Origin of the sequence: Kribbella sp. CA-245084 (assembly GCF_050942355.1) — a bacterium.
Taxonomy (GTDB): Bacteria; Actinomycetota; Actinomycetes; order Propionibacteriales; family Kribbellaceae; genus Kribbella.
On the sequence record NZ_CP192053.1, the window covers coordinates 953,628 to 1,063,797 of the forward strand.

A 110,170-nucleotide genomic window follows, 5' to 3' on the forward strand; every position below is an offset into this window, starting at 1 on the left:
TCGCCCAGTGGCGGATGGATCGCCCCGCGACCGAGCCCCGGTCCAAGGTCGAGGAGCACCGGCCGGCCAAGAAGAAATCGGTCTGGCAGCGGCTGTTCAGCTGAGCATCGAGCGGGCGGCGGTCTCGATCGTCTGCTCACTGAGCAGTACGTCGTGCGCCGCCGCGCCGAGCGGGACGTACGAGTCGTAGCTGGTGACCCGGGCCAGCCGCCCGGTGTAGCCGTGGTCGATCAGCGTGGCCAGGATGCCCTCGGACACGCCGCCGGACCGCCGGGTCTCGTCCGCGACCAGCACCCGCCCGGTGATGTTTGCCTGCAGCAACAGATCTTCGACCGGCAGCGGCGCGAGCCAGCGCAGGTCGAGGACGCGGACACCCGGCACCCGGGAAGCAACCCGCAGGCTCATCGGCACGCCGTTCCCGAACGTGACGATGGTCAGCTCGGTCCCGTCGCCGTACGTCCGGCCGCGCCCGATCTCCACGGGTTCCTCCGGGTACGCCGACAACCACCGGTCGTCGCCGTCCTCGTACAGATCCCGCCGGTGGTAGAGCGCGATCGGCTCGAGGAACACGCTGACGGTGCCGGACGACCGCGCCGCCGCCGTACAGGCGTGCAGCATCGCGGCCGCGTCGTCGGGCCTCGACGGCGACGCGATGACGATGCCTGGGATGTCCCGCAGTACGCCGATCGCGTCGTCGTTGTGGAAGTGGCCGCCGAAGCCCTTCTGGTACCCGTACCCGGCGATCCGCAGCACCATCGGGTTCGCGTACTGCTCCTGCGAGAAGAACTTCAGCGACGCCGCCTCGCCACGGAGCTGGTCCTCGGCGTTGTGCAGGTAGGCGAGGTACTGGATCTCGGGGATCGGCAGCAGTCCGGACACGCCCGCGCCAAGCGCCAGCCCGAGGATCGATTGCTCGTCGAGCAGAGTGTCGAACACCCGAGGCGGTCCGAACGCCTTCTGCAACCCGCGGGTGACGCCGTAGACACCGCCCTTCCGGCCGACGTCCTCGCCGAAGACCATCGCCTCCGGGTACGACGCGAGCACGTCGCTCAGGGCGCGATTGATCGACTGGCTCAGCGTCAACAGCTCGGTCGAGCGCGTCGGTTGAGGCAAGGCCGCGGCGACAGCGTCCGGTGATGGGAAGCGGAGCGGGGCCGCGACGGTCTCGGCGGACGACAGCTGCGGGAGGCCGGCGACCTCGGCCGCGATCCGGAGCGCCTCGGCGTGCTTGTCCTCGTACAACTCGATGATCTCGTCGGCGGTGTAGCCGGCGCCGAGCAGGTAGCGCGCCGTACCGAGGAGTGGGTCGCGTTCCTCGTCCGCGGCCAGCTCGGCGGGCGAGCGGTACGCCGTCTCGACATCGGAGCCCGCGTGGCCGAGCAGGCGGACCGTGCGCAGGCGGAGGAAGGCCGGGCGCCGGTTGCGTCGTACGAAGGTCGCCGCCTCGGTCGCCATCGACAAAGCCGCGTCCAGGTCGGTGCCGTCCGCGTCGAAGTACCGCAGGCCGGGGCGGGAGCCGTACGCCTGCCGGATCCAGCCGTCCGGAGTGCGCACGCTGATGCCGATCCCGTTGTCCTCGCAGACGAGCAGCAACGGCATCGGCAGACCCTGGTACGACGCGTGCAGCGCAGCGTTGATCGCACCGGTCGCGGTCGAGTGGTTGGCGGACGCGTCGCCGAAGCTGGTCACCACGATCGAGTCGGCCGGCCAAGGCGACGGTACGCCGAGCTTCGCCGACCGGTTCAGCGAGAACGCGACGCCCATTGCGCGCGGCAGGTGGGACGCGATCGTCGAGGTCTGCGGGATGATCGACAGCTCGTGCCGGCCGAACACCTTGTGCCGACCGCCCGCGATCGGCTCGGTGGTCGCGGCGGCGACGCCGAGCAGGATGTCGCGCAGTCCCTCCTTCGAGCCGCACTGGGCCGCGCGAGTCAGGTAGAAGGCGCCCGAGCGGTAGTGCAGCAGCGCCGGATCGGTCGGCTCCAGGGCGGCGGCGACGGCCGCGTTGCCCTCGTGACCGGCCGAGCCGATCGTGTAGAAGCCGGTGCCCTGGGACTGCATCCAGCGGGCGGCGAGGTCCGCGTGCCGGCTGCCGAGCTGGGCGTCGTACAGACTGCGGAGCAGCTCTGCGTCGTGCTCCCACGGGGCCGGGGCGAGGCCGCGGACGCGTTCGGCGAAGGTCCTCATCTGATACATGATCCGTGATGACGGTCCGTGCCACAGCTCGGCCCACAGGTTGAACACCTGACCTGGTTGGGGCCACGCTGGGCGGGGAACGGTGCCGATGGCTCGTTCGTTCGTCGGGGGAGGGGGATCTGGGCTGTGGTGACGGTGAGTGAGTTGCGGTGATGCATCGGTCTGCACTGGTAGAGCGGATGGGGGTCGCGGCGGGTCTCGGAATCGGGACAGCCGGGGCGCTCTGCGGTGTGCTGCTGCTGGGTCCGCTGGCCGCATCGATCCTGCTGACCGTGGTGTTCCTGCTGGTCTGGCCGCTTGCTGCGGTGGTTCGGCATGTGGCCGACGAAGCGCCGTACGGCTCGTCGGCTGTTATCGCGGCTGCGTGCGCGGCCGCGGTGCTGTGCTTGCCCGGGCTGGTGCGGCTGCTCGCCTGGGGTGCGCTCGGGATTGCGGCGGCGCTGATGCTCGCCGCCTTCTTCATCGTGATCGACCTCGTCGTGCCCGACCGGGAGCCGCGTCGGCGCCGGTCCCGGAAGCAACGCAGGCTGGAGCGCCTCACCGAGGCTCAGTTCGCGGACGACGAGCGGCTGATCGAGTCGCTTCAGTGCCCGCTCAGCATCGAGGAGCTCTGCGGCGTCTGGTCCGACACCGCGACGCAGCTCTCCCGAGGAGCCGGCCTTCGCGACCGGCAGGCCGTCGCCGAAGTACGACGCATCTGCCTCGACGAGTTCGAACGCCGCAACCCGGATGGCTTCCACCGTTGGCTCGACGCCGGCGCCCCGGCAAACCCCAGTCGCTACCTTCTCTCTACGCCGGGAGAAGGCCCCACACCCCTTTGAGCAGCGTGGTCGCTCCACCCACCAGAGCGAGCATCAACACGAGCAGCCGGGCCCGTGGCTCGGACACCCGTCCGGCCAGCGTCCGCCCGACCAACGCGCCGGCGACCAGGCCGATGGCCACTGCACCCCAACGACGCGGGCTCAGTCCTGGCAGTCCGCTCGCGGCCACCGAGAACACGTTCACGATGGCGCCGTAGAACAAGGCGTTTGGGACGAACTCGCGGATCGTCCATCCCGCGTTGACGGCGTACAGCGAGACCGGCGGGCCGCCGAGACCCGCGGATGCGTTCATGAATCCGCCGACAGCGCCGGCGCCGACTGCTCCGGTGACGCCGCCCAGGGAGCGCAGCCGGAGGCCACGGAGGAGCAGGAGTACGGCGGCCGTCACCAAAGCGCCCATGGTGACGAGCAGCACGGGCTCGGGTAGGCGTCGGGCGAACCAGCCGCCCAACGGGACCGTGCAGGCGGCGGCGACGATGAGCGGGACCATCGCACGCAACCGGACCTGTCGCCATCCCTCCGACAACCCGGCCAGGCAGATCACCCCTGCCCCGCAGTTGGCCAGAACCACCCCGTCATGCGGCCCGAGCAGCAGCACCAGTGCCGGCACCGCGACAAGGGCGAAGCCCATCCCGGTCATCCACTGAACCGATGCCCCCAACAGGACAACGCCACCCAGCAGAAGCACCCCCACGCCGACAAACCTACGTCAGGCCGCCTTCAGGCCGAAGTTGATGTACGCGCTGCATGGCCCGTGCCATTGCCGGCTCCTCTCCGCGTCGGCCCGGCCGGTACCCAGGTCAGAGACGGTTGTACCGTTTGCGGGCCTCGCGGCTTTCCTTCTGGGCTTCGCGGGCGGTGCGGCGGGCCTCGTCGAGGTCGGCGCCCAGGCGGTGGACGAGGGACTGTGCCTCGGAGAGCGCCTCGCGGGCGTTGTCGAGCTGGGTGTCGAGGTCCTCGACCTTCGCCTCGGCCTCCTGCGCCGCGGCGACCGCCTCCTCGAAGGCCTGCCTGGCCTTGGCCCGCTCAGCCTCCTCGCGTTCCTTCTCCTCGCGAGCGGTCGCGGCCTCCTCGTCGGCGGCCTCCTGGGCGGCGTCCGTTTCGGCCTGCTGGGTCTTGCGGCGGTCGCGGGCGGCCTGGCGGCGTTCGTCCGTCAGCGGGGTGACGTTGGAAGGTTCGCCGTTCTCGTCGACGACGCCGAAGCCGACGTGCCGGAGTGCGCTGCTCAGCCGGCCCTCGCGGACAGCGTCGCCCGCGGCCGGGTCGACCAGGGCGGCGTCGAGCGTCTCGCGCAGCTTCTGGCCGACGTCCGCGCTGATCTTCTGGCCGCCCTCGCCCGCCAGCCGGGCAGCCTCCTTGGCCAGCTTGTCCAGCAGCTCGTGGCGCTTCGGCGTCAGCTCCCGCAGCCGGTCGCCGTCGAGATCGGCGGTCGCCTCGCGGAACTCGTCGCCGAGCGCGAGCAGGTCGTCCAGCTCGTCCGGCGCCTTGCGGGCGACCAGGTTCGTCACCCAGGCCGCCACGGTCGGCTTGCGCATCGCCTTCAGCCGCGTCGACGCGACCGGGTCGCCGTCAGCCTTCAGCTGCTTGGCGAGCTCGTTGCGAGTAGCAATGAAGTCGGCTGCCGGCGCCGCATACAGCGCATCCGCCGCCTCCTCGAAGTCCACGGAAGCGACGCTACCGCACCTACCTCGACTTACTACCCGTTCGCCGGTACGCCGGTGGCGAGCTCGCCGCGGAGCTTCTCCAGGATCCCGCGGAGCAGGCGGGACACCTGCATCTGGCTGACCCCGAGCTCGTGGCCGATCTCCTCCTGCGTGAATCCGTTGCAGAACCGCAGCTGGAGGATGCGCTTGTCCCGATCGCCCAGGCCGGCGACAGCCGGCGTGAGGGTGTGGACGTCCTCGACCAGGTCGTAGCCGTCCTCGGCATTGGCGACCGTCTCGATCAGGCTCGTCCCGCCCTCCGGCGCACCCGGCGCATCGAGGGAGAGCGTGCTGAAGCAGCCGCGGACCGACGCGGCCTCGGCGACCTCGGCCGGATCCGTGCCGAGCGCCGCCGCGGTCTCTTCGTCGCTCGGCACGTGACCGAGGCGCTGGATCAGCTCCGGCTCCGCCGCGGCGATGTTTCCCTGCATCTCCTGCACCCGGCGCGGCGGCCGGATCGTCCAGGCGCAGTCGCGGAAGTATCGCTTCAGTTCGCCGCGGATCGTGGGTACGGCGTACGACAGGAAGGCTGTCGACGCGTCCACGCGGTACCCGTTGGCAGCCTTCACCAGGCCTAGGTACGCGACCTGTTCGAGGTCGTCGGCGTCGACGCCTTTGCTGCGGTAGCGCGAGGCGATCGACCTCGCGACCGGGGCATTCAGCAGGATGACCTCGTCGAGGCACGCCTGGTGCCGCGGATCAGGGACGGCGTCCGCCTCGAGCAGGAGCTCGTGGGTCGTGTCGGCAATGGTCTGCTTGGAGTCTTCGGCAGCTGCGATCGTCACGGGAGAAACCTCGTCGTGTCGTCGTGCAGGTCGAGTGGCAGGGGCTGAACCACTACCTCCACCAGATCAAACTCAGCCGGAGCTTTCAAGTACCAGCCTGTTACGGGTGTTTCAAACGACTGTCGCCTGACAGTAACTGTCAGGTTTCGATGCTTGTCTTGCAGCTATGAACGAGTGCTGCGCCGTCGTGGACCTGCGCCAGTACACGCTGCACCCCGGGCAGCGTGACACCTTGATCGAGACGTTCGACACGTACTTCGTCGAAGGTCAGGAAGAGACCGGGATGCATATCGCGGGTCAGTTCCGCGATCTGGACGACCCCGACCGGTTCGTCTGGATCCGCGGATTCCCAGACATGCCGTCGCGGGCGGACGCGTTGAAGGCCTTCTACTACGGCCCGGTCTGGCGCGAGCACGCCGCGGTCGCGAACGCGACCATGATCGACTCGGACAACGCGCTGTTGCTGCGGCCGCTCCTGCTCGACGATCGGTACCCCGAGCGAGACGCACCCCGGCCGCCGATCGGCAGCACTGCTCCCGCGTCCTCGGTTGTCGCCGGGGCTGTCTATCACCGCGGTTCGGAGGACGACGGGTTCGCCGAGTTCTTCACCGATCACGTCGCGCCGGTACTCACGGCCACCGGGGCCGAACCGGTCGCCGTGTTCGAGAGTTTGGTTGCCGAGAACAACTTTCCGGCGTTGCCGTTGCGGGACGAGGTCGTGCTCGCCTGGTTCGCGCTGTTCGCCGACGACGCGGCGTACGACGAGCATCGGCGAGCGCTGGCAGGATCGCAGGTGTGGCAGGAGCGGGTGCTGCCGGAACTGGTCTGCAGGACCGCGGGGCCGGCGCAGGATCTGAGGCTGCGGCCGACCGCACGTTCTCACCTGCGTTAAATACGTTGCGGGACCCGGAACCCCCGGGCATCCTGGTCTGACCGAGCGGCGGCGCACGCTGCCTGGACCTAAGGAGGGCTGACGGATGGCCATCACTGTGCTGCGGCATGTCCGCATCAGTTCCATCTCTAGGTTCAGGAGCACCCCAGTTGTCTTCAGAGTACGAACTCACCGATAACTACCTTTCGGACTTCGACTCCCGCTGGTCAGAGATCACCAGTGACGAGTCCCAACCAGATCCCGCGGATGCTTTCGTCTTCAAGTTCCACTCGGTCGACGAAGAGCTCGGTCCGGATCAGCGGTGGTCCACTTGGCTGGACGTCGAGCGCGGTTCTCGCGGCCCGGAACCACGACCCGATTGGGTTGTGACGGAACAGGCGGCGATCGACACCGAGCTCGGCGTCCTCAAAACCGGTAAGGAAGCAGACGTCTTCCTGGTCGAACGGGCCGTCGAAGCCATCGGCGACAACCCCGGCAAGTCCTCGTTGCTGGCCGCGAAGCGGTACCGCAGCGAGGAGCACCGGTCCTTCCATCGCAGTACGTCGTACGTCGAAGGCCGGCGTACCCGCAACAGCCGTGACAGCCGTGCCATGCAGAAGAAGACCGCGCACGGCCGCAGCGTCGCGGCCGGCCACTGGGCGTACGCCGAGTGGGACGCGCTCAACCGGCTGTGGAAAGCCGGCGTCCCGGTGCCGTACCCGGTCCAGATCGACGGCATCGAGTTGCTGATGGAGTTCATCGACGACGGTGAGGGCGGGGCCGCGCCACGGCTCGCCCAGGTCCGGCCGTCGAAGGAACTGCTCGGTCAGTACTTCGAGCAGCTCCGCGGCGGGATGCGTGAACTGGCCCGGGCCGGGCTCGCGCACGGTGACCTCTCGCCGTACAACGTCCTCGCCCAGGGGGACCGGATCGTGATGATCGACCTGCCGCAGGTGGTCGACATCGTCGGTAACCCCAAGGGCATGGACTTCCTGATGCGCGACTGCCACAACATGGCGACCTGGTTCACCAGCCGCGGGCTGGAGATCGACGACCAGGAACTGTTCGCCGATCTGCTCACGATGGTGTACTGATCGCCTCGCGCAGCAGGGGAACGAGTGGTACCAACCGGTCGGGGTGGGCGTCGACGAGACCGTCGAGATGGTTGCCCGCCTCGACCCGCCGGTACGTGTGCAGGTCCGATCGGCCGGCGCTTCGGACGAGGTCGGCGTACGCGTCGGAGTGGTGCCCGATCGGCAGCAGGCAGTCGTACGTGCCGTGGATGGTCGCCAGCGGACGGCCGAGGTTGCCGGTCAGCGTGACGCGCTCGAGCGCCGCGCGGGCGTCGGGCCGCTGGGTGTAGTCGTAGTCCACGTCGCTGCCGTCGTACGACGGATCGAGCGCGGCGGTGTAGATGCGCTGGGTGAGCTTCCAGTAGACCGTGTAGTGGAACTCCCATAGGAACTCCGACGCCGGGTCGAAACCGGCGGCGACGATCAGCTCAGGCGACCCCTGCTCGTACCCTTTGATTGCCTGAGGCAATGACATGAACGGGTTCGGCCCGTCGGCCGACCACAGCGTGCCTTCCAGGTCGACGCCGCGGGTATAAAGCTCGGGGTGGTTCTCGAGTTGCCACCGCACCAGGTAGCCGCCGTTCGACGCGCCGGCGGCGATCACCTCGTCGGCCGGCTGCCCGTAGTGCTTCTCGACTGCCTCCCGGGCGGCGCGGGCCAGCTCGGTCACGCGGTCGTTCCACTCGACGAGCGCGTCGCCCGGCTGCTTGCTGTCCTTGTAGAACTCGATACCGGTGTTGCCCTTGTCGGTCGAGGCGTACGCGTAGCCGAGCGAGAGCACATAGTCCGAGATCGCCAGGTCGTTCGAGTACTGCGCTCGCACGCCGGGTGCACCGGACACGACGAGCCCGCCGTTCCACTCGCGCGGCAGCCGGATGACGAACTGCGCGTCGTGGTTCCAGCCGTGGTTCGTGTTCGTGTGCGAGGTGTCGGGGAAGTACCCGTCGATCTGGGTCCCCGGCACGGCCGGCACAGTCGGCAGATCAGCGTGGGTGACACCCACGTAGTCGGCCGGGTTGGTGTGGCCGGACGCGACGGTGCCGGTCGTGGTCAGGTCGTCGAGGTGAGCGAGCTCCTCGTACTCCGCGCCCGGAACGATCACGAGACCGCCTTGGCCGCGGCGCGTCCCGCCGTACGGCCGGTGAAGAGGCAACCGCCGACGAACGTGCCTTCGAGCGATCGGTAGCCGTGGACCCCGCCGCCGCCGAAGCCCGCGACCTCGCCGGCCGCATAGACGCCGGGGAGTGGCGTGCCGTCGTCGCGCAGCACCCGCGAATCCAGGTCGGTCTGCAGGCCGCCGAGGGACTTGCGGGTCAGGATGTTCAGCCGTACGGCGATCAGCGGGCCGGCCTTCGGATCGAGGATCCGGTGCGGTGACGCGACCCGGATCAGCTTGTCGCCGCGGTAGTTGCGGGCCCCGCGCAGCGCGGTCACCTGCAGGTCCTTGGTGAAGGTGTTGGTCAGCTCGCGGTCCCGCGCGACGATCTGCCGCTCGAGGTCGTCGAGGTTGATCAGGTTCTCACCGGTGAGGTCGTTCATCCCGCGGACCAGATCGGGAAGGTTGCTGCGGACAACAAAGTCGGCGCCGTTGTCCATGAACGCCTGTACCGGCGCGGTCGCCCCGCCACGGGCCCGGCCGAGCACACCCTTGATGTCCTTGCCGGTCAGGTCCGGGTTCTGCTCCTGGCCGGAGAGGGCGAACTCCTTCTCGATGATCTTCTGCGTGAGCACGAACCAGGTGTAGTCGTACCCGGTCGTCATGATGTGCTCGAGCGTGCCGAGGGTGTCGAAGCCGGGGAACAGCGGCACCGGCAGTCGCTTGCCGGTGGCATCGAACCAGAGCGACGAGGGCCCCGGCAGGATCCGGATGCCGTGCATCGGCCAGATCGGGTCCCAGTTCTGGATGCCTTCGGTGTAGTGCCACATCCGGTCGCGGTTCACGTACCGGCCGCCGGCCTTCTCGGTGATGCCGAGCATCCGCCCGTCGACATGCGCCGGCACTCCGCTGATCATCCGCTTCGGCGGCTCGCCCATCCGCTTCGGCCACGACGACCGGACCAGGTCGTGGTTGCCGCCGATACCGCCGGACGTGACGATCACGGCCTGCGCCGACAGCTGGAAGTCGCCGACCTCGACCCGCGAGCTCGACACCCCACGCGGTACGTCGCTGGGCTCGAGCACCTTGCCCGCGACCCCGTCGACGACCCCGCCGGTCACGGTCAGCTCGTCGACCCGATGGCGGAACCGGAACTCGACCAGTCCCTTCGCAACTGCCTCCCGGACGCGCCGCTCGAACGGCGCGACCAGCCCCGGACCGGTGCCCCAGGTGATGTGGAAGCGCGGCACCGAGTTCCCGTGGCCGTCCGCGTTGTACCCGCCGCGCTCGGCCCAGCCGACGACCGGGAAGAACCGCACGCCCTGTCCATGCAGCCACGGACGCTTCTCGCCGACCGCCCAGTCGACGTACGCCTCGGCCCACCGCCGCGCCCACTTGTCCTCGTCATCGAGCCGGTCGAACCCGGCCGAGCCGAGCCAGTCCTGCATGGCGAGGTCACGGGAGTCCTTGATGCCCATCCGCCGTTGCTCCGGCGAGTTGACGAACATCAGCCCGCCGAACGACCAGAACGCCTGCCCGCCCAGAGACGCCTCCGGCTCCTGGTCGAGCAGCAACACTTTCCGCCCCGCATCGGCCAGCTCCGCAGTCGCGGCCAGCCCCGCCAACCCCGCTCCGACCACGATCACATCAGCGTCCATGTCGACCATGTATAGCGCACTTGCGAAGATGTGGCTGTGACGATCCTTTCTGCGCAAAACCTCGTGATTCCCGCAGCTTCGCTCGGTCCGGAGAACCCGCTCGCTCCGCTCCGGACCCAGCGGGAGATGCATCAGGTCGAGAACATCGCCGAGCTTCCGGACGGGCTGCGGGAGAACATCGAGTACGGGCAGCTGCACAGCCCGCTCCCGTGCCTGAACCAGGACGGGTACGACCGCACTCTGGTCGAGACCTCGCTCCCTGCGCTCGTGCTCGAGAACGATCATCTCCGCGCGACCGTCCTCCCGAGTCTCGGCGGACGGCTGTACTCGATGGTCCACAAGGCCACCGATCGGGAACTGCTCTACCGCAACCCGGTGTTCCAGCCCGCGAACCTTGCCCTGCGCAACGCCTGGTTCGCCGGCGGCGTCGAGTGGAACGTCGGCAGTACCGGCCACTGGACCGGCACCTGCGCGCCGATGCACGCCGCCCGCGTCGAGGGCCCGGACGGTACGCCGATGCTGCGCCTGTGGGAGCTCGAACGGACCCGCAACCTCGTCACCCAGCTCGACTTCTGGCTGCCCGCTGATTCCGAGTTCCTGTACGTCGGCGTCCGGCTGCAGAACCCGTCCGACGTCGAGGTTCCGGCGTACTGGTGGTCGAACATGGCGGTCGCGCAGACGCCGGACACTCGGGTGCTGGTGCCGGCGGACCAGGCGTGGCGGTTTGGGTACGGGAGCCGGCTCGATCTGATCGACGTCGAGACCGACCTCACCTATCCGATGCGCCATACGCGGGCAGTCGATTACTTCTTCGAGCCGATGGCGGAGGAGCGCTCGTGGATCGCGTCGGTGGACGGCTCGGGGGCCGGCTTGGTGCAGGCGTCGACCGAGCGGCTGCAGGGGCGGAAGCTGTTTGTCTGGGGTCAGGGCGATGGCGGGCGGCGGTGGCAGGAGTGGCTGTCGCCTGGTCTTGAGGGTGACGGGTACGCCGAGATTCAGGCGGGGCTCGCGCGGACGCAGATGGAGCACTTGAAGCTGCCCGCGCGCACGGAGTGGCACTGGATGGAGGCGTACGGGCGTCTGTCGATGAACGCGGGTGCTGCGCACTCCGAGGACTGGCAGACAGCTCGTCGCGCTGGGGCGGCTGCGTTGGCGGGGGTGCTGGATGGGCTGGCTGGTCGGGAGGCTGACTGGCTGGGTGTTGTAGATGCGGCTCCGGTAGAACGGCTCGCGGTGGGGTCGGGGTGGGGCGCGTTGGAATTGGCCCGGACCGGATGGGCGGTGTCGGCAGGTACACCGTTCGACGCTGACACGATGACTGCCCGGGAGCGGGCTTGGCTGCCCCTGCTCGAAGGGCAGTTGCCGGCCGTTGACGGCGTACCGGATGGGACGCTGGTGGCCTGGCGGGAGTTACTGGAAGTGGCCGAGGACAACTGGCTGGTTTGGTATCACAGGGGAGTCGCGCGGCACTACTACGGTGATGTCGACGGCGCGATCGACGCGTGGAAGCGGTCCGGCGACAACGGCTGGGCGCTGCGCAACCTGGGTCTGGTGACGGGCGATCTGTCGTACTACGAACATGCCGTCGAATTGCTGCCTGGCCTGGTTCCGTTGGTGGTTGAGGCGGTAGCGGCCGCCCTTGACTCCGACGTCGTACGGGCGGAACGGCTGCTCGAGCATGCCCCGGACGACCCGCGGATCCAGCTCCTGCGCGTCCGGCATGCCCTGGAGGCCGGCGATCCAGCCGCAGCACACGACCTGCTGGCCGCGGGTATCCAGCTGGCGACGGTCCGTGAAGGCGCGAATCCACTCACCGACTACTGGGTCGCCGCCGAACAGGCACTCGGCACAGAGCGGCCAGTACCGCCGCAGTACCAGTTCGGAATGGGCGGAATCTGACAACTACAGGTCAACTCTACCTCTAGCAACACCGCTCCACCGGGCTCTACCATGATGCTGTAGAAAAGAATTTGTACTTACCTGGAACCAAGTGGAATCCGGTGGCGTCTCACCGGTGTGCGGCGAAGGCCGCGCGAGGCAGGAACGACAACAACGACCGCGTCGCTCGCGGGCGGCGCGTCGGGGGTGAGTGCCATGTTGACGATCGTTGTACTAGGTGGGTTCGGCCTGGTGCTGGTGGTTGCAGCGTTCATCGTGACCGATGTTCTGGCCGGAATCCGGCGGAACGAACCCAGCAGCACGGAAGAGAAGACCGCGGGACGAGTGATCCGGGTGCGTGGCCCGGTCCGCGGCCAACTGGAGAGCGGTGCCCCGGCCGTCTACACCGAGGTCATCGTCGAGTACTACACCCGTCGGGGCGAGGGACCGTACGAGGTCGCCCGCAAGTTCCCGGTCGGGAGCAGGATTACTTACGCCAAGGCTGACCGGGTGATCGTCGCGTACGACGTCCGGACTCCCCGCCGGGCCCGTCTGGCCGGCCGGGTCAGCCACTGGCCGGCCCTGGGGCTGCCCACCGCAGCTCGGGCCGCCTGACCGTTCACCTGCTTGAGCCACCCCCGGCTCAAGCAGGCAGATGAGGGGCGAGCAGGTTGTACAACACCGGCCGGCCCTGATCCAGCACGTACTCCGCCTCGTCCGCGGACAACCGATCCGCCAGATGAGCCAGCGACTCGCCCATCGCGATGCTGAGCGTGACGGCCAGGCGGAAGTCCCGCGAATCCCGCGCGCCGAACCGCGCCGCGAGCAGCTCCGCGAACTCACCGGCGTGCTGATCGTCGAACTCGCCCGGCTTCGACTCCAGCTCCGGATCGCCGAGCCCGCTGAGCACGACCGCCTTGAACCCCGGATCGGTCCGGTGCATCTCCCGGAACGTGTCCAGCGTGACGTCGACCGCCGCCCGCCAGCTCGACACGTCGGCCAGGCGCTCGCTGACCGCTTCGGTGTAGCGCGCCTGGTTCCGCCGCTCGATCGCCTGGATCAGGCTGCGCTTGTCCGGGAAGTACCGGTACACGCTGCCGACCGCGATCTCGGCCCGTTTCGCGATCCCGCTCGTCGACGCCGCGTCGTACCCGCGCTCGACCACCTCGGCACAGGCCGCGTCCAGGATCCGCTCGACCTGCCGGCTGGCGCGGTCCTGGGTCGGCGTACGGCGGAGCGGATACGCCCCCGAAGTCACCATGTCGCTCATTGTCCATCGTCCGGGGGGACAACGTTGCCACCTTCCTGTGACAGATTGCCCTCAATCGCAGTCGACGGAGGGGACGTTTTCGCATGCGCATCAGCAGAACCGCGGTGGCCGGCCTGGCTTCGGTGGCACTGGCCGCGTCCGGGGTCGCCGGTACGGCGGTCAGCAAGCACGACTCGCACGACGGGGACAGCCTGCGGCTGAACCAGATGCAGGTCGTCGGGTCGCACAACTCGTACCACCGGGAGCTCAGCCCGAACGAGCAGAAGGTCCAGCAGCAGCAGAACGCTGGCTCGGTCGACCTCTGGTACTCGCACGCTCCGATCTCCCAGCAACTCGAGGACCAGAACGTCCGCTCGCTCGAGCTGGACCTGTTCCCGGACCCGCAGGGCGGCCTGTACACGTACCCGCTGATCCGGAAGCTGACCGGCCAGGGACCGCTGACCGACCCGGCGATGGCCAAGCCCGGGATCAAGGTCATGCACATCCCGGACTTCGACTACAACACCAACTGCGACACCTTCGTGCTGTGCCTGCAGCAGGTGAAGACCTGGTCCGACGCGCACCCGAGCCACGTGCCGATCGCGATCAACCTCGAACTGAAGCAGTCCGACCCGAACGTGGTCGCGGCCGGCGGCGTCGTCGCGCCGCCGTGGGACGCGGGCAACCTGGACAGCGTCGACACCGAGATCCGCTCGGTGTTCACGGAGAACGAGATCCTCACGCCGGACGACGTACGCAAGCCCGGCCTGACGCTCGAGAAGTCCGTGCTGACCAAGGGCTGGCCGAAGCTGAAGGACGTCCGCGGTCAGGTGATGTTCTACTTCGACAACGGCGGACCGGGCGCGATCCGCGACACCTACACCGCCGGCAAGCCGAACCTGGAGGGCCGGGCGGTCTTCACCCGCGGGCCGGAGGGTGCGCCGGACGCTGCGGTCACCGAGGTGAACGACCCGCGCGGTACGGGCCAGGCCGAGATCCAGCGGCTGGTTCGCAAGGGCTACCTCGTCCGGACCCGGTCCGACGAGCCGATGGCAACGATCCGCGACAAGGACTACACGCGGCTCGGGATTGCTCTGGACAGCGGCGCGCAGTGGGTGACCACGGACTTCCCGGTCGCCGGTATGGCTGCTCGCTACGACAGCGACTTCGTCGCGAAGCTGCCCGGGCACACTCCCGTACGATTCAATCCCGTCACCGCAACCGCGAAGACGGCTGTCTCGGAAGGGTGAGCTGAAGATGTCGGAGCATGTGGTCGATGTGAGTTGGAGCCGTGGCGAGTACGACTTCGCCTACGACAGCTACAACCGCGACCACGAGTGGCGCTTCGACGGCGGCATCACGGTGCCCGGCTCGGCGAACCCGAAGTACCTGGGCAACCCGGGCCCGGTCGACCCTGAGGAGGCGTTCGTGGCGGCCCTGTCGTCCTGCCACATGCTGACCTTCTTGTCGATCGCGGCCCGGAAACGCCTGGTAGTAGACGCGTACGACGACCACGCGATCGGCGTGATGGCACCAAACGCCGCGGGCCGACTGGCGATCACGCAGGTCACCCTGCACCCCAAGATCGTCTGGAACGGCCCCGAACCAGACGCCGAAACAATCGAAAAAATCCACCACCTGTCCCACCAGGAATGCTTCATCGCAAACTCAGTAACCACCGAGATCACCATCGCCACCTGACCTCCTCCAGGAAACCCTGAAGAAGAAGGATTCATAGGAGTGGCTGGCTCCGGAACTCAGGGCGTGTTGTTCGGTCGGCGCGTTTCGCGCGCTGGGTCGTCGCAGGAGCCTGCCCTGGAGGCAACCTCGGACCTGGGCCACCGCTGGCTTCGGTCTCACAGGTGTTGGGGTCTAGGGTCCCATCCCTCGGGTTTGGCCCCTCAGATCTACACCTCGACAGGAGGTGTGATGGTGTCGGGCTCGGTCTCAGGCGTACGCGAGCAGCCCGGGGCCGGCCGTTGGAGGCACACGTCCTGTCCAGATGCAGACCAACCAGCAGGATCACACAGACCTGGCAGCTGCCCGACCGGCGCTGGTTCGCCGAGTCGTGGACAAGAGCCCCAAGCCGGTACGCCGAGTCGTGGACAGTGGCTGCAAAATATCGCCAGAACCCACGACTCGACGACTCCGACACCGGATCCGGCTGGTGTCGGGGCAGGCTTGGGCTTCAAGCTCTCCCGGCATCCCACCGCGCCTCCACCACGCGGACTCACCCAGCACTTCTGAATAGCCCTCAAAGAAGAGACACAGACTGGCGGCCGACCTCGGTGATCGACCGCGAGTTTGACTGCGCCCGCTCGGCTGGCGGACCTGTATGGAATCAGCCAGCCGACGGTGTCGTGGATCCGCGACCGGATAAGTCGAACTGGCGGCCGATCGCCAAGCCGGCCACGACCTTGAATCCTCTTTTGTTCTTTGTTCTTTTGCTTCGGGTTCGCCTGAGACTGTTGGACAGCCGTCTCTTCAGTTCCTTCAGGCAAAAACCACCCGCCGGACCGGCCTGAGCCTCGCGCAAGCGGCGTCAGGATGGTCGGCGGGTGGTTTTAGGTGCACCTCTGTGGCGGTGCACCGGAAACGGATCCGGCGGCGCCTCGCACTGGGCGCCTCTGCGTTGGTGCGACTTCCGTGCGGTCTAGCTCGGTGGGCAAGACCGTCCGGCGCGCCGCCGGGGATCCGTTCGTCCGGTTCGCGCCTTACTGCTCGGCGGCGGCGTCGCTCCGGTCGTCTGTGGTCTGGTTGTCGACCGCCAGCAGGTCCTCGAGCTCACGGACCTGCTCGTTGGCCATCGTGGTCATCAGTCGGTGGATCGTCATGCCAGTGAGACGCACCCGACGCGCAGGTATGACGGGAATCCGCGATGTGACCTGAACCACTACTTCTCGTCGAGCCCGTCCAGCCGCAGTGGGACGAGTTTCCGGGCGTCGTCGTACGACGTGCCGGTCAGCTCGAGCAGGTCGATGATCGTCGACCGGAGCTGACCCAGCACGACGACCGCGGACAGCCCGTGCGGCAGGGGCATCACCGCAGTACGGCGGCCGAGCTCGCCCAGCACGCGGTGTGCGGCGACGTCGGCGGCCGGCTCGAACAGTGATTCGCCGATCAGGCGGGTACCGTCGGCGAGGCGCTCGAGCAGCATCGGGTACTCCGAGGGCATCGCCTCGTCCCGCCAGACGGACACCGCACAGCGCCGTACCAGGACCCGGACGTTCCGGATCGCGCGATCGAGCGGTATGACGAGATCGGCGATCTCCTGCACCCGCCCGCGGTGCCGACGGCGGAACGGCGACAGCCGGACCACCGCGATGCCCTCCTCGGCGGCACTGCGCAGGTCGTCGAGCTGGGACTCGCTCGACCGGGCGCGGCGGAGCGCATCGGTAACCGCCTCCTCGTCGCGCGTGCGGAGCCCTTCCGCGGTCTCGATCAGGATCTCGGCCAGCTCACTCAGTACGCCGGAGGCTTGTTGCCGCGGACGCCTGATCGCGGCGGCCGGGGCGATCGTGGCGGCCGCCAGCGCGACGAGGCCACCGAGGACCGCGTCGAGCCAGCGGCTGAAACCGGCGCTCGGGTTCGGCAGCAGGGTGGTGACGATCGCGGCCTGGACGCCGGCCTGCGTGGTCATCAGATTGCCGGCGCCGAGCAGTACGGCGACGCTCATCGCGAGCGCGATCACGAAGACGATCTGCACCACGCCGGTGCCGAATCCGCGGACGAACAGGTCGCCGACGCCGACTCCGACCGCCACGCCGACCATCAGCTCGGCCACCCGCCGCAGCCGCTGGCCGAAGCTGAACCCGAGGCACACCATCGCCGCGACCGGCGCGAAGAAGGGTGCCTTGTGGCCGAGGACGTACCGGCCGAGCGCCCAGGCGACTCCGGCGGCGAGCGCGCACTGGGTGATGAAGAAGGCCCGGCTACGCCAGCGTTCGATCCGCCGGTCGATCGAGGCACGCGACCGCTGGGCGGCCCGCGGCGCGATATCGTCGCGCAGCTCCCGCAACTGGTCCAACGTCAGCCTGACCGGATCCACCTGCCCCATTCTGCGTCGAGCTTGATTCCACCGCCTGCGACGCGCCAAGGTTGCCCCATGAGCGACAACAACCGTGAGGACTACGGCAGCTACTCCGTCGACGATGAGGATCAGCTGCAGAAGGAGGACACCCTGAACGACCGGGGTGTCGACGATCTGCTCGACGAGGGGTACTCGCCGCCGGAGAAGTGGTCCGCGGGCGAAGGATTCGGCACGACGGCCGACGAGGCGCTGCAGGGCGAGACGCTGGATCAGCGGCTCGGCCAGGAGGTCCCCGACACCGACCCGTACGCCGAGGACGGCGAGGATGTCGGCGGCCCGGAGGTCGGCGTACGGCGCTCCGGCCGGCTGGTCGCCTCCGACGAGGGCTCGCGCGGCGACGACGACGATGAGCTGTTCGCCGAAGACGTCGGCATCGACGGCGCCGCGGCAGGAGCCGAAGAGGCAGCCGTCCACGTCGTGGACGACGAGGACAACTTCGAGCTCGAGGACGACGACGAGGAAGACCTCGAGAGCTACGACAACGTCGACCTCGGCGACGTCACCGACCCCGAGGACTGAGTTGCCGCTCGCTGGCGGGTTATTTCACCGGTGACGTCATACAGGGGCGCCGTCGACCACATAACCAGCCAGCGAGCTACCGCCGGGTGACGCTGACCACCGATCCGTGGCGGGGAACCAGCGTGACGTTCTTCGCCTGGGGTGGTTCGGGCTTCGGGTGCGGGGCCTGGAAGTTGTAGGTGCTCAGGGCGGCGCGGAGGATCTCCGTGCCTTCCATCAGCGAGAAGCCGGCGCCGATGCAGCGCCGGGCGCCGCCGCCGAAGGGCATCCAGGTCCCTGGCGCCGGCGGGTCGTCGGACAGGAACCGCTGCGGGCGGAACTCCTCCGGCATCGGGAAGTGCTCGGCATCGCGGTGGACCAGCCCGATCGCGGCCATGATCGTCGTACCGCGGGGCAGGCGGTAGCCGGCGATGTCGGTGGTCTCGGTGAGGCGGCGGCCGACCTGGTACACCACGGGATGCACCCGCAACGCCTCCTTGACCATCGCCTCCAGCTCGTCGTCCGCGCCGGCATCCGCTGCCCGCTGCCCGAACGCGAGATCCTCCGGCCGCCGGGCCAGCTCGTGGAACGCCCACGCCATCGCGGTCGCCGTCGTCTCGTGCCCGGCCAGCAGCAACGTCACCAGCTGATCCCGCAGCTCGACGTCGGACCAGTTGCCCGCAGCAAGCAGTCGCGAGAGTACGTCGTTGCGCCCGGCAAACGTCTCGCGGCGCTTGGCGATCTCGTCGGACAGGATCTCGTCGACCTTGCGCTGGGTGTCGAGGTACGTCTTCCACGGCCGGATCCGGAGCAGCGGCGGGTAGAAGCCGCCGAGCATGATCACCGGCGACACCGAGACGATCTTGTCCATCAGCGGGCGCAGGGTGTTCAGCCGGTCGATGTCGGTCACGCCGAAGACCACCTGCAGGATGATCTCGAGCGTCAGGTTCCGCATCCGCTGGTGCACCTTGAACGGCTTGTCCACCGGCCATTTCGCGACCTCGGCCTGTGCGAGCTCGAGCACCATCCCGGCGTACCCGCGCAGCGCCGCGCCGGAGAACGCCGGCATCAACTGCTTGCGCATCCGGACGTGGTCCTCGTCGTCGAGCAGCAGCAACGAGTGCGAACCCATGATCGGCTCGAGCACCGTGTTGCCTTCGCCGGCGTGCATCACTGCGGGCGGGCTGCCGAACACCTCACGGATGTGGTCCGGCCGGCTCAGTACGACGCACACCCGGCTCGACGGCACCAGGCGGATCGTGAACACGTCGCCGTACTTCGCCCGCATCCGCGGGAAGAACGTCCGGCGGTGACTCGCGAACAGCACGGTCTGCAGGAGCGTCGGGAGCTTCGGGCCTGGCGGCAGCGTGCGGGCCGTCTGCCGGTCGAGAGTCCGGGAACCGAGCAAGGGTGTCGGAGCCATATCTTCACGCTACGTCAGGTGGGTGAACGCCGGGCATCGAACGCGACAAGGGCTGCGACGATCCGCGGCAGCTGGTCGTCCTGGACCGGATCGAGCCCGGTCAACCTGCCGACCTGGCGGAGGCGGTAGTCGACAGTGTTGGCGTGGACGTGCAGGTCGGCAGCTGTCTGCCGGCGGTTGCGCGCGTTGCCCAGATAGGACCTGAGGGTTGTCATCAGGTCGGCTCGGTCGGCCAATGGAGTGAGCATTTCGGCTAGGCGATCGCGTGCCGGACCCGGGCGGCCCAGCTGGTATTCGAGCAGGAGATCGTCGAGCTCGTAGACGCCGGGCGGTCTGCCGTGAACGCGGACCACGTCCAGAAGGTCGCGTACCAAGGCGACTCCTGCCGGAACGTCGCCCGGTACGACGGTTGTGCCGGCGAGCGTGATGTCGACACCGGCGGCCCGGCTCAGCCTGTCCCGGAGGCCGGGGAGCTCGATCGAGTGGGGCCGCGGCGCGTCGGAGTCTGCGCCGGTCGGTGCCGGGAGCAGGGCGATTCCGCCGTCCGGGCTCAAGCCGGACATGCTGCCCGGGATGCGGTCCAGCTCCACCCGGATCCGCCGGAGCTTGCGGCGGGCAACAATCGCGCTGTCGACGCCGGGCCGGCGTTCGTCCGGATGGGACCCCGCCGTCAGGCCGAGGACGACGTACTTCGTCGGCAACCGCAAGCCTCGCCCGACGGACTCGTCGACCGGGCGGCCGTCGAGCAGCGCCGCGAAGACGGATTGCCGGCTCGCCTGGTCCTCGCCGACGATCGACTGCCGCTCCTCGAAGTAGCTGGCCGATACGACCGCGGTCACCCGCTGGAGGAAGTCGAGGATCAGCCGGTTGAGCGCGATCGCGTCCTGGAGCTCGTCAGGTTGGAACCTTGCCGCGACGTGATCCGCGCAGACCCTCCCGCCCAGGTGGTACGCCGCGAGCAGCGCCTCGAGCGGCACGCCCTCCTCGGCGCGACGGGTCGCGGACTCCCGCAGCGGATCGAGCGCCTCGCCGGTCGGTACGACGCCGGTGCGGAACGTCTCGGCGAATGCGCGCAGCGTCCGCTCGGTGATGCGGCGGATATCGCCCTGCAGTTCCTCGTCGGGCAGCTGGGCGTAGAGCGGGATATCGGCGACCAGCCGGCGCAGTACGTCGTCGACCAGGCGGCTGAGGTCGGTGCGCAGGATCTCGTGCACGGGTACGCCGCCGGAACGCAGCTCGTTGTGATCCGTCACAACGATCACCCCTCGAAGTCTGGGTCTCGCCCTAGCGACCGGCGGGCGCTTTGGGGTCGAACATTACTACCCAAGGGTAGTGAACGATCGGCGACGAAGGGTGATGGCGATGAGGCGAACAGGTCTGCTGGCGGTCGGCGTACTGCTGGCCGGGCTCCTGACCGGTCCGGCGGTGGCGCGGGCGGACGGGCCGCTCGAGTACGTCGCACTCGGCGACTCGTCTGCTGCGGGGCCGCTGATCCCGCCGCAGGTCGACGTACCGTGCCTACGGTCCGGGGTGAACTACCCGCATGTCGCGGCTCAGTTGCTCGGTGCGCAGTTGAAGGACGTGACCTGCTCCGGTGCGGTCATTCCTGACTTCAGCGGGAAGCAGTTCGGGTTCGAGGCACCGCAGTACGACGCTCTCAAGCCGACGACCGATCTGGTGACGGTCGCCATCGGAGGGAACGACACCGGGCTGGTATCCGCGGCACTGAGCTGCATCAACCTGCTCCCACCGCCCGCCGGGGCCTCGTGCAAGGCGCGCCTCACCGCCGGCGGCCAGGACCAACTCGCGGCGCGCATCGCGGCCACCGCTGCTCCCTTCGGCCAAGCCCTCGACCGGATCCACCAGCTCGCGCCGAACGCCCGCATCCTCGTCACCGGCTACGGCACGTACATCCGCCCCAACGGCTGCTACCCCGTCATCCCCGTCTGGCCGGTCGACGCCAACTACCTCCAGGCAACCATCGACCGCCTCAACACCATGCTCGCCCAACAATCCGCCGCCCACGGCGCCCACTACGTAGACCTCCGCACCCCCAGCATCACCCACGACGCCTGCGCCCCAGTTCCCGACCGCTGGCTCGAGGGCTTAATCCCCACCTCAGCCGCAGCACCCCTCCACCCCAGCGCCCGCGGCATGGCCGCCTTCGCCGACCTCGTAGCCACCGCCGCCCGCTGACCCCCTGGGACCCGCCCGTTTGGTGGGTACGCCCACGAGAGTGTGGGTTGGCCAACCGGATTCCGGCTGGCCAACCCGTTGTCTGGTGGGTGTACCCACCAAACGCCGAATGCCCGCCTGTCTGGTGGACGGGCGGGCCTTCGGGGGTGGGGGATCAGGAACGCTTGAAGCGGAGGGTCTGGATCTGGAAGGGGCGGAGGTCGAGGGAGACTCCGTTGTCTTTCAGTTCGCGGTCTGCCAGGTGGCGTTCCAGCAGGTCGACCTCGGTGGCCGAGGAGGCCTGGAAGGACGGCTTGATGGTGGCTCGGGAGCGGCCGCCGGTGGATTCGTAGAGGCGGACAACCACGTCGCCCGACTTGTCATCCGCCAGCTTGATGGCCTCGACGATGACGTTGTCGTTGTCCAGGGCAACGATCGGCTCGACGTCGTCCGCACCCGTGATCACGCGCTCGGGGAGGTTGATCGCGTAACCCTCCTCGATCGCCTCCGGGATGCCGGCCCCGACGACCAGTGCGTGGTTCACCACGTGGACGCCCTGGTCGGTCTTGGGGTCGGGGAACCGCGGCGCGCGGATCAGCGACGTCCGGATCGTGGTCGTCGTACCGCCGTCTGCACGCGCGGTCCGGTTGATGTCGTGGCCGTACGTCGAGTCGTTGACCACGGCAACGCCGTACCCGGGCTCGCCGACGTGCACCCAGCGGTGCGCCGCGATCTCGAACTTCGCCGCGTCCCACGAGGTGTTCTGGTGCGTCGGCCGGAAGATGTGCCCGAACTGCGTCTCCGACGCCGACCGGTCCGCGTGGACGTCGACCGGGTACGCCGCCTTGAGGAACTTCTCGGTCTCGTGCCAGTCCATCTCGGTCTCGATGTCGACCCGCTTGGTGCCCGGGCGGACCCGCAGCGTCTGGGTGACGGTGGACCGGCCGAACGAGCGAGTCACGACGACGACGGCCTCGTCGTCGTCCGTGCTGAAGTCGACGCTGTCGACCTCGGTGACGTCGCGGACGTTGTTCTTGTAGAACGAGTCGACGTCCCACGCGTCCCAGTGGTTCGGGGTGTCCACGTGCAGCTGGAGAAGGTTGCCCACGGCACCTGGTGCGATGACCTCGCGCTCGGCCTCGACGTCGTACAGCGAGGTGATCAGACCGCGCTCGTCGATCGTGACCCGGATGCGGCCGTTGTCGATCACGCCGTTCTCGACGGTGACCGTCGGGCCCGCGGTGGCAGCGATGCCCGCGCCGAGGCCGGCGACGCCGTTGCGGCCGTGCGGCGCGGCGTTGAAGACGATCTGCTCGTCACCCTCGCCGGCCAACGCCTGCTGCGCGCGGGAGATGATCGCGTCGAGCTCGTCGGCGATCTTCGCGTACGTACGCTCGGCCTCGCGGTGCACCCACGAGATCGACGAGCCGGGCAGGATGTCGTGGAACTGGTGCAGCAGCGCGATCTTCCACAACCGGTCCAGGTCCTCGTACGGGTACGTGTCGAGCTTGCCCGCGACAACGGCCGCCGTGGTCCACAGCTCGGCCTCGCGGAGCAGGTGCTCGGTCCGCCGGTTGCCCTGCTTGGTCTTGGCCTGCGAGGTGTACGTCGCCCGATGGATCTCCAGGTAGAGCTCGCCGGACCAGACCGGAGCGTGCTCGCTGTACTCCTCCTCGGCGGCGCTGAAGAACTCGGTCGGGGACTCGATCGTCACCTTCGGCGAGGACTCCAGGTCCTTCACCCGGCGAGCGGTCGCGACGAACTCACGGGTGGGGCCGCCACCGCCGTCGCCGTACCCGAACGGAACCAGCGAGCGGGTCGCGGCGCCGTTCTCCTGGAAGTTCCGCTGCGCGTGTGCAAGCTCGCGACCGGACAGGTCGGAGTTGTACGTGTCGATCGGCGGGAAGTGGGTGAACACCCGCGTCCCGTCCAGGCCCTCCCACCAGAAGGTGTGGTGCGGGAACTTGTTCTCCTTGTTCCAGGAGATCTTCTGGGTCAGGAACCACTTCGAGCCGGACAGCTTCACCAGCTGCGGCAGCGCCGCGGTGTAGCCGAACGAGTCCGGCAGCCAGACCTCCTGGGTGTCGATCCCGTACTCGTCCAGGAAGAACCGCTTGCCGTGCACGAACTGCCGGGCCAGCGCCTCGCTGCCGGGCAGGTTGGTGTCGGACTCGACCCACATGCCGCCCACGGGGACGATGGTGCCCTCGGCAACGGCCTTCTTCAGCCGCTCCCAGACCTCGGGGTAGTTGTCCTTCACCCAGGCGTGCTGCTGGGCCTGCGAGAACGCGAAGACCAGCTCCGGGTACTCCTCGGCCAGGGTGGCGACGTTGGAGACCGTACGGGCGACCTTCCGCCGCGTCTCCCGCAGCGGCCACAGCCAGGCGGAGTCGATATGCGCGTGCCCGACCGCGGACAGCTGGTGCGCGCTGGCGTGGGCCGGACGACTCAGTACGTCGGTCAGCTGGGCGCGCGCGTCCGCGGCGGTGCCGGCGACGTTCTCGTAGTCGAGGACGTCCAGCGAACGGCTGATCGCGCGCAGGATCTCGCGACGGCGCGGCTCCTGGGCGGACAGCTCGTTCTGCAGGCTGTTGAGCGCCTCGAGGTCGAGGATCAGGTCCCACACCTCGGCGTTGAACACGGCCAGGTCGGCGCGGGCGAGCTGGTAGATCGGGTGGTCGCCGAGCTTGGCGCCGATGTCGACCTTCGCGTAGGCGTTGTCGAGCGGGATCTCCGGGTTCGCGGCGCCCTCGACGTAGAACTCGACGGTGTCGCCGGCCGAGGCCGCCGTACCGTCCGGGCCGAGGATCGACAGCGGGGCGTACGTCTGCCGCGGGTGCAGGCCCTTGAGCGGCTTGCCGGAGGTGGTGTGCACCAGGCCCTCGGCGGAGAAGCCGGGGCCGCCGCTGAAGCCGAGGTCGATGACCGCCTCGATCTCGCTGCCGGCCCATTCGGACGGGACCTGGCCGCTGAACTTGAACCACGCGGTGCCCCAGGCCGGACCCCACGGCAGGCCGATCTCGGCCTTCTCGTAGGTCTGGGCCAGCGCCTCGGCGGGGGACACGGGCTCACCGGGTGCGTGCCACACCTCGATGTCCAGCGGGACCGCCGCGCCGTAGATCGCGGGGCGGAGCCGCTCCCGCAGGGCGCGCCTGAGCCGCTCCTCGATGAGTTGACGGTCGTCGTGCACGAAATCAGCCTCCGGGGGAGATCCTCACGCGACCGCGACGGCCGCACGGATGACAACGCTGTCACACCTACCCCTGGCCCGTCCAGACGCAGTTTGGCCACGGTATCCAGGCTTACCTGTCGGTAGCGGTTCGGTTGCGGGCGCGGGCGCGGCTACCCCCGAGGCCCGGTTGTTGTCTAGGTTGTGTGCATGGAACGCCCCCGCCTGCTGACCCCTGCCCGGCCGACTGGGATGACGAGACGCAATGTTCTCGGCTTCGGAGCCGCAGCCGCGTCGGCCCTGCTGGTGCCCGGCTGCTCCCGCGGCCGAGCGGACGAGCCCGCGCCCGCTGCGGCCGGGACCTTCGTCACCGGCAACCCCGGCGGCGTCTACAACGTCTTCGGTACGGCGCTCAGTGCACTCGTGAGCGAAGTCACCGGCGTGGAGCTGAAGCCGCTGCCGAGCAACGGGTCGGTCGAGAACCTGGTCAAGGTCGCGGCCCGCACCGCCGACCTCGGCTTCTGCACGTCGGACTCGGCGCTCGCGGCGTACGAGGGCACCGGTCAGTTCAGCAAGGGCCCGCTGCGGTTCAGCGCGCTCGCCCGGGTGTACGACAACTACGTGCACATCGTCGTGCCGATGGCCTCGAAGGCCAAGGAGCTGACGGACCTGAATCGGCCCAAGGACGACCCGACCGCGCGGAAGATGGTCGTCAGCATCGGGCCGAAGGGCTCCGGCACCCAGATCGTCGCCGACATGATCCTCGACGAGGCGAAGGTAGATGTCACGCGGGTCAACATGACCCTGGAGCAGTCGGTCGCGGCGCTGACCCCGAAGGGCACCGCCACCCGGGGCTCGATCGATGCGTTCATCTGGAGCGGCGGCGTGCCGACGGTGCCGATCGCGAAGCTGCAGAGCACTCTCGGCTTCCGGCTGCTGGACATCACGAAGGTCGCGCAGACGATCGCGCTGAAGGAGTTCGGCGGTTTCGTCGTGTCGGCGATCCCGCCGTCGCAGTACGGACTGGCCAGCTCGGTGCAGACGCTGGCGGTCCCGAACTACCTGATCGCGAAGCCGGGGCTGTCCGACTCGTGGGCGTGGTGGACGGTCAACACGCTGTTCCGCCGCCAGAACGACCTGATCCCGAAGCATCCGGAAGCCGGCGCCCTCGACCCTCGCTCGGCCATCTCCACGATGCCGGTCCCGCTCCATCCCGCTGCCGAGCGCTGGTACCGGCAGAATCACATCTGAGCGTCCTGATTCACACGTCGTAGTCGTCGATCAGCGGGACGCGGACCTCGATCACCAGGCCGCCGCCGATCGGCGGGCGGGCGACCACGCGGCCGCCGACCCGGGCCGCCTCGGAGCGGACGATCGCCAGACCGAGACCGGTGCCCGGCATCTCCCGGTGGTGCGCGCTGCGCCAGAACCGCTCGCCGACCTTCTTCAGGTCGCGTGAACCGAGCCCCAGGCCGTGGTCGCGGACCGACATGACGACCTCGGTGCCGTCCCGCGTGACCGAGACCTCCACCGGCGGAGCGCCGTACTTGGACGCGTTGTCGAGCAGTACGTCGAGGATGTCGTCGACCTCGAGCTCCGGCGCGACCCCACCGGGGACCATCTCGCCGATGATCAGCTCCAGGTCGTCCGCGGCGTACACGGCCTTCCAGCCGACCAGGCGCTCCTTCACTGCCTGCGAAAGGTCCAGCGGCTCCTCGCTGCCGCCGCCGTCGTCGCTGGACGGGCGGTCCGAGCCGGCCAGGCGGGACAGCCGCTGGACGATCCGGCCGAGCCGGTCGATGTCGCTGAGCGCGAACCGTGCGGTCGGTGACAGCCGGGACAGGCCCTCGATGTGGATCCGGGCCGACGTGAGCGGCGTACGCAACTGGTGCGACGCGTCCGCGACGAACTCACGCTCACGCTGACGGGCCTGGTGCAGGCTCAGCGCCATCGAGTTGAAGCTGTCGCCGAGGCGGCGTAGCTCTGGTGCACGGCCGTCGGTCGAGACCCGGGTGTCGAGCGCGCCGCGGGTGATCTGGTGCGTCGCGTTGTCGAGGTCCTGCAGCGGCCGGAGCACCCAGCGGGTGATCGGCCGGACGATACCGACGATGATCGCGCCGATGCTGATCAGCAGGCCGCCGAGGAGCAGCAGCAGTCCACGCTGCACCTGGTCGCGGGCGCTCTGGGTCGGCACCCGCAGTACGGCGGCACCGAGGACGCTGCCGTTGTTGACGACCGGACGGGACACGATCATCTCGCCGGAGCGCCACGGCCACAGTGCGGGCGGCTCAGGCGGCAGCCGGCCGGCCAGCGTGCTGTGCAGCGCGGTCGCGATAGCCGGCTCCTTCACGTCCACACCGGACACGGAGGTCGCGATGACGCGGGAGTCGACGTCGACCACGAAGACCGGCGTGTTGTACAGCTCCTGGTACCGGACTGCCAGCTCACGCAGGTTGGCGATGTCACCGGTCTGCAGCGGGGACTCCGCCATGGTGGCGAACCAGTCCGCGTCGTTGCTCCGGGACAGGAACAGCGTGCGCGACGTACTCGTGGCGATGAAGTTCGCCAGCGGGATGACGGCGACGATGGCCAGCGCGACCACCATCGGGACGAGGGACTGCAGTAGTCGACGGCGCAACGGTCAGTCCGAACCCAGGCGGTAGCCGACGCCGCGGATGGTCTGCACGAGTTCTGGCCGGCCGAGCTTCGCGCGCAGGCTGGCGACGTGGACGTCCATGGTCCGCGAGGACGCCTCGAAGACCGACTGCCAGGCGTACAGGGCGACCTGTTCACGGGGGACCACCCGGCCGTGGTGAGCGGCCAGCACTGCTAGCACGTCGAACTCCTTGCGGGTCAGGCTGATGGGCTTGTCCGCCACCTGAACCGTGCGAGCTTCGATATCCACGGTCAGGTCGCCGACGGTCACCCGGGGGCGGGGCTGCAAGAGACCGGTACGACGTAGTACAGCATCGATGCGGGCCAGCAGTTCGGAAATCGCGAACGGTTTGACCACGTAGTCGTCGGCGCCGCTGCGCAGGCCGCGCACCCGGTCCGCGGCCTCGCCGCGCGCCGTCACCGCGATCACCGGCACATCCGACACCGTGCGGATCTGCCGGCAGACGTTGATGCCGTCCCCGTCCGGCAGTCCCAGGTCCAGCAGGACCAGGTCGCCGGGATCCGCCGCCAGGGCGTCCGCGGCGGTGCGAACGTGCGTCACCATCAAGCCGTAGCGCCGCAAAGCGGGTATCAGGGCATTGGCGATATCGAGATCGTCCTCGACCAGCAGAATCCGGACCGCGCCACTCATGCGGTGATCGTAGGCCAGGTCACGCCCTCATGTGTCAGATCTTGGTAAAGACGTAATCACGCGACTCCACGCAGTGTTCGGCAACATTAGCCTTCCGACCACAGGAGGGAACCGGTAGATGACTGTCGGTGTTCGTACCGGGGGAGGCGTGACCACGCCCTCCGAGGAAGAACTGGCCGAGTATGAGCAGGAACGCCCCGCTCGGCGGCTCAGGCCTGCCCTGGACCTGGTTGTTTCGGTCTGGTGCGCAATCGTCAGTGTCGGCGTCCTTGCACAGGTTTTCTTCCCACTACCACAAGGCACGCAGTTCTACTTGGTGATCTTTCTCGCAGCGGTTCTGCCGATCACGCTGCTGTGTTATCGCGGCTTTCGTCTTCCCGGCCGGGCTCGCACGCATGACGATCCGGGTGTCGCCGACTGGATTCTCGCTGCCGTCGCGTTGGCAGTCTGCGTCTATCCGCTGTTCGACTTCGACGGATTTCTCGAGCGCCGGCAGACGCCGACCACACTGGATGTGGTGGCCGGCGCTCTGCTGCTGATTTTGTTGCTCGAGGCATGTCGTCGTACGACGGGCTGGGTCCTGCCGGTCTTCAGCCTGGTGTTCATCGCCTACGCGTACTACGGCGGCTACCTGCCCTACACGTGGTCGCTCGCCCATCAGGGCTTCAACTTCGACGCGATCATCGCGCAGTTCACGATGGGTACGGCGGGCTTCTACGGGACACCGTTGAGTGTCGCGGCGTCGTACATCGTGCTCTTCACCATCTACGGCGCGGTGCTCGACTACTCGGGCGCCGGCAAGTTCTTCATCGACCTGTCCTTCGCGGCCTTCAAACGCAGCCGTACGGCGCCGGGCCGAACGGTCACGCTCGCGGGCTTCCTGCTCGGCAGCGTGTCCGGCTCCGGTACGGCGACCGCCGTGTCGCTCGGCACCGTGTCGTGGCCGATCCTGCGCCGGGCCGGCTACCCGCCCGAACCGGCAGGCGGAATGCTCGCCGCGTCCGGCATCGGTGCGATCCTGTCGCCGCCGACGCTGGGCGCGGCCGCGTTCATCATCGCGGAGTTCCTGCAGGTGTCGTACTTGAAGGTCCTCGGGTTCGCGGTGATTCCGACGATCCTGTACTACCTCGGGATCCTGCTCGCGATCGAGATCGATGCCCGTAAGCACGGGACGACTTCTGCGGGGACGTCGACGGACTCGGCGTGGCGGTTGCTGCTGCGGTTCGGGTACCACTTCCTGTCGTTGTTCGTGATCATCGCGTTCATGGCGGTCGACGTACCGCCGTTCAAGGCCGTCGTCTACGCGGTGATCATCCAGTTCGGGCTGTCGTTCCTGGATCGCGAGCACCGGCTGACAGGTCGGCCGTTGTTCAAGGCGCTTGCCCAGGGCACCCGTTCGGTGCTGCCGGTGGCGGCGACCTGTGCGACCGCGGGCGTGATCGTCGCGGTCACCACCCAGACCGGTCTCGGGCTGAATCTGGCCGAGATCATCGTCAACGCGGCGCACGGGCTGACCTCGAACCACACCGCGGTCCTGATTCTGACCGTGGTGCTGTCCGGGTTCGCCGTACTGATCCTCGGGCTCGCGGTGCCGGTGACCGCGTCGTTCATCATCGCGGCGGTGATCATCTCGCCGGCGCTGGTGAACCTCGGGGTGACGCAGCCCGAGGCATACATGTTCATCTTCTACTACGCCGTACTGTCCGAGGTCTCGCCGCCGACCGCGCTGGCCGCGGTCGCGACGGCCGCGATCACCGGCGGCAAGGTGATGCCGACGATGTGGCAGGCGTGGAAGTACACGCTGCCGGCGTTCCTGGTCCCGTTCGCCTTCGTGCTCACCGACAACGGCGCGCACCTGCTCGGTCAGGGATCGTTCATCGGGATGGTGTGGACCACGCTGGTGTCGATGCTCGCCGTCGCCGCACTCGCTGTCGTGACAGGCGGTTGGGTCTTCGTCCGGGCGACCTGGCTCGAGCGGGCGGTCTGCGTACCCGCCGCGGCGTTGTTGCTGTACCTCGCGCCCGTAACCATCACGGTCGGAATCTGTTTGCTACTTGTTGCCGTCGTCATCAATCTGGTCCGGCGGCAGCGCCAGGCCTCTTCCGCGGAAGGAACCGTTGCCCCATGAGACTCCGCACCACTGTTGTGGCGCTTGTTGCTGTCGTCTCGCTGGCTGCCTGTGGCGGTCAGCGTGAACCTGCCGGGTCCTCGGACGGCGGCGGGCGACTGACGATTGCCACGGGCAACACGACGGGGGTGTACTACCAGCTCGGTGGTGCGCTGGCCTCGGTGATCTCTTCCAAGGTGTCCGGGTACCGCGCGACGGCCAGTGAGACCGGTGCGTCGGTGCAGAACATCCAGGGCCTGGTGGCGGGGAACTACGACATCGCCTTCTCGCTGGGCGACTCGGCGTCGGACGCTGTGAAGGGCGAGAACAGCTTCAAGTCCAAGCAGGACGTGGTCGCGCTGACGCGGTTGTACAACAACTACACGCAGGTCGCCGTACGGACGTCGGCCGGGGTCAACTCGATCGCGGACCTGAAGGGCAAGCGGGTCTCGACCGGTTCGCCGAACTCGGGGACCGAGGTGATCGCGCGCCGGCTGCTGGAGGCGGCCGGGCTGGATCCGGCTCACGACGTCACTGCCCAGCGGCTGGGGTTGCCGGAGTCGGTGGACGCGATGAAGTCGGGCTCGATCGACGCTCTGGTCTGGTCCGGCGGCCTGCCCACCGGCGGGATCACCGACCTGACCACGAGCCTGGGCAAGGGTGTGAAGCTGTTGCCGATCACGGATCTCCTGCCGAAAATGCAGGAGAAGTACGGTTCGGTCTACACGCAGGCGCCGATCCCCGCAGCGACCTACAAGCAGGCCGCCGACGTACCGACGATCGTCGTACCGAACGTGCTGCTCGTCCGCAAGGACATGAAGGACGAGCTCGCAGAGCAGTTGACGAAGGTCATCTACGACAACATGGATGCGCTGGTCGCGGTGAACGCGGCCGCGAAGGGCATCACGCTCGAGAACGCTGAGAAGACCGACCCGGTGCCATTGCACCCCGGCGCGAAGAAGGCGATCGACGGGCTGGAATAGCAGCTTGCTGGTTTACGAGGTGGGCACCGGACCTTAAGGGGCCTGGAGCGGCTCGTGACCAGCTCACAGACCGTCCTCCCCCGCACACCAGGCGCAGCGGGGGAGGACGCAGGGCCCGTCTCCGCACACCAGGCGCAGCGGCGACGGGACCGACGCCGGCCCCACAACCAGGCGCTGTGAGTGCCGGCAGACCGGGCCTATCCAGCGGAGGCATCCGTCGGGTGGGCCCGGTCACCTTTGTCTAGCGCGGTTCCTTCGTGCATCGGTGTGCCGTACAGGTAGTGCGACAGCGCGGAGTCGCGCTTGGGGTGCGCGTGGTACTTGATCGGCACCACGCGTCCCTCGGCGCTGTCCCACGCGTTGTCGGCCATCCGCCACATCCGGTGCGCCAGCCGCCCGGCCATCCCGGTGTGGGGCGAGGCCGGGTGCGCGCGGGTCGGCGCGACCTCTTCGGCCTCCAGCAGGTCTTCGGTCAGCGTGTTCACATCCAAGCTCTCGAGCTGCTCGCAGATCTGGCGGCTGTACGTCGCCTCCATCCGCTCGTGCTCCCCGAGCAGCCGATCTATGTGCTGCCACAGGTCGTCGTGCTGGAGATCCAGGAAGCGGCTGTCGCCGTACTGCCGTCCTTTGAGGATGCGCAGCGAGCGCTCCAGTTCCTTGGCGTTGCCGACGTACCTGGTGACCATTTGCGTGCCGTCGGGCAGACGCTGGACGTGCGGGAGGAGCACGTCTTCGGCGGCGGCCAGGTGCTGCGCGGCGATCGCGTAGAACCAGTCCGTCTGATGCCTGTTCTCAGGGTGGGAAGCATCCGGGTGATGCGCCGGCTCGGCCAACTCCCGAATCTTCGCGTGTTCGTAGCTGAGGGCCATTTCGAGCGTCGAAGCGGTCATCTCAACCACCTCCAGGGGGTCTATTCCAGCGTGTGCCCATCCCGGCCGGACCGCAACCACCCCACCCCGCTCCGTAACCTTTCGGCAAGAGAGAAGCGCCCGCCGCAAGGGGTACGGCGGGCGCTTCGGCCTGGTGGTTCAGGGGTGACGGTCAGCCGTCCGAGCTCTTCTTCCAGAGGTTGATGCCGGCTTCGACGGCGTCGGCGTCGATGGCCTCGAGCTCCTCGGGCGAGAACTTCAGGTTGCGGACCGTGGCCAGGCTGTCCTCGAGCTGGGCGACGCTGGAGGCGCCGATCAGCGCGCTGGTGACGCGGTCGTCGCGGAGCGTCCAGGCGAGGGCGAGCTGGGCGACGGACTGGCCGCGCTCCTCGGCGATCTCGGCCAGGGCGCGGACGTGCTTGAGGGTGTCCTCGGTCAGCGAGTCCGGGTTCAGCGACTTGCCCTGCGCCGCGCGGGAGTCGGAGGGGATGCCGTCCAGGTACCGGTTCGTGAGCACGCCCTGCGCCAGCGGCGAGAACGCGATCACGCCGACACCGAGCTCACCGACGGCGTCGAGCAGGTCCTCCTCGATCCAGCGGTTCAGCATCGAGTACGACGGCTGGTGGATGAGCAGCGGCGTACCCAGCTCGCCCAGGATCCGGGCAGCCTCGCGGGTCCGGTCCGCGGAGTACGACGAGATGCCGGCGTACAGCGCCTTGCCCGAGCGGACGGCCGCGTCGAGCGCGCCCATCGTCTCCTCGAGCGGGGTGTCCGGGTCGAACCGGTGCGAGTAGAAGATGTCGACGTAGTCCAGGCCCATCCGGCTCAGCGACTGGTCCAGCGAGGCGAGCAGGTACTTCCGCGAGCCGCCGCCCTGACCGTACGGCCCCGGCCACATGTCGTACCCGGCCTTGGTCGAGATGATCAGCTCGTCGCGGTACTTGGCGAAGTCCCGCGCGAAGTGCGTCCCGAAGTTGGTCTCGGCCGAGCCGTACGGCGGGCCGTAGTTGTTCGCCAGGTCGAAGTGCGTGACGCCGAGGTCGAACGCCCGCCGCAGGATGTCGCGCTGCGTCACGAACGGCTTGTCGTCGCCGAAGTTGTGCCACAACCCCAACGAGATCGCCGGCAGCTGCAGCCCACTCCGCCCGGTCCGCCGGTAACTCATCTGGTCGTCATACCGGCCTTCGGCCGCCACATAATCAGTCACGAAACCCCAGTCTGCCCCATCTCCAACCAATCGCAAACCCCTTGTTTTCAAGCAGAAACCCCACAACTAACACCAAGAACCCCACCTTCTTGATCAGCGTTCCAGTGCGGTCAGGTGAGGTCGGGCCAGGGTGGGGGTGGGGTGGTGGTGAAGAAGTGGAGGATGTTGAGGAGGCGGCTGGTGGTGGGGGCGGTCCAGTGGCGTTGGTTGGGCCAGGGTGGGGCTGGGAGTTTGGCCAGAGCCCAGGAGAGGTGGAACCAGAGGATGGCGGCGGCCAGGTCCGCCTCGGTTTCGGGGGACCGGTCGGCGTACGTGGGGAGGATCTTGGCTACCTGGGTCAGCGGGAGTTTGGCGAACTCCATGGCGCGTGGGGCCCAGGCGGCGTCGCCCCAGTCGATGAGGGCTCGGAGTTCGTTGGCGGGGCCGGCGAGAAGGTTGTGTGCGGCAACGTCTCCGTGGATGAGCACCTTGGGTCCGCTGTCGTCGAAGCGTTCGGCGAGCCGGGTGAACCAACCGGTCAGCCAGCTTGCTGTTGCTGGGTCCACATAGCCGCGGGTGGCTAGGTCGTCGACCGTGCGCCACGGATCGCCCCAGTCGTCCTCCGGCACGACGGGGATCGCCCGTGTGGGCTCGGGTGAGTGTTGGATCTGGTGGAGGCGGGCGAGTTCCTCGGCGAGGCCGGTGGGGGCGTCGGTTGGTTCGGCGCCGTGGATGCGTTCCATGACGACGTACGGAGTGGCGAGGAGGCGGTGGGTTTCGTCGTACTCGAGGATCTCGGGGGTCAGCACGCCGACGAGGCGGGCGGCGGGGACGACGTGGGTTTCCTTGCGGAGGTCGTCTTCGTAGCCGGGGCGGGAAGCCCGGAGGAACAAGTCGTCGCCGAGGATGAAGGCGCGGTTGGCCACGCCGCCCGCTACCTCTTTCACGTGTTCGGCGTCGACGCCGTGCCGGCGGGCGACCGTGGTCACCTGGTGCAGGAAATCCTGATGCTCGGGCAATCCACTTCTCCGTCGCGCGCGGGAGTCGCCGGCCGGATCCCCGAGGCGGGGTGGGGCGGCATCCACCGAGTTTGATGTACTGCGGGCGTGCGTGTCGATGTAGATCCGGAGACCGTCGGGCGACGAGAGTTCTACGCGCTGCTGAACTCTGTGGTGGTGCCGCGACCGATCGCGTGGGTGTCGAGCCGCTCGGCCGACGGCGTGCTGAACCTCGCGCCGCACTCGTTCTTCACCGTCTCGTGCGTCAAGCCGCCGATGGTGCAGTTCACCTCCGTCGGGCGGAAGGACAGCCTCAACAACGTCGAGGCGACCGGCGAGTTCGTAGTGAACTTCGCCGCAGAGCCGCTGTACGAGCAGGTGAACGCCTCCGGGACGAACTTCCCGCCGGAGGTCTCCGAGTTCGAGGCGATCGGCGTGACCACCGAACCGTCGCGCACGATCTCCGTCCCGCGGGTCGCCGAGTCGCCGGTCGCGATCGAGTGCACCCTGCACACCACCCTCGAACTCGGCGACTGCACGCTCGTGATCGGACAAGTCCGGCACCTCGCGATCGACGCCGCGATGATGGACGGCGATCACCCCGAGGTACGTCGGCTCCGACCGCTCGCGCGTCTCGGTAAGGACGAGTGGAGCACGCTCGGCGAGGTCCGCTCGATCACGCGGATCCGCCACTCCGACTGGCCTGGTCACTTCACACCTCCTGGTAACTCGGATTAGTTGCTCAGGGCACCGTTCATGACTGCGACGGCAGCTCCGACGTGGCCAGCACCCTGGTGAGGGTTTCGAGCTCGGCGGACAACCGCAGCGGCGTGTAGTCCGGCGACACCGTGGTCGCCGGAAACCAACGAAAGTCCGGCGTCACCATGAAGACCTCGGGTGACAGCGGGCCAGGGTCGTGAGCGTGGCTGCGCGCCGCGACGTTGAGCAGCAGCCCCAGAGCAGGGATGAGGGACAGGTCCCGGATCACGTGCAGCATCAGCGTGTCTCGCGCCGGCACAGCTGCGAGCACGCCGTGTGGTGCATGGTCCACGCGGAGGGACTCGCGGAGAACGGTGTCGAGGACGAGCGCCCGCGAGGCCGCGAACGGCGTCCCGGTGATGAAGTCGACCTGTAGATCCTCGTGTTCGACATGCTCGACGTGGTCGGTCAGGCCGCGGAGATTGGCAAGGCCGAAGCGTTCGGCATCCGCCCAGGTGATGCCCATATCCGCAGGCTCGAGGAACATCGTCACGATCCCGTCGTCGGTCGTGGACGGAACAGACAGCAGGCCGGGCAGGAAGTCGGGCCGGTCCGCGGTCCAGCTGGCGGGCAGAGCATCGCGCGGGACGAGACGTTGGATCAGCTCGCGCTCGGGATCTGTTGGCGGTGTCGGTGGACCTTGCCGGAGCTGCTCAAGCAATTGGTCGAAGTGCTCCTCGACGAGCACTGGCCAGTGGGCCTCGTCGAACTGGGCGACGATGCGAGCGAGGTTGCTCAGACCGAGCACGGGGTTGTCGGCGGAGCGATCGGCCGGGACCAGAGCCGCGCCGCCCTGGTACGCGAGATCGAGCCCCAGCTCGGCTGCGCTGGACAGCGCGAGGTGAACGAGTCGGGTGGCCTGGCGGCGGGACAGTGGGGTAAGGGTGGGGTCGGGGCGGTCGGAGTTGTTGCCTTGGGCATATTCGGTGGCTGCGTCGATGGTCATCGTGGTCCTCCTTCTCGGCAGAGAAAGTACGAGGATCGGCACCTGCCGGAGACCGCGATTTCCGAATCTGTGGACAACTCCCGGGATACTCTGCGCAGACCCATCAGGGACCCCGAAGGAGCCTGTATGTCCAGCAGCCCGTCGTCGCGGCCGCCCTCCGAGACTCGGCTGTCGCTGTCGCACATCACCGCGCAGAACGAGACCAACCTGCTCGGGACCGTGCACGGCGGCGTGATCATGACGCTGGTCGACTCGGTTGCGGGTGTCGTCGCTGCGCGGCACTCGGGCGGGCCTGCGGTCACCGCGTCGATGGACGAGATGGTGTTCCTGGTCCCAGTGCGCGTCGGTGATGTCGTGCATTTCAGCGCGCAGGTGAACTGGACCGGTCGCAGTTCGATGGAAGTCGGCGTACGGATCACGGCCGATCGGTGGGACGCGGTAGGTCCGCAGATGCACGTGGCGTCGGCGTACCTGGTGTTTGTCGCGGTGGACGAGGAGGGCAAGCCGCGCGAGGTGCCGCAGGTCGTTCCGGTGACAGACGAGGACCGGCGGCGGTTGCGCGAGGCCGAGATCCGCCGGAGTCACCGGCTGGCCCGCCGCGCGGCCATCATCGCCTCCCGCGAGGAAGCCGCGCACGAGAAGGTGCGCGAGGGCGGAGACGGCAGTAACGCCTAGGCGCGTGGCCAGCTGGCCAATAGGTCAGCGGCTGCTCGGGCGGCGACCTCGGGTGCCTCGGTCATCGCGGCGACTCGGTAGCTGACGAGCGCGCCCTCGTGGAGTAGCAGCAGACGATCCGCCAGCTCACCCGGATCTGCGAGACCGGCCGCGCGCGCCTGCGCTTCGAACTCGGAGCGCATCCACCGCTTCTGGCCCACGATCACGGGCATCGCCGGGTGGTCCGGCGCCGCCAGCTCCACGCTCGCATTGATGAATCCGCACCCGTTGCGTGAGCCGGCGAGCCAGTCGGTCAGCGCCGCGAACAACGCCAGGATCACGTCTTCCGGTGTCGTCGGCTGCCGCGCGGTCAGCTGCTCGTCGAGGAACAGGTGCCAGGCGCGGTCACGCTCCTCGAGGTACGCCGCGATCAGCCGATCCTTCGACCCGAACCGGTCGTACAGCGTCTTCTTGGTGACGTCCGCCGCCGCAGCGATCGCATCGACACCGACAGTCCGGATGCCCTGCTCGTAGAAGAGCGTCGACGCGGCCGCGAGAATGCGCTCGCCGGCGGGCGTCAGCCGGGGCGCCGCACGCACCTGCCGGTCCACGATCAGTCTCACCTGCTGGTCGAGCATACTGACAGTATACCGACCGGTGTGGTTACTGTCGTTGCATGACCAAGAACAAGGCGCTCACGCTGGCGGCCGGAGCCGGGTTCGTCGTGTTCTGGAGCTGCGGCTTCATCGGCGCGCGGTGGGGTACGCAGTACACGAACGCGTTCGACCTGCTCGCCTGGCGATTTCTCGTCGCGGGCGCGATCGCTGCCGTGATCCTTGCGATCCGGCGGCCGCGGATCTCCCGCCGGGATCTCGCGACGCAGATCTCGATGGCGTTCCTGACCCAGTTCGTCTACCTCGGCCTGATCTTCACCGGTATCGACCACGGGATCACGGCCGGCGTGACCGCACTCATCGGCTCGCTTCAGCCGCTGCTGATCGCGACGGTGGCCGGGCCGCTGCTGGATGAACGTGTGAGCCAACGCCAATGGCTCGGCCTGATTCTCGGACTGGCGGGTGTGGGCTTGGTTGTCGCCGACGACCTCGGGGCCGGCCACGGATCGCCGCTACTGTTCCTCCTTCCGATTGGTGGCCTCCTCGGTCTCGTGGCAGGCACGTGCCTGGAGCGCTCTCGCAAACCGAGTACGAGGTCGCTAGATGCGCTGGCTGTGCAGAGTCTCGTGTCAGCTGTCCTCTTTACGGCGTTGGCCACTTCGACCCACCGGATGACTGTGCCGGAGCAGCCCGGCTTCTACGGCGCAGTGCTCTGGCTAGTACTACTGGCGACCGGTGGCGGGTGGGGCTTGTACCTGGTCAACCTCAAACTCTCCGGCGCAACCCGCATCAGCTCGCTGCTCTATCTGGTCCCGCCGACCACGATGGTGTTCGCGTTCCTGCTCTTCCACGAGACGATCGGCGCGCTCGCTGTCGCAGGCATGCTGGTGTGTGCGGTCGCCGTACTGCTGATCCGGATCGGTGAACAAGTACGCTGCGGGGATGGCGGAGACCCGGTGGCTGGACCAACGAGAAGCACAGGCCTGGCGCGCGTACATCGCGGCGCAACGAGTAGTGAGTAGTCGCATCGAGCAACAGCTGCAACGCGATGCCGGAATTCCCCACACGTACTACGAGATCCTGGTCCGGCTGTCCGAGGCGCCGGGCAACCGGCTGCGGATGAGCGAGCTCGCGGTCGCGACGCAAGGCTCACGCAGCCGGCTCTCGCACGCGGTCAACCGGCTCGAGCAGAACGGCTGGGTGAAGCGCGAGGGTATCGAGTCCGACCGCCGCGGCCAGGTCGCGATCCTCACCGAGCTCGGCCGGCAGAAGCTCATCGACGCGGCTCCCGGCCACGTCGAGGAGGTGCGCAAGTCGATCTTCGACGCACTCACCGCGGAGCAGGTCGAGCACCTGTACGACGTGTGCGCAACACTGGCCCGTCACTCCGGAGACACTGTCGACCGCGCCGCCTGGGAGCGAAACTGAGATGAGGCGACCGGTCGCGCTGATCGCGCTGACTGCTCTCGTGGTCGCCGGCTGCGGCGACAGCAACTCACCAACCGCAGGTCCAAGTACAGCGCCGTCCTCCTCAGTGCCGATCACGGAGGAGCCCACACCAGAGCCCAGCGAGCAGCCGAGCAGCCCGGAACCCACACCGACCGAGCCCCTGAGCGAGACCCCGCCCCAGACGCCGACCGAAGGCTGCATCGACCAGAAGCTGCAGAGCCTCACGCTGCGCGAACAGGCCGCCCAGCTCATCATGACCGGCATCGACGCCAGCGGCATGACGTCCGCCCAGAAGGCCGTCGTACAGCAGAAGTCCGGCAGCGTCTTCCTGATGGGCAGCAGCGGGAGCCTCGCCCACACCCGCTCGGCGATGAGCGCGGTCAACACTGCAGCCACAGTGAAGGGTGTCCGCCCACTCATCGCCGCGGACCAGGAAGGCGGCCAGATCCAGCGCCTCAAGGGCTCCGGCTTCGACCGCATCCCCGCAGCAACGGTCCAAGGCACCTGGTCCAGCTCGAAGCTCACCTCACAGGCCCAGGTCTGGGGCAGCCAGTTGAAGCAGGCCGGCGTCAACGTCGACCTCGCCCCAGTGGCCGACGTCGTACCCAGTTCGCTGAAGTCGCAGAACGCCCCGATCGGCCAGCTCAACCGCGAGTACGGCGACACGCCGGCGGACGCGAGCCGCGGCGTACAGGCCTTCGTACAAGGGATGCGCAAGGCCGGAGTCGCGACGTCGGTCAAGCACTTCCCGGGACTCGGGCGAGTCCGCGGCAACACCGACTTCTCGTCGGGTGTCGTCGACAATGTCACGGTTCGCGGTGACTCCTACCTGCAGCCGTTCGCCGACGGGATCAAGGCCGGTACGTCGATGGTGATGATCTCGACCGTCACGTACACCAAGATCGACCCGAAGAACCGCGCGATCTTCTCGCCGACCGTCATCCAGGGCATGGTCCGCGGTGACCTGGGCTGGCAGGGCGTCGTGATCACCGACGACGTCGGCGCGGCCGCCGAGGTCGCGTCGGTCCCGGCCGGCGCCCGCGCGACCCGGTTCGTGGCGGCCGGCGGCGACATCGTCATCAACGCCAAGGCCGGGCTGACCACGACGATGGTGAACGCACTCGTCGCCAAGGCGCAGGAGGACAAGTCCTTCGCGGCGAAGCTGACGAGTAGCGTGCGGCGTGTGCTGACGCTGAAACAGGACCACGGCCTGGTGAGTTGCGGATGACCGAGGAGGAGCCCGATTACCGGTTCACACTGGCGAACGAGCGCACCTATCTCGCCTACCTGCGTACGTCGCTCGCCTGCTACGCCGGTGGATTGTCCGCGGTGCAGTTCCTCGACCTCGGCCCGGATCGCTGGCCGGCCCGCATCATCGGCGTGATTCTGGTCTGCGCCGGCATCGTCACGACGGCCGGTGCGTTCCGCCGCTGGCAGCAGAATCTGACCGCGATCCGCCGCGGCGGCGCGTTGCCGGTGACCCGGCTGCCCTTGATGCTCGGGGCAACTATCGCGGTCGTCGGCCTGATCGGCCTGCTGTTCTCACTGTGGCGATGAGCACACCGGATCCCGGCCGGCAGCCGGAGCGGACCTTGCTTGCGTGGCGTCGTACGGCGCTCGGCCTGATTGCCAACGGCATCCTGCTGGTTGCCTCCGGCCACGGGTCGTCGGACGTCCGCACCGGGCTCGGAATCGTTGTACTCGTGCTCTCTTTGGGCTGCTGGACCGCCGTCAGCGCCGTCTACCGCCGGACCGCGGGCGGCGCGACCCACTTCCTCGGCCACCAGCATGTACTCCGGGTCGCGGCCGGCTTGGTGCTGGTCGTCGGCCTCTTCGACCTGTACGCCGTGATAACGCGCTGAAACCGATCAGTTACCGACTGTGCAACGCTCAGCTGCCCAGTTCATCACAACGCGATACGTTGCCGAGGGCAGATGCCGCATCAACCGCATGTTCCCCCTAGCATGTTCACGGTTTGTCCCTCGTTCACCCGGAGCTTGAAGTGCCGTTACGTCTGCGTCCGAACGACCCGACGTTCTACGACCTTTTCACCGAGTCCGCCAACCACCTCGTGGACGGATCCCGGATCATGGCCGAATTGCTCAGCAGTACGGCGGGCACCGGGCTGTCCGCGAGCCATCAGATCGCCGCCCAGATGAAGGACGCGGAGCACGCGGCCGACGAGACCACCCACTCGATCATCCGCCGGGTGAATTCGACGTTCGTCACCCCGTTCGACCGCGAGGACATCTACCGGCTGGCCTCCGACCTCGACGACGTAATGGATTTCATGGAGGAGGCGGTCGACACCGTCCACCTCTTCAACCTGGAGAAGCTGCCGGAGGAGATCGCCGAGCAGATCGAAGTACTCCAGCGGATGGCGCAGTTGACTGCCGAGACGATGCCCAGGCTGCGGACCATGAAGGACCTGGCGGAGTACTGGATCGAGATCAACCGGCTGGAGAACACCGGCGACGCGGTCCACCGCAGGTTGGTCGCGAAGCTCTTCAGCGGTGAGTACGAAGCGCTGACCGTGATGAAGCTCAAGACCGTGGTCGACCTGCTGGAGGCCGCGATCGACGCGTTCGAGCACGTTGCCAACACGGTCGAGCAGATCGCCGTCAAGGAGAGCTGAGCGTGGAGCTCGCGCTCGTCATCGCCGTCGTCGTCATCGCGCTGGCCTTCGACTACACCAACGGATTCCACGACGCCGCCAACGCGATCGCGACCTCGGTCTCCACCCGGGCGCTGACCCCGCGGGTGGCGCTCGCGATGGCAGCGGCGTGCAACTTCATCGGCGCGCTGGCCGGCACCGAGGTCGCCGAGACCGTCGGCAAGGGCATCATCAACACGCCGTCCGGGACACACGGCCTGGTGGTCGTGATCGCGGCGCTGATCGGCGCCATCACCTGGAACCTGATCACCTGGTACTTCGGTCTGCCCAGCTCCTCGACCCACGCGCTGATCGGCGGACTCGTCGGCGCCGGCCTCGCCTCGGCGAGCACCGTGCTGTGGTCGGGCATCGTCGACAAGGTCGTCATTCCGATGGTGCTGTCGCCCGCGGTCGGCTTCGTCGGCGCCTTCCTGCTGATGGTCGCCATCCTCTGGCTGTTCCGGCGCAGCAATCCCGGGAAGACGACGCGCGGTTTCCGGATGGCGCAGTCGCTGTCGGCCGCCGCGATGGCTCTCGGCCACGGGCTCCAGGACGCGCAGAAGACGATGGGCGTGATCTTCCTGGCGCTCGTCACCACCGGGCACGCCCAGCAGAGCGACGGCATCCCGCTGTGGGTCAAGATCTGCGCCGCGACCGCGATCTCGCTCGGCACGTACTCCGGCGGCTGGCGGATCATGCGGACGCTCGGCCGCCGGATCATCCACCTGGACCCGGCCCGCGGATTCGCGTCGGAGGCGGTCGCAGCGACCGTGCTCTACGTGATGGCGATCGGCCTGCACGCCCCCGTCTCCACCACGCACACGATCACCTCCGCGGTGATGGGCGCCGGCGCGACCAAGCGGCTGTCCGCGGTCCGCTGGGGCGTCGCCAAGGGCATCGCCATCGCGTGGGTCCTGACCATCCCGGCCGCCGGAATCGTCGCGGCGCTGTGTTACTGGCTTGCCCATCTGATCTTCGAGTAAATTCGGAGGCAGTTGTTCATTTCGAATTCACCCACCAGGCCTACGGTCGATGCACGGTGCACATCGTGGGGGGTTGATCGAGATGGACCTGACGTTCCTCGTCGTCGTGGTGATCATCACCGCGTTGGTGTTCGACTTCACCAACGGCTTCCATGACACCGCCAACGCGATGGCGACGTCCATCGCGACCGGTGCGCTCAGACCCAAGGTCGCGGTCGCTCTGTCCGCGGTGCTCAACCTGGTCGGCGCCTTCATCTCCACCGCGGTGGCCAAGACGATCTCGGGCGGCCTCGTCGACGACTCGAAGATCACCGTGCCGATCATCTTCGGCGGCTTGGTCGGCGCGATCCTGTGGAACGTGACGACCTGGTACTTCGGTCTGCCGAGCTCCTCGTCGCATGCCCTGTTCGGCGGCCTGATCGGCGCCACCTGGGTCGCGGCCGGCCGCGACGCGGTGAACTTCCAGAACGTGGTGCAGAAGATCATGATCCCCGCGGTCGCCGCGCCGATCGTGGCCGGCGGGGTCGCGCTGCTAGGCACCTTCGTGGCCTACAAGATCACCAGGCGGGCCCGGAAGACGTCGGTTCACGGCGGGTTCAGGACCGGTCAGATCGCCTCCGCGTCGATGCTCTCGCTCGCCCACGGCACCGGTGACGCGCAGAAGACGATGGGCATCATCACGCTGGTGCTGATCACCTCGGGCAGCCTCGCGCAGGGTTCGGGCCCGCCGGTCTGGGTGATCTTCTCGGCCGGCCTGGCGATCGCCCTGGGCACCTACTTCGGTGGCTGGCGGATCATCCGGACGATGGGCAAGGGCCTGACCGACGTCGAGTCGCCGCAGGGCTTCGCCGCCGAGACCAGCTCAGCCTCGGTTCTGCTCGCCTCGGCCCACCTGGGCTTCCCGCTGTCCACCACCCAGGTCTGCTCCGGCAGCATTCTCGGCTCCGGCTTGGGCAGGCGCCGCGCGCGGGTGCGCTGGTCGGTCGCCGGGCGGATCGCGATGGCCTGGCTGTTCACGCTGCCGGCCGCCGCGGTCGTCGGCGCACTGTCCGGCGAGCTCGCCAACTCGGGCAACGCCGGAGTCGTCATTGTCTCGGCCATCGCAGTCGCCGCCGCTGGTGCCATCTACGCCGCCTCCCGGCGCAGGCCGGTGACGGCGGAGAACGTCACCGAGTACCCAAGCCAGACGCCGGCCGCCCCGGTCAACCAGGCCGACCCGGTGAACCAGGCCGCCCCGGCCAACCCGGCCGACCCGGCCGCGGCCGCCTGAGAGGAGTCGGCGATGCACATCAACTGGAACGCACTGGGTCATGTCGCTCTGGTCAGCGTGCTCTTCGGGGTCGGGCTGCCGATCCTGTTCGCATTCGGTGTGACCGCGATATCACGGCGGGCGGTGGCGATCGAGGAGAAGAAGTCGCCGTCGGTCGTGGACAGTTCGGTGGCCGCGCTCTGCTTCGCCGCCTGTGTGGCGGCGGTGCTCTACGGGCTCTACCTGATGATTCCGCAGTTCCACTGACGCAGGGCGGTGGCCCATCTGATCTTGGAGTAAATTCCCTGGATCCATTCATTTCAAATTCACTCACCCGGCCTACGGTCGATCGACGCTGCTGACCGGCCGCCTAGGGAAGTGATCGGGATGGATCTGTCGTTCCTTGTCGTCGTGGTGATCATCACCGCGTTGGTGTTCGACTTCACCAACGGGTTCCACGACACCGCCAATGCGATGGCGACGTCGATCGCCACCGGCGCGCTGAAACCGAAGGTCGCGGTGGCCATCTCGGCCGTCCTGAACCTCGTCGGCGCGTTCATCTCCACGGAGGTCGCCAAAACGATCTCCAGCGGGATCGTCGACGACACCAAAGTGACGGTGCCGGTGATCTTCGGCGGCCTGGTCGGCGCCGTGCTGTGGAACCTGATGACCTGGTACGTCGGCCTGCCGAGCTCGTCGTCGCACGCACTGTTCGGCGGCCTGATCGGCGCCACCTGGATCGCCTCCGGGAGCAGCGCCGTGCACTTCACCACCGTCGTGCAGAAGATCATCATCCCGGCCGTGGCCGCGCCGATCGTGGCCGGCGTGGTCGCGCTGCTCGGCACGTTCCTGGCCTACAAGATCACCCAGCGGTCCCGGCAGAAGTCGGTCACCGAGGGATTCCGGGGCGGGCAGATCGCCTCCGCCTCGCTGGTCTCGCTCGCCCACGGCACCGGTGACGCGCAGAAGACGATGGGTGTCATCACACTGGTGCTGATCACCTCCGGCAGCCTCGCCCCGGGCTCGAAGCCGCCGGTCTGGGTGATCCTGTCGGCCGGTCTGGCGATCGCCGCCGGGACCTACCTCGGCGGCTGGCGGATCATCCGGACGATGGGCAAGGGCCTGACCGAGATCGAGTCGCCGCAGGGCTTCTCGGCCGAGACCAGTTCGACCGCGGTCTTGCTGGCCTCGTCCCACCTGGGCTTCCCGCTGTCCACCACCCAGGTCTGCTCCGGCAGCATCCTCGGCGCCGGACTCGGCAAGCGGCTGGCCGAGGTGCGCTGGACGGTGGCAGGCCGGATGGCCGTCGCCTGGCTGCTCACGCTGCCGGCCGCCGCGATCGTCGGTGCACTGGCCGGACGGGTGGCCAACTCCGGCAACATCGGTGTGGTGATCATCGCGATCCTCGCCGTCGTGGCCGGCGGCGCTATCTACGCGGCCTCCCGGCGTAAGCCGGTGACGTCGGAGAACGTGAACGACTACCCGAGTTCCACCCCGGCCGCCAGCACGGCCGCGGCGGCCTGAGAGGAGTACGGCGATGCACATCGACTGGAGTTCACTCGGTCAGGTCGCAGGGGCCAGCCTGCTCTTCGGAGTCGGCCTTGTGGTGCTGTTCGCCCTCGGCGTCAGTGCGATGGCCCGGCGGGCGGTCGCGATCGACGAGAAGCGGCAGCCGTCCGTCGCGGACACCGGTGTCGCGGCGCTCTGCTTCGCGGCCTGCCTGGCCGCCGTGTTCTACGGGCTGTACCTGATCATCCCGCAGTTCCACTGATGCCCCTCAACAGGCATTGAGAGGTACGACGGGCGGTCTGGCGGCTGCCCGTCGTACGCCTTCTCAGTGGTTACGGCTCAGCGGTTCCAGCGTCGGACCGACTTGGCCACGTCCTTGGCCCGGATCGAGCCGAGGTTGTACTCCCACGCGGCCAGCAGCCGGTCGCCCAGCACCTCCGCGTCGAGGTACATCCGCGGTCGGACTGCGACCGCCCACGTCGCCGCGGCGGCGTGGCCCTGCTGATGCAGCAGGTGGTCCACCGTCGCCTCGATGCGACCCACCTGCTCGTCCCGCAGGCCGTCACAGGCCCACTCCTGCAGGATCCTGGGGTCATCGGCCGTCATCCGGGCCAGATACGTCAGCGGTCCGCGCCAGAAGCCCCTGCTGCCGATGCTGTCCAGCGTCTCGAGCGGGAACCAGCCGTTCTGGTTGCGGCGGCCGTTCACCGCGGACTCGATCTCGCGGGCGCGATCCTGGTTCAACCCGCGGATCGCCCAGTCGACGAAGAACGCACCGGCGTCCGGGATATGTTCGGCCACATGCGGCGCCGGAGTCATCGCGCCCGGGTCGAACAGATGCAGCTCTTCGGGTGAATCGAACAAAACCTTCCCCGCCCGCTCGTGTCCGCGGGCCATCGCCGCCGGCCCGCCGCACAGGGACCCCCCAGGTTCCTGTTCTTTCAACGAAAGCCTTCGTACCCTCGTTCCGCCCCGAGGGTCAAGGTCCTGTCCGCCGTCTTAACGACGTTTGGCGGCTCGGCGGGCGAGCTCTTCCTGGTCCAGTCGCTCGGCCTCGGCCGGGGTCGGCGCGCTGCCGCCGTACGCCGCGGGCAGCCACCAGGCACCGGCGGGCTGCTCGGGGTACGCGTGGATGGTCTCGTCGAGCATTCCAGCCATCGTGGATCGCAGGTGTGCGGTCGCCTCGCCCGCGTCGTCGTCGCGTGTCACGGTCATCGGTGCGCCGATGGTGATCGAGATCGGGCGGTGCCGGGAGAAGTCCCGCGGGTGGTCCTTGGTGAACATCCGCTGCGTACCCCACAGGATCATCGGGATGACCGGTACGCCGGCTTCGGCCGCCATCCGGACCGTGCCGGACTTGAACTCCTTCAGCTCGAACGAGCGGCTGATCGTGGCCTCCGGGAACACTCCGACCACCTCGCCCGCGGCGAGGTACTCCAGCGCCTGCTGGTACGACGCCGAGCCTGCCTCCCGGTCGACCGGGATGTGGTGCATCCCGCGCATCAACGGACCGGAGTACCGGTTGCGGAACAGCACCTCCTTGGCCATGAACCGGACCAGTCGCTTGCTCGGCACAGCGCCGTACCCGCCAAGGATGAAGTCGACGTAGCTGATGTGGTTCAGGGCGATCAGCGCACCGCCGGTCCGGGGCACGTTGTCCGCGCCGGTCAGCTGGAGCTTGAGGTCGAGGACCTTGAACGAGGTCTTCGCGAAGGCGATGACAGGCGGGTACACGAGGTCGCGCATTCCTAGACGCTACAGGGTTCGTCTAGGGTGGGCGGTGACAACTTGAGATCGCGGGAGCTCGCACCGTAGTGGGCTGAGAGGGCGGCTGGACCAGGAATCGAACCTGGCCGGCGCCGCCGACCGCCGAACCTGTCCGGGTAATTCCGGCGTAGGGAGCACCAGCATGGTGAATGTCAGCACGATCCGTCCGGCCGTCACCACCGGCCCGATCTCGGGCTCGGAGAAGATCTATCGCGGGGAGCTCGGCGTACCGGCTCGCCGCGTGCATCTGACCGACGGCGAACACTTCGACCTGTACGACACGTCCGGTCCGTACACCGACGCGTCGGCGCGGATCGACGTACAGGAAGGGCTGCCCGCGTTGCGGCGGGAATGGATCGCAGGGTGCTCGGACCTCACCCAGCTCGGACATGCGCGAGCGGGGACGATCACCGAGGAGATGAGGTACGTCGCCATCCGGGAGGGCGCCGATCCGGAGTTCGTCCGCGCCGAGGTGGCACGGGGGCGGGCGGTGATACCGGCGAACCGGCGGCATCCGGAGAGCGAGCCGATGATCATCGGCAAGAAATTCCTGGTGAAGGTGAACGCGAACATCGGTAACTCCGCCGTCACCAGCTCCGTCGAGGAAGAGGTCGAGAAGCTCGTCTGGGCGACTCGGTGGGGCGCGGACACGGTGATGGACCTGTCCACCGGCAAGAACATCCACGAGACGCGGGAGTGGATCCTTCGGAACTCACCGGTGCCGATCGGGACGGTGCCGCTGTACCAGGCGCTGGAGAAGGTGAACGGCGATCCGGCCGCGCTGTCGTGGGAGGTGTACCGCGACACGGTCATCGAGCAGTGCGAGCAGGGTGTCGACTACATGACCGTGCACGCCGGCGTACTGCTTCGGTATGTGCCGCTGACCGCGCGACGCATCACCGGGATCGTGTCGCGCGGCGGATCGATCATGGCGGCGTGGTGCCTCGCGCATCATCAGGAATCCTTCCTGTACACGCATTTCGCGGAGCTGTGCGAGATCCTGCGCGCGTACGACGTGACGTTCTCGCTGGGCGACGGGTTGCGGCCGGGGTGTATCGCGGACGCCAACGACGCGGCGCAGTTCGCGGAACTGCGGACGCTGGGTGAGCTGACCAAGATCGCCTGGGAGCACGACGTACAGGTGATGATCGAAGGCCCGGGGCATGTGCCGATGCACAAGATCGCGGAGAACGTGCGGCTCGAGGAGGAGCTGTGCGGCGAGGCGCCGTTCTACACATTGGGGCCGTTGGCAACTGATGTGGCGCCGGCGTACGACCACATCACGTCGGCGATCGGCGCCGCCCAGATCGGCTGGCTGGGTACGGCGATGCTCTGCTACGTCACGCCCAAGGAACACCTCGGGCTGCCGGATCGTGACGACGTGAAGACCGGCGTGATCACGTACAAGATCGCTGCCCACGCGGCGGATCTGGCCAAGGGGCATCCCGGTGCGCAGGCCTGGGACGACACGTTGTCCAAGGCAAGGTTCGAGTTCCGCTGGGAGGACCAGTTCAACCTGTCGCTCGACCCGGACACGGCCCGCTCCTTCCATGACGAGACCCTGCCGGCCGAGCCCGCGAAGACCGCGCACTTCTGCTCGATGTGCGGGCCGAAGTTCTGCTCGATGCGGATCACCGCCGACATCCGCGCGTACGCCGAGGAGCACGGCCTCACGTCGACGGAGGCGATCGAGGCCGGCTTCGCCGAGATGTCGGAGACCTTCAAGGCCGCCGACCAGAAGCTGTACCTGCCACTGGCTGACTGAGAGCCCTTGTCCGGCCCGGTTCACCGTCCTCCCGGGCCGGACACGGGGAGTAATCGGGTGAAGCGATTCAGGTTTTGTCCTTCACTCTACGTGAATAAGACTGTAGCCTTAAGCCGTTCAGAAGGAGGTGCAGGGCGATGGTCTTCGTTCTCACGGTAGATCAGCGTGGCAGCCGAAGCACGAGCGATCTCGTACCCGAGCTGCTGAACTCCCTGAACCGCCGCCCGCGCCGGGCCGGCCTGCTGCGGAGGTTCGAGCGGACCGCCGGCGACGAAGTGCAGGGCGTGCTCTCCGAGGCCCGGCCCACCGTCGACGTGATCGTCGAGCTGCTGCGCGCGGACTCCTGGTACGTCGGCCTCGGGGTCGGCGAGGTGACCGAGCCGCTGCCCCGCAGTACCAGAGCAGGGAGCGGTGAGGCGTTCGTCCTCGCCCGCGAGGCGGTGACGCGGGCCAAGTCGAGCCCGCACCATGTGAACGTGGTCGGCGCGGACTCGCGGGTCGCGGAGCAGGTGGAGACGGTGCTGTGGCTGATGGCGTCGGTACTGCGGCGGCGGAGCGAGCGTGGATGGGCAGTGGCAGACCTGTTGGCTGAAGGACTCACCAGGCGGGAGATCGGCGTGAAACTCGGCATCAGCCAGTCAGCGGTGACCCAACGTGCGCAGGCGGCGGGATTCGCCGAGGAGCAGCGCGGCCGGGTGCTGGCCGCGGATCTGCTCGGTGCTGGAGTCGCTGCGTGACGGCACTGGTTCTGTCGTTGACGGCTGCCGGACTGATCCTCGCTGTGCTCGCCTGGGTGCCCAGGTCCGGTTCCAACCTCGAGATAGCGATCAGCGGCGTCATGCTTGCCTGTCTGGCCGCTGTCGGCGTTCTGCTGCTCTCGGGCCACGGAGTGGCCGACTGGGCCGAGCGCTGGTGGAACGTGCTGCTCCTGCTCGCCGGAGGTCTAGCGGTGACGGGTGGGGGCCCGCTGACGACCTCTGTGCTCGCCCTGGTCGACCGGAACAACACCAGAGCCCAGTCGACCCAGAAGGCCGGCGAGGTACTGCGTGGTGGCGCGCTGATCGGGTCCCTCGAGCGGACTGCGATCTACGCGTCGCTGGTAGCCGGCTGGCCGGAAGGCATCGCAGTAGTACTGGCAATCAAAGGCCTCGCTCGGTACCCAGAGCTCCGCAGTCCGGACCAGCCTGCCTCGGTGACTCCGCAGGCCGTCGCCGAGCGGTTCATCATCGGCACCTTCACCAGCGTGCTGTGGGCGGTGACCTGTGCCGGTCTACTGCGTTCACACTGACGTCAGCCGCGGATGACGATGTCGCCGGCGACCTTGTCGTGCCAGGTCTGCTGTTTGTCGTCCCACAACGGCCAGAGCACGTTGAGGATGCAGAGCTGGTTGAAGATCTGGGCGCAGACCTCGCGACCGAGGTTCTTGCCCATACCGATCAGCTGACCGGTGTGCGCGTCCACGACTCGCAGTCCGGTCACCTTCTTGCCGAACGACTGGCCGGTGCGGCCCTGCTGGACGATGCGGTTCCACACCCAGATGCCGAAGGCCACCAGGAACCCGGCGATCATCGAGATCCCGCCACCGGCCCCCAGCTCCTCCTGGTCGCCGTCGATGACCAGTGCGGCCAGCACTCCGGCGATCGACGGGATGGCCATGATCAGCGTGTCGACCAGTGAGGCGCCGACCCGGATCGGCCAGTCCGCCAGCCGGCCCGGTGGCGCGTAGCCGTACCCGCCGCCCGGAAAGCCTTGCCCGTAAGGGTTGTAGCCCTGCACAGGATGCTGACCAGGCGGCGGATACTGACCGTCGTACGGCCCTGAGGGAGGGATGCTCACGTCAGGTCAGAGCTTGATGACGTAGGTGTTGTTGATCTTGTCGGCGAACGTCTGCCGCTTCTCGTCCCACAGCGGCCACAGGTAGCCGAGGTAGCAGGCCGCGCCGTCGAGGATGTGGGTGAGCTGACGCAGGAACGTCTTGCCCACGCCGATCGGCTGGCCGGTCTCGGCGCCGACGAGCTTCAGGCCGAGCACCTGCTTGCCGACGGTCTGACCGCTGCCGCCCTGGCGGATCAGGATGTTCCAGATCGCCAGACCGACGCCGACCAGGTAGAAGATCAGACCGATGATCGCGAGCGCCGAGTTGTTGCTGTTACCGGCGATCGCGGAGCCGATACCGCTCGGCACGCCGATGATCAGCGCGTCGACGAACCATGCGCCGACCCGGTTCGGCCAGGCCGCCAGGTTGCCGGGGATCCCGCCGCCGAAGCCCGGCTGGCCGTACGGCCCGAAGCCCGGCTGCTGCCCAGGCTGCCCGTACTGCCCAGGCTGGCCGTACTGACCCGGCTGCTGCCCGTACTGCCCGGGCTGCTGGGGATAACCAGGCTGCTGCTGCCCGTACTGGCCGGGCTGCTGGCCGTACCCCGGCTGCTGCCCGTAACCCGGCTGGCCGCCGTAGCCGGGCTGCTGCCCGTACTGGCCCGGCTGCTGCCCCGGCTGACCGGGCTGACCGTACTGGCCGGGCTGGCCGTACTGACCCGGCTGCTGTGGGTCCTGCGGGCCGTAACCCGGCGGTGGCGTCGGATTGCTCACGACGATCCCTTCTACTGAAGACAAATTGAGGAGTGAAATGCAGGCTACGGGTCCGACGGCTCAGACCCGTGGACGGATCCCACCGGTTGAGAGTTACCGTTGTGCGGTGAGCGTCTCGCAGAGCGTCGTACTCCGGCCTGCCGGTCCGGTCCAGCCGTTGGACCGCCGGGTGTGGGGCCTGTCCGCGGTCGGTGTCGGCGGGTTCGCGCTGGCCGGGCTGTACCAGCTGTCCGGCGACCGGCTCGGCGTACCGTGCATCCTGCACGCCACCACCGGTCTGAACTGCCCGCTCTGCGGGTCGACCCGGATGGCGGCCGCCTTGCTCCGCGGCGATCTGGACGCCGCCTGGCACTTCAACCCCGTGATCCTGGTGCTCGGCCCGCTCGTCGGAGTTGCCGTCGGCTACCAAGTGCTTGCCTGGGGCCTCGAGTCGCTGCGGTTGGTGCGCCTGCCCAGGCTGTCGATGAGCCCGCGCGTCGCGGACTGGCTGATCAAGGGCGTCATCGCCCTGCTCGTCGTGTACGGCGTCGCTCGCAACCTGAACTGATGCCGTCGCGGGGCCGGGCAGGCCCCACGACGGTACAGGTCAGTTGGACGCGAGACCGATGATGTAGAACAGCAGCCCGAGGCCGGTCAGCGCGGCGCCGCCGATCCACGCGACCTTCGCCAGCGTGTCCGAGCGGCCCTGCTCACGGAACTTGCCCTGGGCAATCAGCCCCAGCACGATCGAGGCCGGCGTACAGATCACCAGGCAGACGATGCCGATGATCGCCAGCGTCTGCGGGGTGTTGTTCTGCGGCACGGCGCCGGCGCCGTACCCGTAACCGCCCTGCCCGTACGCGCCGTACTGGCCGGGCTGCTGACCGTAGGCACCCGGCTGCTGCTGGCCGTAACCGCCCTGCTGCTGGCCATAGCCCTGCTGCTGCCCGTACTGACCGGGTTGTTGCTCGCCGTACTGACCGGGCTGCTGCTGGCCATATTGACCAGGCTGCTGGCCGTACTGGCCCGGCTGACCCGGGTACTGCGGCTGGCCATACTGCCCCGGTTGCTGCTGGCCGTACTGGCCGGGCTGGGGCTGACCGTACTGCCCCGGCTGCTCGGGCTGGCTCGGCTGCTGGGGCTGGCCGTACGGATTCGGCTGACCGTACTGGCTCGGCTGTTCACCCGGGGTCTCGGGAGTGTCCTGCGGCCGGTTCTGGTCGTTCTGGTCGTCGCCGGGAGGTGGCGTCGGAGTGCTCACCGCGGTTCCCTTCTGAGAACGTCGAGGAATCCCCGAAGGCTATCTTTTCCACAGGTTCGCGGTCACGTCCCCACACCGGTCCCTCGAACCCTTAGGGTCTCGTCTGTGACTGAAACCCCTCGCGAACCCGCGCCCGGGCAGGGCCCTGGCGGCGATCCAGACCGCCATCTCCCGGTGCAGTACCCGACGCCGCCCACTTTCGAGGCCGCCCCACCAGCCCAGCCCGGTCCGTACGGGATGCAGCCGGGCGCGTTCCCGCCGCCGGTCGGCGGTCCGTACCAGCCCCAGCAGCCCCAGCAGCCCCAGCAGCCGCTGATCGCGTTGCCCGCGGGCCCGGTGCTGGTCACGATCGGCGACATCTCCGTGGAACAGCAGCGGATCGTCACGCCGGCCGGCGTACTGCCCACCCACGGGACGAACTGGTCGGCGATGGACATGTCGCGGACCGAGGAGAAGATCCCCGGCTGGGCGATCGTGCTGGCGATCATCTTCGCGCTGGCCTGCCTGCTCGGCCTGCTTTTCCTGCTCTGCAAGGAGCGCAAGACGACCGGCTTCGTCCAGATCACCGTGCAGAACGGCAACCGCACCCACAACACCCACGTCGGCGTGAGTTCGCCGCAACAGGTGGCCGACGTGCTTGCCCGGGTCAACTTCGCCCGTTCGCTCTGCGTCTGAAACGCCGACGGCCGCCGCGACGAACCTCGTCGCGGCGGCCGGCAGCAAACCGTCGTACGGCGGATCAGCCGAAGCGGCCGGTGATGTAGTCCTCGGTGGCCTTCTCCGTCGGGTTGGAGAAGATCTGCTTGGTCGGGGCCATCTCGATCAGCCGGCCCGGCTTACCGGTCGCAGCCAGGTTGAAGAACGCGGTCTGGTCCGAGACCCGGGCCGCCTGCTGCATGTTGTGCGTGACGATGACGACCGTGAACTGGTCCTTCAGCTTCTCGATCAGGTCCTCGATCGCCAGCGTCGAGATCGGGTCCAGGGCCGAGCACGGCTCGTCCATCAGGATCACCTCGGGCTCGACCGCGATCGCCCGGGCGATGCAGAGCCGCTGCTGCTGACCGCCGGACAGACCCGCACCCGGCTTGTCGAGGCGGTCCTTGACCTCGTTCCACAGGTTCGCGCCGTGCAGCGACCGCTCGACCACCTCGGTCAGCTTCTTGCGGTCCTTGACGCCGTTCAGCTTCAGGCCGGACGCGACGTTGTCGAAGATCGACATCGTCGGGAACGGGTTCGGCCGCTGGAACACCATGCCGACCACGCGGCGGACGGCGACCGGGTCGACCCCGGAGCCGTACAGGTCCTGCTGGTCCAGCAGCACCTTGCCCTCGACCCGGGCGCCGGGGATCACCTCGTGCATGCGGTTCAGGGTCCGCAGGAAGGTGGACTTGCCGCAGCCGGACGGGCCGATGAACGCGGTGACCGAGCGGGGCTCGACCGTCATCGACACATCCTCGACGGCCTTGAAATCGCCGTAGTAGACGTTGAGGCCGCTGACCTCGATGCGCTTAGCCATATCGACTCAGAACCTCTCAGACTATTTCGACTTGATGGTGCTGAACCGGGCGACGAGCCGCGCCAGCACGTTGAGGACAAGGACCAGCAGGATCAGCGTCAACGCGGCCGCCCAGACCCGGTCCGCGGCCGGCTGCAGCGCCAGCTCGGTCCGGTCCTGGTTGATCATCGTCGGCAGCGCGCCCATGAATCCGTTGAACGGGTTCAGGTTGATGTTCTTGGAGTAGCCGACCAGGATCAGCAGCGGCGCGGTCTCACCCATCACGCGGGCCAGACCGAGCATCACGCCGGTGACGATGCCGCCGAACGCGGTCGGCACGACCACCTTCATGATCGTCTTCCACTTCGGCACCCCGAGCGCGTACGACGCTTCGCGCAGTTCGTCCGGGACGAGCTTGAGCATCTCCTCGGTGGACCGCAGTACGACCGGCAGCATCAGCAGCACCAGGGACAGCGACACCGCGAAGCCGACCCGGTTGAAGCCGAAGATCGTGATCCAGACCGCGTAGATGAACAGCGCGGCGACGATCGACGGGACACCGGTGAGGATGTCGATCATGAAGCTGACGACGCGGGCGGCCTTGGTGCCCTTGCCGTACTCGACCAGGTAGACCGCGCCGAGGACGGCGATCGGCACCGCGATCGCGGCGGTGATCAGCGACATGATCAGCGTGCCCATGATGGCGTGGTACGCGCCGCCGCCTTCGCGCCGGACGGTGACACCGCGCTGCGACTGGCTCCACCAGTCCGCGCTCAGCAGCAGGTGGTAGCCCTTGCTGATCACGGTCCCGAGGATCCACAGCAGCGGGATCATCGCGACCAGGAAGGCCAGCACGATCAGCACGGTGGCCAGCGTGTTCTTGAATGCGCGGGCCCCGGACTTCCCGGTCAGATCCAGCTCCTGACCGTCGTACGCCGGCTTGTTCTCGGTGATGGCGGTCATGACGATGCTCCTTGGGCTGCACCGGCGCGGCGGTTGCGGCGGGGGCGCTTTCTGCCGGGGGTGCTGCGGTCGACGATGATCCGGGCCGCGGAGTTGACCAGGAACGTGACGACGAACAGCACCAGGCCGGCCGCGATGTAGGCGCCGGTCTTCTCCGGCGAGTCGAACTCGGCGGCGTTGTTGGCGATCTTCGACGCGAACGTCTCGCCGCCGGCGAAGATCGACGAGTTCCACGGGTCGTTGCCGTTCGGCACCGACAGGATGATCAGTACGGCGACGGTCTCACCGAGCGCGCGGCCGAGGCCGAGCATCGAGGCGCTCACCACGCCGGAACGCCCGTACGGCAGGACCGACATCCGGATCATCTCCCACTTGGTCGCGCCGAGTGCCAGCGCGCCCTCACGGTGCGAGATCGGGGTCTGCGCGAAGATCTCCCGGCTGATCGCGGTGACCACCGGCAGGATCATGATCGCCAGTACGACGGATGCCGTGAAGACCACACCCACGTTGTCGCCCGGAGGCTTCTCGAACAGCGGGATCCAGCCGAGCACGTCGGACAGGCCGTTGATCACCGGCTGCAGGATCGGGGCGAAGAACAGGATGCCCCACAGGCCGTAGATGATCGACGGCACCGCGGCCAGCAGATCGACGGCGTACGCGACCGGCTGGGCCAGTCGCTTGGGGGAGTAGTAGGTGATGAAGAGCGCGACACCGATCGCGATCGGGACCGCGATCAGCATCGCGATGATCGAGCTGATCACGGTGGTGTAGAACATCGCGGCGATGCCGAACCGCGGCTGGTCTCCGCCGGGCTCCCAGATCCGGGAGAACAGGAAGCTGCTCTTGTTGTCGGCCAGCGACGGGATCGCCAGCGCCAGCAGGAAGATGCCGACGAACGCGACGATCAGGACCACCAGGCCGCCGGAGCCGCGGGCGAAGGCGCTGAAGAGGCGGTCACCGAGGTGACCGACCGGACCCAGCTCCATCTTCTTGCCGGGCTCCGCCGGGACGGCGGTGGACGTGGCCGCGGATTCGATGCCGGACTCGGTCATCACTTCGTCGGGCTGCGCCGCCTCGTGCTCGGCGTGTTCCTCGGCCACGCCCTCGAACCGCGGGGTAGGTCCCGCGTCATCATGGACCAGATCTTCGATCGTGGGTTGTTCCTGTCCGGCGGCCGTGCCGTCCGGCCGGTCGGGCGGTGCCGTGCCGTCTGGACTACTCATCGATGGTGCTCCAAGCGCCTGGGTCGTGAATCTGTCACGTCTGGATCTGACGAGGCGAGCCCCGGCCGTCCTCCGATGAACAATCGGACCGCCGGGGCTCGCATCACTTACTGCTTCGAGGTCAGCTGATCGCCTGGATGGCGGCGTCGACCTTCGCCTGGATCTCGGCCGGGAGCGGCGCGTAGTTCAGGTCGGTCAGGGAAGCCTGGCCGTCCTTGCTCGCGAAGTAGCTCAGGAAGCTCTTCACCAGCGCGGTCTTCTCCGCCGGGAGACCCTTGGTGCAGGCGATCTCGTAGGTGGCCAGGATTATCGGGTACGCACCCGGGGCCTTGGTCGCGTAGTCCAGCTTCAGGGCCAGGTCGGACCCGGTGCCGGCCGGCTGCGCGGCGGCCAGGGCCTTACCGGCGGACTCGGCGGACAGCTCGACCGGGGTGCCCGAGCCGGTGTCGACCTGGGCGACAGTCAGCTTGTTGTCGACGGCGTACGACCACTCGACGTAGGTGATCGAGTTCTTGGTGCTCTTGACGCCCTCGGCGACACCGGCGGACTTCTCCTTGCCGGCGCCCGTGCCGGTCCACTTCTTGGCCGGCTCACCGGTCCACGCGCCACCGCCCGCGGCCTTCAGGTACTTGGTGAAGTTCTCGGTGGTGCCGGACTCGTCGGACCGGAAGAAGACCGAGATCGGAGCCGACGGGAAGGTCACACCCGGGTTCAGCTTGGCGATGGCCGGGTCGTTCCAGGTCTTGATGGAGCCCTGGAAGATCTTCGCGGCGGTCGGGCCGTCGATGATGAACTTGTCGACGCCGTCGACGTTGATCGCGATCGCGACCGGGCCGATCACCATCGGCAGGTCGATGGCGGGGTTGCCGCCACAGCGCTTGGTGGCCGCGGTCATCTCGTCGGGCTTCAGCGCCGAGTCGGAGCCGGCGAAGTCGACCTGGTTCGCGTTGAACTGCTTGATACCCGCACCGGAACCGGTCGGGTTGTAGTTCACCGTGACGTCGGCGCACTTCTCGTTGTACTTGCTGATGACCTCGTCGATGGCGTTCTTCTGCGCCGAGGAGCCCTCAGCGTTCAGAGTGCCCTGCGGGCATTCGGCGCCGGCGGACGACGTCGAGGAACCGGGGCTCGAGGAGCCGGCCGGCTCGGGGTCACTGCCACAGGCGCTCAGAGCGAGGACGCCGAGGGATGCCACGGCGACGGAGCCGACGCGGAGCAGGCGATTGACGGACACGAGAATGTTGCCCTTCTGCGGGAATCAGACTTCTTGAACTTCCACAGACGGTAAGGAGGGCAAGTGACCGAGCGGTCCGTCACTGGTGAACGAGCGGTGAACGGTTCCAGTAGCGTGTGCGACGCCTGGCATGCCGACAGGCAGCCATTAGGTGAACTGAGTTAAGAGCCGTCACACTCTGTCGATGTAAACGGCTGTTGGCTCACGTTGCGGTAACGCTCAGCGCACTGTCAACGTGAACGATCGACTGCCCGTCGTCTGGATCGGCAGTCCGTAATACGTCATCCCGGGGACGGCAACACGGTAGTACGTCGTCGTGCCGCGCCCGGCAGCCCGGACGGACATCGTTGCCTTACCTTTAGCAACCGGCACGGTCAGCACACTGCGCCAGTACTTGCCGTCCCAGCGCTGCAGCGAGACCATCCCGTCGCCGTTCCCGTACGAGGCGACGGTTCTGCGCATGGCTGAGTCCCCCAGGTGAAGGCGCCTGGAGGTGACCCCTGCCACCAGTGCGAGCTCGGATCGTAGCTCACGGCGGATGTGAGGGTCAGCTGGAGAAGTCCTCTGGGGCGACGCTGTCCAGGAACTGACGGAAGCGTTCGAGCTCGGCCTGTTCCTCTTCGGGGGTGGCGATGCCGGCTTCGCGGAGCACCTGCTCGGTACAGCGGATCGGCGTACCGAGGCGGACGGCGAGCGCGACCGAGTCGCTCGGTCTGGCGGACACGCGGGTGCCGTTGGCGAGGACGAGTTCGGCGTAGAAGACGGCGTCGCGCAGCTCGACGATCTCGACTGCCTCGATGTGTACGCCGAACGCCTCGATCAGGTCGCGCATCAGGTCGTGGGTGAGCGGCCGCGAGGGGCGCAGGCCCTGCTCCTCGTACGCGATCGCGGTTGCTTCGACCGAGCCGATCGAGATCGGCAGGTAGCGGTAGCCCTCGGTCTCGCGCAGCATCATCACCGGGGCCCGGTTGGGCGATTCCATCCGGATCCCGATCAGTGTCAGTTCTCGCATCATCGTCATGGTGCGCCCCGAACCTCTCCTCAGACCGGCACCCGGTGGGGCGCCGGTTCCTCGGGTAGGAACATACCCGTCACCTCTAGTGTCACCCGGCCGCCCCGTCGGCTGTGCCTGGATCGTCACCGAGCCGTGTCGCACAGCTACGGCGGACCGAAGCGTTCATGCACCAGACGGCCGTCAGCGAGCCGGTGCGCGACCAGGAACGACCCGGTGGAGAACTTGCCCACCTTCAATCCCAGCTCCCGGGACAGCGCCGGCAGCACCGGCCGGTGCGAGCAGACGACGGTCACCTTGCCCGGTCGCCACATCCGCTCCGCCAAGCCGCGCAGCCCGTCCGGGTCAGCGTCGTACCCACGCTCGGAGATCTCCGGCAAGAGGTGCATGTGCCGGTCGATAGAGGCGGCGTACGGCGTCACCGTAGCGGCACAGCGCTCCGCGTCGCTGCTGATGATCCGGTTGGCGCCCAGAGCAGCCAGTACGTCGGCCAGCCGCTCCGCAACCGCCTCACCGCTGCTGGTCAGCGGGCGGACCGTGTCCTTGCCGTCCCAGTCCTTGCGCTTCACCGCCTCCGCGTGCCGGACGACCACCACTGTGGCCACCACGGGCACCGCGGGCTCCAGTGCGTCCAGGATGTCCACGTCACGCGGGTAGCTGAGCTTGTCGCGGGCCTTGTCGACCGGGAGCCAGCTGATCTCGTCGACCTCGTCGTTCGGCTCGAAGTCGACCTCGTTCAGCGGTACGGCGGACCAGTAGTGGACCAGCTTCTGGGCGGTCCCGCCGTTCTTGCGGACGGCGTACCGCTGCACGCCGAGCGGTGGACCGAGCAGGACCTGGAGTCCGGTCTCTTCCTCGATCTCCCGGCGCGCTGCGAGCAGCACGTGCTCATGCGCGGTCAGCTTGCCCTTCGGCAGGGACCAGTCGTCGTACCTGGGACGGTGCACCAGCAGCACCTCACGGGTGTCGCGGCGCTCTCGCCAGACGACACCACCCGCGGCGATAACAGTCGCCGGGTTGCTCATACCTTCACCTTAGGAAATGTGCTCCGTCAGCTGATGGGATCGATCGCCCGGCGGCGTCCGCGTGTCGCGATCAGGCGTTCCTGCAGGTCGCGCAAGGGCTGCCCGTCCGGTCCGTTCAGCTGCGGCTGCCAGGCGTCGTCCGCCTGCAGCCACCAGGAGCCCGTGGTGTCGTCCATCGCCAGGTCGAACATCTCGCCCAGCTCGATGACGTGGTCCGGCTCCTTCAGCTGCACGAGCACCTCGACCCGGCGATCCAGGTTGCGGTGCATCAGGTCGGCCGAGCCGATCCACACCTCCGGCTCACCGCCGTTCTCGAACAGGAACACGCGGCTGTGCTCGAGGAACCGGCCCAGGATGCTGCGGACGCGGATGTTCTCCGACAGACCCGGTACGCCGGGACGCAGCGTGCAGATGCCGCGGATCCACAGGTCGACCGGTACTCCGGCCTGTGACGCCCGGTAGAGCGCGTCGCACAGGGCCTCGTCGACCAGGCTGTTCACCTTGAAGCGGATCCGTGCGGGGCGGCCGGCCATGTGATGCTGCACCTCGCGGTCGATCCGCTCGACGAGCCCCCGCCGTACCGACTGGGGCGCGACCAGGATCCGCCGGTACCCGGCGCTGCGGCCGAAGCCGGACAGGTGGTTGAAGAGCAGTGCGACGTCCTCGGTGACCACCTTGTCGCTGGTGAGCAGGCCGAGGTCCTCGTACAGCCGGGCGGTCTTCGGGTGGTAGTTGCCGGTCCCGATGTGTGCGTAGCGGCGCAGGCCGTCGGGCTCGTCGCGGACGACCATCGACAGCTTGCAGTGCGTCTTCAGGCCGATCACGCCGTACACGACATGACATCCGGCGTGCTCGAGCTGACGGGCCCACTTGATGTTGGCCTGCTCGTCGAAGCGCGCCTGGATCTCCACCAGCACCAGGACCTGCTTGCCGGCCTCGGCCGCGTCGATCAGTGCGTCGACGATCGGCGAGTCACCGCTGGTCCGGTACAGGGTCTGCTTGATCGCCAGCACGTGGGGATCGGCAGCGGCCTGCTCGATGAAGCGCTGGACGCTCGTGGAGAACGAGTCGTACGGGTGGTGGACCAGCACGTCACGCTGCTTCAGCGCGTGGAACATGTCGGCCGGGTTGGCGGTCTCCACCTCGGCCAGGTGCGGATGCGTCGACGGCACGAACCCGGGGTACTTCAGCTCGGCCCGGTCCAGGCTGGCGATCGTGAACAGGCCGCGCAGGTCCAGCGGGCCGGGGAGCTCGAACACCTCGGACTCGGTGACGCCCAGCTCGGACAGCAGCAGCGCGCGCACCTGCGGGTCGATCGACTCCTCGACCTCGAGCCGGACCGGCGGACCGAACCGGCGACGCAGCAGCTCCTTCTCGAGCGCCGCCAGCAGGTTCTCCGCGTCGTCCTCTTCGACCTCGAGGTCCTCGTTGCGGGTCACTCGGAAGGTGTGGTGCTGGGTGACCTCCATACCCGGGAAGAGCTGGCCCAGGTGGGTCGCGATGACGTCCTCGAGCGGTACGAACCGGCCCTCGGCGACCTTCACGAACCGGGGAAGCAGCGGCGGCACCTTGACCCGGGCGAAGTGCTCGCCGCCGGACTCGGGATTGCGGACCACGACCGCCAGGTTGAGGCTCAGGCCGGAGATGTACGGGAACGGGTGCGACGGGTCGACCGCCAGCGGCGTCAGCACCGGGAACACGCGGTCCCGGAAGAAGCGGGTCATGTCCTCGCGCTCGCTGTGCTCCAGCTCGTCCCAGCGGAGGATCTCGATGCCCTGGTCGACCAGTGCCGGCTGGATCGACTTGCGCCAGGACTCGGCCTGGCGGTCCATCAGCTCGCGGCTCCTGGCCAGGCTGCGGTCGAGGACCTCGCGGGGGAGCAGACCACTGGCCGCCCGCACCGCGACTCCGGCCGCGATACGACGCTTCAGACCGGCGACCCGGACCATGTAGAACTCGTCCAGGTTGCTGGCGAAGATCGCGAGGAACTTGGCCCGCTCGAGCAGCGGGATCCGATCGTTCTCGGCGAGCTCCAGGACGCGCTGGTTGAACGCGAGCCAGCTCAGCTCCCGATCGGAGAACCGGTCAACTGGAAGATCGCCGGCCGCACTGATGTCGTACGGCGGCTCGACGTCGTACTCCCGATTGTGGGATGCCAGCAAGTCTCCAGCCACGCCGTCAAGCATCGCATCCTTTGGTGAACAAGGGGTAGCCGTCCGCGCGTTGGCAGATGTGACGTTTTCGTGGCCCGTTCGTTGCCTGCGGACCGCTTCCGGGGGCTGCTGTTGCTAGCGTCACTCCTTGTGAACTCACGACTGGATTCGGTACTGCGTGACTCGGTGACCGGTTTGCAGGCCAACGCGCTGACCCCGCTGTACGCCCTGCCCGCGGCCGTCCGGCGCCGCCTGGCGGGCGCACCGATCCAGATCGACGGCAACGTCCTCGACCCCGACCTCCAGCTGCTCCTCCGGGTCGACAACCTGTTGCCTCGCACAACCAAGACCGACGCGGCCACCGCCCGCGCCCACTTCCGCAGTCTCTGCAAACTGATCCCCGGCACTCCCGCCGAACTACAACGAGTAACCGACCTGACCGTCCGCGGCGCCGATGGTCAGCTGGGCGCCCGGCTCTACATCCCGCGCGAAGCCGGCCGGGGGCTGCTGGTGTTCTTCCATGGCGGCGGCTGGGTCGTCGGAGACCTGAACACCCACGACGGCCTCTGCCGCGCGATCGCCGCCGACGCCGGGATCCGCGTCCTCTCCGTCGACTACCGCCTCGCCCCCGAAGCACTCGCACCCACCGCCGCCGAGGACGCGATCGCCGCCTTCACCTGGGCCGTCGAGCACGCCGACGACCTAGGCGTCGATCCAGCCCTGGTCGCGGTCGGCGGCGACAGCGCCGGCGGCAACCTGGCCGCCGTAGTAGCCCAGCAGACCGTACGCCGAGGCCTCCCGCACCCCGCCCTCCAGGTGCTCCTCTATCCGGCCGTCGACCTGGTAGCCCGCCGCCCCAGCCGAGACCTCTTCTCCGAGGGCTTCATCCTCAGCGAGAACGACATCATCTGGTACCGCGACCACTACACCCCCGACCCCACCATCCGCCCCGACCCGATCGTCTCCCCCATCCGCGCCGACGACCTCACCGGCCTCCCACCCACCTACCTCACCACAGCCGGCTTCGACCCCCTCCGCGACGAAGGCCTCGAATACGCCAAAGCCCTCCGAGCCGCCGGCAACCCGATCACCCACATCCCCCACCCCACCCTCTGCCACGGCTACGCCAACCTCCTAACCGTCCCCGGCAAAATCCGCCAAGCCCACGCCCACCTAACCAACCACCTACGAAACGCGCTGTATTAGCCCGTTCCTCCATGGCTTTGTCAGCGGTCTTCAAGCTCAATCTCGAACATCACCCAGTTGCCTTTGCTCGGAGACAGCACGACCTGCTCCGTGTATCTCGCTGCCTTGCTGATGACTGGTGCCGCGGTGGGAGAGTCCTTCGTCGTGTATCGCCCGACGGTGACGGCTGCCGAGCCGCGCAGGCGACCATTGCTTCTATGGATCAGGTCGCTGACATCAGACACGCGTTCGCGGTAGTCCCCCTTGAGGCCCCCATTCGAGGCATTGATCCTCACTGCGATGTCGGCGTACTGCTTGCAGCCGAGACAGTCGGCATCGCTCGCGGCAAGCAGCGGGCCGCCGTCGCCGGTCTGAGATGCGTAATTCATCAGTTCAACGTAGTGACGAACGAACTGTTCGGCGGCCGCCGGACCGAGCCCGTACGCCGCAACCGGCCTTATCGGCGCAGCGCCGACCTGCGGAGACCGAGATGGACTCGCCTCCGGACTCGCGGACGAGATCGTGACACTCGAGCCGCGCCCAACCTCCGGTCCGCTGGCGTCACGACCACCTGCCGCACACCCGCCCGACACGGCGACGATGCCGGCAAACACTGCCACGCGTCCCCAGGTCCAACCGACACGTCGAACTGACATTTGTACGACTCAGCGCCCGGGATCCACAAGCACCGGCACAGCCTCCCGAACCAGAAGCTGCGTCGACGGCCCGGTGACCTGAATGGTGCCGTCCACGTACTGCCAGCCGGTGCCGGCGACGTTGAAGCGGGCGGCATAACTGGTGATCAACGTGAGGCTGACATCGCCCCGCTTCATGTACTTATGAGTGATCTCCTTAGACGGGTACGGCTTCCCAGGAGTACTGGTCGTCAAGGCAGGACTACCGTCCCCAAAGCGCCAGGTGTAATTGATAGGCGTCGCCTCGACGACCACGGGGAACCCGAGAAGCGTGACAGACGTCCTCGCCACCCCGTTGTCTTCGGTGTAGACGATCGTGTCCAGGTTCACCAACGTCCGTCCGTTCGGCTGCACCTTCACGGGAAGCCCCGGAAACATGATGTCCTTGGTCTCCGACCGGATCTCCTCCCAGGTGACATCCTGAGGCCTCGGAGTAACCACTCGGGGCTCGCGACGGCGAGACATGTTGCGCTCATCCACACCCACCGGCTGACAGCGACTGGGCCCGGGCACAGTGCCATCCGGCTGCATCCGACCACAGACACCGATGTTCAGCTTGATGTCATCTCGATCCGAGATTGTGGTTGTCAGATCGTCCTTGGACCGGCGGGGTTTGTTGGTGCCAACTGCAGGCTTCTTGGGTTTTGACGAGGTCTTCGTCTTGGGCTTGCCTAGATCCAGTCGGTTGGTGGTGCGCTGCGTCGCCCCGGCCGTCACCTTGTCCTTGTTGTTCTTGACCTTCACCACAGGGGGCTTGACCGGGTCCCGCGTGTACGTTGTCACTACCTGGGCGGCGCGTGCCTGGTCAGGTGATGCCCAGGCACTTCCCGACGCCGTCAGGGTAGCGATTGAGAACGCGGCAATGCCGAGGGTCGCCTTCATTGCTTTGTCTGCTTCATCTCATACATGACCCAATTCCCACCTTTGGCGAACAGGGCAAATTCACGCGTGTATGTTGAAGGTTTGCTGTCCAGTGGCGTGTCGGCCTTCGTCTCCTTGCTGGTATACGCGCCAACGCGTAGCGTGGCTGATCCACCCGCAAATCCAGGCTTTCCCTTGGTCAACTCCGGCACATCGGTAATGTGCTCGTGGTAGTCGCCGGTCAGCAGGCCGTTCGCCGCATTGGACTTCGCAATGAAGTCTGCATAGGCCTGGCAATTCCCACAGCCCGCATCGCTGGCGCTCAGTAGCGCGGCCGTGTCGCCGGTATCGGCTGCGTAATTCATCAGATCGCTGTAGTAGCGGACGAATTGCTCTGCTGCCGCGAGGGTCACCCCTTCGGCAGGCTTCGGCCGATCCGGTGCAGTTGTCGGTGTCGCGGATCCAGATCCGGTACTCGTCGTGGTGCCAGGGCTGGTCGGTGCGCCCGCGGATGGGCCACTGCTCGTGCCGGTTGACGGGCTCGGTGGGGCTGTGTTTGGACGCCCGGCTTCGGGGCTGCCGCTGCCGCAGGCGGTCAGGAGTGTTGCGGTGCACAGGCAGGCCAGGAGTGTGATGGTTGGCCTGTTGCGGTGTGTCACGAGTGTCTGCCCTCCGTAGTCGAAATGATCGTAACGGGGGTTGGGCTCGGGGTTCGATGTCAAAAGGTGCAGTTGTGGATAACGCGGTGGGGCCAGGAGCCGCCCGGCTGGGGGGTTAGAGGCTCGGACGGCTCCTGGTTGGTGGTGGGACGGGTGGGGGCGGGGGGTTATGACGCGAAGTGAGGGGGTGACTTCGGTGTGAGGTCGTTCACAGGGCTGTCAGGCGGAGGTGCGCTCACAGGATCAGGCGGGTGAGCTGCTCAACTGTGCGTCAGGCGGGCGAGGTGCTCAACTGCGCGTCAGGCCGGCGAGGTGCTCAACTGCGTGTCAGGCGGGGGCGTATTGGACGTCTAGGGCGGCTGTGGTGAAGGCGAGGTTGGTGTAGAGGGATCGGGCTGCGGTGTTGGTGCCGTCTACGTAGAGGACGATGGAGTCGAGGTTGCGGTCGTCCTGGAGGTGGTGGAGGCCCTGGAGGGTAAGGGCTTTGCCTAGGCCGGAGCCTTGGTGGCTAGGGGAGACACCTACTACGTAGACCTCGCCTACGCCGTCCTCGACCTTTGTCCAGTGGAAGCCGGCCAAGGCGCCAGTGGTCGAGTCGACGGCCAAGAAGAAGCCATTCGGGTCGAACCACGGTTGCTGGATGCGCTCGGTCAGGTCCTCGGCGGTCCAGCTGCCCTGCTCTGGGTGGTCGGCGAAGGCCGCCGCGTTGACCGATAGCCAGGCAGCGTCGTCCTGCCCGGGGACAAACGTGCGTACGGCGATCCCGTCCGGCCACACCGGTTCAGGCAGCGAAGCCCTGGTACGGCGGAGGAAGTAGAGCTCACGGGTTACCTCAAGACCGAGCCGCCGGGCCAGCTCGTCCGAGCCAGGTAGACGTCCGTGGGCCCACACGCGAGTGCGCGAACCGCCGTGGTCGAGCAGCATGCGCAGAAGCGCCGTACCGAAGCCCCGCCGGCGGGCCCAAGGGGCGACCACGAGTTCGGCCGAGCCGTCGGGGGACAGGGCGGCGTACCCGACGAGGTTGCGGGCGCTTTGCAGGCCGGTGACCTCGATGGTGCCCGGTTCGCCTTCGTACGCGAGGACGTGGACGTCGTCGGAATGCTCGCCGTCGAGGTGGAGGAGGGTGCGTTCGGACAGTGGGTTCACGCCGTCGCTGTGTGCTGCGGCGCGAGCGAGTTCCGTGACGGCGGCGGCGGTGGCCGAGGGCAACGGCGAGGGAACGGCTTCGAGGGTCACCGGAACACAGTAAAAGAGTTCAGCTGAGTTCATTCTCAGGTTCTGGAAAGAGGGTTTGCTGCTCAGGTAACTTCAGCGAACCCACCAACCAAGACAACGGAGTAGACATGGCCATGACAGGACGAGACAAAGCGCGGCCGGGGGGACGGCGGGCGGTCGGACTGCTCGCCGCCGGGACGGCCGTTGTGCTCGCCTTGGCCGCGGGGGGATCCGTGAGCCAGGCCGCCGGCGCCGCACCGACCGACGCCACCCAAGCAACCCAGGCGAAGAAGCCGAAGCCGACGCACACGCAGATCCAGCTGCTCGCGATCAACGACTTCCACGGCAACCTCGAGCCGGCGACGGGTTCGGGCGGCAACATCAACGGCATCCCGGCGGGCGGCGCGGCGTACCTCGCGACGTACCTGAAGGACCTGCGGGCTGCCGCGAAGGCGAAGGGCCAGGACTCGGTCACGGTCGCCGCCGGTGACCTGATCGGCGCCTCGCCGCTGCTGTCGGCCGCGTTCCACGACGAGCCGACGATCGAAGCGCTGAACGGAATGGGGCTCGAGGCTGCTTCGGTGGGCAACCACGAGTTCGACGAGGGCTGGCACGAGCTGCTCCGGATGCAGACCGGCGGCTGCCTGCCGGACGGTGATGGGCAGAACAACCAGAACTCCTGCCCGGACGCGAAGCACCCGTTCACCGGCGCCAAGTTCAAGTACCTGTCGGCGAACGTGTTCTTCACCAACACCCAGAAGACCCTGTTCGCGCCGTACACGATCAAGACGTTCGCGGACGGCCAGAAGGTCGGCTTCATCGGCATGACGCTGGAGAACACCCCGAACATCGTCACCAAGTCCGGCGTCGACGGGCTGACCTTCAAGGACGAGGTCGAGACCGCGAACGCGCTGGTCCCGGTGCTGGAGAAGAAGGGCGTGAAGTCGATCGTCGTGCTGCTGCACGAGGGCGGGTTCCCGGCCGACCCGAAGGCGTACAACAGCTGCCCGGGCATCTCCGGCCCGATCATGGACATCAACGCGCGCCTGGACCCCCGGATCGACGCGATCATCTCCGGCCACACCCACCAGGCGTACAACTGCTCGCTGGCGGACAAGGACGGTAGGCCGCGGCTCGTCACCAGCGCGTCGTCCTTCGGCCGGCTGGTCACCGACGTCCGGCTGAGCATCGACAACGCGACCGGCGACGTCGACCGGGTGAACACGCTGGCGAACAACCAGATCGTCACCCAGGACGTGGTGCAGGACCGTAAGACGGCCGAGCTGATCGCGAAGTACAAGACGCTGGTCGCGCCGATCGAGACCAAGGTGATCGGCCACATCACGACCCCGTCGGTGGTGCGGACGAACGACGACTCGCTCGAGTCGCCGCTGGGCAACCTGATCGCCGACGCCCAGTTGGCCGACCCGTCCGCGGTGTCCGGCGGGAAGGTCCCCGTCGCCGCGTTCATGAACCCGGGCGGCATCCGCGCGGACCTCGCGTCGAACAACGGTGAGGTCACCTTCGGGCAGGCGTTCACCGTGCAGCCGTTCAACAACTTCCTGGTCTCGATGGACATGACCGGGGCGCAGATCAAGACGCTGCTCGAGCAGCAGTTCTCCGGGGTGAACGGTCCGGATGCGCCGAAGTTCAAGGTGCTCCAGGTCGCGGGCATCACCTACACCTGGAACCCGGCGGCCGCGGCGGGCTCGAAGATCGTGGCCGGCTCGATCAAGATCGGCGGGCAGCCGCTGGTGGACGGTACGTCGTACCGCATCGTCACGAACAACTTCCTCTCCGACGGCGGCGACGGCTTCCCGGCCTTCACCACCGCGACGAACAAGGTGTTCGGCGGCCTCGATATCGACGCGTTCGCCGCCTACCTGACCGCGCACGACCCGTACACCCCGGTCGCCACCGACCGGATCTCCATCGGCTCCTGACCAGGCCGGGTCCCGGCGTGCTCCGAGAGGAGTACGCCGGGACCCCGACGGTTTTTCGTTCCGCGAAAGCTTTTGATACCTTGCGTACTCAGGCTTTTACGGAAGGTGAGCGATGGCGCACGTTGCTCCGACCTCGCATCGACGGGCCAGTCGCTCGTCGCATCGCGGGCATCGCAGCGGTGATGGGCCGATCCAGACCACCAGCTGGCTCGGGTTGACGTTTGCATTCGTTGTAGGGCTCGTACTCACGGCCCAGTCGCACGTCGGCGTTCACGCGGCCGGCGTCACGTTGCTGGTGATGCTGGTGCCGGTCACGGTAGGGACGTTCGTGGCGGGGTTCCGGCAGGGCCTGGGGTCCTGGAAAGCCGCGCTGTGCGCGGCGGCCGGGCTCGCTTTTACGCTGCTGAAGTTCTTCTTCTGAGGTCTGAGAAGAGCTCAGGCCTTCGCCTCGGCAGGCTCACGGGTGGTCGGCGGTACGACGAAGCGGTAGCCGACGTTCCGCACGGTGCCGATGAGCGACTCGTGCTCTGGGCCGAGCTTCGCGCGCAGGCGGCGTACGTGGACGTCGACGGTCCGGGTGCCGCCGAAGTAGTCGTAGCCCCAGACCTCTTGGAGCAGCTGCTCGCGGGTGAACACGCGGCCCGGGTGCTGCGCCAGGAACTTGAACAGCTCGAACTCTTTGTAGGTCAGGTCGAGCGCCCGCCCATTGAGCTTCGCGGTGTACGACGCCTCGTCGATCACGACGTCACCGCTGCGGATCAGCGTGGACTCGGGCTCATCGTTCCGGGTCGCGGCAAGGCGACCGATGACGAGTCGCAACCGCGCCTCGATCTCGGCCGGCCCGGCGGTGTCGAGCAGCACGTCGTCCGCGCCCCAGTCGGCGTTGACGGCGGTCAGACCGCCCTCGGTGACGACCAGGATGAGCGGTACGTCGATGCCGGTGGTGCGGATCAGCCGCGAGGCGCTCCGGACGGCGACCAGGTCGCGGCGGGCGTCAAGCAGCACCGCGTCCGCGTCGGGCGCGTCGATCAGCGCGGCGACCTCGGGCGGCAGGATCCGGATCTGGTGCGGGAGCAGAGCGAGCGAGGGCAGGACCTCGGTGGAGGCCTGCAGCGCGTTCGTCAGCAGAAGCAACGTGCTCACGCTGTCTCCTCGTGCTGATCATCGGATCCTGGGGGTGCGATCCGGTCCTCGTGCACGTCAGGCCCCGACGGCGTCGTTGCCGGGGGCCTGAGACACACTGGGCATAACAGCAAGCTGACATAATAGCCGAAGACTTAACCGATTAGTGAGGCGCCGACCAGATGCCGGAAGTCACCATCAGGTACTTCGCTGCCGCTCGTTCAGCCGCAGGGGAGTCTTCGGCGACCGCCGAGGCGGGCTCGATCCGCGACCTGGTCAGCACCGTTTCGACCGATCGGCCGGAGCTGGCCCGGGTCCTGTCGATCTGCACCTTCCTGCTGGACGGCGAGCGCGCCGACCCGGCCACGCCGCTGCGGCAGGGCGCTCTGGTCGACGCGCTGCCACCCTTCGCCGGCGGCTGAGCAGCCAGGTCAGGGAGAGCTTCCCGAGAGGTAGATTCGTCGCGTGGCGATGGAGTCGGGGACGCTACTCACTACGGTGGGGCGGGCGGGGGTCCTGTTCGGCAAGGCCTGGCCGCGCCTGTTCGCGGTCTTTCTGGTGGCGCAGCTGGCACACCGGGGTTTGCAGTGGGTCGCAGTGCAAGCAGGGGACAAGGCAGAGGCTGCCGGCATCGCAGTACTCGCTCTGCTCGTCGTGGTCTCGCTCGCGATGTACGTCACCATGTTCCTGGTACTGCGTGGCGAGCTGCCGTTCCACAGACGGGCCGTTGCCGAAGGCATCCTTGCGCCGAACGGCATGGAGTGAGCTCTTCCGGCTCCTCTTGTTCCGACCCCCCGCTCCCCGTTTCCTGCACGCCGGAAGCGTAACCAGCCAGAGGGCCGCGTCAGTCGTCCGGCCGCCCGCGCAGACGCTTGGTCTGGCCGCGTCGCTTCTTGTCGTCCAGGCGGCGGCGGACGGACGCCTTCGAAGGCTTGGTGGGCCGCCGCTTCCGGGGCGGCGGTGCGATCGCCTCACGCATCAGCGCGACCAGCCGCTCCCGCGCAGCCTCCCGGTTACGCCACTGCGACTTGTACTCCGAGGCCGCGATCGTCACAACCCCGTCCACCAGCCGCGACTGCAGCCGCTCGAGCGCCCGCGCCTTCAGCACGTCACTCAACGCCGACGTCCCCGCCACGTCAAAGCTCAACTCGACCCTGCTGTCCGTGGTGTTCACCGACTGCCCACCCGGCCCACCAGACCGCGAGAACCGCCAAGCCAGCTCCCCCTCCGGAATCACCACCCCGGCCCGCACCACCAACCCAATCTCCACAACCCCAATTAAGTCAGAATCATCAGATGAGTGCCTGCGTGTTCTGCGACCTCATCACCACCGACTCAGCCGACCTGCTCGTGAAAGAGGACGCCGCCGTCGCGTTCTTCCCCCTCCCTGGCGAGGAGATCGCACCGGGCCACACACTGGTCGTCCCCCGTCGCCACACCACCGCGGGCGTGCTGGACGCCCAGCCCACCGACCTGGCCCAGGTAATGGATCTGGCGCAGCGCCTAGCTCACCGGATGATGGCTGGGCTCGGTGCAACCGGCGTCTGCCTGCTGAACGCGAGCGGACCGGGCTCCGGCCGCAGCCTCGACCACCTGCACATCCACGTGGTGCCGCGGTACCCGGGCGACGGTGACGACACCCTGCCCTGGCCGACCGGACGCTCCCGCCACCGGCTGGCCGTTGACCCGCGGGCTGTTCTCAGTGGGTGGAATGGGTGGTTGAAAGGTGGATGAGGGGTCGTACCTTGGGTAACTGTGAGTCTTGGTGTGTGGGTGCTGGTCGGGGCTGTGGCTGCCGGCGTGGTGCTCAGTGCGCTCAAGGCTTGGGTTGATGGGCGGTTTCGTGGGAAGAGCGAGGACGACGTGGAGCGGGTGACGGCCGCGGAGGTCGGTGGGGAGCTCGGGGAGCGGGCGACCCTGCTGCAGTTCTCGTCGGCGTTCTGTGCGCCGTGCCGGGCGACCCGGCGGACGCTGGCCGAGGTCGAGGGCATGGTCGACGGAGTACGCCACGTCGAGCTGGACGCGGAGTCCCACCTCGAGCTCGTACGCCGCCTCGACATCCTGCGTACGCCGACCACGCTGGTGCTGGACAGCACCGGCGCCGTGGTCAAGCGCGCCAGCGGAGCACCGCGCAAGCCCGACGTGATCGCCGCGCTGGCGACCGCGATCGACCGCCAGGCGAGCTGACGACCGTCCGGTACGTGCCACCGAATGGCGCATGCACCTGCGCGTAAGCAAGACTCTCCAGGTGAGCTCTCCAGCCGGTTGGTACGACGACCCCGCGGACCCGACCCAGCAGCGGTACTGGGACGGCAACACCTGGACTGACCAGCGCCGCGCGCAGCAGGGCCCACCGCCGTACGAAGGGCAGTTCGGCGCCGCTCAGCACGGTCAGGTGTACGGCGGCGGCGCTGCCCCGAGCGAGCCGACCCGTCCGGCCCAACCGCAGTACGGCCAGTACGCCCCGCCCCAGCAGCCTCAGCAGCAGCAGTACGGGCAGTACGCCGGACCGCAGCAACCGCAGTACGGCCAGCAGCAGGGTTACGGGCACCCGCAGCAGCAGGGTTACGGCTACCCGGGCAAGCGCCCGCACACGACTCCGGACGGGCAGTTGCTCTCCGGCTGGTGGCGGCGCGTGTTCGCGCGGATCATCGACTCGATCATCGTCGGCATCATCGGGCTGCCGCTGACCGGCTACTTCTACTACCAGTACTCACAGGTTCTCTGGGACTACTTCAAGTCCACGATGGACGCAGCCGAGGCCGGCACCCCGACGACCACGGCCACGCTGCCGCCCGAGGTCTACAAGTGGATGATCCCGGCGGTCCTGATCGGTCTCGTGGTGTCGTTCGCCTACGAGTACCTGTTCCTGACCAAGAAGGGCGCCACCCCGGGCAAGATGGCGCTCGGGATCGCGGTCCGGCTGCGCGACGTCCCCGGCAACCCGCCCGGCGCGGCGGTGGCCAAGCGGTACGGCTTCGAGATCGGGCTCAGCGTGCTCGGCATCATCCCGCTGGTCGGCACGCTGGCCGGCTTCATCGCGCTGATCAACTACCTCTGGCCGCTCTGGGACGACAAGAAGCAGGCGCTGCACGACAAGGTAGCGGCCACCAACGTCGTCCGTGTCTGATATCACTATGTGATCAATTGTCTCAAGTAATGGGACCACGGTCGGCAGGCCCGGCCGGGTTCCGTACGCTCGATCTGTGGTTTACACGACATGGCTGACGAAGCGCAGGGCAGTGGACAACTGCCGGGTGCGCTCATCGCTGTGTCGACGCCGCTGACCAGGCGGCGTCCCGAGCGCTGCGGAACCGGTCACTGAGCACGGTTCCGCGTACGTCGCCTCCCCGCATACCCGGGCGGGTCCGGCTCGACAGCCCTCCTCCTCGCAGGAGTCGTCATGTCCGAATCATCGGCGGCACAGAAGGTTGATCCCCGCGGACTCCGGTTCGCAGCCGGGGTGACCACGGTCGTCCTGGCGTTGACGCTCGTACTGAACAACCCGTGGCCGCTGGCCGTGCAGGCTGTGGTGTTCGCGATCTCGGTCGCGTTCGGCGTGCAGGCCTCGCCGTACGGGCAGTTGTTCAAGCGGCTGATCCGGCCCCGGATCGGTCCGCCGCAGGAGCTGGAGGACGCGGCCCCGCCGCGGTTCGCCCAGCTGGTCGGCCTCGTCTTCGCGGTCGCCGGTCTGATCGGGTACCTGACCGGTGTCACCGTGCTGGGCGTGGTCGCCACCGGATTCGCCCTGGTCGCCGCGTTCGTGAACGCGGCCGTCGGGCTCTGCCTCGGCTGCGAGGCCTATCTGCTGATCCACCGCATTCGTACGCCAACCACCGCTACCAACTGAGAGGCAGCACACATGAGCAGGGAATCCGCGCTCGTCTCGGCCGACTGGGTCGAGGAGCACAAGAGCGACGACGGCGTTGTCCTGATCGAGGTCGACGAAGACGTCTCGGCGTACGACGCCGGCCACATCGCCGGCGCGATCAAGCTGGACTGGAAGGACGACCTGCAGGACGCGGTCCGTCGCGACTTCGTCAACCAGGAGCAGTTCAGCGCGCTGCTGTCCGAGCGCGGCGTGAAGAACGACGACACGGTCGTGCTGTACGGCGGCAACAACAACTGGTTCGCTTCCTACGCGTACTGGTACTTCAAGCTCTACGGCCACAGCGACGTCCGTCTGCTCGACGGCGGCCGCAAGCGCTGGGAGCTGGACAGCCGCGAGCTGACCGACGAGGTCGTCAAGCGCGACGCGACGGAGTACGCCGCGAAGGCCCCGAACCTGGACATCCGCGCCTTCCGCGACGAGGTCGGCGACGCCATCGGTGTGAAGAACCTGGTCGACGTGCGCAGCCCCGACGAGTACGCCGGCCGGCTGCTCGCCCCGGCCCACCTCCCGCAGGAGCAGGCCCAGCGTGCGGGTCACATCCCGACCGCGGCGAACATCCCGTGGAGCAAGGCGGCCAACGACGACGGCACGTTCCGCTCCGACGACGAGCTGAAGACGCTGTACGCCGACGCGGGCGTTGACTTCGGCAAGGACACGATCGCGTACTGCCGGATCGGTGAGCGCTCGGCGCACACCTGGTTCGTGCTGCACGAGATCCTCGGCCAGGAGAACGTGAAGAACTATGACGGTTCCTGGACCGAGTGGGGCTCGCTGGTCGGCGTACCCGTTGCCCTCGGCGACGAACCTGGAAAGGCCTGACACATGTGCGGAGCAACGAAGGGCGGCCTCGACCTCAAGGGTGTCGACGTCGACAAGGAAGCCGTGATCCAGGGCCAGGTGCTGCGCGGCGACGAGCCGGTCGGCGGCGCCTACGTGCGGCTGCTGGACTCCACCGGTGAGTTCACCGCCGAGGTGCCGACGTCGGCCACCGGGCACTTCCGGTTCTTCGCGGCGCCCGGCAGCTGGACGCTGCGGACGCTGGCCCCGAAGGCCGACCCGGTCGACCGCCAGGTGGTCGCGCAGTACGGCGAGGTCGCGGAAGTGGCCGTCACCGTCTGAGCACTCGGTCGTTACACAAGGTGCCACCACCACCCATCGGTGGCCCACCCTGAAGTAAGCACGAAGGGCCCGGACCTTGCGCGTCCGGGCCCTTCGGCATGCCCGGGATCGCTTACCCGGCAGGGATTTGGGGTCATCGCAGTGGAGTTACGGGTCGGCGGGGGAAATCTCGTGGGGCGAGCAGCAATGTAACGGTTGGGTCTCAGAGCGCGGTCGGCTCGTCACCTACCGCAACCGGCTGAGTTGTGTCTGTGTCCTGACCCGCGCTTCGGGTCACGTCATCACTCAGGGAGGAGGGGTCAATGCGACCCCGCATCGGATACAAGAAGCTCGCTGCCGTCGGAGTTGCGGCGGTTGTCGGCGTAGCTTCTACGATCGCGCTGACCTCGGGTTCGGCGTCCGCCTCGCCGGTTTTCGGATACAGCGGTTACTCGTACGGCACCGACGTCGAATCCGGCCTGGCGAACAGCGGTCCGCAGGTCATCAGCAAGTTTGGTTGCACCACTGACGCCACCAAGCACGACAAGAACGACCTGTCCACGGCGAACGTGAACAACCAGGCGATCGCACGCTCGGTGAAGACCGAAACGCATGCCTTCGACAACAAGGGCGGGACGGGCGTCACCAGCACCGCGACGGCCGCCGACATCCGCGTCGGCAACCTGCTCACGCTGACCGGCGTGAACACCACGACGACGGCCAGGTACTACAAGGGCCAGCTGTCGTACACCGGCAACACCACGTTCGCGGGCGTGAAGATCGGCGCGATCTCGGTGCCGTCGCTGCTCAAGCCGAAGTGGAACACCAAGATCGCGGTTCCGGGTCTCGGTTACATCGTGCTGAACCGGGTCGGCGGCGTGAAGACCGCTTCCGGTATCTACTCCTACGCGCAGGCCGTTGTGCTGCACGCGACGGTGAAGAACCAGTACATCCCGCAGGGCGTCGACGTCGCGGTGCTGAAGACCCGCGCGGAGATCTCGAAGCCGGCGACCGCACTGGTCATCGGTGACGCCTACGGCACCAAGGCCACGGCCGACAAGCTGGTCGTCTCCGACGCGACGTCCCTTCAGACCACCTGCCAGGGCACTGAGGGCAAGACGGTCCGGGTCGCGGTCGGCGAGCTGAACATCCCGAAGGTCGCCTACGTCGGCGGTGTCTACACCACCAAGAACGGCGCCATCGGTGCGAACAAGTCCTACATCAACTTCACCTCGCACGTCGCGGGCGTGAAGGTGGGCAGCCTGTCCATCGGCGCCATCGAGTCCTCCGCCTCCGCGTGGAAGACCAAGGACAACAAGGCCGGCGTGAGCTCGTCGTCGACCATCGCGTCGATCCGGGTCGGCGGCAAGTCCTACGCGGTTCCGACCGGCGAGAACAAGACGCTGAACATCCCCGGGGTGGCGCGGCTGACCTTCAACCAGGTCATGCGGCAGAAGCGGTACATCTCGGTGAACGCGCTGGTGATCGACGTCTACAGCCTGAACACCAAGGTTGTCGTCGGCCACTCGGCCGCGGGCGTCGTCAGCTGATGTCGGCAGACGCCATCTGAGTCGAACCTCACCGACCCAGAGCACACCGGCCCCCGGATCCCGCACGGATCCGGGGGCCGGTTCTTTTATGCGTCCAGGATGAGAGTGACCGGGCCGTCGTTGGTGAGGGTGACGTCCATGTGGGCGCCGAAGCGGCCGCGTTCCACCTTGGCGCCGAGGGATTCCAGGGACTCGCAGAAGTTGTTGTAGAGCGGTTCCGACACCGGGCCCGGGGCGGCGTTGTTCCAGGACGGGCGGCGGCCCTTGCGCGTATCGGCGTACAGCGTGAACTGGCTGATCGCGAGGATCGGGGCGTGCCCGTCGGCGGCGGAGCGTTCGCCGTGGAGGATCCGGAGGGTCCAGATCTTGGCGGCCAGCGCGGCCGCTTTCTCGGCGGTGTCGTCGTGGGTGACGCCCAGCAGGACGAGCAGTCCGGGCTCGTCGATGGCTCCGACCACCTCGCCGTCCACGGTGACCGACGCCCGGCTGACTCTTTGTACTACGGCTCTCATGGGTCCATCCTCTCCTGCCGGAGATCGTCCGGTGATCGGACCTCGGGACCGGCAAATATCCGCTTTCATGACCGATCTGGCAGGATTCGTCCATGGCGTCGACTCTGATCACTGTTGCTCCCACCGGTGCCGAGACCGCGAAGGCGGACTGCCCGGCGTTGCCGACCACGCTCGACGAGCTGGTCGAGACCGCGAAGCGGTGCGAGGCCGCGGGAGCGGCGATGATCCATATCCATATCCGCGACGGGGAGCACAAGCCGACCCTCGACCTCGGCCGGCTGACCGATACCGTCGCTGCGGTCCGGGAGAACACCGCGCTGATCGTGCAGCTCTCCACCGGCGGCGCGGTCACCGATCCGTACGATCACAGGCTGCGCGTGCTCGACGCCGGACCCGACTCCTGCTCGCTGACCATGGGCACGGTCAACTTCGGCGACGACGTGTTCATGAACCCGTGGCCGTTCGTCACCCAGCTCTACCAGCTCACCCAGGAGCGCGAGATCGTGCCCGAGTTCGAGCTGTTCGACCTCGGCCATGTCGCCGCGCTGCACCGGCTCCTCGGCAAGTACGGCCTACCGTACGGCGGACGCGTGCACTGCGACCTGGTCATGGGCGTCCCCGGTGGCATGCCCGGTACGGCGGACGCACTCGTCGCGGCCGTCAACGCCTTGCCAGACGCTGTCACGTCCTGGTCCGCCACGGGCATCGGCCGTACGGCGCTCACCGTCGCGCTGGCCGCTCTGTCGAAGGGTGGCAATCTCCGCGTCGGTATGGAGGACACGCTGACGCTGGCGAAAGGGCAGCCGGTCACTCACAACGCGGAGCTCGTCGAACGCGCCGCAACCCTCGCCACGCTCGCGCAACGACCGCCGATGTCGCCGGACGAAGCGCGTTCCCTGCTGAACGTGAAGCGATGAAGTAGCCGACGATTCCCAGTGCGATGATCGTTGCCTCCAGCAATAACCAGTCGCGGAGGTAGTCGCGGGGGAGGACCGTCGGGTTGGGGCCCTTGCCCTGACGCAGCAGCAACGGCACCGCGATCAGGCTGGTGATGCCGACGTACAAGAACGTCGTCCGGATGGTGCCTACGGTCCGATGCCCGTCCGGCCTGCTCGCCCACCGTGTCACCAGCCATCCGGCGGTGACTGTCAACGGCACCAAGAAGAAGTCGTCGGCCAGGACTGCGCCACCTAGCCAGAGCGGCAACCGCACCAACCCGTGCAGGTCAACGGTGGTGGCCAACTTCCAAACGCCCCAGAGGCCTACCAGCACGCCGACGCCGGCCAATCCCATCCGGATCTTCATGCGATGACCTCCAGCCGATGGACCCATTTGGTTTGGAGTACGCCGGGGCGGTTCGGCGCGATGATCCGTGCAGGGAATCCGTGGTCCAGCGCTAGCTCCGCACCGTTGAGCCGGAGTGCCAGCAGCGTCAGCGGATCATCTGCGAACTGTTCCGGCAGCTCACTCGTCGCGTAGAACCCGCCCTTCTCCATCGACACCACCCGCACGCGCGAGTGCGCCGGCGCGCCACACAGCTCGAGCAGGTCGCGGATCCGTACGCCTTCCCAGCGCCCGCCCTGGCTCCATCCCTCCACACACGCGATCGGCAACGCCGACCGACTCTGCGGAAGCTGCTGCAGCTCGTCGAGACTGAACGAGAGCTCTTGTGGTCCTTTGACCGTGAACCGCCAGTTGTCGTCGATGCCGGTGACTCCGGCCGCTTCCGCCGTACGGTTGACCGGGAGTCCTTGTGGGCCGATGTTCGGCTTGCGTGGCGCGAGTACGGCGACCGGCCCGAGCGCGGGCACCGATTGGCCGACCGAGGTGATGCCTACCAACGCGGCGGCGCCGGCGACTGTTCGGAGCAGGCCTCGGCGGGTGAGGCCGGAGATTGCCGGGGGCAAGGAATTCGGCACGATCTCGGCGATGCGCCGCCAGTTCGCCCGGATCAGCGGGAGCTTGACGGCGATGTGCACGAGGAGTGCGCCGACGATGATCCAGGCGAGCGCGTAGTGCGTCTGGCGGAACGGGAACGGCCACGGGTACCACTGCAGTGTGTTGAGGAACCCGATGAACAGCTCGAGCGCCATCGCCGAGACCAGCACCAGGATCGATGCGCGCTCGAGCATGGACTCGAGTGCCTTGCGGCTGAGCGGCCACGGCAGCTTCGCGAACAGCTTCGGGTAGACAGTCCACAACTTTGCCAGCAGCAACGGGACGGCGATGGTCCCGCTTAGTACGTGCAGGCCCTGCGTCACGCGATACAGCGTGGCGGGGCGGCTCGGGATGGGCAGCCAGCTCGGGGTGTCCTGCTGGAAGTGGCTGTACAGCCCGGTCAGGAAGCAGATCACGACCGCGGTCCCCAGCCAGCGGCCGATGACCGTCGCCACCCTCGGGTGGTGCAGGGACGACGGGAACGACTTCTCGGTCGGCGGCGCCGGCAGCTTCATGTTTCCACTACAACCCCGCCGGGGACGTCTGTACGGCGTACACCGGTTACTGCTCGCGAACGTCGTATTACTGGTCGCTCACGAGTTGCGCTCGGAACAGTTATCCACAGGTCTGCGTCTGGACGGCGGATGGTGATACCGATCGGGGCATACTCTGAGCGAACTGATCGGTGGCTGGAGTGATTTCTGGGCGGCCTGATCCCTCTTGACGGACGGGGCGAAAGGAGTGAGGCGGAGTGAAGACGCAGGAGCGGTCGTCCGAGGATGACGAGCGTGCGATGGCGGATCTGGCCGAGGTCGCGGACTGGCGATCGGTCTGGGGCCCGCCGGACACCGGCATGGACGCGATCCGTGCACTGGTGAACCGCGTTATCGCCGCCACCGGCTGGCGTCCGTGGGCGCCGGGCAACATCGACCCCGATCGGTACACATGGGGCCTGGTGACCCAGCGCGAGACGGTGATGCTCGTGTTGCCGGATGCCGTGCTGCCGGAGAGTCCGCGGAGCGGCTGGTCGGCGTACGACGTCGCCTCCGGTGAGCTGCCTCTGGCCGAGGAAGGGCTCGACGAGCACTGGCCCGGCCAGCTCGAGCTCGCACGCCAGTACTGGGGACCGCCGGTCTTCGTCGGGCCGGGGACCGATCTCCGCGTTCCGCCGGAGTGGCGCGGCCGCCGCCGGCACCTGGCCGTCTGGCTGCGCCCGGGAGCCGAGATCCACCTGTACGCGTCCCAGCCGGGCCCGGACGACAGTGCCGCCGGATTCGGATACTCCGTCTATGCCAGCGAGGTGGCCTGATGGCTGAGGAAGAAAGCGCAGACCATTACCTGCAGATCCTTTTCGCCAAGGGCCGCGAGATCTGGGACCAGTGGAAACGGATGACCGGCGCCATCAGGGACAACTGGGGCCGCCGGCAAGGGACGCGCGCGGTGGTCGAGGAAGGCGTCAGGCGACGAGGCTGGGACCGCGATGAGCACGAGGCGACGCGGGACCAGGATCCGCGTGATCGCACCCGCGACTACGAGCGCACGGCCGCGGACGTCCGGCGGGCCGAGGAACTCGAGGCGGGCAACCGTGGCCTGGAGGGGCAACGACAGGCGCTTCAGGCCGAGGTGGACGACGCCCAGCAACGGCTCGATCAGCAGGACGCCCAGCTGAACAACGACCGCGACCGCGACGGCATCCCCGACGACATCGAGAACCGGACCGACCTCGACCGGGATCACATCGACGACGCGACCGAGCGCCGCGACGAGATCGACCAGCAGAACGAGAACGCCAACGACCGCGACGGTGACGGCGTCGACGATGCGGTCGAGGACCGCGAGGCACAGCAGGCCCGCGACGACGAGGCGAAGCGCAAGCAGGAGGAGGACCGCCGCCGCGACCAGCAACGCGAGGACGGCGTCGATGCCGCAGACGCCGTGCCGGCCGCCGTCGGAGCCGCCGAGGCCGCCAACGCCCTCGACAACGAGCCGACCGAAGACCACGCCGACGACCTCCAGCAGCAGGACCCAGCTGCCCAGGCCGAGAACGAAACCGACGTCGCCGAGCAGGCCGACCTGCAGCAGCAGGAGCAACAAGACCTCGGAGCCGACGGCCAGCAGCAGGACCCGGCAGCCCAGGCCGAAAACCTACAACAGGCCGAAACCGACGTCGCCGAGCAGGACCAGGTCACCCCAGGCACAGCCGAGCAGGCCGACCTGCAGCAGCAGGAGCAACAAGACCTCGGAGCCGACGGCCAGCAGCAGGACCCGGCAGCCCAGGCCGAAAACCTGCAACAGGCCGAAACCGACGTCGCCGAGCAGGACCAGGTCACCCCAGGCACAGCCGAGCAGGCCGACCTGCAGCAGCAGGAGCAACAAGACCTCGGAGCCGACGGCCAGCAGCAGGACCCGGCAGCCCAGGCCGAAAACCTGCAACAGGCCGAAACCGACGTCGCCGAGCAGGACCAGGTCAACCCGGGCCAGGCCGACCTGCAGCAGCAGGAGCAACAAGACCTCGCGGCCGACGGCCAGCAGCAGGACCCGGCAGCCCAGGCCGAAAACCTACAGCAGGCCGAAACCGACGTCGCCGAGCAGGACCAGCTCAACCCAGACACAGCCGAGCAGGCCGGCCTCGACACGGACCCCCAGCAGACCGGCCAGCTCCTCGACGAGGACGGCGCACTCCGCGACTCAACGATCGGCGCCGAGGGCCAGCAGCAAAACCCGGACCTCGACCAAACCGGCGAGTTCGTCGACCAGGACGGCGCCGTACGCAATCAGACGATCGGTGCCGAGGACCAGCAGCAGGGCACGGATCTGGATCAGGGCGGCGAGTTCGTCGACCAAGACGGCGCCGTACGCAATCAGACGATCGGTGCCGAGGACCAGCAGCAGGGCACGGATCTGGATCAGGGCGGCGAGTTCGTCGACCAGGACGGCGCCGTACGGAATCAGACGATCGGTGCTGAGGATCAGCAGCAGGGCACGGATCTGGACCAGGGCGGCGAGTTCGTCGACCAAGACGGCGCCGTACGCGATCAGACCATCGGTGCCGAGGGCCAGCAGCAGGACGATCTGACGCAGGGTCAGCGGACGGCCGGTCCGGATCAGCAGCTGTCTGGGCAGGAGCCGGAGGTTGCTGCTCCGGAGCCGCAGCAGGCGGCCCAGCAAGAGCAGCAGGTTCAGGCACCTGAGCAAGGGGCAGGAGAGCCAAGCCCCAACCAGGCCGGGCAGCAGCTCAACGCGCAGCAGGTCGGCAACGCTGCCCAGTCGGGCGTCGACCAGAGCGCCTCGCTCGGTTCCGACGAGCAAGGCCAGAGCCAGGGCCCTCAGGAAAGCCAAGCCCAGAGCCAATGGCGCCCGCCCGCCGAGGAGCCGGTGCTCGATGAACAACGAGCGAAGAGCGGCCCAAACCAGCCGGGAAGCGAGATCCCACCGGGCGAGCGTGACACGCTGACGCGCACCCAGCAGGGCCAAGCACCCGCGGCGGGCGCTACCAGCCGCGAAGGCGGCGGCGTAGCCACCAGCGAACGCCCCGGCACCCCGGCCCAGCAACGCGGCCAGGACCGCAACCGCGGCGACCGAGGCCGAGACGACAACGGCCGCGAACGCTAACCACCAACCACCCCACGGTCCCCCGCCAATCCCCACCCGGCGGGGGACCGCCACGTTCCCCCGAACAACATCCCCCAGCCCACGACCCACCCGCCGGCTTCCAACGGCAAGTTGGTGGCGGGCCGTGGGAGGTGCTTGGTGGTGGGGCTTGGGTTGGGATTAGTAGACGATGGCTTGGGTGGTGTCGGTGAGGATTTCTTCGGTGAAGGTGGGGGCGCCGGCTAGGCGGGTGCCGGGGCGGAGGTCGGGTTGGGTGAGGTTGCGGCGTTTGGCGCATTGGGTGCAGACGGTTAGTTGGCCGCCTTCGAGTACAGCGGTCAGCAGGTCTGCGAGTGGGGCAGCGTGGGGGAGGTCGAAGGCCTCGGCGCGGCCGGGTACGGCGAACCAGACGGCCTCGCCGGTCAGCCAGAGGGAGACCGTGGCGCCGGCCGCTACGGCTGTGGCGGCGACGGTGAAGGCCTGGTTGGCGCGTTCGGGTTCCTCGGCGCCTGCGGTCAGTTTGATCACCAGCGTGCGGGACATCCCGCCACGCTAACCGAACCAGCGGGGAACGCGGGTGCGGGAGGTCACGTCGTGGGAGGCGGGGTGAGGAGGGATGGATCCTCTAGAGTGGGGGCCGTGCTGCATGTTGTTTTCACCTCGTTGCTGGTGCTGGTCTGTGTGTTCATGGCCTGGTTCTCGGCGTTTGTCGTCTACCGGCTGTACCGCGGCCGCAACGCGGGCTGAGTGATTCGATGGCGTTCGAGATTCCGCAGGACCTGCACCCGGACCTGATGCCGCTGGCGTGGCTGCTCGGTCGGTGGGAGGGGCGCGGGCACGGCGACTACCCGACGATCGAGAAGTTCGAGTTCGGGCAGCAGATCGACTTCAGCCACAACGGCAAGCCGTACCTGCACTACGTCAGCCAGACGTTCGTCGTCGGCGAGGACGGCACCAAGGAGCGACCGCTCGCGGTCGAGACCGGGTTCTGGCGGCCGCAGCCGGACAACAAGGTCGAGGTGATCCTGGCGCATCCGACCGGTTTCGCCGAGATCTGGTACGGCGACATCGACGGCGCCAAGATCGAGCTGCAGACGGACGTCATCGCGCGCACCGTCAGCGCGAAAGAGGTCACCGCCGGGCACCGCCTGTACGGCCTGGTCAACGGCGAACTGCTCTGGGCGTACGACATGGCCGCCGAGGGCCAAGCACTCCAGCCCCACCTCTGGGCCACCCTCGTACGTTCGTAGCCCCGTCCAGAGCTACGCCGGCCTCGGTTCAGCAGGAGCCCAGGCCAGGGCGCTGGCCTGGGCTCCTGCTCTCGTCACGTCCTCAGACCTTGGGGTGGCTCGGAGTGATGCGTGTCGCGAGCGAGGTCCAGCTGACGATGTCGCCGGTCTTGTATGGCATAGGGTCACCGTCGCCGTTGAGCGGTGCCGTCACCGTAGCGACCTCACGCAGACCGATGAACTGGCCGGTCTTCGAGTCGATGATCAGCTCCTTGCGGACACCCCACAGCTCCACCAGACCGATCGCCCGGCCGGCCTTCCCGTCCAGATTGACCGTGTCCGGGAGGAGCTGGATGCCGTGGATGCCGCGCAGTGCCTTGTACAGCGTGGCTCGCTGCTCCGCCGTCGCGAACCCGGACACCAGGATGCTCCCGGCGCGCTCGAAGGCCCTGTAGTCGCCCTGTGCCGGAGCATCACCCAGACCCGGCCAGGCGTGGTCGTTCTTTCGCAGTGCCGCGAGCAGAGCGGCCGGGTCCCGGGGCAGCCCGGCGACGAAGGAGGTCGACGGGCTCAGCCAGCTGCCCTTGCAGCTGTTCGTCGTACCCTTCGACTGCATCAGAATGCCACCGCCGGTCATGACGGCGCAGGCGTCCGCGGTCTTGATCTTCTGCGGCTTGACGTTCAGCGGATCGGTCCTGTGCCAGAGCTGCTCGGCAGCCTTGCTGGAGAACTTTTGCTCGGCGCCGAGCACCGAGATCGCGGTGAACGGCGGCGTCTGGGTGGACGGAACCCACCAGTCGCTGACCGAGAGGCGAGTGCCGTGGTAGGCGTTTCGCGGACCGAAGTTCCATCCTTCCAGGCTCCGCTGGGTGACCTGCCGGTACTGGCCGGCCGGGATCGGAGCGTCCGGGGTACCGGTCGACTGGTCGGCGGCGGTCGCCAGGAACGTGCCGGCGTCGGCCACCGCGCCGGGCGCCACCGTCCCATCGGTTTTGGTGACGACGTCGTTGACGAGGAAGCCGACGGCCAGCGTTCCGGCGAGTGCGCCGGCGAGCACCATCCGGCGGCGCCCGGGGGGCCGGCGTTCGGCGGACCGCGGGGTCAGCGCCCGCTGACGGGCCTTGGCGAGCGCCAGCGGGGTGGCCGGCGGTACGTCGTCGTTCAGGCGCTTGAGCGCATCGATCTCGGTCATGAGCGGTTCTCCTGGAAGTCGGAGCCGAGCGCGGCGCGCAGGACTCGACGGGCACGGTGCAGGCGGGACGCGACCGTCCCGGCGGGGATTTTCAGGGCAGCGGCGATTTCGGGATAGCTGAGGTCTTCCCACGCGTAGAGCAGGAGGACGTCCCGGTCGGTCTGCCGGAGGCCGGCAAGGACACCGGCCAAAGCGCGGGAGGTCGTCTCCGCGTCGACCCGATCGACGACCTCGGCGGAGAGGGTGTCCGCACCGGCTGACGCTGTGCCCGGGTCGGAGCGCGAGTACGCCCGGTACTGACGGACCTCGTCACGTCGTCGGCGGCGGATCAGATTGGTCGCGATGCCGTACAGCCACGGCAGCGCCCCGGACGATGGCCCACGGAAGCGGTCTCGGCCCTCGAAAGCGGTGAGGAAGGTCTGACCGACGAGGTCGTCCGCCTCGCCGGTACCTAGCCGGCGAGCGATGTACCGATGGATCGCCGGGGCGTGCAGGTCGAACACCAGCGCGAAGTCGTCTGGCGTCTGAAGGCTCGTGAACCCGGGATCCGTGTCCGCGGACCGAGTCGTGACATCAGACCCAGCGGTTGCCGGCGCTGGTATCGGCGCTGGTATCGGAGGTGGTATCGGGGGCGGGCCATGGATCTCAGGTATGCGTTCGCGACCGAGCGACGCTGTCCGCGGTTGGTTCATATCTGCTGTTGCCCGATCCCCTGGCCGCGCTTCTCCGGCGTTAGCTCTCCGCGACCCAGGAGTACTCAACCTTGGGGCGGCCGCTGCGGCCGTCGTAGCGTTGGGTTCGGAGGGCTTGGCCTTGGTCGGCCAGGTGTTCCAGGTAGCGGCGGGCGGTGATGCGGGACGTGCCCAGAGAGGTGGCTATCTCCTCGGCGGTCCAGCCTTCGCGGTCGGCGAGGAGTTGGACGACGCGGTCCAGCACCGAGCCGGCCAATCCCTTCGGCACCGACGAGACCGTTGCTGGATGCAACAACCGGTCGACCTCGTCCTGATCCGCGACAACCTGTCCCGCCTCAGCCGCCCGGCGTTGCCGCGCGTACGCCGACAGCCGATCCCGCAACGTCTCGAAGGCGAACGGCTTCAGCACGTACTGGACGACCCCGATCCGCGCAGCGGCCTGTACGGCGGCGACCTCGCGAGCGGACGTCACCGCGACGACATCCGTTTGGTTGCCTAGGGCCCGCATTCGGCGGACCACATCGAGCCCGTGCCCGTCCGGCAGGTGCATGTCGAGCAGTACGACGTCCACGTCGCCACGCGCGAGCACCTGCAGTGCGCGTCCCGCCGTACCGGCGATTCCCACACAGGCGAAGCCCGGCAGGCGATCGACGTACGTGCGATGGGCTTCTGCGGCAACGGGGTCGTCCTCGACGACGAGGACGCGGAGCGGGTCAGGCACTCGCGCCCACCGCCCGCGGCAACCGCACCCGCACGGTCAGCGCGGGTACCTCGTCCAGCTCCGAATCCGGATCAACCATCAGAGAACCTTGCCACCGCTCGACCGTGCTCCGCACCAGCACAAGCCCCAATCCGTGCCCAGGCTCGGCCTTCGTCGACCACCCGCGCTCGAACATGTGCGCCAACTCCACCGACCCCAGCTCGGCCCCGGTATTCGTCACGATCAGGTCGATCGCGCCGGGCAAGGCCGCCGCGCGGAACTCCACCTTCCGCGGTGCCGGCCCGCCCCGCGCGGCCTCGATCGCGTTGTCCAGCAGGTTTCCGACCACCGTCACCACGTCCTGCGCCGGGAGCCGCGTGTTCAGCTGCTCCTGCCCGAGGTCGAGCGAGAGAACCACTCCACGCTCCTGCGCCTGCGCCAACTTTGCCAACAGCAACGACGCCAGCACGGGATCGCCGACCGTACCGACGACCCGGTCCGTCATCGCCTGCGCGAACTGCAGCTCCGACACCGCGAACTCCCGCGCCCGCTCGGGCCGCCCGATCTCGATCAGGCTGACCACCGTATGCAGCCGGTTCGATGCCTCATGGTTCTGCGCCTGCAGCGATTCCGCCAGACTCCGTACTGCGTCCAGCTCGCCGAGCAGCCGCTGCAACTCGGTGTGATCCCGCAGCGTGACGATCCGCCCGCGGCCCGACGGCTGCTGGTTCACGACGACAACGCCTTGCACGCCGAGGTGGAGCTCGTCGTACGCCGTACGCCCGGTCCCGAGCAGCTCGGCCAGCGGAGCGCCGAGATGGAGCTCCTCCAGCGGAGTGCCGGGGGCAACCTCAAGCAGGCCGAGCAACTGCAGCGCCTCGTCGTTCGCGAGCTGGACCCGTCCGTCGAGGTCCAGCAGGATCAAGCCTTCACGCGCCGCGTGCAGCACGCCTTCGTAGAAGTCGAGCATCCGCGCCAGCGACTGCGTGCCCATGCCGCGCGTCGCCCGACGTACCCGCCAGGTGACGAGCGCGTTGCCGGCGATCGCGACCCCGAGCATCAGGCTCGCGATCCCGAGCATCGAGCGCAGGTCGAGCCGGGCCAGCTCCCACCAGCCCGGCGCGGTCAGGCCGGTGGCCGCCGCGTCCCGCACCGCTTGCGCGCGGGACCGGCTGACCATGACGATCCAGACCATCGCGATCAGGACGGTGACCGTGACGGTCTGCAGCCAGAGAACCTGGCGCCGCAGCTCCCACGCACGGTGTCGCATGCGGACAGTTTGCCCCTAATCCGCACTGCGAACGATATGAACGAAATGAGCACTTCTCCTGTGCGTCACGTCACAGTTACTCACCAGGCCCCAACTACCCCTCCGCCAGGCCGATAAGGGAGTCCCACCAATGTCGAGCCCGACCGAACCCCGCCCGACTCCGGTTCGTAACGACCGGACCCATTTCCTCTACATCGCCGTCATCGTCGCCGTCCTGCTCGGCATCGGTGTCGGGTTCCTGTTCCCGGACTTCGCGGTCGAGCTGAAACCGCTCGGCACTGGGTTCGTGAACCTGATCAAGATGCTGATCAGCCCGATCATCTTCTGCACGCTGGTGCTCGGCATCGGCTCGGTCCGGCAGGCCGCCAGCGTCGGCAAGGTCGGCGGCCTCGCGCTCGGCTACTTCCTGGTGATGTCGACGGTCGCACTCGCCATCGGCCTCGTGGTCGGCAACCTCGTCCAGCCGGGCGCAGGGCTCGACCTGACCGACAAGCTGCGCAAGACCGGCCAGGCCCAGGCCGCCGGCGCCCACACGAGTACGACGGACTTCATCCTCGGCATCATCCCGAAGACGCTGCTGTCCTCGCTGACCGAGGGCCAGGTGCTGCAGACCGTGCTGGTCGCGCTGCTGATCGGGTTCGCGCTGCAGGCGATGGGCTCGAAGGGTCAGCCGATCCTGACCGGCATCGGTCACATCCAGCGGCTGGTCTTCAAGGTCCTGTCGATGATCATGTGGGTGGCGCCGGTCGGTGCGTTCGGCGCGATCGCGGCGGTCGTCGGTGCGACCGGCTGGGATGCGCTGGTCAGCCTCGGCAAGATCATGCTGGCCTTCTACATCACCTGTCTGCTGTTCGTGATCGTTGTCCTAGGCACCATTCTCAGGCTGGTCACCGGACTGTCGATCTTCCAGCTGTTGCGCTACCTCGGTCGTGAGTTCCTGCTGATCGTGTCCAGCTCGTCGTCGGAGACCGCCCTGCCCCGACTGATCGGAAAGATGGAACACCTCGGCGTCGACAAGTCGGTGGTCGGTATCACCGTCCCGACCGGGTATTCGTTCAACCTGGACGGTACGGCGATCTACCTCACGATGGCGTCGTTGTTCATCGCGGAGGCGATGGACCAGCCGTTCTCGATCGGTCAGCAGGTTTCGCTGCTGCTGTTCATGATCGTCGCCTCGAAGGGCGCCGCCGGTGTCACCGGCGCCGGCCTGGCCACGCTGGCCGGCGGTCTGCAGTCGCACCGGCCGGAGTTGCTCGACGGCGTCGGCCTGATCGTCGGCATCGACCGGTTCATGTCCGAGGCCCGCGCGCTGACGAACTTCGCCGGCAACGCGGTCGCGACGGTCCTGGTCGGGCACTGGGTCGGCGAGTTCGACAAGGAACAGGCGCGTCAAGTGTTTGCGGGCGAGGACCCGTTCGACGAGGTCGCGTTCGCCGCGGGCGACACGCATGCGGGCGACCTACCGGCCGCCGCCGAGACTCCGCAGGTCGACGCACGGCCGGTCGAGGCGCGTCAGTCCGACCACTAGTCCACTTCTCACCCCTCCCACGCGCTGCCCGCCGGGCCACAGACCGGCGGGCAGCGCTGCGCTTGCGGATCTCCAGGCCATCACAATCGCCAGGCTGACGCCGTCCCCCGCGGCGCCGCCCCGGCGAGCGCGGATTGTGATGGCCCGGGGATCCGTATCACTTCCCGTCCAGCAGCTCGATCACCGGGGCGAAGTCTTCGAGGTAGCCCGCGTTGATGCTGATGTAGCTGGCGCCGATCTCTTCGCGGCGGCGCAGGAGCTCGTCGGCCATCTGCTGCGGCGTACCGCGAAGCAGCATCAGCGAATCCATCGCCTCGAGCTCGTCGGGCTCCACTCCAGAGGCGCGCTTCGTCCAGGGCGGCAGCGGGCGGGTGCCGGCCGCGAGCAGGTTCATCGCGAGCTCGATATCGTCGGCGCGCGACCCGGCCAACTCACGCAACTCCCGCGCGACGGCTGCAACCTCCGAGCGAGGTGTCGTGGCGTCTTTGGCGATCGAGACGATGTCCGCCCTCGAGGCCGCGAGTGCCAGCGCCTTCGGCCCGGCGGCGGCGAGCATGATCGGCGTACGACGATCGCCGTCGAGCTCACGCAGTAGGTCGAGGGTCGCGATGACCTGCTCCCGTCGCTCCCGGGCAGTTCCCCACGGCAGACCGATCTCGGCCGTCTGCTGCTCCGCGACCGGCCGACCGGTCCCGATGCCGAATTCGAAACGCCCATCGGTGAGCACGGTCAGCGTGTGCGCCTCCCAGGCAGCCTGCCGCGGCGTACGCAGCGGTGCCGCCGCGACGAACGTGCCGACGCGGATGTCCGCGACCGCGGCCGCCATCGCCAGCGAGGAGAACGGCGCGGGGAGCTGCAGGCCGTCCGGCATCAGCACGGTCGAATACCCGAGATCCGCCGCCTGCCGGACCGTCTTCACCCACTCCTCACCGGTCGTCGGGCTGCCCGCCACGCCGAACCGGAATCGCCTGTCGCTCATCGCCCTGTCCCTCCGTCGTTTGATGCCTCCAGCCTCCCTGCGCCGGGGGTCTGTCCACATCCCACGACGGGAGGCGTTCGCCGTACGCCGAGCGACGTACTCTGGTGACATGTCACGCAAGCGCAGCCCCCTGCTGGACCGGCCCGCCGCGGTCGAGGCCGACGGACTCGACGCCGGTGTCGCCGCGCACTACGGCTCGGATCTCCGCGAACAGCGGGCCCTGGTCGCCGGTGAGGCGTTCGTCGACCTCTCGCACCGCGACGTGGTCACGATCACCGGACCGGACCGGCTGACGTGGCTGCATGCGCTGACCACACAGTTCTTCGAAGGCCTCAAGCCCGGTACGTCGACCACGGCGCTGTTGCTCTCGCCGACTGGTCACGTCGAGCACGTGATGTACGGCGTGGACGACGGTCAGACCTTCTGGCTGCACACGGAGCCTGGTGCCGCTGAGGCGCTGGTGGAGTGGCTGCAGAAGATGGTGTTCATGTCTCGCGTCGAGATCGCGGATGTGAGTGACGACTACGCGATCATCTGGCGGCCAGGTGCTGCGGAAGGCGAGCACCTGACCCGCACCGGTGAGGACTCGTTGGGCGGGCATGAGGTGTTCCTGCCGCGCGCCGAGCTGGCCAACCTGGAGGGTGCGGCCGCCGGCGTCTGGGCGTACGAGGCGCTGCGGATCGAGGCCGGGGCGCCGCGGTTCGGGCTGGACACCGACGAGCGCGCGATTCCGAACGAGCTCGGTTGGCTCGGGGTCGGCGTACATCTGAACAAGGGCTGCTACCGCGGGCAGGAGACGGTCGCGCGGGTGCACAACCTCGGTCGGCCGCCGCGGCGGTTGGTCCGGTTGCACCTGGACGGTTCGGTGGACCGCCTGCCTCAGCATGGCGACGCCGTACTGGCGGGGGAGAAGCAGGTCGGGGTCATCGGGTCGGCGGCTCGGCATCACGAGCTCGGGCCGATTGCACTGGCTGTCGTGAAACGCAACGTCGACCCCGAAGCCGTGCTCGACGTGGTCGCGGACGACCAGCCGACGGTGAAGGCGAGCCAGGAGGTTCTCGTCGACCCCGAGGCCGGACTGCACGTGCGCTCGCGGCTGTGAGGGGAATCATTCGCAACACGGCGTTTTGCACCTGTACAGTTCAGCCGTGACCGAACCTGTGATCCTGGCCGACGTCGTCCGCAGCGACTTCGTCGAAGGCCACCACCGCGGCTCCGTCGTGGTGACGCGTCCCGACGGCAGTGTGGACTGGTCCGTCGGCATCGTGGACGAGCCGATGTTCCCGCGCTCGTCCAACAAGCCCATGCAGGCCCTCGGCATGCTCCGCAACGGGCTGCCGCTCACCGACGAGCTGCTCGCCCTCGCAGGCGCGTCGCACTCCGGTGAGCAGTTCCACCTGGACGGCGTACGGAAGATCCTGGCGACGGCCGGTCTCGACGAGAGCGCGCTGCTGACGCCGGTCGCGTACCCGCTGGACGACGAGACCCGGGACGCGTGGGTCAAGGCCGGTCACGGCAAGGAGCGGGTCGTGATGAACTGCTCGGGCAAGCACGCCGCGATGCTGCTCACCAGCAAGCTCAACGACTGGGACCTGAAGACGTACCGGTCGCCGGATCACCCGCTGCAGAAGGAGATCCGCACCGCGATCGAGGACACCGCCGGCGAGAAGGCGTCGTACGTCGCTGTCGACGGCTGCGGCGCGCCGATCTTCGCGCTCACTCTGTCCGGCCTGGCCCGCTCGTTCGGCCTGTTCGCCGGCGCGGCCCCGGAGACCAACGAGGGCCGGATCGCCGATGCGTTCCGCGCGCACCCGGAGTACGCCAGCGGGAGTACGCGCGACGAGGCCGAGCTGATGCGAGCCACCGAGGGCCTGTTCTGCAAGGCGGGTGCCGAGGGCGTGTACGCCGTCGGCCTCGCGGACGGCACCGGGATCGCGCTGAAGCTCGAGGACGGTACGCCGCGCGCCCGCAAGGTCGTGATGGCAGCGACCCTCCAGCGCCTCGGCATCACCAACGAGACGATCGAGAACCACCTCCACTTCGACCTCACCGGCGGCGACAACATCGTCGGCGCAGTCCGCCCCCACGCTCCGACGTTCAGCTGACCAAGGCGTGGGTCGGCGTGACTCCTGCCCCCGGTATCCTCCACCGGGGGCTTCGCAGGTACGCCGTCTGTCGTACGCGCGGTTACTTGGCGCGTAGGCGGTCGACCGGGGGCGACTGGATCGGGAGTGGCGCGATCGGGGCGGGCAGGTCGTAGCCGGCGTACAGGCGGCGGCGGATCGCCTCGAGTGGGAAGGTCTCGTGGTAGATCGCGAGCTTGACCGTCACACCCTCTAACGTTGCTCTGAGCAACATTTCCTCGACGGCGGGATCGACGGCGCCACGGGCCGCGAAGACGTCGCGGATCGCGTCCTCGACCAGCGAGAGCCGGTCGGACTTGGCCTGCTCGACGCGGGCGAACACGTCGTGCGTGGTCGGCAGCATCATCAGGCTGATCGCGAGCCGCTGGATGTGCAGCGTGGTCGCGGCCGCCATCAGGGCGCCGTCGATGATGCCGGCCAAACGTTCATCCGGTGTTCCCGGGATGGTCAGGATGCCGGCGATGCCGTCCAGCCAGCGGTCCAGGAGCTCGGCGGCGAGCTGTTCCTTGGTGGCGAAGTAGTACGAGACCAGGCCGCGGGAGACGCCCGCCGCGGTGGTGATGTCGGAGATCGAGGCGGCCTCATAGCCGTTCGCGGCGAAGACCTCCAGGGCCGCCGCCAGGATGCGTTCGCGGGAGCGTTCGCGCATCTCCTGGTTGACGGTGGCCGATCGCGGCACGGATTCCTCTCCTGGTCAGAGCCCTGAAGCGCCGGGCAACCCCCCATCGGTGTGCCCGGCGCCCCGGGGCTGACCCCCCGTGACTACGGCCCCTCCCCAGGCGCCGTCTATAGACTGGACGTCCAGTCAACAAATGTCAAAGGTCTGCCCGGTTCGTGGGACACGCGCAGTAACCGGTAGGATGGAGGCGCTGCGCCCTGTGTCGAGTGGCACGTGAACCAGCCGTAGCCACCGCCCTGAACCCACCTGACTGCTTGGAGCGCTTCCTCATGCCTGTCCGTAACGACCTGCGCAATGTCGCGATCGTGGCCCACGTCGACCACGGGAAGACCACCCTGGTCGACGCGATGCTGTGGCAGTCCGGCGCTTTCGGTGCCCACCAGCACGTCGACGAGCGGGCGATGGACTCCGGTGACCTGGAGCGTGAGAAGGGCATCACGATCCTCGCCAAGAACACCGCCGTCCGGCACAAGATGGCCAACGGCGAGCAGATGACGATCAACATCATCGACACCCCCGGCCACGCCGACTTCGGTGGTGAGGTCGAGCGCGGCCTCTCGATGGTGGACGCGATCGTGCTGCTGGTGGACGCCTCCGAGGGCCCGCTGCCGCAGACCCGGTTCGTGCTGCGCAAGGCGCTGGCCCGCAAGATGCCGGTGATCCTGGTGGTGAACAAGGTCGACCGTCCCGACGCCCGGATCTCCGAGGTCGTCGACGAGACGTACGAGCTGTTCCTCGACCTGCTCGACCACGACGCCGACCAGAGCGCGCTGGACTTCCCGGTCGTCTACGCGTCGGCGCGGGCCGGTCGTGCGTCGCTGACGCAGCCGGCCGACGGCGGGATGCCGGACTCCGAGGACCTCGAGCCGCTGTTCGAAACGATCCTGAACAACGTGCCGGCGCCGGAGTACCACGAGGACGCGCCGCTGCAGGCACACGTCACCAACCTGGACGCCTCGCCGTTCCTCGGCCGGCTCGCGCTGGTCCGGGTGCACGAGGGCACGCTGAAGAAGGGCGCGCAGGTCGCGTGGTACCGCCACGACGGCACGATCCAGAAGGTCAAGATCACCGAGCTGCTGGTCACCGAGGCGCTTGAGCGGGTGCCGGGCGACTCGGCCGGCCCGGGCGACATCGTCGCGATCGCGGGTATCCCGGAGATCATGATCGGCGACACCCTGACCGACCCGGACAACCCGAAGCCGCTGCCGCTGATCACCGTGGACGAGCCGGCCATCTCGATGACGATCGGCACGAACACCTCGCCGCTGGCCGGCCGGACCAAGGGCACCAAGGTGACCGCGCGACTGGTCAAGGACCGGCTCGACCGCGAGCTCGTCGGCAACGTCTCGCTGAAGGTGCTGCCGACCGAGCGTCCGGACGCCTGGGAGGTGCAGGGCCGTGGTGAGCTGGCGCTGGCCATCCTGGTCGAGCAGATGCGTCGCGAGGGCTACGAGCTGACCGTCGGCAAGCCGCAGGTGGTCACCCGCGAGATCGACGGCAAGCGGCACGAGCCCGTCGAGCGGCTGACGATCGACTGCCCGGAGGAGTACCTCGGGACCGTCACGCAGCTGCTCGCGGTCCGCAAGGGCCGGATGGAGCAGATGACCAACCACGGCACCGGCTGGGTCCGGATGGAGTTCTTGGTCCCGGCCCGTGGCTTGATCGGCTTCCGGACCGAGTTCCTCACCGACACCCGCGGTACGGGTATCGCCCACCACGTGTTCGAGGGGTACGAGCCGTGGTTCGGCGAGCTGCGTACCCGCCCGTCCGGCTCGCTGGTCTCGGACCGGGCCGGCGCCGCCACGTCGTACGCGATGATCAACCTGCAGGAGCGCGGCACGATGTTCGTCGAGCCGACCACCGAGGTGTACGAGGGCATGATCGTCGGCGAGAACTCGCGCTCCGACGACATGGACGTCAACATCACCAAGGAAAAGAAGATGACGAACGTCCGCTCGAACGCGGACGAGTTCGAGAAGCTGGTGCCGGCGCGCAAGCTGTCCCTCGAGCAGTCGCTGGAGTTCTGCCGCGAGGACGAGTGCGTCGAGGTCACGCCTGACGCGATCCGGATGCGCAAGGTCGCCCTCACCCAGATCGAGCGCTCCAAGCTGGGCCGCAAGAACAAGAGCTAGCCTCCAGCGAGAAGGAAGACACCGAGCCATGGTGGATCGTGCGGTTGTTGACGGGCTGTTCCCGAGCGAGCTTCCGGAGCCGGCGTACTGGGAGGGGCAGTATCCGGCGCGTGAGCTCCCCGAGGGGGCGAAGGTAACGCGATTCGGGCCTTCGCCTACGGGGTTTGTGCACATCGGCGGGATCTACACGGCGATGATCGATCGGGACGTCGCGACGGACTCCAAGGGTGTGTACCTGGTGCGCGTCGAGGACACCGACCAGGCGCGTGAGGTCGAGGGCGCGCTCGAGCAGTTCGACCGCGCCTTCGCCTACTTCCGCATCAGCTCCGACGAGGACCGGCGTCAGGGTTCGTACGGGCCGTACGTGCAGTCGCAGCGTGAGCAGATCTATCTGACCTTCGTGCGGCACCTGCTCCGGCAGGGCAAGGCGTACCTGTGTTTCGCGACCAAGGACGAGCTCGCCGACATCACCGCCCGCCAGCAGGCCGCGAAGGTCCCGACGGGGTACTACGGGAAGTACGCGCTGTGGCGCAACGCCGATCCGGCCGACGTGCAGGCGAAGCTCGACGAAGGTGTTCCGTACGTCGTGCGCTTCCGGGCGCCTGATGACGCCGACGGGCAGCGGACCAGCTTCGTCGACGCGATCCGCGGCCGGCTCGAGCACGAGGCGAATCGCAACGACGCGGTGATCCTGAAGGCGTCGGACCAGTCGCCCCGCCTTCCGACGTACCACTTCGCGCACGCGGTCGACGACCACCTGATGCGGGTGAACCTGGTGATCCGCGGCGACGAGTGGATCTCGTCGGTTCCGCTGCACCAGCAGCTGTTCGCGGCGCTCGAGTTCGAGCCGATCACCTACGCACACGTCGCGCCGCTGATGAAGCAGATCCCGGGCGGGAAGCGGAAGCTGTCGAAGCGGAAGGATCCCGAGGCCGGCGTCGACTTCTACATCGGCGCCGGGTACCCCGCTGCCGCAGTCCTGTACTACCTGCGCGGCCTGGCCAACGGCCGGCTCGCGGAGATGCCGTTGGCGGATGCGCTGACGACGCCGATCGATCTGGCCCAGTGCGGCGTTGCCGGTCCGCTCGTCGACCTGGTGAAGCTCGAAGACATCAGCGCCGACTACATCGCGACGCTCAGCGGCCAGCAGATCCTCGACGCCGTGCGCGTGTGGGCGACGGAGTACGACGCGGAGCTCGTGCCTGTGCTCGACAACGAGAAGGAGCTCGCGCTGCGGGCGCTGGCGGTCGAGCGCGACGGCGTCGAGAACCCGCGCAAGGACCTGCGCAAGTGGTCGGACTTCCGCTCGGCGTACGGCTTCTTCTTCACCGAGCTGTTCGTCCCGGTCGACGGTCCGACCGACGAACGCCTGGTCCCGCTCGGCGTCGCGCCGGACGTCACCACTGCCTTCGCCCGCGAGCTTGTCGATAGCTACCAGCACCTCGACGACCCGCAGGACTGGTTCAACCAGATCCGGGAGCTCGCCGCCAAGCACGGGTTCGCGCCGAACGCCAAGGAGTACAAGAAGGATCCGGATGCGTACGCCGGTTCGATCCGCGAGGCCTCGCAGCTCGTGCGCGTCGCGATCACCGGTGCGACGCGGAGTCCCGACCTGCACGCGACGGCCCAGGCGCTCGGCGCTCCAGAGGTATTGCGCCGGCTGCAAGCGCTGATCGGCAAGTAACTCCTGTGGCGTAAGTGGCTGCTGGGAAACGCGTAGGGCACGAAGTGGACACGGTGGCTCACAGCGCGCGACCGCAACTACATCGGTGTGATACATAATTCTCGGTCGCCGGTGGGGGAAGAAGTTTTGATTCGTTACCAACCAGACGCCATGCGGCGACGTCTGTCTTGTGGAAGCACTCTTTGGGGGAAGGACAAGGGAAACATGGGCATTCTGCGTAAGGTCTGCGCAACTCTGACGGCCGTTGCGTTCGTGGGCGTCGGGGCGCTTTCGGCGACCACCTCGGCTGACGCCGCGACCCAGGTTGCGGGGTCGGCGCAGAAGTCGGCCACGGCGCCGAAGCCGGCGGGTCTCCCGCCGAAGGCGGTGACGAAGGCCCCCGCCTCGTCCACCAGCAAGCTCATCGCCAAGTACAAGATCGACCGGCGATGCGTCACCAAGGGCCGGGTCCTCTGCATCAACAAGAAGACCCGCAAGCTGGTGTACCTGGTGAACGGCAAGCCGATCCAGGTCATGGACGTCCGGTTCGGCGCGATGAAGACGCCGACCCGCAGCGGCGTCTTCAAGGTCTACCGCAAGTCGAAGAACCACGTCTCTTCGCTGTACCACTCGAAGATGCCGTACGCGATGTTCTTCAGCGGCGGTCAGGCCGTGCACTACTCGTCGGACTTCAAGGCCCGCGGCTACAACGGCGCCTCGCACGGCTGCGTCAACGTCCGCGACAAGAACAAGATCGCCTGGGTGTTCGCCCGGGTCCACGTCGGCGACAAGGTTGTCGTCTACAGCAAGTGAGCTGAGCGTTCAGGACGGCGGCCGGGGAGCTACTCCCCGGCCGCTGTCGCGTTCCGGAACGCCTTGTACAGCCGCGGCTCCACCAGACAGAAGGTGCCCTGGGCAACATTTGTCGGCGTACGGCGCAACGTCTCGACAGCGATGTCCGCCGCGGACTGCGCCGGCCACCCGTAGATCCCGGCCGAGACCGCCGGCAGCGTCATCGTCTTCGCGCCGAGCTCGTCCGCGATCCGCAACGCGTTGCGGTAGCAGGACTCGAGCAGCGCCGGATCCCGTTGCCCTGCGAGGTAGTTGGGCCCGACCACATGGATCACGTACGACGCCGGTAGCGCGCCGGCCGTCGTCCACACCGCCGTACCTGTGGGTGTGCCGTTCGGGTACCGCTCGATCAGCTCCGCGAGGATCTCGCGACCACCGGCCCGATGGATCGCGCCGTCGACGCCACCACCGCCGCGCAACGCGTGATGAGCAGCGTTCACGATCGCATCCGCGGGCACCGTGGTGATGTCCGCCGTACTCAGCACAATCTCCATCGCCCTCTCCTTCAGCAGCCCGGAATCCAGTCGAGGAGCGCATCGGCGATCTCGCCGGCAGAATCCTCCGGCAGGAAGTGCGATCCGGCGACGGTGACCTCACGCTGGTTCGGCCAGCGCCGGCACTGTTCGCGGAGCGGCCCGGTGAGCAGCGCGCCGGGATCACCGTTGATGAAGAGCTTTGGTACCCGCGTCTCGGCCATCCACGCGGCGTTTGCGGCGACGATCTCGTGTACGTCGGGCGGGGTGCCGTCGATCGGGATCTCGCGGGCCCAGGTCAGGGTCGGGCGGCGGCCCTCACCGGGTTCGGCGAACGGTGCGCGGTACGCCGCGAGCTCGTCGGCGGTCAGATCGCGGAGTACGCCGCTCGGGAGGACGGTCTCCACGAACACGTTCTGCTGCAGCACAAGCTCTTCGCCCTCGGGGCTGCGGAGGCGGCGGAACAGTTCCGGCGCCGGTGCGTTCGGACTGTCCCAGGTGACCGGGGCGACCAGGGTCTCGAGGTATGCGATCCCGCGTACGGCGTCGGGGTGCCGCCGGGCCCAGTCGGTCGCGAGTACGCCGCCCCAGTCGTGGCCGACGAGGATCACCTCGCTAGTCAGCCCGAGCGCGTCGAAGAACCGGTCGAGGTACAGCTGGTGGTCGACGAAGCGGTACCGGCCAGTGGGCGACGGACCCGAGCGGCCCATCCCGGCCAGGTCGGGTGCGATGCAGCGGGCGATCGCAGACGCCGGTCCCAGGACATCGCGCCACAGGTACGACGACGTGGGATTCCCGTGCAGGAAAACGACCGGAGGACCGCTGCCGCTCTCGCGGTAGGCGATCCGGGCGCCGACGTCCACGGAGCTGGGCACGGTCTCCATGAGTGCTTCCTCCGGTACGCTAGGCCAACCAAATGACCGGTGAGGACGTCCTACAAGTGTAGGGACGCGGTCTATCCAGAGGGGTGTCCGATGCGTGGGCTGATCATTCGCAAGGCGCTGAGCACGCTGATCGTGGGCGGCGTGATTGCGACACTCCTGAGTTCCGGAACGACCGCGACGGCGACCGGTTCTGATCTGAAGACCGTGCCGTTCGAGGTCAGCGGCGAGCTGCCGATCTACCCGAAGGCGCTGTGGAAGAACGGCTCCAGCGGGACCAACGTCCGCAAGGTCGAGGCGCGCCTGGTGCAGCTGAAGCTGCTCGAGAAGAAGTACCTCGACGACGACTTCGGCACGATGACCCGGTCCGCGGTGAAGAAGTTCCAGAAGTCCAAGGGCATCCCCGAGCTCGGGTACGTCGACCAGAACACGCTGGACCAGCTGGCCAAGGTCACCCATGTGCCGACCCAGACCGAGCTGTATCCGCCGGCGCCGGTGGTGAACGGCAAGAAGCTCGACGCGCGGTGCGCGACCGGTGTGGCGCTGTGCATCGACAAGTCCACCCGCAAGCTGCGGTACGTCGTCGACGGCGTCGTGAAGATGCAGATGGACGTCCGCTTCGGCGCCGTCAAGACCGCGACCCGCGAGGGCAGCTTCACGGTCGGCTGGAAGAGCCGGAACCACGTCTCGAAGCTGTACGACTCGAAGATGCCGTTCGCGATGTTCTTCAGCGGCGGCCAGGCGGTGCACTACTCGTCGGACTTCGCGGCGCGCGGTTACAACGGCGCGTCCCACGGCTGCGTGAACGTCCGTGACCTCGCCAAGATCAAGGTCCTCTTCGACGAGGTCCACGTCGGCGACAAGGTCATCGTCTACCGCTCGTAGGTCGCCGCCCCGCCCCGCCGCAGGACGGTCGACCGACGCCGGAGGTTGACACAGTTAGTGGTGGGTTGGAACAAGGTATTGCCTGTTCCGACCCACCACTAACTGTGTAAGCCTCCGGCGAGCTGCGCGCGGTGGGGCGTCGCGGCGGGGCGGTGGAGCGAGTGCGGGGGTGGGTTAGAGCGGGCGGGGTCCGCGGCGGCGACGCACGCCCCAGCCGCCTCGGCCGCGACCGGTGGCGGCGCGGAGAGCTGGGCGGGCGTCGACCAGGTAGACGGCGGACGCGACGATGCCGATCAGGCCGAAGAAGCTCAGCCAGCCCTGGAAGAACTGACTCAGCGTGAACACGACCAGGATCAGCACCCAGCCCGGCTTGGTCAGCTTGTCGGCGGCGATGAACACTGCCCGCGGCCGGAACGCCGCGTCGAGCAGCGCGACCAGCTTGAGAACAAGCAGCACCCACCAGATGACCGACAGCGGATCGCCGAACCCGGGGATCAGGTTCTGGAAGGTGATCATGCTACGAGCCTAGCTGACAGACCGGGCGGTCCACCTCTGCTGAGTCGCAGCTGTGGACCGCCCGGGCGAGGATTCACGCAAACAATCGGTGAACTGTCACCGTCAGTGGTGGGTCAGTCGCCGATCTTGTCGGCGGCGGACCCGGCAGCCTTACCGGCCGCCTTCGCGGTCTTGCGGGCGCTGGTCGCGGTCGCCTTCACGGTGCGGGTCGCGGTCTCGGCGGTCTTCTTCACCGTGGTCCGGGTCGCCTTGGCCTTGCTGACCGTGGACTTCGCCTGGGTCTCCAGGTCCTCGGTGGCCTGCTGGTGGCGGATCCGCTCGACCAGGTCCTTGCCGCGGCCGGCCAGGTCCTCGTAGGTCTCCTCGGCCTGGCCGAGAACGGTGGTGAAGCCGACCTGCGCGGTCTTCGGCAGCTCGCGCAGCTTGGCCGGAGCGGTCCGCGCGTCGGCGACAATCGCCTCGAAGCGCTTGTTCAGCTCGGTCTGGGCCTTGGTGAGCTCGGTCTGCAGGGTCTTCTGGTCCAGCTTGGCGAACCGGGCGGTGACGTCCTCGCTGATCGCGCGGAACTTCTCGACCGCGAGGTCGCCGGCGCCGGCGATCGCGTAGAACGGGGTAACAGGCGTACGGGTAGCCATCAGGCTTCTCCTCGGGGTGTCTTCAGCAGGTTTCAGTCAGTACTGCGCTTGCGGGCGGAGGTCTTCTTCGCCGGGGCCTCTTCCGGGGCGGCGTTCTCCCGGACGAACGACGTGTACACGTCCAGCAGGACGCGCTTCTGCCGCTCGTTCAGCGCGGGGTCGAGCAGGACGGCGTCGACCACGCCAGAGGCCTGTCGGCCCTCCTCGTTGTCGTCCGGATCGAGGATGCCGGCCCGCACGTACAGAGTCTCCGCAGAGATCCGCAACGCCTTCGCGAGCTGCTGCAGCACCTCGGCCGACGGTTTGCGCAGGCCGCGCTCGATTTGGCTCAAGTACGGGTTCGACACACCGGCCAGGTCCGACAACTGCCGCAACGACAACTGCGCTTGCCGCCGCTGCTCGGCGAGGTACTCCCCAACGGAGCCCACCGCCCCAGCTGCACGATCACTCAACCTGGCCATGCGTCCAGTGTGCTAGCAAGCTGCTTGCAATTGCAAGCAGACCGGCCGTGAGGCGGCTCACGTGAGGGATTTACGGACGAGCTACTGCTCGCGGAAGACCTTGTGCTGGGCGGCCTGGGCTCGGGGGCGGACCGTGATGCGGTCGAGGTTCACGTGGGGCGGGCGGGTTGCGACGTACGTGACGATATCGGCGATGTCGTCGGCGGTGAGGGGCTCGCGGACGCCGGCGTACACGGCGTCGGCCTTGGCCTGGTCGCCGCCGAAGCGGGTCAGGGCGAAGCCTTCGCTCTGCACCATGCCCGGTGCGATCTCGGTGACGCGGACCGGCTGGTCCCAGAGCTCGAGGCGCAGGGTGTCTACGACGGCCTTGGCGCCGTGCTTGGCGGCGACGTACCCTCCGCCGCCTTCGTACGCGACCTGGCCGGCTGTCGAGCCCATCACGATGATCGTGCCGCGGCCCGCGATAAGGGCCGGGAGCAACGACTTTGTGACGGCCGCGACGGCGATCACGTTCACCTCGAACATCCGTCGCCAGGCGTCGAGGTCCGCGTCGGCGATCGGCTCGAAGCCGAACGCGCCGCCGGCGTTGTTCACCAGCACCTGCAGTTCGTCTCCGACTGCTGCGGTCAATGCGGCGATGTCGTCGGCCGACGTGACGTCGCACTGCACGGCGCGGCCGTCGATCTCCTTGGCCAGCGTCTCGATCCGATCGAGCCGACGTGCGGCGCAGATGACCTCGAACCCGGCCCGGGCGAGGTACCGCGCCGACGCGGCTCCGATCCCACTACTAGCTCCGGTCACGACGGCAAGAGGACGCTCGGAAGTCATAACCCGAGTCTCTCAAACCCACTGGTCACGACAGACGGCCGTCTCAGCCCGCCATCGGCCTCCATACCATACAGTTTGGTATGCCCTGTGCTCAGACGCGGGCAGCTGGCGGCGGGGTCGGCTGGGTCGCCGGGTTCGGCTCGAGTGCCGGGGTCGGCTGGGTCGCCTGGGTCGCCGGGGCCGGCTCGAGTCCCGGGGTCGCCGGGGTCGGCTGGAGCGGCTCGACGGGCGGGGTGCGGTGGGCGGTGGTGAGGACGGCGGTGAGGGCCACGAGGCTGATCGCGGCGACGCCGGCGAGCATGCCCAGTGTCTTCAGGTCTGGGTGGATTAGCGCCTGGCCGCGGAAGGCCTGCACCGTGACGGTTGCCATTAGGCCGGCGTACGCGAAGGCGGCGACGGCGATGAGGCGGGCTCGGACTCGCTCGGGGCGGAGCCAGGGGAGGCGGCCGGCGAGGAGGTGGAGGACTAGCAGGGTGATGAGTAGGAAGTGGATTGCGTGGAGGCCGACGAAGTGTGGGATGCGTAGGTCGCCGCCAACGGTGCTCCAGTGGGTGAGCGGCATTCCGGGCCCCCCGGGCTCGACGCCGATGCCGTGGCTGCCGGCGAGGGTGACGGGGTGGCCGTAGGCGTCGGTGACCTGCTGGCGATCGGTGTTGGCGCCGACCAGGTAGAACGCGATGCCCATCCCGGCGACCGCGAGCCCGAGGCCGATCCGGATCGCCCGGTTCATCGGGGCGTCGCCGACGCGCTGGAACAGCAGCATGATCGCGACTACCAGGCTCGCGCCGAACAGCCCGAGGACGCCGGACATGAAGACCTTCTGCCCGACCTGGTTGAACGTGTCGGCGTTGTCGTTGAAGTGGCTGAACGTCCCACGCGCAGCCTGTACGGCGATGAACCCGACGTCGACGATCCCGGTGACCGCGAACACCGTGCCGGTCCACCAGCCGAAGCGCTTCGCCTTCCGCAGCTTCGACAGCAGCCAGGCCAGCGTCGCGCCGTACAGGACGAACGAGATGCCGAACTTGAACGGCTTGAGCCATACGGACTCGTTGAGGATCTCCCGGTTGTCGACCGCGAGGCCGATCCCCGACGCGACGACGAGACCCATCATGGCGAGCACCATCAGCATGAGAGGACGGTGCCAGGACTTGGCTTGCTCGAGGACTGTACGCATGTGATCCATGCTTTCGGCGCGGAGACCGCAGCACAGTGGGGCGAATCCGCCAACTCAGGTAGGGATAAACCCACCCTGAGAGAGACTCCGGGTATGACCAGGGTTGCGTTGCAGGCAGCGCGGATCTTCGATGGCGAACGACTCCTCGACGAGACCGTCGTGCTCGTGGACGACGGCAAGGTGGTCGGTGTCGCACGGGAGGTTCCGTCGGACTGGCCGGTTCGCGAGGTGCCGGGTGGGACGATCCTGCCTGGATTAGTCGATGCCCATGTCCACCTGACCGCCGACGGAGGCGCCGGTGCGCTGGATCGGCTGGGCGTTTCGCCTGCCGAGGCGGAGAAGCCTGAGTACGCCGACGCGATCGGCGCCACGATCGAGCAGTCGCTCCGGATCCACCTCGCCGCCGGCGTCACCACCGTCCGCGACCTCGGCGACCCCCACGACGCCGTACTCCGCTGGCGGCAGGCCGCAGCTCCCGGCGCGGGCGCTCCGACTGCCGTCGGCTCGGGCGCTGGTCCTGGCCTGCCCAGAGTGGTTGCGTCGGGCGTTCCGCTGACGAGCGTTCGCGGACATTGCTGGGCTTTCGGCGGCGAGGTGTCCGGACCCGACGAAATGCGTGCCGCCGTGCGCGCCCGGGCCGACCGCGGCGCGGACGTCATCAAGATCATGGCGAGTGGCGGCGTACTCACCCCGGGCAGCGACACGATGAGCCCGCAGTTCGCGCTCGAAGAGCTCCAAGCTGCCACCGACGCAGCCCACGAATGCGGTCTGCCGATCACCGCCCACGCTCACGCGCTCAAAGCCGTTCAGCAGGCATTGGCGGTTGGGGTCGACGGCATCGAGCACTGCACTTGTCTGACTCCTGAAGGGGCAGTCGTCGACGACGAGCTCGGTGCGGCGATTGCTGCGGAAGGGATCGCCGTCTGCGGCACGCTCGGCTCGGACCGCTCGATCGTCGTACCGCCCGCAGTCCTGGAACTGGTGGCGAAAGCCGGGATCGGAGAGGCCATCCTGCAGGAGGCCGTCCGCCGCCTCTACGCAGCAGGAGTCCGGCTGGTGGCCGGCTCCGACGGCGGGATCGGCCCCGCGAAACCGCACGGCCTCCTCCCCGCTACGCTCGCCGAGTACGTCGAGGCCGGCATCCCACCCATCGCGGCCCTCACAGCCGGTACGTCGTCCGCCGCGGATGCACTCCGCGTCCAGAAAGGTCGCATCCGAACCGGTGCGGACGCGGATCTCCTCGTCGTACCAGGCAATCCCACCGAAGACATCACAACGTTGGCCACGCCAACGGCTGTCTACCTTGCCGGGCAGGACGTCACGCCTGACGCGTCGGCAGCGCGATGATCTGACGCAGGTTGACCTCGCGCCGCCGGCTTACCGCGAACGTCACCACATCCGCGATGTCGTCCGCGGCAAGCGGCCCGATCTGCTCGTTCATCGACGCGATCAGATCCTGCCCGGAGCTGTCCAGGTGCGTCGCGAGTTCGGTGTCGGTCAGCCCTGGCTCGACGTTGGTGACCCGGACGTCGTACGGCGCGAAGTCCGCGCGGAGCGACGTCGACAGCTGAGTCAACGCAGCCTTGGTCGCCCCGTACACGGCGTACCCAGGGAAGACCACGTGCGCGCCGATCGACGAGATGTTCACCAGATCGGCGGTCCGCCCTTCGCCGGCGGCCGCGATCAGATCGGGCGTGAACGCCTGGACCAGCCGCAGTACGCCGGTGACGTTGGTGTCGATCATCCGGGTCCAGTCGTCGAGCCGGCCGTCCGCGATCGGGGCAGCGAGCATCACTCCGGCGGCGTTCACGACCAGATCCGGCCGCCCGAGCCGCTCGTGGATCTGCTGGACGCCGGCATCGACCGAGGCCTGCGACGTGACGTCGAGGCTGACTCCGATCGCCCGCGACCCGAGCTTCCCGGCCAGGTCGTCGAGCCGGTCCTGCCGCCGTGCTACCAGTGCGACCGAGGCGCCCGCATCGGCCAATTGGGTGGCGATCGCAGCCCCGATTCCGCTGGCAGCGCCGGTGACGACAGCAATGCGGCCGGTGAGATCAGTCATGGTGTTCCTCCAGGTTTGGGTTGATGTCACCGATCCTGGAGCGGTCGCCGTGACTTACCCAGGTGTCTGTTGAGCCTGGTTCTGGCAGGACCAGGTTGCGATCCGGGCCGCCCTGGATACTGGAGGCATGGATCGTCGAGCGGAGCTGACCGAATTCCTCAAGTCGCGCAGGGCCCGGGTGCAGCCCGAGGACCTCGGACTGAAGGTGTTCAACGGCCGGCGCCGCGTCCCCGGGCTGCGCCGCGAGGAGCTCGCGCAGGCGGCCGGGGTGAGCGCCGACTACTACGTCCGGTTCGAGCAGGGCCGGGCCGAGAACGTCTCGCAGGAGATCCTCGACGCGGTCGCCGACGTACTGAGTCTGACCGACGACGAGCGCAAACACCTTGCCCTGTTGGCGAAACCGGCCCGCCGCAGGGTACGACGCCGTACGGCGGAACGCATGCGTCCCGGCTTGCAACGGCTGCTGGACTCGATGCCCGACGTACCGGCATTCGTCCTCGGCCGCCGGATGGACGTGCTCGGATGGAACCGGCTGGCCGCGGCCCTGATCGCCGACTTCGACGGCCTCGAGCTGAAGGATCGCAACATCCCGCGGATGGTGTTCCTCGACCCGGCGACGCGCGACTTCTACCCGCAGTGGGAGACGGTCGCGGACGAGACCGTCGGCTACCTGCGGATGTACGCCGGCCGTTACCCGGACGACCCGGAGCTCGCCGAGCTCGTCGGTGAGCTGTCCATCCGCAGCCCGGAGTTCCGCGAGCACTGGGCGCGGCACGACGTGAAGGACAAGACGTTCGGCACGAAGACGCAGCACCACCCGATCGTGGGCGACATCACTGTGCAGTACGAGACGCTGCAGCCGCCGGGCGAACCGGATCAGCTGCTCGTCACGTACACCGTCGAGCCCGGATCGACGTCCGAGCAGAATCTCCGTCTGCTCGCCAGCTGGACGGCCGCGGATAGGGAGGATTCCCGATTCCCGGCGGAAAGCCCGGAGTTACCCTGACTCCGTGAATAAACCCCTCCGGCGGGTCGCGATGATCAGCCTGCACACGTCGCCGCTCGACCAGCCGGGGACCGGGGACGCCGGCGGGATGAACGTCTACGTCGTCGAGCTGTCCAAGCAGCTGGCCGGCCTCGGGATCGAGGTCGACGTGTTCACCCGCGCGACCGCGTCGGTGCTCCCGGCCCGGGTCGAGCTGCTGCCCGGGGTGGTGGTCCGCAACGTCGCCGCCGGACCGTACGAAGGCCTGACGAAGAACGAACTCCCGTCCCAGCTGTGCACGTTCGCCCGAGCCGTACTGCGCGCCGAGGCGATCCACGAGCCCGGCTGGTACGACGTGATCCACTCGCACTACTGGCTCTCTGGCCAGGTCGGCCTCCTCGCCCGCGACCGGTGGGCGGTCCCGCTGGTGCACACGATGCACACGATGGCCAAGGTCAAGAACGCCAGCCTGGCAGAGGACGACGTACCGGAACCTGCTGCGCGATTGCTCGGCGAGGAGCAGGTCGTGGAGTCCGCGGATCGTCTGCTCGCCAACACATCTGATGAAGCACACGAACTGATCGACCTGTACGGGGCGCAGCCGGCGAAGGTCGGGGTCGTCAATCCTGGCGTGGATCTGGAGCTGTTCAGTCCGGGTTCGCAGGCGGCCGCCCGCGAGGAAGTTGGTTTGCCGGCGGATGCCGTCGTACTGGCATTCGTCGGTCGGATCCAGCCGTTGAAGGCGCCTGACCTGCTGATCCGGGCGGCTGCGCGGATGCTGGAGCGGGATCCTTCGCTGCGCTCGAGGCTGGTGGTCGCGATCATCGGCGGGCCGTCGGGGAACGGGATGGAGCATCCCGAGTCGCACGCCGAGTTGGCGCGGGCGCTCGGTATCGACGCTGTAGTGCGATTCGTGAAGCCGATGGAGCGCGCGCGGTTGGCTTCGTGGTACCGCGCGGCCTCGGTCGTCTGCGTTCCGTCGTACTCGGAGTCCTTCGGGCTGGTCGCCTTGGAGGCTCAGGCCTGCGGTACGCCGGTTGTCGCCGCGGCTGTGGGCGGTCTGAGTACTGCGGTGGTGGACGGGCGGACCGGATACCTCGTCCGCGGGCACCGGGTCGACGACTTCGCCGACGCGCTGGCCCGGATCGCGACGGATCCGGCCACTCGCGAGAGCATGAGCACCGCGGCGGTCAAGCACGCGCAGGGATTCGGCTGGGAAGTGACCGCCCGCAAGACGCTGGCGGCGTACGGAACCGCAGCGGACACGATGGCGGCTGATATCGCCGCGGAGGTGGCCGGGTGAGAGTTGCAGCGGCGGACGTGATCCGCCAGGTGCTGACCGAGAACGAGATCGAGTTCACCGAGAAGGACGGCGCGTTCACCGCGGATCTGCCGGGAGAGCGGAAGCTGAAGACGACCGTCACGCTGACGGTCGGTGCGCAGGCGGTCCAGGTCCATGCTTTCGTGGCCCGGCACCCGGACGAGAACCACGAGGCCGTGTACCGCTGGCTGCTCGAGCGGAACCTGAAGATGTACGGCGTCGCGTTCGCGGTCGATCATGTCGGCGACATCCACCTGGACGGGCGCGTCCCGCTGCACGCGATCACGCCCGTTGAGGTCGATCGATTGCTCGGTGCGGTGCTCGAGTACGCCGATACGTCCTTCAACACGATCCTCGAACTGGGCTTCGCATCGTCGATCCGGCGCGAGTACGACTGGCGAGTCGCGCGCGGTGAATCCACCCGAAACCTGGACGCGTTCAAGGGCTGGTTGGAGCCTCGATAGACTCACAGCCATGACCTATCGCCTGATCCTGCTCCGCCACGGCCACAGCGACTGGAACGCCAAGAACCTCTTCACCGGCTGGGTCGATGTCGACCTGAACGCGCAGGGTGTCGAGGAGGCGCAGCGCGGTGGCGAGCTGCTCCGCGACCGCGATCTGCTCCCCGACGTACTGCACACCTCGGTGCTGACCCGGGCGATCCGCACCGCGAACATCGCGCTCGAGGTCGCCGATCGCCAGTGGATCGACGTACGGCGCTCCTGGCGGCTGAACGAGCGGCACTACGGCGGCCTGCAGGGCAAGGACAAGAAGCAGACCCTCGAGGAGCTCGGCGAGGAGCAGTTCATGCTGTTCCGCCGTTCGTACGACACCCCGCCGCCGGCGATCGAGCGCGGCTCGGAGTACGACCAGGCCGGCGACGCACGGTACGCCGGACTCCCGTCCGAGCTGCTGCCCGCGACCGAGTGCCTGAAGGACGTCGTCGAGCGGATGCTGCCCTACTGGTACGACGCGATCGTCCCCGACCTCCGCGCCAACAAGACCGTCCTGGTCGCCGCCCACGGCAACAGCCTCCGCGCCCTGGTCAAGCACCTCGACAACCTCGACGAGCAGACCGTCGTGGGCCTCAACATCCCCACCGGCATCCCCCTGTACTACGAACTCGACGACGACTTCAACCCGCTCACCCCCGGCGGCGAATACCTGGACCCCGAAGCCGCCAAAGCCTCCATCGAAGCCGTCAAGAACCAGGGCCGCTAAACACCTCCCAGCCGCGCCGACCAAAGGACACCCCTCCGGCGCGGCTGCCCTATTGCCGGCTCCGCCGGAGAGCGCGACCGCTCCACCAGCAACTTGTCCCGGCGTGGGCTACTGCAGTTCGCCGGGGAAGGACACGCCTTCGGCGCGGCTGTTCTATTGCCGGCTTCGCCGGAGAGCGTGTTACGCCAGTGGGACGGAACTCCGGCGCAGGTGCGACGCAGCCCGCAACCTGGCATGACGTAGAGGGCTCTCTGCTTCAGCTGAGGCTTGAACGGCGTCGCACTATAGTACGGATATCCCGACTATAGTGGGGATATCCGTACTATAGTCGGGATGCTTCGTCGTTCGGAGGGAGCCGATATGGACCTCGCCCGGCCGATCAGCACACTGGTGCCGACACTGGATGGTGCTGTGCTGGCGGTGCTCGCTCGTACGACCCAACCGCTCACCGGGCGGCGGGTTCATCAGCTTGCGGAGGCTGGTAGCGAGTCTGGCGTGCGCAAGGTGCTCAACAGGCTCGCAGATACCGGGCTGGTGACGACCACACTCGCCGGGCAGAGCATGCTGTACGCGCTGAATCGCAAGCATCTGGCTGCCGATGCCGTCCTCGACCTCGTCTCGTTGCGCGGCAAGCTGATCCGCAACCTCGCCGAAGTTGTCCAGCAGTGGGAAGAATTGCCAGTTCATGCCAGCCTCTTCGGTTCCGTGGCCCGAGGCGAAGGCGATCTCGACAGCGACATCGACCTTCTCGTTGTGCATGCCGAGGGTGAGTCGCCGACCGTCATGGCGGATCAGATCGCCTTGTTGGGCGAGCAGGTTCACCAGTGGACGGGCAATTTCCTGCAGACCTACGCGATCAGCACCGACGAGCTCGCCAACCATCTCCGAGCCGGTGAGCCGATGGTGAACGAGTGGCTCCGCGACTGCATCACAGTTTACGGCCCTGACTTCCGCCGCATCCACACCGAGATCGCCAAGGAGGTGATGGGTCGATGAGGGCGGCTAAGGGACGAAGCGAAGACTGCAATCGAGCCCAGGCCCACGTTCGACTGAACCAGGCGCGGGCGTTCCTCGATGTCGCTGAGTTGGTCGAGGGCGAGGACAACGACCTCTCCACCGAGCACGTCTCCGCCGCCCTGGCAGTTCTCGCCGGAATTGCCGCAGCGGATGCTGCTTGCTGCGCGGCGCTCGGGACCCGGTCGCGCGGCCAAGATCATCGCCAGGCCTTGGTCCTGGTCGCTCAGGCCGGTTCCGACGGCAAAGCGATGTCTCGAGCGCTGAGCCAGCTGCTCGACCTCAAGGACAACGCGCATTACGGAATGGTGTTCGTCAGTCCGGGGCAGGTGAAGAAGGCTGTGCGGCAGGCCAGGATCCTCGTGGCCGGCGCCTCGAAGCTCTTGACCGACCAAAGCTGATGTGACGATCAGAGCCTGTCTGCCGTCCTAGATGCTTAAGAACTCGGGCCGTCGAGTGGTTTGGTTCGGAGATCGGTGAGGCGGGCTTGGAGGGTCGGGTGGTTGGCCAGGGCCTCTGCGTTTGCCTCGAGGAGGTCGCGTTCGGTGCGGAGGAGGTCTTTCATCCGCTGTTCGACCTCTGCCAGGTGGGCCTTCAGTTCCGTGGGCGTAAGCGTGGAGACGTCGGTGTTGACCAGGCGGTCGGTCTCGGAGGCGTCTGTCATGCAGTGACGATATCCGGCGCCGGAGAAACGAGTAGCGCCGGCAACCATCCGAGCGCTCCGGGGTCAGCACGCCCGCCACGGGTGGTCAAGCACTGCTTTCCAAGCTAGGAGCCAGGCGACCAGAGGATGTACTTCTCGCCGGTTCCGATGTCTGAGACGGCGTCGCACAAAGGTACGGATATCCCCACAATAGTGGGGATATCCGTACTTTTGTCGGGATGCATCAGCGTCCGCAGGCCAGCGAGCCGATCTCCGCGCCGCGGCGAAGCCGGTAGAAGACAGCCGTGGTGTCGGCCTCTGCTCGACGGC

General features: G+C 67.9%; 117 protein-coding genes (1 of these 117 running past the window's edge). 61 read left to right on the top strand and 56 right to left on the bottom strand.

Features of this window, described 5'->3' with window-relative positions; translation table 11 throughout:
- Positions 1 to 104, top strand: partial view of a DUF1992 domain-containing protein gene (locus ACQPYH_RS04805; protein ID WP_432887139.1) — the end only. Its footprint begins 373 nt before the window's first position; 104 of the gene's 477 nt are visible here — the last part of the coding sequence; the start codon falls outside the window, past its left edge; its stop codon occupies positions 102 to 104.
- Here ACQPYH_RS04805 and ACQPYH_RS04810 read toward each other — a convergent pair.
- A complete protein-coding gene (locus tag ACQPYH_RS04810) occupies positions 97 to 2,187 on the bottom strand; it encodes a thiamine pyrophosphate-dependent enzyme (protein WP_432887141.1) in 2,091 nt (696 codons plus the stop codon). The genes ACQPYH_RS04805 and ACQPYH_RS04810 overlap by 8 nt on opposite strands.
- Positions 2,188 to 2,348: 161 nt before the next feature.
- On the opposite strand from ACQPYH_RS04810, the gene ACQPYH_RS04815 reads away from it, so the two are divergent.
- Positions 2,349 to 3,017: a hypothetical protein gene (locus ACQPYH_RS04815; RefSeq protein WP_432887144.1), complete on the top strand. Its 669-nt coding sequence runs from the start codon at positions 2,349 to 2,351 to the stop codon at positions 3,015 to 3,017.
- Here the strand turns inward: ACQPYH_RS04815 and ACQPYH_RS04820 are convergent.
- From ACQPYH_RS04820 to ACQPYH_RS04830, 3 genes are all read right to left on the bottom strand, one after another.
- Entirely contained in the window at positions 2,986 to 3,711 is a 726-nt protein-coding gene (locus ACQPYH_RS04820) for a TSUP family transporter (RefSeq protein ID WP_432887147.1), read from the bottom strand. The two genes, ACQPYH_RS04815 and ACQPYH_RS04820, sit on opposite strands and share 32 nt — an antisense overlap.
- A 106-nt stretch (positions 3,712 to 3,817) precedes the next feature.
- Positions 3,818 to 4,681: a hypothetical protein gene (locus tag ACQPYH_RS04825; RefSeq protein ID WP_432887150.1), complete on the bottom strand. Its 864-nt coding sequence runs from the start codon at positions 4,679 to 4,681 to the stop codon at positions 3,818 to 3,820.
- 32 nt (positions 4,682 to 4,713) lie between these two features.
- Positions 4,714 to 5,505 carry a sigma-70 family RNA polymerase sigma factor gene (locus tag ACQPYH_RS04830; RefSeq protein ID WP_432887152.1) on the bottom strand — a complete coding sequence of 264 codons (792 nt, stop codon included), beginning with the start codon at positions 5,503 to 5,505 and terminating at the stop codon, positions 4,714 to 4,716.
- 166 nt (positions 5,506 to 5,671) lie between these two features.
- Here ACQPYH_RS04830 and ACQPYH_RS04835 point away from each other — a divergent pair, with 166 nt between their 5' ends.
- The gene (locus ACQPYH_RS04835; RefSeq protein ID WP_432887155.1) at positions 5,672 to 6,397 is read left to right on the top strand and encodes an NIPSNAP family protein; all 726 of its coding nucleotides are present in this window, start codon (positions 5,672 to 5,674) and stop codon (positions 6,395 to 6,397) included.
- A gap of 149 nt (positions 6,398 to 6,546) precedes the next feature.
- A complete protein-coding gene (locus ACQPYH_RS04840; RefSeq protein WP_432887158.1) occupies positions 6,547 to 7,470 on the top strand; it encodes a serine protein kinase RIO in 924 nt (307 codons plus the stop codon).
- Here the strand turns inward: ACQPYH_RS04840 and ACQPYH_RS04845 are convergent.
- Together ACQPYH_RS04845 and ACQPYH_RS04850 are read right to left on the bottom strand one after the other, a co-directional pair.
- Positions 7,454 to 8,551, bottom strand: coding sequence for a tannase/feruloyl esterase family alpha/beta hydrolase (locus ACQPYH_RS04845; RefSeq protein WP_432887161.1), 1,098 nt, complete (start codon positions 8,549 to 8,551; stop codon positions 7,454 to 7,456). The genes ACQPYH_RS04840 and ACQPYH_RS04845 overlap by 17 nt on opposite strands.
- Entirely contained in the window at positions 8,548 to 10,203 is a 1,656-nt protein-coding gene (locus ACQPYH_RS04850; protein WP_432887164.1) for an FAD-binding dehydrogenase, read from the bottom strand. Before ACQPYH_RS04850 ends, ACQPYH_RS04845 begins: the two co-directional genes overlap by 4 nt.
- Before the next feature lie 36 nt (positions 10,204 to 10,239).
- On the opposite strand from ACQPYH_RS04850, the gene ACQPYH_RS04855 reads away from it, so the two are divergent.
- Together ACQPYH_RS04855 and ACQPYH_RS04860 are read left to right on the top strand one after the other, a co-directional pair.
- Positions 10,240 to 12,102 carry a DUF5107 domain-containing protein gene (locus ACQPYH_RS04855; RefSeq protein WP_432887167.1) on the top strand — a complete coding sequence of 621 codons (1,863 nt, stop codon included), beginning with the start codon at positions 10,240 to 10,242 and terminating at the stop codon, positions 12,100 to 12,102.
- A gap of 195 nt (positions 12,103 to 12,297) precedes the next feature.
- Entirely contained in the window at positions 12,298 to 12,696 is a 399-nt protein-coding gene (locus tag ACQPYH_RS04860; RefSeq protein ID WP_432887170.1) for a hypothetical protein, read from the top strand.
- Positions 12,697 to 12,724: 28 nt separating this feature from the next.
- Here the strand turns inward: ACQPYH_RS04860 and ACQPYH_RS04865 are convergent, their stop codons facing one another.
- Positions 12,725 to 13,342 carry a TetR/AcrR family transcriptional regulator gene (locus tag ACQPYH_RS04865; protein ID WP_130446242.1) on the bottom strand — a complete coding sequence of 206 codons (618 nt, stop codon included), beginning with the start codon at positions 13,340 to 13,342 and terminating at the stop codon, positions 12,725 to 12,727.
- A 92-nt stretch (positions 13,343 to 13,434) separates the two neighbouring features.
- Between ACQPYH_RS04865 and ACQPYH_RS04870 the strand changes: the two genes are divergently transcribed.
- Together ACQPYH_RS04870 and ACQPYH_RS04875 are read left to right on the top strand one after the other, a co-directional pair.
- On the top strand, positions 13,435 to 14,580 hold the full coding sequence (locus ACQPYH_RS04870; protein ID WP_432887173.1) for a phosphatidylinositol-specific phospholipase C1-like protein: 1,146 nt from the start codon (positions 13,435 to 13,437) through the stop codon (positions 14,578 to 14,580).
- 7 nt (positions 14,581 to 14,587) lie between these two features.
- Positions 14,588 to 15,031 carry an OsmC family protein gene (locus tag ACQPYH_RS04875; RefSeq protein WP_432887176.1) on the top strand — a complete coding sequence of 148 codons (444 nt, stop codon included), beginning with the start codon at positions 14,588 to 14,590 and terminating at the stop codon, positions 15,029 to 15,031.
- A gap of 1,192 nt (positions 15,032 to 16,223) precedes the next feature.
- On the opposite strand, the gene ACQPYH_RS04880 is transcribed toward ACQPYH_RS04875, so the two are convergent.
- Positions 16,224 to 17,378, bottom strand: a complete 1,155-nt coding sequence (locus tag ACQPYH_RS04880; protein ID WP_432887179.1) for an FUSC family protein — start codon at positions 17,376 to 17,378, stop codon at positions 16,224 to 16,226.
- 57 nt (positions 17,379 to 17,435) lie between these two features.
- On the opposite strand from ACQPYH_RS04880, the gene ACQPYH_RS04885 reads away from it, so the two are divergent.
- Entirely contained in the window at positions 17,436 to 17,939 is a 504-nt protein-coding gene (locus tag ACQPYH_RS04885; protein WP_432887182.1) for a DUF5709 domain-containing protein, read from the top strand.
- A gap of 76 nt (positions 17,940 to 18,015) precedes the next feature.
- Here the strand turns inward: ACQPYH_RS04885 and ACQPYH_RS04890 are convergent, their stop codons facing one another.
- Complete coding sequence (locus tag ACQPYH_RS04890) at positions 18,016 to 19,341, bottom strand: cytochrome P450 (RefSeq protein WP_432887185.1); 1,326 nt, start codon at positions 19,339 to 19,341, stop codon at positions 18,016 to 18,018.
- A gap of 14 nt (positions 19,342 to 19,355) precedes the next feature.
- The gene (locus ACQPYH_RS04895) at positions 19,356 to 20,603 is read right to left on the bottom strand and encodes a PucR family transcriptional regulator (protein WP_432887188.1); all 1,248 of its coding nucleotides are present in this window, start codon (positions 20,601 to 20,603) and stop codon (positions 19,356 to 19,358) included.
- Between the two features lie 100 nt (positions 20,604 to 20,703).
- Here ACQPYH_RS04895 and ACQPYH_RS04900 point away from each other — a divergent pair, with 100 nt between their 5' ends.
- Positions 20,704 to 21,537: an SGNH/GDSL hydrolase family protein gene (locus ACQPYH_RS04900; RefSeq protein WP_432887191.1), complete on the top strand. Its 834-nt coding sequence runs from the start codon at positions 20,704 to 20,706 to the stop codon at positions 21,535 to 21,537.
- 154 nt (positions 21,538 to 21,691) lie between these two features.
- On the opposite strand, the gene ACQPYH_RS04905 is transcribed toward ACQPYH_RS04900, so the two are convergent.
- Positions 21,692 to 24,706: an alpha-mannosidase gene (locus ACQPYH_RS04905; RefSeq protein WP_432887194.1), complete on the bottom strand. Its 3,015-nt coding sequence runs from the start codon at positions 24,704 to 24,706 to the stop codon at positions 21,692 to 21,694.
- A gap of 189 nt (positions 24,707 to 24,895) precedes the next feature.
- On the opposite strand from ACQPYH_RS04905, the gene ACQPYH_RS04910 reads away from it, so the two are divergent.
- The gene (locus ACQPYH_RS04910) at positions 24,896 to 25,936 is read left to right on the top strand and encodes a TAXI family TRAP transporter solute-binding subunit (RefSeq protein ID WP_432887197.1); all 1,041 of its coding nucleotides are present in this window, start codon (positions 24,896 to 24,898) and stop codon (positions 25,934 to 25,936) included.
- 10 nt (positions 25,937 to 25,946) lie between these two features.
- Here ACQPYH_RS04910 and ACQPYH_RS04915 read toward each other — a convergent pair whose 3' ends face one another.
- Together ACQPYH_RS04915 and ACQPYH_RS04920 are read right to left on the bottom strand one after the other, a co-directional pair.
- Positions 25,947 to 27,323, bottom strand: a complete 1,377-nt coding sequence (locus ACQPYH_RS04915) for a sensor histidine kinase (RefSeq protein WP_432887200.1) — start codon at positions 27,321 to 27,323, stop codon at positions 25,947 to 25,949.
- Between the two features lie 3 nt (positions 27,324 to 27,326).
- Positions 27,327 to 27,992 (bottom strand): response regulator transcription factor, encoded by a 666-nt coding sequence (locus ACQPYH_RS04920; RefSeq protein WP_012918592.1) that lies wholly within the window; start codon positions 27,990 to 27,992, stop codon positions 27,327 to 27,329.
- A gap of 118 nt (positions 27,993 to 28,110) precedes the next feature.
- Between ACQPYH_RS04920 and ACQPYH_RS04925 the strand changes: the two genes are divergently transcribed.
- Positions 28,111 to 30,120 (top strand): TRAP transporter permease, encoded by a 2,010-nt coding sequence (locus ACQPYH_RS04925; RefSeq protein ID WP_432887206.1) that lies wholly within the window; start codon positions 28,111 to 28,113, stop codon positions 30,118 to 30,120.
- On the top strand, positions 30,117 to 31,082 hold the full coding sequence (locus ACQPYH_RS04930) for a TAXI family TRAP transporter solute-binding subunit (protein WP_432887209.1): 966 nt from the start codon (positions 30,117 to 30,119) through the stop codon (positions 31,080 to 31,082). The genes ACQPYH_RS04925 and ACQPYH_RS04930 overlap by 4 nt, the downstream gene beginning before the upstream one ends.
- A 197-nt stretch (positions 31,083 to 31,279) precedes the next feature.
- Here the strand turns inward: ACQPYH_RS04930 and ACQPYH_RS04935 are convergent, their stop codons facing one another.
- The 3 genes from ACQPYH_RS04935 to ACQPYH_RS04945 all read right to left on the bottom strand — a co-directional run bounded on the left by ACQPYH_RS04935 (position 31,280) and on the right by ACQPYH_RS04945 (position 34,156).
- Positions 31,280 to 31,972, bottom strand: a complete 693-nt coding sequence (locus tag ACQPYH_RS04935) for a hypothetical protein (protein ID WP_432887212.1) — start codon at positions 31,970 to 31,972, stop codon at positions 31,280 to 31,282.
- Between the two features lie 151 nt (positions 31,973 to 32,123).
- Complete coding sequence (gene mgrA / locus ACQPYH_RS04940; protein ID WP_432887215.1) at positions 32,124 to 33,158, bottom strand: L-glyceraldehyde 3-phosphate reductase; 1,035 nt, start codon at positions 33,156 to 33,158, stop codon at positions 32,124 to 32,126.
- 110 nt (positions 33,159 to 33,268) lie between these two features.
- Positions 33,269 to 34,156 (bottom strand): phosphotransferase family protein, encoded by an 888-nt coding sequence (locus tag ACQPYH_RS04945; protein WP_432887218.1) that lies wholly within the window; start codon positions 34,154 to 34,156, stop codon positions 33,269 to 33,271.
- A gap of 87 nt (positions 34,157 to 34,243) precedes the next feature.
- Here ACQPYH_RS04945 and ACQPYH_RS04950 point away from each other — a divergent pair, with 87 nt between their 5' ends.
- On the top strand, positions 34,244 to 34,873 hold the full coding sequence (locus ACQPYH_RS04950; RefSeq protein ID WP_432887221.1) for a flavin reductase family protein: 630 nt from the start codon (positions 34,244 to 34,246) through the stop codon (positions 34,871 to 34,873).
- A 16-nt stretch (positions 34,874 to 34,889) separates the two neighbouring features.
- Here the strand turns inward: ACQPYH_RS04950 and ACQPYH_RS04955 are convergent, their stop codons facing one another.
- Positions 34,890 to 35,840 carry a hypothetical protein gene (locus tag ACQPYH_RS04955; protein ID WP_432887224.1) on the bottom strand — a complete coding sequence of 317 codons (951 nt, stop codon included), beginning with the start codon at positions 35,838 to 35,840 and terminating at the stop codon, positions 34,890 to 34,892.
- 126 nt (positions 35,841 to 35,966) lie between these two features.
- On the opposite strand from ACQPYH_RS04955, the gene ACQPYH_RS04960 reads away from it, so the two are divergent.
- Entirely contained in the window at positions 35,967 to 36,515 is a 549-nt protein-coding gene (locus ACQPYH_RS04960) for an acyl-CoA thioesterase (RefSeq protein ID WP_432887227.1), read from the top strand.
- Here the strand turns inward: ACQPYH_RS04960 and ACQPYH_RS04965 are convergent.
- Entirely contained in the window at positions 36,512 to 37,132 is a 621-nt protein-coding gene (locus tag ACQPYH_RS04965) for a TetR/AcrR family transcriptional regulator (RefSeq protein ID WP_432887230.1), read from the bottom strand. The genes ACQPYH_RS04960 and ACQPYH_RS04965 overlap by 4 nt on opposite strands.
- 38 nt (positions 37,133 to 37,170) lie before the next feature.
- Here ACQPYH_RS04965 and ACQPYH_RS04970 point away from each other — a divergent pair, with 38 nt between their 5' ends.
- The 11 genes from ACQPYH_RS04970 to ACQPYH_RS05020 all read left to right on the top strand — a co-directional run bounded on the left by ACQPYH_RS04970 (position 37,171) and on the right by ACQPYH_RS05020 (position 45,213).
- The gene (locus ACQPYH_RS04970; protein WP_432887233.1) at positions 37,171 to 38,130 is read left to right on the top strand and encodes a DMT family transporter; all 960 of its coding nucleotides are present in this window, start codon (positions 37,171 to 37,173) and stop codon (positions 38,128 to 38,130) included.
- Entirely contained in the window at positions 38,123 to 38,536 is a 414-nt protein-coding gene (locus tag ACQPYH_RS04975) for a MarR family winged helix-turn-helix transcriptional regulator (RefSeq protein WP_432887235.1), read from the top strand. Before ACQPYH_RS04970 ends, ACQPYH_RS04975 begins: the two co-directional genes overlap by 8 nt.
- A 1-nt stretch (position 38,537) precedes the next feature.
- Complete coding sequence (locus ACQPYH_RS04980) at positions 38,538 to 39,785, top strand: glycoside hydrolase family 3 N-terminal domain-containing protein (protein ID WP_432887238.1); 1,248 nt, start codon at positions 38,538 to 38,540, stop codon at positions 39,783 to 39,785.
- Positions 39,782 to 40,114 carry a YidH family protein gene (locus tag ACQPYH_RS04985; protein ID WP_130446262.1) on the top strand — a complete coding sequence of 111 codons (333 nt, stop codon included), beginning with the start codon at positions 39,782 to 39,784 and terminating at the stop codon, positions 40,112 to 40,114. The genes ACQPYH_RS04980 and ACQPYH_RS04985 overlap by 4 nt, the downstream gene beginning before the upstream one ends.
- On the top strand, positions 40,111 to 40,419 hold the full coding sequence (locus ACQPYH_RS04990) for a DUF202 domain-containing protein (RefSeq protein WP_432887241.1): 309 nt from the start codon (positions 40,111 to 40,113) through the stop codon (positions 40,417 to 40,419). Before ACQPYH_RS04985 ends, ACQPYH_RS04990 begins: the two co-directional genes overlap by 4 nt.
- Before the next feature lie 140 nt (positions 40,420 to 40,559).
- The gene (locus ACQPYH_RS04995; protein WP_432887244.1) at positions 40,560 to 41,192 is read left to right on the top strand and encodes a DUF47 domain-containing protein; all 633 of its coding nucleotides are present in this window, start codon (positions 40,560 to 40,562) and stop codon (positions 41,190 to 41,192) included.
- A gap of 2 nt (positions 41,193 to 41,194) precedes the next feature.
- Entirely contained in the window at positions 41,195 to 42,193 is a 999-nt protein-coding gene (locus ACQPYH_RS05000) for an anion permease (RefSeq protein WP_432887247.1), read from the top strand.
- A gap of 82 nt (positions 42,194 to 42,275) precedes the next feature.
- On the top strand, positions 42,276 to 43,463 hold the full coding sequence (locus ACQPYH_RS05005) for an anion permease (RefSeq protein WP_432894339.1): 1,188 nt from the start codon (positions 42,276 to 42,278) through the stop codon (positions 43,461 to 43,463).
- Between the two features lie 12 nt (positions 43,464 to 43,475).
- Positions 43,476 to 43,709 carry a hypothetical protein gene (locus tag ACQPYH_RS05010; protein WP_432887250.1) on the top strand — a complete coding sequence of 78 codons (234 nt, stop codon included), beginning with the start codon at positions 43,476 to 43,478 and terminating at the stop codon, positions 43,707 to 43,709.
- Between the two features lie 120 nt (positions 43,710 to 43,829).
- Positions 43,830 to 44,966 (top strand): anion permease, encoded by a 1,137-nt coding sequence (locus ACQPYH_RS05015; protein WP_432887252.1) that lies wholly within the window; start codon positions 43,830 to 43,832, stop codon positions 44,964 to 44,966.
- A gap of 13 nt (positions 44,967 to 44,979) precedes the next feature.
- Positions 44,980 to 45,213 (top strand): hypothetical protein, encoded by a 234-nt coding sequence (locus ACQPYH_RS05020; RefSeq protein ID WP_432887255.1) that lies wholly within the window; start codon positions 44,980 to 44,982, stop codon positions 45,211 to 45,213.
- Positions 45,214 to 45,290: 77 nt separating this feature from the next.
- Here ACQPYH_RS05020 and ACQPYH_RS05025 read toward each other — a convergent pair whose 3' ends face one another.
- Positions 45,291 to 45,815 carry a hypothetical protein gene (locus ACQPYH_RS05025; RefSeq protein ID WP_350849780.1) on the bottom strand — a complete coding sequence of 175 codons (525 nt, stop codon included), beginning with the start codon at positions 45,813 to 45,815 and terminating at the stop codon, positions 45,291 to 45,293.
- 135 nt (positions 45,816 to 45,950) lie between these two features.
- On the bottom strand, positions 45,951 to 46,697 hold the full coding sequence (locus tag ACQPYH_RS05030) for a lysophospholipid acyltransferase family protein (RefSeq protein WP_432887258.1): 747 nt from the start codon (positions 46,695 to 46,697) through the stop codon (positions 45,951 to 45,953).
- Positions 46,698 to 46,860: 163 nt separating this feature from the next.
- On the opposite strand from ACQPYH_RS05030, the gene thiC reads away from it, so the two are divergent.
- The 3 genes from thiC to ACQPYH_RS05045 all read left to right on the top strand — a co-directional run bounded on the left by thiC (position 46,861) and on the right by ACQPYH_RS05045 (position 49,771).
- Positions 46,861 to 48,483, top strand: coding sequence for a phosphomethylpyrimidine synthase ThiC (gene thiC / locus ACQPYH_RS05035; protein ID WP_432887261.1), 1,623 nt, complete (start codon positions 46,861 to 46,863; stop codon positions 48,481 to 48,483).
- 137 nt (positions 48,484 to 48,620) lie between these two features.
- Entirely contained in the window at positions 48,621 to 49,220 is a 600-nt protein-coding gene (locus ACQPYH_RS05040; protein ID WP_432887264.1) for a transposase, read from the top strand.
- Positions 49,217 to 49,771 carry a hypothetical protein gene (locus ACQPYH_RS05045; protein WP_130446270.1) on the top strand — a complete coding sequence of 185 codons (555 nt, stop codon included), beginning with the start codon at positions 49,217 to 49,219 and terminating at the stop codon, positions 49,769 to 49,771. The genes ACQPYH_RS05040 and ACQPYH_RS05045 overlap by 4 nt, the downstream gene beginning before the upstream one ends.
- Positions 49,772 to 49,773: 2 nt before the next feature.
- Here ACQPYH_RS05045 and ACQPYH_RS05050 read toward each other — a convergent pair whose 3' ends face one another.
- Positions 49,774 to 50,319 (bottom strand): RDD family protein, encoded by a 546-nt coding sequence (locus tag ACQPYH_RS05050; RefSeq protein ID WP_432887267.1) that lies wholly within the window; start codon positions 50,317 to 50,319, stop codon positions 49,774 to 49,776.
- 6 nt (positions 50,320 to 50,325) lie between these two features.
- Positions 50,326 to 51,072 carry an RDD family protein gene (locus tag ACQPYH_RS05055; protein WP_432887270.1) on the bottom strand — a complete coding sequence of 249 codons (747 nt, stop codon included), beginning with the start codon at positions 51,070 to 51,072 and terminating at the stop codon, positions 50,326 to 50,328.
- Positions 51,073 to 51,178: 106 nt separating this feature from the next.
- Here ACQPYH_RS05055 and ACQPYH_RS05060 point away from each other — a divergent pair, with 106 nt between their 5' ends.
- Positions 51,179 to 51,619, top strand: coding sequence for a DUF2752 domain-containing protein (locus ACQPYH_RS05060; protein ID WP_432887273.1), 441 nt, complete (start codon positions 51,179 to 51,181; stop codon positions 51,617 to 51,619).
- A gap of 39 nt (positions 51,620 to 51,658) precedes the next feature.
- Here the strand turns inward: ACQPYH_RS05060 and ACQPYH_RS05065 are convergent, their stop codons facing one another.
- Positions 51,659 to 52,312: a hypothetical protein gene (locus ACQPYH_RS05065; RefSeq protein WP_432887276.1), complete on the bottom strand. Its 654-nt coding sequence runs from the start codon at positions 52,310 to 52,312 to the stop codon at positions 51,659 to 51,661.
- A gap of 105 nt (positions 52,313 to 52,417) precedes the next feature.
- On the opposite strand from ACQPYH_RS05065, the gene ACQPYH_RS05070 reads away from it, so the two are divergent.
- Entirely contained in the window at positions 52,418 to 52,987 is a 570-nt protein-coding gene (locus tag ACQPYH_RS05070; RefSeq protein ID WP_432887279.1) for a hypothetical protein, read from the top strand.
- Positions 52,988 to 53,051: 64 nt separating this feature from the next.
- On the opposite strand, the gene pstB is transcribed toward ACQPYH_RS05070, so the two are convergent.
- From pstB to ACQPYH_RS05110, 8 genes are all read right to left on the bottom strand, one after another.
- Positions 53,052 to 53,828 (bottom strand): phosphate ABC transporter ATP-binding protein PstB, encoded by a 777-nt coding sequence (gene pstB / locus ACQPYH_RS05075; RefSeq protein ID WP_137252476.1) that lies wholly within the window; start codon positions 53,826 to 53,828, stop codon positions 53,052 to 53,054.
- A 21-nt stretch (positions 53,829 to 53,849) separates the two neighbouring features.
- On the bottom strand, positions 53,850 to 54,770 hold the full coding sequence (gene pstA, locus ACQPYH_RS05080; protein ID WP_432887282.1) for a phosphate ABC transporter permease PstA: 921 nt from the start codon (positions 54,768 to 54,770) through the stop codon (positions 53,850 to 53,852).
- Positions 54,767 to 55,756 carry a phosphate ABC transporter permease subunit PstC gene (gene pstC / locus ACQPYH_RS05085; protein WP_432894341.1) on the bottom strand — a complete coding sequence of 330 codons (990 nt, stop codon included), beginning with the start codon at positions 55,754 to 55,756 and terminating at the stop codon, positions 54,767 to 54,769. Before pstC ends, pstA begins: the two co-directional genes overlap by 4 nt.
- A gap of 358 nt (positions 55,757 to 56,114) precedes the next feature.
- Complete coding sequence (pstS, locus tag ACQPYH_RS05090; protein ID WP_432887285.1) at positions 56,115 to 57,227, bottom strand: phosphate ABC transporter substrate-binding protein PstS; 1,113 nt, start codon at positions 57,225 to 57,227, stop codon at positions 56,115 to 56,117.
- Between the two features lie 219 nt (positions 57,228 to 57,446).
- Complete coding sequence (locus ACQPYH_RS05095) at positions 57,447 to 57,689, bottom strand: hypothetical protein (protein ID WP_432887288.1); 243 nt, start codon at positions 57,687 to 57,689, stop codon at positions 57,447 to 57,449.
- A gap of 85 nt (positions 57,690 to 57,774) precedes the next feature.
- Entirely contained in the window at positions 57,775 to 58,248 is a 474-nt protein-coding gene (locus ACQPYH_RS05100; protein WP_130446277.1) for a bifunctional nuclease family protein, read from the bottom strand.
- 137 nt (positions 58,249 to 58,385) lie between these two features.
- Positions 58,386 to 59,264 (bottom strand): NUDIX hydrolase, encoded by an 879-nt coding sequence (locus ACQPYH_RS05105; protein ID WP_432887291.1) that lies wholly within the window; start codon positions 59,262 to 59,264, stop codon positions 58,386 to 58,388.
- 26 nt (positions 59,265 to 59,290) lie between these two features.
- Positions 59,291 to 61,450, bottom strand: a complete 2,160-nt coding sequence (locus tag ACQPYH_RS05110) for an RNA degradosome polyphosphate kinase (RefSeq protein ID WP_432887294.1) — start codon at positions 61,448 to 61,450, stop codon at positions 59,291 to 59,293.
- A 117-nt stretch (positions 61,451 to 61,567) separates the two neighbouring features.
- Between ACQPYH_RS05110 and ACQPYH_RS05115 the strand changes: the two genes are divergently transcribed.
- The gene (locus ACQPYH_RS05115) at positions 61,568 to 62,623 is read left to right on the top strand and encodes an alpha/beta hydrolase (protein WP_432887297.1); all 1,056 of its coding nucleotides are present in this window, start codon (positions 61,568 to 61,570) and stop codon (positions 62,621 to 62,623) included.
- 20 nt (positions 62,624 to 62,643) lie between these two features.
- On the opposite strand, the gene ACQPYH_RS05120 is transcribed toward ACQPYH_RS05115, so the two are convergent.
- The 4 genes from ACQPYH_RS05120 to mshD form a co-directional block, all read right to left on the bottom strand.
- Positions 62,644 to 63,258: a DUF6318 family protein gene (locus tag ACQPYH_RS05120; RefSeq protein WP_432887300.1), complete on the bottom strand. Its 615-nt coding sequence runs from the start codon at positions 63,256 to 63,258 to the stop codon at positions 62,644 to 62,646.
- A gap of 9 nt (positions 63,259 to 63,267) precedes the next feature.
- On the bottom strand, positions 63,268 to 64,179 hold the full coding sequence (locus ACQPYH_RS05125) for a PKD domain-containing protein (RefSeq protein ID WP_432887303.1): 912 nt from the start codon (positions 64,177 to 64,179) through the stop codon (positions 63,268 to 63,270).
- Positions 64,176 to 64,571, bottom strand: coding sequence for a DUF6318 family protein (locus tag ACQPYH_RS05130; RefSeq protein WP_432887305.1), 396 nt, complete (start codon positions 64,569 to 64,571; stop codon positions 64,176 to 64,178). The genes ACQPYH_RS05125 and ACQPYH_RS05130 overlap by 4 nt, the downstream gene beginning before the upstream one ends.
- Positions 64,572 to 65,144: 573 nt before the next feature.
- Positions 65,145 to 66,053, bottom strand: coding sequence for a mycothiol synthase (gene mshD / locus ACQPYH_RS05135; RefSeq protein ID WP_432887307.1), 909 nt, complete (start codon positions 66,051 to 66,053; stop codon positions 65,145 to 65,147).
- A 113-nt stretch (positions 66,054 to 66,166) separates the two neighbouring features.
- Here mshD and ACQPYH_RS05140 point away from each other — a divergent pair, with 113 nt between their 5' ends.
- Together ACQPYH_RS05140 and ACQPYH_RS05145 are read left to right on the top strand one after the other, a co-directional pair.
- The gene (locus ACQPYH_RS05140; protein WP_432887310.1) at positions 66,167 to 67,975 is read left to right on the top strand and encodes a bifunctional metallophosphatase/5'-nucleotidase; all 1,809 of its coding nucleotides are present in this window, start codon (positions 66,167 to 66,169) and stop codon (positions 67,973 to 67,975) included.
- 112 nt (positions 67,976 to 68,087) lie between these two features.
- Positions 68,088 to 68,396, top strand: coding sequence for a hypothetical protein (locus ACQPYH_RS05145; protein WP_432887313.1), 309 nt, complete (start codon positions 68,088 to 68,090; stop codon positions 68,394 to 68,396).
- Positions 68,397 to 68,410: 14 nt separating this feature from the next.
- Here the strand turns inward: ACQPYH_RS05145 and ACQPYH_RS05150 are convergent, their stop codons facing one another.
- Positions 68,411 to 69,118: a winged helix-turn-helix domain-containing protein gene (locus tag ACQPYH_RS05150; RefSeq protein ID WP_432887316.1), complete on the bottom strand. Its 708-nt coding sequence runs from the start codon at positions 69,116 to 69,118 to the stop codon at positions 68,411 to 68,413.
- 161 nt (positions 69,119 to 69,279) lie between these two features.
- Between ACQPYH_RS05150 and ACQPYH_RS05155 the strand changes: the two genes are divergently transcribed.
- Positions 69,280 to 69,519, top strand: coding sequence for a MoaD/ThiS family protein (locus ACQPYH_RS05155; RefSeq protein ID WP_432887319.1), 240 nt, complete (start codon positions 69,280 to 69,282; stop codon positions 69,517 to 69,519).
- Positions 69,520 to 69,562: 43 nt separating this feature from the next.
- Positions 69,563 to 69,862: a hypothetical protein gene (locus ACQPYH_RS05160; protein WP_432887322.1), complete on the top strand. Its 300-nt coding sequence runs from the start codon at positions 69,563 to 69,565 to the stop codon at positions 69,860 to 69,862.
- A gap of 79 nt (positions 69,863 to 69,941) precedes the next feature.
- Here ACQPYH_RS05160 and arfB read toward each other — a convergent pair whose 3' ends face one another.
- Positions 69,942 to 70,367: an alternative ribosome rescue aminoacyl-tRNA hydrolase ArfB gene (gene arfB / locus ACQPYH_RS05165; RefSeq protein WP_130446285.1), complete on the bottom strand. Its 426-nt coding sequence runs from the start codon at positions 70,365 to 70,367 to the stop codon at positions 69,942 to 69,944.
- A 26-nt stretch (positions 70,368 to 70,393) separates the two neighbouring features.
- Here arfB and ACQPYH_RS05170 point away from each other — a divergent pair, with 26 nt between their 5' ends.
- From ACQPYH_RS05170 to ACQPYH_RS05200, 7 genes are all read left to right on the top strand, one after another.
- Entirely contained in the window at positions 70,394 to 70,831 is a 438-nt protein-coding gene (locus ACQPYH_RS05170) for an HIT family protein (RefSeq protein WP_432887325.1), read from the top strand.
- 21 nt (positions 70,832 to 70,852) lie between these two features.
- A complete protein-coding gene (locus ACQPYH_RS05175) occupies positions 70,853 to 71,284 on the top strand; it encodes a TlpA family protein disulfide reductase (RefSeq protein ID WP_130446286.1) in 432 nt (143 codons plus the stop codon).
- Positions 71,285 to 71,345: 61 nt separating this feature from the next.
- Positions 71,346 to 72,227, top strand: coding sequence for an RDD family protein (locus tag ACQPYH_RS05180; protein ID WP_432887328.1), 882 nt, complete (start codon positions 71,346 to 71,348; stop codon positions 72,225 to 72,227).
- Positions 72,228 to 72,500: 273 nt separating this feature from the next.
- Complete coding sequence (locus ACQPYH_RS05185; RefSeq protein WP_432887331.1) at positions 72,501 to 72,947, top strand: DUF4395 domain-containing protein; 447 nt, start codon at positions 72,501 to 72,503, stop codon at positions 72,945 to 72,947.
- A 12-nt stretch (positions 72,948 to 72,959) separates the two neighbouring features.
- Positions 72,960 to 73,808, top strand: a complete 849-nt coding sequence (locus ACQPYH_RS05190) for a sulfurtransferase (protein ID WP_432887334.1) — start codon at positions 72,960 to 72,962, stop codon at positions 73,806 to 73,808.
- A gap of 3 nt (positions 73,809 to 73,811) precedes the next feature.
- Entirely contained in the window at positions 73,812 to 74,108 is a 297-nt protein-coding gene (locus ACQPYH_RS05195) for a DUF1416 domain-containing protein (protein WP_130446290.1), read from the top strand.
- Positions 74,109 to 74,410: 302 nt separating this feature from the next.
- Positions 74,411 to 75,637 carry a choice-of-anchor P family protein gene (locus ACQPYH_RS05200; protein WP_432887337.1) on the top strand — a complete coding sequence of 409 codons (1,227 nt, stop codon included), beginning with the start codon at positions 74,411 to 74,413 and terminating at the stop codon, positions 75,635 to 75,637.
- Positions 75,638 to 75,723: 86 nt separating this feature from the next.
- Here ACQPYH_RS05200 and dtd read toward each other — a convergent pair whose 3' ends face one another.
- Positions 75,724 to 76,149 carry a D-aminoacyl-tRNA deacylase gene (dtd, locus tag ACQPYH_RS05205; RefSeq protein ID WP_432887340.1) on the bottom strand — a complete coding sequence of 142 codons (426 nt, stop codon included), beginning with the start codon at positions 76,147 to 76,149 and terminating at the stop codon, positions 75,724 to 75,726.
- A gap of 92 nt (positions 76,150 to 76,241) precedes the next feature.
- Between dtd and ACQPYH_RS05210 the strand changes: the two genes are divergently transcribed.
- Positions 76,242 to 77,066: a 3-keto-5-aminohexanoate cleavage protein gene (locus ACQPYH_RS05210; RefSeq protein WP_432887343.1), complete on the top strand. Its 825-nt coding sequence runs from the start codon at positions 76,242 to 76,244 to the stop codon at positions 77,064 to 77,066.
- Here ACQPYH_RS05210 and ACQPYH_RS05215 read toward each other — a convergent pair.
- Both ACQPYH_RS05215 and ACQPYH_RS05220 read right to left on the bottom strand, forming a co-directional pair.
- Positions 76,957 to 77,454 carry a hypothetical protein gene (locus ACQPYH_RS05215; protein ID WP_432887346.1) on the bottom strand — a complete coding sequence of 166 codons (498 nt, stop codon included), beginning with the start codon at positions 77,452 to 77,454 and terminating at the stop codon, positions 76,957 to 76,959. The two genes, ACQPYH_RS05210 and ACQPYH_RS05215, sit on opposite strands and share 110 nt — an antisense overlap.
- The gene (locus ACQPYH_RS05220; RefSeq protein WP_432887348.1) at positions 77,451 to 78,602 is read right to left on the bottom strand and encodes a molybdopterin-dependent oxidoreductase; all 1,152 of its coding nucleotides are present in this window, start codon (positions 78,600 to 78,602) and stop codon (positions 77,451 to 77,453) included. The genes ACQPYH_RS05215 and ACQPYH_RS05220 overlap by 4 nt, the downstream gene beginning before the upstream one ends.
- A gap of 236 nt (positions 78,603 to 78,838) precedes the next feature.
- Here ACQPYH_RS05220 and ACQPYH_RS05225 point away from each other — a divergent pair, with 236 nt between their 5' ends.
- Complete coding sequence (locus ACQPYH_RS05225) at positions 78,839 to 79,396, top strand: hypothetical protein (RefSeq protein WP_432887351.1); 558 nt, start codon at positions 78,839 to 78,841, stop codon at positions 79,394 to 79,396.
- Complete coding sequence (locus ACQPYH_RS05230) at positions 79,396 to 81,699, top strand: hypothetical protein (RefSeq protein ID WP_432887354.1); 2,304 nt, start codon at positions 79,396 to 79,398, stop codon at positions 81,697 to 81,699. Before ACQPYH_RS05225 ends, ACQPYH_RS05230 begins: the two co-directional genes overlap by 1 nt.
- A gap of 159 nt (positions 81,700 to 81,858) precedes the next feature.
- Here the strand turns inward: ACQPYH_RS05230 and ACQPYH_RS05235 are convergent, their stop codons facing one another.
- Positions 81,859 to 82,221, bottom strand: coding sequence for a DsrE family protein (locus ACQPYH_RS05235; RefSeq protein WP_432887357.1), 363 nt, complete (start codon positions 82,219 to 82,221; stop codon positions 81,859 to 81,861).
- Positions 82,222 to 82,433: 212 nt separating this feature from the next.
- Between ACQPYH_RS05235 and ACQPYH_RS05240 the strand changes: the two genes are divergently transcribed.
- The gene (locus ACQPYH_RS05240) at positions 82,434 to 82,928 is read left to right on the top strand and encodes an FABP family protein (protein ID WP_432887359.1); all 495 of its coding nucleotides are present in this window, start codon (positions 82,434 to 82,436) and stop codon (positions 82,926 to 82,928) included.
- A gap of 82 nt (positions 82,929 to 83,010) precedes the next feature.
- Here ACQPYH_RS05240 and ACQPYH_RS05245 read toward each other — a convergent pair whose 3' ends face one another.
- The 4 genes from ACQPYH_RS05245 to ACQPYH_RS05260 all read right to left on the bottom strand — a co-directional run bounded on the left by ACQPYH_RS05245 (position 83,011) and on the right by ACQPYH_RS05260 (position 86,761).
- On the bottom strand, positions 83,011 to 84,099 hold the full coding sequence (locus ACQPYH_RS05245) for a CU044_5270 family protein (protein ID WP_432887362.1): 1,089 nt from the start codon (positions 84,097 to 84,099) through the stop codon (positions 83,011 to 83,013).
- A complete protein-coding gene (locus ACQPYH_RS05250; protein ID WP_432887365.1) occupies positions 84,096 to 84,602 on the bottom strand; it encodes an RNA polymerase sigma factor in 507 nt (168 codons plus the stop codon). Before ACQPYH_RS05250 ends, ACQPYH_RS05245 begins: the two co-directional genes overlap by 4 nt.
- A gap of 229 nt (positions 84,603 to 84,831) precedes the next feature.
- Positions 84,832 to 85,512, bottom strand: coding sequence for a response regulator (locus tag ACQPYH_RS05255; protein WP_432887368.1), 681 nt, complete (start codon positions 85,510 to 85,512; stop codon positions 84,832 to 84,834).
- Positions 85,505 to 86,761, bottom strand: coding sequence for a sensor histidine kinase (locus ACQPYH_RS05260; protein WP_432887371.1), 1,257 nt, complete (start codon positions 86,759 to 86,761; stop codon positions 85,505 to 85,507). The genes ACQPYH_RS05255 and ACQPYH_RS05260 overlap by 8 nt, the downstream gene beginning before the upstream one ends.
- 130 nt (positions 86,762 to 86,891) lie before the next feature.
- Here ACQPYH_RS05260 and ACQPYH_RS05265 point away from each other — a divergent pair, with 130 nt between their 5' ends.
- On the top strand, positions 86,892 to 88,289 hold the full coding sequence (locus ACQPYH_RS05265) for a cation:dicarboxylate symporter family transporter (RefSeq protein WP_432887373.1): 1,398 nt from the start codon (positions 86,892 to 86,894) through the stop codon (positions 88,287 to 88,289).
- Positions 88,290 to 88,446: 157 nt separating this feature from the next.
- On the opposite strand, the gene ACQPYH_RS05270 is transcribed toward ACQPYH_RS05265, so the two are convergent.
- Complete coding sequence (locus tag ACQPYH_RS05270) at positions 88,447 to 89,268, bottom strand: LLM class flavin-dependent oxidoreductase (protein ID WP_432887376.1); 822 nt, start codon at positions 89,266 to 89,268, stop codon at positions 88,447 to 88,449.
- Between the two features lie 109 nt (positions 89,269 to 89,377).
- Here ACQPYH_RS05270 and ACQPYH_RS05275 point away from each other — a divergent pair, with 109 nt between their 5' ends.
- Both ACQPYH_RS05275 and ACQPYH_RS05280 read left to right on the top strand, forming a co-directional pair.
- Positions 89,378 to 90,370, top strand: a complete 993-nt coding sequence (locus tag ACQPYH_RS05275; RefSeq protein WP_432887379.1) for a YgfZ/GcvT domain-containing protein — start codon at positions 89,378 to 89,380, stop codon at positions 90,368 to 90,370.
- 46 nt (positions 90,371 to 90,416) lie between these two features.
- The gene (locus tag ACQPYH_RS05280; RefSeq protein WP_432887382.1) at positions 90,417 to 91,373 is read left to right on the top strand and encodes an asparaginase; all 957 of its coding nucleotides are present in this window, start codon (positions 90,417 to 90,419) and stop codon (positions 91,371 to 91,373) included.
- 82 nt (positions 91,374 to 91,455) lie between these two features.
- Here ACQPYH_RS05280 and ACQPYH_RS05285 read toward each other — a convergent pair whose 3' ends face one another.
- Entirely contained in the window at positions 91,456 to 92,091 is a 636-nt protein-coding gene (locus tag ACQPYH_RS05285) for a TetR/AcrR family transcriptional regulator (RefSeq protein WP_432887385.1), read from the bottom strand.
- Positions 92,092 to 92,360: 269 nt separating this feature from the next.
- On the opposite strand from ACQPYH_RS05285, the gene typA reads away from it, so the two are divergent.
- The 3 genes from typA to ACQPYH_RS05300 all read left to right on the top strand — a co-directional run bounded on the left by typA (position 92,361) and on the right by ACQPYH_RS05300 (position 96,699).
- Entirely contained in the window at positions 92,361 to 94,223 is a 1,863-nt protein-coding gene (typA, locus tag ACQPYH_RS05290; protein WP_432887388.1) for a translational GTPase TypA, read from the top strand.
- A 28-nt stretch (positions 94,224 to 94,251) separates the two neighbouring features.
- The gene (locus ACQPYH_RS05295; protein WP_432887390.1) at positions 94,252 to 95,907 is read left to right on the top strand and encodes a glutamate--tRNA ligase; all 1,656 of its coding nucleotides are present in this window, start codon (positions 94,252 to 94,254) and stop codon (positions 95,905 to 95,907) included.
- A gap of 204 nt (positions 95,908 to 96,111) precedes the next feature.
- Positions 96,112 to 96,699: a L,D-transpeptidase gene (locus tag ACQPYH_RS05300; RefSeq protein WP_432887393.1), complete on the top strand. Its 588-nt coding sequence runs from the start codon at positions 96,112 to 96,114 to the stop codon at positions 96,697 to 96,699.
- A 29-nt stretch (positions 96,700 to 96,728) separates the two neighbouring features.
- Here ACQPYH_RS05300 and ACQPYH_RS05305 read toward each other — a convergent pair whose 3' ends face one another.
- A complete protein-coding gene (locus tag ACQPYH_RS05305; RefSeq protein ID WP_432887396.1) occupies positions 96,729 to 97,232 on the bottom strand; it encodes a macro domain-containing protein in 504 nt (167 codons plus the stop codon).
- Between the two features lie 11 nt (positions 97,233 to 97,243).
- The gene (locus tag ACQPYH_RS05310) at positions 97,244 to 98,095 is read right to left on the bottom strand and encodes a haloalkane dehalogenase (protein ID WP_432887399.1); all 852 of its coding nucleotides are present in this window, start codon (positions 98,093 to 98,095) and stop codon (positions 97,244 to 97,246) included.
- Positions 98,096 to 98,185: 90 nt separating this feature from the next.
- Here ACQPYH_RS05310 and ACQPYH_RS05315 point away from each other — a divergent pair, with 90 nt between their 5' ends.
- Positions 98,186 to 98,977, top strand: a complete 792-nt coding sequence (locus ACQPYH_RS05315; protein ID WP_432887402.1) for a L,D-transpeptidase family protein — start codon at positions 98,186 to 98,188, stop codon at positions 98,975 to 98,977.
- 174 nt (positions 98,978 to 99,151) lie between these two features.
- Here ACQPYH_RS05315 and ACQPYH_RS05320 read toward each other — a convergent pair whose 3' ends face one another.
- The 5 genes from ACQPYH_RS05320 to ACQPYH_RS05340 all read right to left on the bottom strand — a co-directional run bounded on the left by ACQPYH_RS05320 (position 99,152) and on the right by ACQPYH_RS05340 (position 102,594).
- Complete coding sequence (locus ACQPYH_RS05320; protein ID WP_130446311.1) at positions 99,152 to 99,493, bottom strand: DUF2516 family protein; 342 nt, start codon at positions 99,491 to 99,493, stop codon at positions 99,152 to 99,154.
- A gap of 113 nt (positions 99,494 to 99,606) precedes the next feature.
- A complete protein-coding gene (locus ACQPYH_RS05325; RefSeq protein WP_432887405.1) occupies positions 99,607 to 100,128 on the bottom strand; it encodes a hypothetical protein in 522 nt (173 codons plus the stop codon).
- A gap of 32 nt (positions 100,129 to 100,160) precedes the next feature.
- A complete protein-coding gene (locus ACQPYH_RS05330; RefSeq protein WP_432887408.1) occupies positions 100,161 to 100,589 on the bottom strand; it encodes a helix-turn-helix domain-containing protein in 429 nt (142 codons plus the stop codon).
- Between the two features lie 81 nt (positions 100,590 to 100,670).
- Entirely contained in the window at positions 100,671 to 101,417 is a 747-nt protein-coding gene (locus ACQPYH_RS05335) for an SDR family oxidoreductase (protein ID WP_432887411.1), read from the bottom strand.
- A gap of 91 nt (positions 101,418 to 101,508) precedes the next feature.
- On the bottom strand, positions 101,509 to 102,594 hold the full coding sequence (locus ACQPYH_RS05340) for a hypothetical protein (protein ID WP_432887414.1): 1,086 nt from the start codon (positions 102,592 to 102,594) through the stop codon (positions 101,509 to 101,511).
- Positions 102,595 to 102,687: 93 nt separating this feature from the next.
- On the opposite strand from ACQPYH_RS05340, the gene ACQPYH_RS05345 reads away from it, so the two are divergent.
- Positions 102,688 to 103,941: an amidohydrolase family protein gene (locus ACQPYH_RS05345; RefSeq protein ID WP_432887417.1), complete on the top strand. Its 1,254-nt coding sequence runs from the start codon at positions 102,688 to 102,690 to the stop codon at positions 103,939 to 103,941.
- On the opposite strand, the gene ACQPYH_RS05350 is transcribed toward ACQPYH_RS05345, so the two are convergent.
- Entirely contained in the window at positions 103,913 to 104,656 is a 744-nt protein-coding gene (locus ACQPYH_RS05350; RefSeq protein ID WP_432887420.1) for an SDR family oxidoreductase, read from the bottom strand. The two genes, ACQPYH_RS05345 and ACQPYH_RS05350, sit on opposite strands and share 29 nt — an antisense overlap.
- Positions 104,657 to 104,783: 127 nt before the next feature.
- On the opposite strand from ACQPYH_RS05350, the gene ACQPYH_RS05355 reads away from it, so the two are divergent.
- The 6 genes from ACQPYH_RS05355 (at position 104,784) to ACQPYH_RS05380 (ending at position 109,598) form a co-directional block, all read left to right on the top strand.
- Positions 104,784 to 105,662, top strand: a complete 879-nt coding sequence (locus tag ACQPYH_RS05355; RefSeq protein ID WP_432887423.1) for a helix-turn-helix transcriptional regulator — start codon at positions 104,784 to 104,786, stop codon at positions 105,660 to 105,662.
- A gap of 31 nt (positions 105,663 to 105,693) precedes the next feature.
- Positions 105,694 to 106,944, top strand: coding sequence for a D-inositol-3-phosphate glycosyltransferase (gene mshA / locus ACQPYH_RS05360; RefSeq protein WP_432894343.1), 1,251 nt, complete (start codon positions 105,694 to 105,696; stop codon positions 106,942 to 106,944).
- Positions 106,941 to 107,426 (top strand): YbjN domain-containing protein, encoded by a 486-nt coding sequence (locus ACQPYH_RS05365; protein WP_432887426.1) that lies wholly within the window; start codon positions 106,941 to 106,943, stop codon positions 107,424 to 107,426. The genes mshA and ACQPYH_RS05365 overlap by 4 nt, the downstream gene beginning before the upstream one ends.
- A gap of 10 nt (positions 107,427 to 107,436) precedes the next feature.
- The gene (locus ACQPYH_RS05370; RefSeq protein ID WP_432887429.1) at positions 107,437 to 108,183 is read left to right on the top strand and encodes a phosphoglyceromutase; all 747 of its coding nucleotides are present in this window, start codon (positions 107,437 to 107,439) and stop codon (positions 108,181 to 108,183) included.
- Positions 108,184 to 108,594: 411 nt separating this feature from the next.
- Positions 108,595 to 109,179 carry a nucleotidyltransferase domain-containing protein gene (locus ACQPYH_RS05375; RefSeq protein WP_432887432.1) on the top strand — a complete coding sequence of 195 codons (585 nt, stop codon included), beginning with the start codon at positions 108,595 to 108,597 and terminating at the stop codon, positions 109,177 to 109,179.
- Positions 109,176 to 109,598, top strand: coding sequence for a hypothetical protein (locus tag ACQPYH_RS05380; protein WP_432887435.1), 423 nt, complete (start codon positions 109,176 to 109,178; stop codon positions 109,596 to 109,598). Before ACQPYH_RS05375 ends, ACQPYH_RS05380 begins: the two co-directional genes overlap by 4 nt.
- 35 nt (positions 109,599 to 109,633) lie before the next feature.
- Here the strand turns inward: ACQPYH_RS05380 and ACQPYH_RS05385 are convergent, their stop codons facing one another.
- The gene (locus ACQPYH_RS05385) at positions 109,634 to 109,861 is read right to left on the bottom strand and encodes a hypothetical protein (protein ID WP_432887438.1); all 228 of its coding nucleotides are present in this window, start codon (positions 109,859 to 109,861) and stop codon (positions 109,634 to 109,636) included.
- Positions 109,862 to 110,170: the final 309 nt, after the last annotated feature.

Bases quoted from the DNA above. Each gene is read 5' to 3' on its own strand.
- ACQPYH_RS04810 (WP_432887141.1), bottom strand. From the start codon at position 2,187: ATGAGGACCTTCGCCGAACGCGTCCGCGGCCTCGCCCCGGCCCCGTGG.
- ACQPYH_RS04815 (WP_432887144.1), top strand. From the start codon at position 2,349: ATGCATCGGTCTGCACTGGTAGAGCGGATGGGGGTCGCGGCGGGTCTC.
- ACQPYH_RS04835 (WP_432887155.1), top strand. From the start codon at position 5,672: ATGAACGAGTGCTGCGCCGTCGTGGACCTGCGCCAGTACACGCTGCAC.
- ACQPYH_RS04850 (WP_432887164.1), bottom strand. From the start codon at position 10,203: ATGGACGCTGATGTGATCGTGGTCGGAGCGGGGTTGGCGGGGCTGGCC.
- ACQPYH_RS04860 (WP_432887170.1), top strand. From the start codon at position 12,298: ATGTTGACGATCGTTGTACTAGGTGGGTTCGGCCTGGTGCTGGTGGTT.
- ACQPYH_RS04865 (WP_130446242.1), bottom strand. From the start codon at position 13,342: ATGGTGACTTCGGGGGCGTATCCGCTCCGCCGTACGCCGACCCAGGAC.
- ACQPYH_RS04870 (WP_432887173.1), top strand. From the start codon at position 13,435: ATGCGCATCAGCAGAACCGCGGTGGCCGGCCTGGCTTCGGTGGCACTG.
- ACQPYH_RS04875 (WP_432887176.1), top strand. From the start codon at position 14,588: ATGTCGGAGCATGTGGTCGATGTGAGTTGGAGCCGTGGCGAGTACGAC.
- ACQPYH_RS04885 (WP_432887182.1), top strand. From the start codon at position 17,436: ATGAGCGACAACAACCGTGAGGACTACGGCAGCTACTCCGTCGACGAT.
- ACQPYH_RS04890 (WP_432887185.1), bottom strand. From the start codon at position 19,341: ATGGCTCCGACACCCTTGCTCGGTTCCCGGACTCTCGACCGGCAGACG.
- ACQPYH_RS04900 (WP_432887191.1), top strand. From the start codon at position 20,704: ATGAGGCGAACAGGTCTGCTGGCGGTCGGCGTACTGCTGGCCGGGCTC.
- ACQPYH_RS04910 (WP_432887197.1), top strand. From the start codon at position 24,896: ATGGAACGCCCCCGCCTGCTGACCCCTGCCCGGCCGACTGGGATGACG.
- ACQPYH_RS04920 (WP_012918592.1), bottom strand. From the start codon at position 27,992: ATGAGTGGCGCGGTCCGGATTCTGCTGGTCGAGGACGATCTCGATATC.
- ACQPYH_RS04925 (WP_432887206.1), top strand. From the start codon at position 28,111: ATGACTGTCGGTGTTCGTACCGGGGGAGGCGTGACCACGCCCTCCGAG.
- ACQPYH_RS04930 (WP_432887209.1), top strand. From the start codon at position 30,117: ATGAGACTCCGCACCACTGTTGTGGCGCTTGTTGCTGTCGTCTCGCTG.
- ACQPYH_RS04935 (WP_432887212.1), bottom strand. From the start codon at position 31,972: ATGACCGCTTCGACGCTCGAAATGGCCCTCAGCTACGAACACGCGAAG.
- ACQPYH_RS04955 (WP_432887224.1), bottom strand. From the start codon at position 35,840: ATGACCATCGACGCAGCCACCGAATATGCCCAAGGCAACAACTCCGAC.
- ACQPYH_RS04960 (WP_432887227.1), top strand. From the start codon at position 35,967: ATGTCCAGCAGCCCGTCGTCGCGGCCGCCCTCCGAGACTCGGCTGTCG.
- ACQPYH_RS04965 (WP_432887230.1), bottom strand. From the start codon at position 37,132: ATGCTCGACCAGCAGGTGAGACTGATCGTGGACCGGCAGGTGCGTGCG.
- ACQPYH_RS04970 (WP_432887233.1), top strand. From the start codon at position 37,171: ATGACCAAGAACAAGGCGCTCACGCTGGCGGCCGGAGCCGGGTTCGTC.
- ACQPYH_RS04980 (WP_432887238.1), top strand. From the start codon at position 38,538: ATGAGGCGACCGGTCGCGCTGATCGCGCTGACTGCTCTCGTGGTCGCC.
- ACQPYH_RS04985 (WP_130446262.1), top strand. From the start codon at position 39,782: ATGACCGAGGAGGAGCCCGATTACCGGTTCACACTGGCGAACGAGCGC.
- ACQPYH_RS04990 (WP_432887241.1), top strand. From the start codon at position 40,111: ATGAGCACACCGGATCCCGGCCGGCAGCCGGAGCGGACCTTGCTTGCG.
- ACQPYH_RS05005 (WP_432894339.1), top strand. From the start codon at position 42,276: ATGGACCTGACGTTCCTCGTCGTCGTGGTGATCATCACCGCGTTGGTG.
- ACQPYH_RS05010 (WP_432887250.1), top strand. From the start codon at position 43,476: ATGCACATCAACTGGAACGCACTGGGTCATGTCGCTCTGGTCAGCGTG.
- ACQPYH_RS05015 (WP_432887252.1), top strand. From the start codon at position 43,830: ATGGATCTGTCGTTCCTTGTCGTCGTGGTGATCATCACCGCGTTGGTG.
- ACQPYH_RS05020 (WP_432887255.1), top strand. From the start codon at position 44,980: ATGCACATCGACTGGAGTTCACTCGGTCAGGTCGCAGGGGCCAGCCTG.
- ACQPYH_RS05030 (WP_432887258.1), bottom strand. From the start codon at position 46,697: ATGCGCGACCTCGTGTACCCGCCTGTCATCGCCTTCGCGAAGACCTCG.
- thiC (WP_432887261.1), top strand. From the start codon at position 46,861: ATGGTGAATGTCAGCACGATCCGTCCGGCCGTCACCACCGGCCCGATC.
- ACQPYH_RS05040 (WP_432887264.1), top strand. From the start codon at position 48,621: ATGGTCTTCGTTCTCACGGTAGATCAGCGTGGCAGCCGAAGCACGAGC.
- pstB (WP_137252476.1), bottom strand. From the start codon at position 53,828: ATGGCTAAGCGCATCGAGGTCAGCGGCCTCAACGTCTACTACGGCGAT.
- pstA (WP_432887282.1), bottom strand. From the start codon at position 54,770: ATGACCGCCATCACCGAGAACAAGCCGGCGTACGACGGTCAGGAGCTG.
- pstC (WP_432894341.1), bottom strand. From the start codon at position 55,756: ATGGAGCTGGGTCCGGTCGGTCACCTCGGTGACCGCCTCTTCAGCGCC.
- ACQPYH_RS05095 (WP_432887288.1), bottom strand. From the start codon at position 57,689: ATGCGCAGAACCGTCGCCTCGTACGGGAACGGCGACGGGATGGTCTCG.
- ACQPYH_RS05100 (WP_130446277.1), bottom strand. From the start codon at position 58,248: ATGACGATGATGCGAGAACTGACACTGATCGGGATCCGGATGGAATCG.
- ACQPYH_RS05105 (WP_432887291.1), bottom strand. From the start codon at position 59,264: ATGAGCAACCCGGCGACTGTTATCGCCGCGGGTGGTGTCGTCTGGCGA.
- ACQPYH_RS05110 (WP_432887294.1), bottom strand. From the start codon at position 61,450: ATGCTTGACGGCGTGGCTGGAGACTTGCTGGCATCCCACAATCGGGAG.
- ACQPYH_RS05120 (WP_432887300.1), bottom strand. From the start codon at position 63,258: ATGTCAGTTCGACGTGTCGGTTGGACCTGGGGACGCGTGGCAGTGTTT.
- ACQPYH_RS05125 (WP_432887303.1), bottom strand. From the start codon at position 64,179: ATGAAGGCGACCCTCGGCATTGCCGCGTTCTCAATCGCTACCCTGACG.
- ACQPYH_RS05140 (WP_432887310.1), top strand. From the start codon at position 66,167: ATGACAGGACGAGACAAAGCGCGGCCGGGGGGACGGCGGGCGGTCGGA.
- ACQPYH_RS05145 (WP_432887313.1), top strand. From the start codon at position 68,088: ATGGCGCACGTTGCTCCGACCTCGCATCGACGGGCCAGTCGCTCGTCG.
- ACQPYH_RS05155 (WP_432887319.1), top strand. From the start codon at position 69,280: ATGCCGGAAGTCACCATCAGGTACTTCGCTGCCGCTCGTTCAGCCGCA.
- ACQPYH_RS05170 (WP_432887325.1), top strand. From the start codon at position 70,394: ATGAGTGCCTGCGTGTTCTGCGACCTCATCACCACCGACTCAGCCGAC.
- ACQPYH_RS05185 (WP_432887331.1), top strand. From the start codon at position 72,501: ATGTCCGAATCATCGGCGGCACAGAAGGTTGATCCCCGCGGACTCCGG.
- ACQPYH_RS05190 (WP_432887334.1), top strand. From the start codon at position 72,960: ATGAGCAGGGAATCCGCGCTCGTCTCGGCCGACTGGGTCGAGGAGCAC.
- ACQPYH_RS05195 (WP_130446290.1), top strand. From the start codon at position 73,812: ATGTGCGGAGCAACGAAGGGCGGCCTCGACCTCAAGGGTGTCGACGTC.
- ACQPYH_RS05200 (WP_432887337.1), top strand. From the start codon at position 74,411: ATGCGACCCCGCATCGGATACAAGAAGCTCGCTGCCGTCGGAGTTGCG.
- dtd (WP_432887340.1), bottom strand. From the start codon at position 76,149: ATGAGAGCCGTAGTACAAAGAGTCAGCCGGGCGTCGGTCACCGTGGAC.
- ACQPYH_RS05210 (WP_432887343.1), top strand. From the start codon at position 76,242: ATGGCGTCGACTCTGATCACTGTTGCTCCCACCGGTGCCGAGACCGCG.
- ACQPYH_RS05215 (WP_432887346.1), bottom strand. From the start codon at position 77,454: ATGAAGATCCGGATGGGATTGGCCGGCGTCGGCGTGCTGGTAGGCCTC.
- ACQPYH_RS05220 (WP_432887348.1), bottom strand. From the start codon at position 78,602: ATGAAGCTGCCGGCGCCGCCGACCGAGAAGTCGTTCCCGTCGTCCCTG.
- ACQPYH_RS05230 (WP_432887354.1), top strand. From the start codon at position 79,396: ATGGCTGAGGAAGAAAGCGCAGACCATTACCTGCAGATCCTTTTCGCC.
- ACQPYH_RS05235 (WP_432887357.1), bottom strand. From the start codon at position 82,221: ATGTCCCGCACGCTGGTGATCAAACTGACCGCAGGCGCCGAGGAACCC.
- ACQPYH_RS05240 (WP_432887359.1), top strand. From the start codon at position 82,434: ATGGCGTTCGAGATTCCGCAGGACCTGCACCCGGACCTGATGCCGCTG.
- ACQPYH_RS05245 (WP_432887362.1), bottom strand. From the start codon at position 84,099: ATGACCGAGATCGATGCGCTCAAGCGCCTGAACGACGACGTACCGCCG.
- ACQPYH_RS05260 (WP_432887371.1), bottom strand. From the start codon at position 86,761: ATGCGACACCGTGCGTGGGAGCTGCGGCGCCAGGTTCTCTGGCTGCAG.
- ACQPYH_RS05265 (WP_432887373.1), top strand. From the start codon at position 86,892: ATGTCGAGCCCGACCGAACCCCGCCCGACTCCGGTTCGTAACGACCGG.
- ACQPYH_RS05270 (WP_432887376.1), bottom strand. From the start codon at position 89,268: ATGAGCGACAGGCGATTCCGGTTCGGCGTGGCGGGCAGCCCGACGACC.
- ACQPYH_RS05275 (WP_432887379.1), top strand. From the start codon at position 89,378: ATGTCACGCAAGCGCAGCCCCCTGCTGGACCGGCCCGCCGCGGTCGAG.
- typA (WP_432887388.1), top strand. From the start codon at position 92,361: ATGCCTGTCCGTAACGACCTGCGCAATGTCGCGATCGTGGCCCACGTC.
- ACQPYH_RS05295 (WP_432887390.1), top strand. From the start codon at position 94,252: ATGGTGGATCGTGCGGTTGTTGACGGGCTGTTCCCGAGCGAGCTTCCG.
- ACQPYH_RS05300 (WP_432887393.1), top strand. From the start codon at position 96,112: ATGGGCATTCTGCGTAAGGTCTGCGCAACTCTGACGGCCGTTGCGTTC.
- ACQPYH_RS05305 (WP_432887396.1), bottom strand. From the start codon at position 97,232: ATGGAGATTGTGCTGAGTACGGCGGACATCACCACGGTGCCCGCGGAT.
- ACQPYH_RS05310 (WP_432887399.1), bottom strand. From the start codon at position 98,095: ATGGAGACCGTGCCCAGCTCCGTGGACGTCGGCGCCCGGATCGCCTAC.
- ACQPYH_RS05315 (WP_432887402.1), top strand. From the start codon at position 98,186: ATGCGTGGGCTGATCATTCGCAAGGCGCTGAGCACGCTGATCGTGGGC.
- ACQPYH_RS05320 (WP_130446311.1), bottom strand. From the start codon at position 99,493: ATGATCACCTTCCAGAACCTGATCCCCGGGTTCGGCGATCCGCTGTCG.
- ACQPYH_RS05325 (WP_432887405.1), bottom strand. From the start codon at position 100,128: ATGGCTACCCGTACGCCTGTTACCCCGTTCTACGCGATCGCCGGCGCC.
- ACQPYH_RS05330 (WP_432887408.1), bottom strand. From the start codon at position 100,589: ATGGCCAGGTTGAGTGATCGTGCAGCTGGGGCGGTGGGCTCCGTTGGG.
- ACQPYH_RS05335 (WP_432887411.1), bottom strand. From the start codon at position 101,417: ATGACTTCCGAGCGTCCTCTTGCCGTCGTGACCGGAGCTAGTAGTGGG.
- ACQPYH_RS05340 (WP_432887414.1), bottom strand. From the start codon at position 102,594: ATGCGTACAGTCCTCGAGCAAGCCAAGTCCTGGCACCGTCCTCTCATG.
- ACQPYH_RS05345 (WP_432887417.1), top strand. From the start codon at position 102,688: ATGACCAGGGTTGCGTTGCAGGCAGCGCGGATCTTCGATGGCGAACGA.
- ACQPYH_RS05350 (WP_432887420.1), bottom strand. From the start codon at position 104,656: ATGACTGATCTCACCGGCCGCATTGCTGTCGTCACCGGCGCTGCCAGC.
- ACQPYH_RS05355 (WP_432887423.1), top strand. From the start codon at position 104,784: ATGGATCGTCGAGCGGAGCTGACCGAATTCCTCAAGTCGCGCAGGGCC.
- mshA (WP_432894343.1), top strand. From the start codon at position 105,694: ATGATCAGCCTGCACACGTCGCCGCTCGACCAGCCGGGGACCGGGGAC.
- ACQPYH_RS05370 (WP_432887429.1), top strand. From the start codon at position 107,437: ATGACCTATCGCCTGATCCTGCTCCGCCACGGCCACAGCGACTGGAAC.
- ACQPYH_RS05380 (WP_432887435.1), top strand. From the start codon at position 109,176: ATGAGGGCGGCTAAGGGACGAAGCGAAGACTGCAATCGAGCCCAGGCC.
- ACQPYH_RS05385 (WP_432887438.1), bottom strand. From the start codon at position 109,861: ATGACAGACGCCTCCGAGACCGACCGCCTGGTCAACACCGACGTCTCC.